This is a genomic window from Micromonospora sp. DT201 (assembly GCF_049841575.1).
Taxonomy (GTDB): Bacteria; Actinomycetota; Actinomycetes; order Mycobacteriales; family Micromonosporaceae; genus Micromonospora.
Genome location: NZ_JBNCKP010000017.1, coordinates 1 through 111073 on the forward strand (window position 1 = coordinate 1; position 111073 = coordinate 111073).

A 111073-nucleotide genomic window follows, 5' to 3' on the forward strand; every position below is an offset into this window, starting at 1 on the left:
AGCCGCAGGCCGGGGCAGCGAAGAAATGAGCGAGCCCCGCCGGACGTCGATCAGTCTGGCATTAACGCGAAGAAAGCCGTCGCCCGCTTGAGAATGTCCACGTCCTCGCGCAGCCTGCGGTTCTCCCGCCTCAACTGCGCAAGCTCGTCTCGTTCACTGCTAGTCAGCCCATCGGTGCGGGCGCCAGCGTCGAGGTCGGCCTGCTTCACCCAGTCACGCACCGCGGTCTCGGTCAGGTCGAAATCCTGACTGACCTGCCGCAGCGTGCGATCACCGCGCTGGCACAACTCGACGATCTCGGCCTTGAACTCCGGCGTAAACGAACGCCGAGGCCGCGGCCGCTTCTTCCCCATGCTCTCCATGATGATGGACATCCTCCCGGAGACCCCAGGTCCCCTGATCTCGGATGTCCGTCAAAACGGGGCAGGCCCATGCCTGAGGGCGCTCCGGTGCTCGTCCGGCGTCGCATCATGCTCGTCGACGAGGAGCCCTACCAGCTCGGCGACAGCTACTACCGGCACGAGTTGGTCAAGGACACCGCCATCGCGCAGCCCCAGCCAGTCGAACAGGGCGTGCTGGCAGTGCTGGAGCGGGTGCACGGCAAGCCCATCTCGTACTACATGGACGAGCTGAGCTTCCGGATGCCAACACCGCAAGAGAGCACCGCCCTCAAGCTCGATCCTGGCGTATGCGTGGTCCGAGCCGTGCGGATCGCCTACGACGAAGACGACGCACCGCTGGAAGCCTTCGATCAGCTTCTCGCCGGAGACAAACACGTCCTGGTCTACGAGGTGTCTGCCGAATGAGGCCAGATCCGATGACCGTCAGGCAGGTCGAGTTGTGCGGCAGCATCGTGCGGCTTGAACCGCTGACGATTAGGCACCTCGGCGATCTCACCGAAGCGGCGAATCACGATCAGGTCTGGGCCTACCTGGACGAGGCGACGCCGACAGACCAGGAACCGGTGGCCGCGCTAATCCAGGAAGCACTAGACGAGCAGCAGAGAGGCGACCGGCTGCCCTTCGCCATCGTTGACCTGACCACGGGCAAGGCTGTCGGGAGCATTAGCTACATCGACATCTCACCGATTCACCACAGCCTGGAGATCGGGTGGGCTTGGCTGACACCGAGCTACGGGCGAACCGGCGCGATCCGCCCGCCGGCTGCCGGCGATGCCGAGCTTCAGTTGATGCGTTACGGATCAGTGCCACTTGATCCGTAACACGTCCGGATAGACGACAATCACGGTTGTGAGGTTAGCTGCCGTGCTCGAACCACGGCGCGGCGCAAGCGTCACTCGGGTTGGTGGGTTCGGCGCGATAGCGTATCGGCATGAACGAAGCGCCCGGGAGCGACGAGTACGAGGCTGAGCCCAAGTCGTTGCGGGCCTTGCCGGAGGCGACCGTCGCGGGGGACTGGTCCATCCTCGCTGCCATCGCGGCTGCAGTCGCAGGTCTGCTCATTTGGCGTCGACGGAGCCGACGCGGCTAGAAGCGACGCGTCGTGGCCGTTCGGGCTTGCGGGCTTTGAATCTGGCGACGCTTTTCGTGGTGGTGCGGGGGGCACCTCGGCCAGGAGTTGGTCGCCGTTGTGGACGCGGAAGGTGGTGTCCGTCTTTCAACGGTGACGGTTCGACCGGCGTGGCCGCTGCCGACGTGGATCTTCTGACCGGCGATGACGAGGACGCCGCAGGTTCAAAGTTTCTGTACGTCTTCAAGGCGGCCCGAGACGGGCCGCACGCGCCGCCGCCTGGGCGCGCGTCCGTCGCTCCGCTGACGCTCCGACTCCGGCCACGCAGAACGCCCGGCGGCTGGCGCGGAGAGCGGGAAGCCCGGGGGCCGCCGCTGTGTCAACGCCGGCTGAAAGGGGTCATCCTGCTGCCTCGCGATGCGACTGGGAAGCCTACGGTGGCTGTGTGCCGCGCATCGAGTTGACCACGGACGTCCAGGCAGTCCCGGAGACCGTCTTCGGCGCCTGCCTCGACGTTGAACTGCACACCGCGTCCATGGGGACTACCAGCGCCGAACGGGCGGTCGGCGGCGTAACGACCGGACGGTTGAGGGCCGGAGACGCCGTCACGTGGGAAGCCAGGCACTTCGGCCTCCTCTGGCGGATGACGGTTCAGATCATTGACTACCGGCGGCCGGACGGCTTCACGGACAAGCAGATCAGCGCCCGTTCGGCCGATGGCACCACGAGCACAGCTTCACACGGAACCCGGCTGACTCCTCGGCAACCGTCATGCGGGATGTCATCGACTTCGCTGCACCGATGGGACCGATTGGCCGCCTCGTGGCCAGCCTCATCCTGCGGCCGTACCTGCAACGCCTCGTCGCACGCCGCAACGCCTATTTAGCCGCCACCTTGGCAAGGGCTTCCTCGCCCAGCCGATGAGGAGACGGGGGCGGGGATGCCCGGTGACGACGGGGCACAGGTGGGGCACAAGACAGTGTGAAACGTCGTCAACCAGCGATCAACAGTGGCAGCCCCAGACGCCCTGTGAGTAGGCGGCGAACACCATTCCCACTGATAGCGGCATAGCGTCTCTTAGTTCCGCTTCAACGTCTGAGACTCGGCTGGGTGACTAATTGGGTGACGACGGGCACAAGCGACGTCGGACGTCCGTGGACTAGTAGGAACTGCTCGGACTGCTCGGCCCTGCTGCTGGTGCAGTTCACAGCTGGCCAGTGGTTGCTTCACACCGAAGCGGTCGTCGTTCCAATCCCTGTAGCGCAGGTCAGCGTCCGGCATGCTTTAGACATGGACATCAGGACAGTCGACCCGCGCGACCAGACATGGGAGATCTGGCAGCCGAAGTATCGGGTCCATTTCCATGACAAGACCGGTGCCGCCGAAGAGTACGAAGTCGAGGGGGTCGATGTTTCTCAGGTGATGGCGTGGGCAGCTGAACGCTGCGATGGTCGGACCTTTGTCGTGTATGCGTGTGTGCCTTGTGGTGGGCTTGGGCTTCTTCGTCTTGCAGGCATCGACCCCACCGAACGCCATCTGGGACCTGGATCTTCTCAGGCGATGGGACGACAGCAACGGTGACAGCAACAGGACCGGACCAGGGCATCCATTGACGGCCGGCAGCGGACGGTTGCCCAAGGTCGCGGATGTCGGCGCACGCCGCCGGGCGGAGCGCCCAGAACTTGTAAGCGAGATGTCGCCGGTTCGATCCCGGCCGGGGGCCCCATATCCACCAGGCTTTTCCCGACCGGCTCTGCCACGAGTCGACCGGTTGACAGCAACGAGGCCCATTTGGGTCACCGCCGATCAGCGCCGCGTCGGCCCGGGTGGCCAGCCAGAACAGGGAGCCGCGCGGGTCGAGGCCGCGGCCGCTGGCGAGGATCGGGTCGTACTGGGCGGGGGACAGCCGGTAGAGCCGCAGATGGAACCCCTGGGGCTGCGGGTGCGTCGGTATCGGTATGAAGCTGCGCGCCGCGATTCTGTTTGCACTGACCGTTCTCAGCCTCGGCCTCGTCGTGGTCGTCTCCCCAGCGGAGCCTGCTTGGGCTTGCAGTTGCGCGCGCGCTGACCAGGCGGACGAGCGGGCCGAGCTGATCGTCGTCGGCACGATCACCGAGGTGACAGACAACGGGGTCCAACTCGCGGTGGCGTCGGTCGAGAAGGGCAGCCCTCCGGCAGGGCCCACGCTCAGGCTGAGGGTGGGCCGCAGTGAGGCCAGCTGCGGCTACGACTTCCGCGTTGGCACCCGATACCGAGTGAATTCCACCGGCGGCGCAACTGGGCTGTGCTCGGGGATCACGGCCGTACGTGCGCCCGTGCAATTGTCGATCACACCGTCCGCGCCGGCAGCTGAACCGACGCCTGTCACGGCCGCGCCTGCGCCCGCGCAGTCGCCGAGCCGTTGGTGGCTCGCTACCGGTGCCATGCTGACAGTTCTCGCCGGCGGACTGGTCGCCGTGGCCCTGACGAGGCGCCGAACCAGAGCGAGCAGTTACCGAACGAGTGGGCCAGCCACGGGCCTGTAGGCGATTCGTCGAACTGTCACCAAGGGGCACCAGGGCCATCCGGCTGAGCATGGCGTTAGTCGCTTCCGCCACCTGCATCGCCGTGTCGATCGCCGACGCCGTGCGGCGAGCCTATGTTCGCCGCTACCAGTCCACCACCCAGGTCCCGGGCGAGCCCGCGTAGCAGCCGTATGCTTGGCGGCGCTACGTGGGCGGTCGGCCTGCGGTGGTGTCTGGTGACAGATCGGATGTGTACGCGAGTCGATGAGTCGCGCGGTGGAGGAGTCGAACCGGGCGATGCTGCGTGCCAGGGACGCCATGGACCGGGCGTACGCCGAGCCTTTGGACATTCCCGCGCTGGCGCGGATCGCGTACGTCTCGGAGGCGCATTTCATCCGTACCTTCCGGGCCACGTTCGGTGAGACCCCGCACCGCTACCTGCAACGTCGCCGGGTGGAGCGGGCGATGGCCCTGCTGGTGGAGACCGGCCGGGACGTCACCGACATCTGCTACGCCGTCGGCTTCAGCAGCCTGGGTACGTTCAGCCGGACGTTCCGGCAGATCGTCGGGGAGTCACCCTCGGATTTCCGCCGTCACCGCGTCGCGCCGGCCAACGTGCCGTCGTGCTTCACCAAAGCCTGGACCCGGCCGAGCAGTTTTGGATAAGCAGCAGGTCACGGCCGACCTTTACCGTTGTCGGCATGACGATGAACGCGATCAGCCGCTCCCAGATCTACGTCCTCGACCAGGACGAGGCGCTCGATTTCTACGTGAACAAGCTCGGCATGGAGGTCAACACCGACCAGGATCTCGGCTTCATGCGGTGGCTGACGGTCAACCTGCCCGGTGACCCGCAGCGGGAGATCCTGCTGGAGAAGCCGGGCTCACCGGCGCTGGACCCGGCCACCGCCGAGCAGGTCCGCGAGCTGCTCACCAAGGGCGCCCTGGGTGGGTATCTCTTCATGACCACCGACGACGCCCACAAGACGCACGAGGAACTCGTGGCGAAGGGCGTCGAGATCACCGACGAGCCGACCGAGCGCCCGTACGGGATCGACTTCGGTATTCGGGACCCGTTCGGCAACCGGATCCGCATCGGCCAGATGTTCCCGCAGGCATAGTGGAGCCGGCGATGGGCCAGGCCGCCTGAGCTGACGGCCGCAGGACTGGGGGCGCGGCGTCGAGTCCGCGCCTCCCGGTGTGCTGAGGTTTGGGGATGGCAACCAGGCTGCTGTATCTGACCCGACATGCTGAGCAGGACCTGACCGAGCTGGGGGAGTCCGAGGCCGGGGAACCGGACACCGGCCTGACGGAGCGCGGCCGACGGCAGGCCACGCTGCTCGGCGAACGCCTGCGCGACCGCCGGTTCACCGCCGTCCACCACGGGCCGTTGCGCCGGGCCGCGCAGACCGCCGAGCTGATCGCCAAATCGCTGCCCGAGGTGCCGGTGTACGAGACGGAGTTGGCCGGCGACTACCTCCCGCACGACACCGATCCGGTCGGCCTGCCGTCGGCGTACGTCAACTTTCTGGCCCAGTTTTCGGCGGCCGAGCGGGTCGACGGGCCGCGCGTGACGGCGGAGGCGGTTCGTCGGTTTACCGGGCCGGTCACCGAAGGGGCCGCCGCCGGTGACGAGCCGGTCCGTGAGTTGGTCGTGACACACAGTTTTATGATCGCCTGGCTGATCCGGCACGCCCTGGACGCGCCGGAGCGGCGGTGGATCGGCTTGAATCTGCACAACACGGGGCTGACGGTCATCCGGTACGGCCCGGCGGGTCCGCCGAATCTGATCGCCGTCAACGACGTGGCGCACCTGCCGCTGGAACTGCGCGGCACCGGCCTGCCCCCGGATTACCTGGTGTGAGTGGCGGTGGCCCGCAGGAGCAGCTTGACCAGCGCTTGCGTGGCCGGTGGTGGGGGCTCGCTCGACGCTGGTGCAGCCGGTCACGAGGACGGCCAGAAGCGCGATCGTGACGGCGATCGTCGATGCGGTTCTCATGTCGTCGGACGCTTGGCCCCGACCGCCGGTTCCCCTGCCACGCCCGCCGGCGAAATGGTGACGGTGGGGTTCGCCCCTCGACGGCGGTCGCCCGGCTCGCGCCGTTATGGTCGCCGCACCGGTGCACGACACCGGCAGGCCAGATCGGCGGCGTCGGACGGGTGGCGCGGGGAGGGGCGGACGTGTCGGACGCGAAGGTGACCGCCGAGGTGACCGGACCGGTCGCGACCGTGGTGATCCACAACCCGGCCCGGCGCAATGCGATGACCGCCGCCATGTGGCGTCAACTCCCCGAACTGCTCGACCGGCTGGAACCCGACCCCGACGTACGGGCGCTGGTGCTCACCGGGGCGGGTGACGCCTTCTGCGCAGGTGCGGACCTCGGTGATCTGGCCGAGCTGTTGGACGCCGGTGACGCCAGCATCGCGGTGGCCGCCGAGGAACGGCTGGCCCGCTTCGCCAAGCCGACCGTCGCGGCGATCCGGGGTGCCTGCGTGGGCGGCGGAGCGCAGCTCGCGGTCGCCTGCGACCTGCGGATCGCCGCGGACGACGCCCGTTTCGGCGTACCCCCGGCCCGACTCGGGCTGGTCTACCCGGCGCCGACAACCCGCCGGCTGGCCCGGCTGATCGGCCCGTCCGCCGCCAAGCATCTGCTGTTCACCGCCGAGCTGATCGACGCCGAGCGAGCCCTGCGGGTCGGCCTGGTCGACGAGGTGCTGCCGTCCGACCGGCTCGCCGCGCGGGTGGATGAGCTGACGGCGACGATTGCCCAGCGGTCTCCGCTGAGCATCGCCGCAGCCAAGGAGATCGTCGACGACCGGGCCGGAAAGGCCCGGATCGCCTGGTGGCACCAGAAGGTGGCCAGCACCGGCGAGGCCCGGGAAGGGGTCGCGGCGATCGCCGAACGCCGGACGCCTCGCTTCGCCTGGCAGCCACCGCCCGGCGACTGACAGTCCATTGCAATACCTCGATCCGGGGTGGTCCGCTGCCGGGTCGATGCGGCAGGCTGTCGGTCGTGCAGCGTGATCAGTTGCTTGCGGGCCGCTACCGGCTCTTGGAGCGCCTCGGCAGCGGCGGCATGTCTGCGGTGCACCGGGCGTACGACGAAGTGCTCGAACGGGATGTCGCGGTGAAGGTGCTGGTCGCCTCGGACGCCAATGCCCGGCAACGGATCCGGGCCGAGGCCAAGGCGGCTGCCCGGCTGTCGCACCCGCACGTCACACGCGTCTACGACTACGGCGAGTCGTCGCTGGACGGCCCCCCGGTCCCGTTCGTGGTGATGGAGTTGCTCGGAGGTCACACCCTCGAACAACGGCTGGCGGCCGGGCCATTGCCGCCCCGCGCCGGCTTGCGGGTCTGCGCCGAGGTTGCCTCAGCCCTTGCCGCCGCGCACGCCGAGGACCTGGTGCACCGTGACATCAAGCCGGGCAACGTGATGCTCGCCCCGACCGGCGCCAAGGTGCTCGACTTCGGCATCGCGGCCGTCACCGGTGAACCGGAGATCGATTTTGAGGGACGGCTGCTGGGCACACCGGCCTATCTCGCCCCGGAACGACTGGAGGCCGGCGAGGTGCTGCCGGCCTGCGACGTGTACGCCCTCGGCCTGCTCCTGCACCGGGTGCTCACCGGCCGGTTGCCGTGGCATCCCGAGGCGCAGACCGACATGCTCCGTGCGCAAACGCACGTCGAGCCGGATCCGCTGCCCCAGATCGACGGTGTGCCGCCCGAGATCCACCGGCTCTACCGCTGGTGCCTGTCCCGTGATCCCGCCGACCGGCCGCCGGCCGCCGAGGCGGCCCGCATCCTGTTCACCGCTTCCAGCACGACGGTTGCCGTCAGCGGTGTCGCAGCCGGGGCGGCTGCCGGAGCTGCCGGGCCGGCGGCAGTCAGGGCCGAGCAGACCGAAGCGGCAGGCAGGGCCGAGCAGGCCGAAGCGGCAGTCAGGGCCGAGCAGATCGAGGCGGAGCTGACCGACGCGGCAGCTATCGGCCCGACGGGCGGTACGACCGCCGAGTCGACCTCGCGGCGAGGGCTCCGGCGACGGCGGGCCGTGATGGCGGTCGGCGGTGCGGTGATCGCACTCGTGGCGATGGCCGGATCGCTCGGAGATTCTGACAATCGCCGGCAGGGACAGGGGATGCCATCGATCGGCATCGGGCCGGGTGGCACCACCGCGGTGGGGCTGCCAGGCACAGCCGAGCCGCTCACTGCGGTTGACCCCCGAGCGTCCGCAGTCCCGTCGGCCAGGAACACCGCACGCAACCCCGGGACCGGCCCTGCGACCGATCCGGCTGGGACGGCCGCGCCGAGCCCAACCGTCAACACCCCAGGACCGACAACTCCCGCCAGGGTCACGCCCACCCCTCCGTCGGGCGTGCGGGTGGACGCGCGCGGCGGCACGGTCACCGTTCGCTGCGTAGGAAATTCCGCGGAGGTGCTCGCGGTGACGCTCGCGCCGGGTTTTCAAGCGGAGACGTACGACCCCGGCCCCGCGAAGCAGGTCCAGGTCGAGTTGACCTCCGCCGAGTTTCGCAGCGAAATCCGGGTGCACTGCGCCAGTGGGCGTCCGAAACCGAAGGTCAAGGAACGCGCCGGCTGACCGGGGGCCGGCGGGTGCCGCGCCTGGGACGTACCCGGGACACGGCCCCCCGTTCCCGCCGGCCGGTCCGTCACCGCCCGGCCAACGCCCCCCAACCCGGGGTCAGCGGCTCCCGGCGCAGCGGCATGCCCGCCTCCGCCGGGGTCCGGTCGCCCTTGCGCTGGTTGCAGGCGTAGCAGGCAGCGGTGGTGTTCCGCCAGGTGTTCCGGCCGCCGCGCGAGCGGGGCAGGATGTGGTCGATGGTGGAGGCCGGGCCACCGCAGTACGCGCAGCACCGGTCGTCGCGGCGCAGCACCCCGGCGCGGGACCAGGCCGGCCCGGAGTTGAACCTCCACCGCGTGACCACGTAGCGGACCAGCCGCACCACCCGGGGCATCGGGAAGACGCCGATCACCTGGTCTGGCTCGGCCTCGTGGATCTCGGCCACCCGGCGGCACAGCATCCGGATGGCATGTTGGACGGTGACCCGGTGCAGTGGGCCGAGGTCGGCGTTGATGACGAGGACGGCATCCACCGGGACTCCTTTCAGATTGGTGACGGACGGCAAAGAGCCGCCCGGTCCGGAGCGTTGGACGGGGCGGCTCAGCGCGTACGGGTACGCGTCAGTCCGGCCGGCCCGCCCAGGGACCTTCCGCTCGGCAACCGTCGCCGGGCAGCGTCGACGGCACGGTGGAGACGTGCGACATCGTCATGAGCTGCTCCCGTGGCGGTGGTTGACCTTGCGCGATCACGGTAGGTCGGGGCGGGACAGAGGGGCAACGTATTTCGATCGACCGCCCGGATCGTCGGGGCGGCGCTGACGGCGGGTTCGGGGTGCAACGGCAGCCGAGCGTCGGGCGGTGGTCAGCGGCCGGTTCAGCCGAAGGGCCATCCGCGCGGTGAGTTCGCTGTCCAGCAGGGGCCGGTTGACCTCGCTGGCGACCGCCAGCGCCGGCCCGGAGACCGACCGCCAGATCGCGGCCAGCCCGGCGCCGAGGCCCACCAGGGCGACGGTGGCCCGGGTGGTCGGTGAGCCGGCCGCTGCGGCTGCGCTCACTCCGACCACCGCGAAGAGCACCAACAGCAGGGGTACGAGCACCGGCCAGAAGATGCCCCGTGCGGCCTGTGCCACCAGCCGCCGGTCCCGGATGATCAGATTTCTGGCGATCACCGCGTAGTCCTCCTCGTCGAGCAGGTCACGCGGGTGCAGGCCGCCGGTGAGCACGTCCCGCCAGAGGTCACCCTGGCCTCGCAGTGCCCGGCTGAGCTCGGCGGGCGCCGGCTCGGCCGGGTCCCCGTGGCCGGCCCGGTCGACAGCTGTCGCCCAGGCGGCCAGCGACCGGCGCACCACCGCGGCCGAGTACGGCGGCAGCACGCTGGCCAGCTCGTCCAACCATCGGCTGATCTGGATCTGCCGGCCGCCGAACTGCCGCAGCAACTGGGCGGCGTCACCGGCTCGGACGGTGTCGGCCACCGATCGGCCCAGCCGGTAGGCCAGGCCGACCCGGTGGTTGGTGGCCATCGCCCAGCGCAGCACCTCCACGTTGAGCTCGTCGAGGGCGAGCAGCAGCGGCACCGGGTCGGAGGGATCGGGCCGGGTCAGGTCGGGTAGCAGCGCCCGGGCGGCGGACGTGTCGGGCACCGAGCCGCTGTGCCGGGTGAGTTCGGCGATCTGGGCCAGGGCGACGTCCACACCGTCGAGGTACATCCGCATGCGTCGGTGGGTGGACATCTCGGTGAGGTTGGAGAGCTTGGCCGGCGGTACGGCTGGGCGGGGCCCAGCGGGAACGCCGAGCTCCGCGTGCTGCCCGTGGTGGTAGGCGTCGGCCATCCACCAGCCCAGCCGCAGCGCGGTGACGATGCAGGCGCGTTCGTCACGGATGAGTGGGTACGCGTCGTCGCGGCCGATCTCGCCGATTGGTGGACCGTTCTCCGCGCCGGCGCGGTGCAGTGGTGACATCCCCCGCTGCCCTCCCGCCCGGTCGATCGACGGTTGATCAATCAAGCGTACGGCAGCGTACGGTTGCTTATGTTGTGTTTTGTCGGTTTGGGTTGCCGCGACCGGCGAGCAGCCCACGCGGCCGGATCGAGCGCACCGGCTCCGCCGCGCCACCCTCGGCGCGCAGGATGTGGTTCGCGGCGACGATGCCCGTGGCGGCGGAGCGTTCCATCAACGCGCTCGGGAAGCCCGTGGCGATGCCGTCACCGGCCAGATAGAGGCCGGACGCGTCGGTGCGTACCCCCGGTCGCCAGGCGTGGCTGCCCGGCGTGAACGCCGGCGCCTGTGCCTGGACCCGGGCCCGCAGCTCGCGGACCCGCAGGTCGCCGACCTCCGGCCAGAGCGCGACGAGCTCGCGGCGCATCCGTTCGGCCAACTCCTCGGCGGGCACTCCAGGCTCGCAGGCGTACGCGTGCAGCTCGAGGACCGATCCGCCGGTCTGCCGAGCCCAACGCCGTGGCTCGTTCTCCAACCGGTGGTAGAGCGTCACCGAGTCCAGAGTGGGCTGCCGGGACACGCCGTTGAACACCGCCCGCTCGGCGGCCACGTCGCCGGCACACCAGTAACGCGCCACCGCGTACGGCGGCCCGGGAGTGCCGAAGGCGGGCATCCGGGCCGCCAACTCGGGTGCCTGCTCGACCAGGTCGGGGGAGGCCGCGACCAGCGCGGCGAGCGCCGGCGGGTCGACGGCCAGCACGACGTGGCCCGCCGGGTGGCTACCGCCGTCGGCGGTGGTCACCCGCCAACCGTCGGCGTCGCGGTGCACCCCGGTCGCGGCGGAGCTGGTGCGCACCCGGCCACCGTGCTTCTCCACGTGCCGTGTCAACGGCTCCCAGATCGCCGTGGCGTAGTCCTCGTCCGGGCAGTCGAACGCCAACCCCTCCGGGTTGCCGAGCAGATAGAAATGGAACTGGGCGACCATCTCAGCGGCCGACATCTCCGCCTCGTGGTTGAAGAACGAGTGCGAGAAGACCTCGAACAGCATCGCCCGGGCCCGGTCCGGCAGCCGCAGCGACGCCAGCAACTCGTCGGCCGTGGTGTCGTCCAGCTCGGCGTAGGTGCGTACCGGGTCGTAGCTGAGCAACGGCAACGCGGCGTCGCGGTCCATCAGGCGCAGGTCCGCCAGGCGCAGGCTGGGGCTGCGCAACAGCAACGCGAGCAGGTTCGCCGGTGGAGCGGGCGGCAGTTTGCCGAACTCCTCGGTCGGCCACTGCGCACTCAGGATCGGGTAACCCGCGATGGGCTTGAGGAAGCCCAGGTCAGGGTCGATCCGGCGGAGGATCGACCGCCAGTTGTAGTACTGCCGGAAGAAGGCGTGGAAGCCGTGCTCGTTCTGCTGGTGGCCGTCGGCCAAAGCCTCCGGCCAGGCACCCAGTCGACCGCCGAGCGTCGACGCCGCCTCCAGCACCGTGACCGTCACACCCCGCTCGGCCAGCACCACTGCCGCCGACATGCCGGCGATACCGCCACCCACCACCACGGCCGCCGTCGGTCGCGGCACGCGGTCGGCGCCACCGCCGCCCGGGTCCACCTCATGTTGGCGTACGCCGATGAGCCGACCCACCACTTGGGACAACGCCATGGGCGCCAGTCTGCCGTACCTGCTGCTCAGTCGGGTGGTAAGCAACGGCGGGGGCGGTCCGAGGCGGGCCAGACGTACTCCAGGTCGCCCGGCACGTCGTCGCCGAAGATGGGGCGGTAGTGCGTGGGGTCCTTGCGCAGCAGCGACGAGCGGTGGCTCAGGTGCAGGTCGTCGCGACCCAGCCACGGTGGCAGCTCACCGGCCTGGCCCAACTCGTCCTGGGTCCGTACGACGCCAGCGCCGCAGGCGGCGGCGAGGTCGACGGTCATCGTGGTGGCGCAGGTGTCCGCCCGGCCCGGTTCGGTCCAGACCGCGCACATGTCCAGCCCGTAGCGGGTGAGCGCCTCCTCGTATCCGGCCCACATCTTCACCGCCGGATGATTGCGCCAGCCATACCCGGGTCGGGTAAGCCCGCGCAGCACCTGGATGGCCTCCACCCGTTGTTTGCCCAGCCGCTTCTGGTCCAGCGTGCGGGCGCTGGCCAGGAAGTCCGGGTACGGGAGGAACGTCTGCATGCCGCTGCTCTACCCGTCGCCGGGGCGGGCATGCCTGGGGCGGGGATGATCCGGACGGGGTCGCCCATTGCGGCCGTGCTTACTACGATCCGGGCATGGCGGAGCCGTGGCGGGACCGGGCGCGACGGGCGGTCGAGTGGAACTGGCGGCTGCGCTCCGCTAGTGATCCGCGCCCGCACTACGTGATCTGCGGGAAGGACGCGCTCGCCTACTACGTGGCCCGCGCGCTGCTCGAATCCGACCTGCCGTTGGGCGAGGCGCGGGTGACCGTCGTGGTGCCGGAGCGCTACCGCAGCAACGGCCCGGATGTGGCGGGGCTGCGAGGGCTCCGGGTGGTCCGTTCAGATCGGCTGGACGTGGCCACCTTCGAGGCCGCAGGCCTGGCCGGGGCGGCCGGGCTGGCCCTGCTGCACCAGGACGACGTGGGCAACCTGCACGCCGCGCTCTGCGCGCAGGCCGTCGATCAGCGGGTCCGCCAGGTGCTGCGAATGTTCAACGGCACCCTGGCCGACGGCGTGCGCAAGCTGATCAAGGCGCCGGTCGAGGTGCTCTCCGACGCCGAGATGGCCGCGCCGGCCTTCGTGGCCGCCGCGCTCGGCGAGGTCGACCCGAGCTCGTTCCAACATCGGGACAAGACGCTCCGGGTGGCGCGGCGGGCCGACGTCCGCCCGCAGGACGTGGTCTGCGCCCTGGCCCACCTCAGCGAGGCGCGGGGGGTGGAGCTGCTGCCGGCAGAGCAGGCCGGCGCGGATCTGGTGCTGGCCGAGGCGACCGGGCAGCCGCCGGGCACCGAGGTCGCCGCCCGTCGGTTGGTCCGGGCCCGCCGGCGACGCCGTCCGGTCACGGTGCTGCTGGGAGCGGTACGCGGCTTCGCGACCCGCAAGATCGGCGTCGCGGTGATGCTGGTGCTCGCGGTGATCGTGGTGTTCGGGGCGCTGATCTCCCGCACCGAGAGCGCCTCCCCACTGGAAGCCCTGTACCTGACCCTGGTCACCACGCTCAGCGGCGCCGACCCGGACACCACCAAGTCAGCCGGCGCGCAGATCATGCAGGTGGTGCTCAACCTGGCCGGGCTGGCACTGATCCCGTTGATCACCGCCGTCGTGGTGGACGGCATCGTCAACGCCCGACTGGCCCTGCACACCGGCCGGGTGCAGCCCGCGCGGGCCGGGCACGTAGTGCTGGTCGGCCTGGGCAACGTCGGCACCCGCGTCATGGCGCAGCTCCGCGAGTACGACGTCGAGGTGGTGGCGATCGACAAGGATCCGGAGCCGCGCGGCGGTGCCCTCGCCCGTCAGCTGGAGGTGCCGGTGATCGTCGGCGACGCCGCGCTCTCCGAGACGCTTGTCGCCGCGTCGGTGGCCGACTGCCAGGCGCTGGTGGTGGCATCGACCGACGACGTGGCCAACCTGGAGGCGGCGCTCGCTGCCCGTAATCTCCGTGCCGACCTGCGCGTGGTGCTGCGGCTCTTTGACGGTGACTTCGCCGAGCGGGTGGAGGAGACCTTCGCCCTCGGGGTGTCCCGCTCGGTCTCCTATCTGGCTGCCCCGGCGTTCATCGGGGCGCTCACCGAACGCGCGGTGATCACCACCATTCCGGTCGACCGGCACGCACTGCCGGTTGCCGAGGTGCCGGTGGCCGCCGGCTCCGAGTTGGACGGCCGACCGCTGGAGATGGTCAACCGGGACGGGCAGGTCCGGCTCATCGCCCGCACCCCGGCGGGCGGTGCCAAGACGATCTGGTGGAAGGATCTCGACCCCCGCCAGGTGATCTTCGCGGGTGATCGGCTGACCGTGGTCGCCCGCCGGCGCGGGTTGGACTGGCTGACCAGGCAGTGCGCCCCGCCCGCCCCGGGGAGGGTGGCCCTGCCGCACGGTCACGTCGGCTCGACGCCCCGGCCCGTACCCACCCCGCCCGGCGCTGTTCCGTCCGGGCCTGTTCCGTCCGGGGCCGTGCCGGGCGGGGCCGTGCCGGCCGGCGCCGTTCCGGGCGGGGCCGTCGCTGGCGGGGCACCGGCCGCACCGGCCGCGTTCCCCGCGTCGCCGCCGGGGTCGACCAATCAGGAGGTCGCTGCCCCCGATCCCCACCCGGTGCAGGCCCCGCCGCCACGGGCCGAGGGCTGATCCACTCCATATCGCCGATGTGGGGGTGTCGGAGCCTGGTTGATGCCGCGATTTCGGCGATATGGAGTGGATCAGCGGCGGGAGACCGGTCAGCTTGTACTGAGGGGATGGCACTGAGCGACAATCGCTGTCATGCGTTTCCGCATCCTGGGGCCGACTCAGGTGTTGCTGGCCGACGGGCGTGAGCTGCCCGTGGGCGGTCCGCGGCTGCGCGCGCTGCTGGCGCTGCTCCTGCTCGACGCGGGCCGGATGGTGTCCGCCGAGCGGCTCATCGACGGCCTGTACGGCGAGCATCCGCCCCGGGGCGCGGCCAACGCGCTCCAATCCCAGGTGTCGCGGTTGCGCCAGGCCCTGTCTGCCGAGCACAACCCGGTCGAACTCCACCCGGGTGGTTACCGCCTCGCCGTGGATCCCGACGACGTCGACGCGTACCGGTTCGAGCAGCTCGCCGAGGCGGGGCGCCGCGCGCTCGCCAACGGCGACTGGCCCCGCGCGGCGACCGTGTTGCGCGAGGCGCTTGAGCTGTGGCGTGGTCGCGCCCTGGCCGACGTCGTCGACGTGGCTGGCGCACCCGCCCAGGCGGCGCGGTTGGACGAACTGCGGCTGGCCGCCATCGAAGATCGGATCGAGGCCGAACTGGCGCTGGGCGCGCGCGCCACGCTGATTGCGGAGTTGCAGGAGTTGGTCGCGGCGCATCCTCTGCGGGAGCGGCCGCGGGGGCAGCTCATGCGCGCCTTCTCCGCGTTGGGTCGACCGGCTGAGGCGCTGGCCGAGTTCGAGACTGCCCGACGCACGCTGGCCGAGGAACTCGGCACCGACCCATCGGCGGCGCTCACCGCGATTCACCTGGCCGTGCTGCGCGGCGGAGAACGACCCACCGTTCGCGGCACAGCCGAACCGGCGCTGCCGAGCCAGCTCACCACGTTCGTCGGCCGGGAGGAGGAGCTGAAGCGCGTTGGGGAACTGCTCGGTGAACGACGGCTGGTCACCCTCACCGGCCCCGGAGGCGCGGGCAAGACGCGGTTGGCGATCGAGGCCGCGGGCCGCTTCGACGGCGAGGTCCGCTTCGTCGAGCTGGCCGGGCTGGCCCACGGTTCGGACGTACCGCAGGCGGTGTTGAGTGCTCTCGGCCTGCGCGATGGGGGCCTGCGTGCCCCGGCCGAGCAGGGCCGGCAACCGGTCGACCGGCTGGTCGAGGCGCTCGCCGAGCGGCAACTGCTGCTCGTGTTCGACAACTGCGAGCACGTCATCGCCGACGCCGCCCGGCTGGCCGCACGGCTGCTGAGCGCGTGCCCGGCGCTGCGCGTCCTGGCCACGAGTCGCGAGCCGCTCGGGCTGGCCGGTGAGGCGCTGTGCCCGCTGTCCGGGCTCACCCTGCCACCGCCCGACGCGTCGGCAATGGAGGCTGACGACTACGCCGCAGTCAACCTGTTTGTCCAACGGGCCGCCGACGTCGCACCTCACTTCACCGTCACGCCGGACAACGTCGAGATGGTGCTGCGGATCTGCCGCACCCTCGACGGCCTGCCACTGGCGATCGAGTTGGCTGCCGCGCGGCTGCGGGCGCTGCCGGTCGCCGACGTGGCCGGTCGTCTCGACGATCGGTTCCGGCTGCTGTCGATGGGCAGCCGGGCCGCGTCGCCGCGACACCGCACACTGCGGGCAGTTGTCGAGTGGAGCTGGGACCTGCTCGACGATGCCGAACGGCGACTCGCCCGACGGCTGACCGTCTTCGCCGGTGGAGCCACGTTGGAGGCCGCCGGGCAGGTCTGCGGGCTGCCCACCGCCGAGTTCGTCGACGCGTTGACCGGTCTGGCCGACAAGTCCTTCGTGGAGTTCGCCGGTGGCCGCTACCGCATGCTCGAGACGGTGCGTGCCTTCTGCGCCGAGCGTCTCGCCGAAGCCGGCGAGGCCGACCAACTGCGCCGCGCGCACACGGCGTACTTCCTGGAATTTGCCTGGACCGCCAGTGACCACCTGCGGGGAACGGATCAGCTGCACTGGTTGCGACGGCTCGACGCTGAGCGGGACAACCTTCATGCGGCGCTGCGCCGCGCCACCGCAGCGGGTGACGCTTCCGACGCGGCCGGGCTGGTGGCGGCTCTGTCGTTCTACTGGTGGCTGCGGGGCATGCGCGGGGAAGGGGCGCGGCTGGCCGCCGACGTCCTCGAACTACTCGGCCCCGAAGCGCCGCCGGGGCTGCGCGAGGAGTTCGCCCTCTGCGTCTACAACGCCTCGCTCGCCGGTTCCGGCTCCCTGCCGTCTCTCGGGACGCAACGGTCGGTGATCCGTAGCCTCGACCGGGCGCCTCGACAACCCTTCCTGCTGTATCTGTCGGGGATGTCGACCGGACCGCCGTCCGGCGGTGCCGAGTACGTCGACGAACTGATGCGGGAATTGCGACGGCTGGTCGGCCCGGACCTGTGGTTCAACGCCCTCGGCGCAATGGGGAGCGGGACGGCGCAGATGTGGGGCGGCGAGCCGGACCGGGCCGGGGTGACGCTCGCCTCCGCGCTCGACGGCTTCCGGAGCGCAGGGGACCGGTGGGGGTCCATGATCACGCTTGGTGCGCTCGGTGAACTCGCCGCCTGGCAGGGTGATCCGGAGACTGCGGGCGCCCACATGGATCAGGCCATGAGGCTGGCCGAGGACCTCGGCTCCGCCGTCGACCAGGCCGACATGCTGCGTACCCGGGGCGAGATAAGGCTCCGCGCCGGTGACCTCGCCGCCGCACGGGACGATTTCGCTGGTGCGCTGTTACTCGCGCAGCGCAGCGGCGCGCCGGAGTTCGTGTCCGGCGCCCGGCTCGGCCTCGCCCAGGTGGCCCGGCTGCGCGGAGACCTCGTCGAGGCGAGGCGGCTCTGCGAAGAGGCGTTGTCCGGCGGGCTGACCGGCTGGTACGTCGGCGAGGCCACGCGTTCGCAGATCATGATCGCTCTCGAAGAGATCACCGAGGCGGAAAAGGTCGGTGCGCCGCCGTCAGCGGACGGTGCGTGATCCGTCAGCGCCCGACCGCACCGTGGGGGCATGACGACATTCGAAGTGGTCGCCGAGGGCCTGGGCAAGCGGTACGGCCCAACCCGCGCGCTGGACACGTTTGACCTGACCGTGCCGACCGGAACGGTGTACGGACTGCTCGGCCCGAACGGCGCAGGCAAGACGACGGCCGTACGGATCCTCACCACGCTGCTGCGCTTCGACACGGGAAGGGCCACCGTGGCCGGGTACGACGTGCTGCGTCAGCCGGACGAGGTGCGGGCCAGGATCGGGCTCACCGGGCAGTACGCCGCGGTCGACGAGATCCTCAGCGGCCGGCAGAACCTGGAGTTGTTCGGCCGGCTGTTCCGGCTCGGCCGACGGGAGACCCGCCAACGAGCCGGCGAGCTGCTGGAACGGTTCGGGCTCGACGAGGCGGCGGGTCGCTCTGCCGGTGAGTATTCGGGTGGGATGCGCCGCCGGCTGGACCTGGCGGCCAGCCTGATCCGCACACCGAGGGTGCTCTTCCTCGACGAGCCGACGACCGGCCTGGACCCGCGCAGCCGCAACCAGGTGTGGGATCTGGTCCGCAGCCTGGTCGCGGACGGGACCACGGTGCTGCTCACCACGCAGTACCTGGAGGAAGCAGATCAGCTCGCCAACCGGATCTCGGTGATCGACGCCGGCCGGGTGGTGGCCGAGGGCTCACCGGACGAGCTGAAGTCGATGACCGGCGGTGACCGGATCGAGGTGGTGATGCGCGACGCCGCCGACCTGAGCCAGGCTGCCCGCATCGTCGCGTCGATCTGCGGCGCGGAACCCGAGCTCGATCCGGCGGTCCGACGGCTCAGTGTGCCGGTGGCCGACCGGGTCGCGGGGCTGGTCGACGTGGTGCGGGCGTTGGACGAGGCGGGGATCGCGGTCGAAGACATCGGCCTGCGGCGTGCGACGTTGGACGAGGCGTTTCTGCATCTGACCGGGCACCGGGCCGACGAAGCCCGTCAGCCGGTTGGTGCCGGACGGAAGGCGGCTGTGGCATGACGACTGCGATCGTCGACGGCTGGACGATGACCAGGCGAAACATGACCCACGTCATCCGCGCACCGGAGGAGTTGATTCTCTACTTCTCGCTGCCGATCATGTTCGTGCTGGTCTTCGGGTACGTGTTCGGCAGCGGCATGCAGGTGCCGGGTGGCGGCAACTACCGCGAGTTCCTGCTGCCCGGGGTGTTCGTGATGACGATGCTGTACGGCCTCGGCGCCACCGCCACCGGTGTGGCGCTGGACCTCAGTCGGGGTGTGGTCGACCGGTTCCGGTCGATGCCGATGGCGCGATCCGCTCTGGTGGCCGGCCGCAGCGTCGCCGACCTGCTCCGCGCCCTGCTGGAGATGTCCACCCTGCTGGTCTGTGGTCTGCTCGTCGGGTGGCAGTGGCGACTGGGTGTCGGTAAGGCACTGCTCGCCGTCGGGCTGCTCCTGCTGCTGCGAATCGCGATCACCTGGGTCGGCATCTACCTGGCGCTGCTGGTCCGTAACCCGGACACGGTCGGTGTGGTCGTCTTTCCGGCCGCGTTTCCGCTCACCGCCATCTCCAACGTCTTCGTGTCGCCGGAGCTGATGCCGTCGGTCATCGGGACGATCTCGGCGTGGAATCCGTTGTCGGCGACCGTCGCGGCGATCCGTGAACTGTTCGGCAATCCGGGGCTGGGCGGCGACTCCTGGCCGGCTGAGCACGCGATGCTGTTGGCGGTGGCGTGGCCGGTGCTGCTCATCGCGACGTTCGCACCGCTGGCGGTGCGCCGCTACCAGCGGCTCAGTCGCTGATCCCTGCTCGCCGGTGGCCCACCCGGGTCACCGGCGCGCGGATCGCAGCCCGTGCCAGACAGCACCGACGGCGAGCACGCCAAATCCGGCGAGGACGCTGCTCAGCGGCAGGTTGACCGCGAGCAGCAGACACCCGACCAGCCCGAGGCCGGCGAGCACCTGCACCGGCAGCCGCCGGCCAGGCTCCCGGCCCAGGGTGAGCGCTGCCGCGTTGGTGATCGCGTAGTAGACCAGCACGGTGCAACTGGAGAAGCCGATCGCCTGCCGTACGTCGCCGAGCAGCACGACCACGATCACCACGGCGGCCACTGCCATCTCGGCGTGGTGCGGCACCTGGTGGACCGGGTGCACGGCGGCCAGCGCGCCGGGCAGGTCGCGGCGGCGGGCCATGGCGAGGGTGGTCCGGCCGACGCCAGCGACCAGGGAGAGCAGCACCCCGATCACGGCGATCGTGGCCCCCGCGCGGACCACCCAGGCCAGGCCGGGTAGCCCGGCGGCGGTCACCACGTCGACCAGGGGCGCGGCGGACTCGGCCAGCCGGTCGGCGCCGAGCACTCCGAGCGTGACCACCGCCAGCACGAGGTAGATCACGAGCACCACCCCGAGCGCCAGCGGCACCGCGCGAGGAATGGTCCGCTGCGGGTCGCGTACCTCCTCGCCCAGCGTGGCGATCCGGGCGTACCCGGCGAAGGCGAAGAAGAGTAGCCCGGCCGCGGTGAGCACGCCCCGGGCTGAGCCGCCGGGGTCGCCCAGCCGATCCAGGTGCACCGGCCCGCCCGCCACGCCGACGACCGCGACCAGGGTCAGCACCGCGAGCACCAGCGCGACCAGCGCTCTGGTCACGGTGGCGGTCTTGCCGATGCCGCGCAGGTTCACCGCGGTCACCGCGAGCACCGCGCCGACCGCGACCAACCGGGCCTGACCTGGCCACAGGTACGCACCAATGGTCAACGCCATCGCCGCGCAGCTCGCCGTCTTACCGACCACGAAGCCCCAGCCGGCCAGAAAACCGGCGAACGGCCCGAGGCGCTCCCGCCCGTAGACGTAGGTGCCGCCGGACTCCGGGTAACGGGCCGCCAGCCGCGCCGAACTTGTCGCGTTGCAGAAGGCGATGAAGCCGGCGAGCACCAGCGCGGGCAGCAGCCCGGCGCCGCCAGCTGCGGCCGCAGCCGGGCCGAAGACCACGAAGACGCCCGCGCCGAGCATCGAGCCCAACCCGATGACAACCGCATCGGGTACGCCGAGCCGCCGCGCCAGTTGATCCACGGACCCCAACCTAGGGGTACGAGGTGAACGGCCGGTCCCAGTCGCGTAGCCGGCCGGGGAGCGGCACGTCGTCCCACGGCACCCGATGCAGCAACCGGTCCAGAAAGAGCCCGATCAGCAGGGCTGCCACGCCGTCGGTGAGCCAGTGGAAGTTCAGGTAGGTCGTGGTGACAAGCAGGATGGCCGGCGGGGCGAACCGGATCAGTCGGTGCACTGTCGGGTGCAGTCGCCCGGCCGTCAGCGCGGTCAGCAGGACGGCGATCACCCCGTACCAGAGGATCGCGTTGACGACGTGCCCCGACGGGTAGGACAGGTCGTACTCGGTGGGCGGCAGGTCATTGAAGATCCGCACCGACTGGGTCGGGGGCAGATCGGAGCTGGGCGCGGCCCGGTCGGTCAGGACCTTGAGCGGCCCGACCGTCAGGTACAGGAGCACGAACGCCCCCGCCACCAGCAGCAGCGGCCGGACGGTGCGGCCCCGCCAGGCCACCGCCACGGCGAGCGCCCCAGCGAGGGGCGTCAACAACCAACCCCCTTGGCCGATGAGGTTGAACGCCCGTGCCGTCCAGTAGATCGGTGCCGGGTGGTGGGCATACGCCCATTCCCGAACCGCCAGGTCCAGCCCGAGCAACGCACCTGTGGCGAGGGCCACGGTCACCGCACCGAACCCGATCAGTAGCAGCGCGTCGAACCACCAGCTTGCCGGGCGGACAGGCCGTAGCCGCAGGTCACGTCGTACCGCCATGGGTTTGAGCACGCGACCACGCTACCGGCCCGGGGCGAGGCCCGGGCGTCCCGCGCTGTGGGCCCAGCCACGATGTAGGGCGGATGTGGGGGGCGACCAGTCATGCTTGTGCCCGTGCGGATCACGTCTGCCCTCGTAGACCCGGCGCTGCTCGACCTGCCCTGGTCGACACCGCTGGAGGAGTGGCCTGCCCAACATCTGGTGGCGCTGCCACAGGGCATCTCCCGACACATCGTCCGGTTTGTCCGGTTGGGCGACTACGTGTACGCGTTCAAGGAGACCCGCGAGCGGATCGCCGAGCGGGAGTACGACCTGCTCCGGGCCCTGGAGCGGATCGACTTCCCTTCGGTCGAGGCGGTGGCGGTCGTCGCCGACCGGCAGACCGAGGACGGGGAGCCCCTCGAATCGGTGCTGATCACGCGGCACCTGCAGTTCTCGCTGCCGTACCGGGCGCTCTTCTCGCACACCCTGCGCCCGGAGACGATGAGCCGGCTGCTCGACGCGCTTGCCGCTCTGATCGTGCGAATGCACCTGACCGGCTTCTTCTGGGGCGACTGCTCGCTGTCGAACACGTTGTTCCGCCGGGACGCGGGCGCCTTCGCCGCCTACCTGGTGGACGCGGAGACGGGCGCGCTGCACAACTCACTCTCCAACGGGCAACGCGGTGAGGACCTGGAGATCGCCCGGGTGAACATCTTCGGCGAGGCGCTGGACCTGCAGGCCGCCGGCCTGCTGCACGAGTCCATCGACCCGGAGGTGGTCTGCGAGGAGGTCGTGCAGCGCTACGAGCGGCTCTGGCACGAGATCACCTACGAGCAGGCCGTCGAGCGGGAGGCCCGGCACGACATCGAGGGCCGGATCCGCCGCCTCAACGAGCTGGGCTTCGACGTGGCCGAGGTGGCCATGTCATCGATCGACGACGGGCGTTACCTGGTGCGGCCGAAGGTGGTCGACGCCGGCTACCACACCCGGCGGTTGCTGCGGCTTACCGGTCTGGACGCTGAGGAGAACCAGGCCCGCAAGCTGCTCAACGACCTGGACGCCTACCGGGCCGAGAGCGACCTGAACGACGAGCAGCAGGCCGCGCACCGCTGGGTCACCGAGGTCTTCGAGCCGGTGGTCCGGGCGGTTCCCGCGCACCTGCGTCAGAAGCTCGAACCGCAGGAGTTGTTCGCGCAGATCATCGAGCACAAGTGGCTGCTCTCCGAGCAGGCCGGCCGGGACGTCGGGATGCGCCACGCGGTTCAGTCGTATCTGGCCGACGTGCTGGTGCACCGCCCCGACGAGCAGGCCGTGCTCGGCGTCGACGTCCCCGCCATCGGCTGACCCTCCGCCTCGGGAACGGCCCGACCTGCGCTCGTCGAGGCAGGCTGGATCGTTGGGCAGGCTGGGGTTGCCAGTGTGTGGTTGGTGCCCTGTAGAGCTGCCCCAGATATGGGGCGGGTCTGCGATCGCCTGCCCCACATCTGGGGCAGCTCTACAGGCCGCGCAACAGTCACGGTGCCGGCGCCAGCGGCGGTCAGGCTGGCCGGCTGGGGGTAGACCGCTGTCGAGCGCGTACGAAGGGAACGGTGTCACTCCACCCAGGTGCCGTTGCGGAGGACTCGGACCACGTTCAGGTCGGCGTCCAGCACCACCAGGTCGGCGCGGAGGCCCACCTGAAGGGAGCCCACCCGGTTGCCCAGACCGATGGCCCGCGCCGGGGTGGTGGCCACCATCCGCGCCGCGTCGGCGATCGGGATCCCGGCATTCACGGCGTGCCGCAGCGCGGCGTCCATGGTCAGCGTGCTGCCGGCGATCGCGCCGTCGCGGGCGAGCCGGGCCACACCGTCGGTCACGTTGACGGCCTGGCCGCCCAGTTCGTACTCGCCATCGGGCATTCCGGCGGCGGCCATCGCGTCGGTGATCAGCGCTGCGCGGTCCGGGCCTGCGGTCGCGGCGGCGAAGGTAAGCGTGCCGTCGTGCAGGTGTACCCCGTCGGCGACCAACTCGCAGATCACGGTGGGTGCGTCGAGCAGCGCAACCACCGGGCCCGGCTCGCGGTGGTGCACAGGCCGCATGCCGTTGAACAGGTGGGTGCCGACACTGGCGCCGGCGGCGACCGCGGCGCGGGTCTGCTCGTACGTCGCGTCGGTGTGGCCCACCGCCGCCACCACCCGCTGGGCGGTGAGCAGTTTGATCGCCTCCAGCGCGCCGTCGCGTTCCGGGGCGAGGGTGACCATCCGGATCGCGCCCCGGCCCAGCTCGATCAGCTCGGTCAGCTCGTCGGTCGACGGGTCGCGCAGGTATTCAGGGTTCTGTGCGCCACAACGGGCAGCGGAAAGGTAGGGCCCTTCAAAGTGGACCCCCGCCAGCACACCCTCGTCGACCAGCGGGGCGAACGCCTCGGTGGCCGCGCGCATCAGCGGGAAGGGCGCACTGACCAGGCTGGCCAACAGCGTGGTCGTGCCGTGCGCGAGGTGGAAGTCGGCCGCCGCCCGGGCCTCGCCGACGTCCCCGGTGGTGAAGGTGTGCCCACCACCGCCGTGTGTGTGCATGTCGACGAAGCCGGGCAGGATCCAGTGCCCGTCACGGACCGACGGGTACTCGGCGACCGCGGTGATCCGATCCCCGTCCCACTCGACGCAGCCCTGTCGGATGACACCGGTCGGGGTCACCACTCGGCCGTCCACCCGCACGGTCATCGCTTCTCCTGAGGGTCACGGACGCGAACCGCGTCATGGTCACGGACGCGAACCGCGTCATGGTCACGGACGCGAACCGCGTCAGGGTCACGGACGCGAACGGCGTCCAGGGCGAGCAGGGCGGCGCCGAGGCAGCCAGCCTCGTCGCCGAGGGCTGCCGCGACAAGCTGCGGCTCCCGGTGAAAGGTCATCCGTTCGTGCAGCGCCGCCCGCAGTGGGATCAGCAGCCGGTCCCCAGCCTGGGCGAGGCCGCCACCGAGCACGATCGTCGCCACGTCGAACAGCGCCTGCCCGGTGGCGAGGCCGTCGGCGAGCGCCTCGACCGCTTCCTGCCAGACCTGGTTGGCGAGCGGTTCGCCGGCCGTGGCCCGCTCGGCCACCTCGGCCGCCGTCACCTGGGGGTCGGCTGTCTCGCCGGCCAGTTCGGCGTAGCGGCGGCCGATCGCGGCGGCCGAGGCGACCGCCTCCAGGCAGCCGGGTCGACCGCACCCGCAGCGTGGGCCGCCGGGCCGGACCAGGACATGGCCGATCTCCCCGGCAGCGCCGTGCGCACCCACGGCGGCCATGCCGTCGACGACGTGCGCAGCAGCGATGCCGGTGCCGATCGCTACGAACAGCACGTGCCCGGTGCCGCGGCCGGCACCGAGACGGGCCTCGGCGAGACCACCAACGCGCACGTCGTGGCCGATCGCCGTCGGCAGGCCGAGCCGTGCCACCGCCAGGTCCCGCAGGGGTACGTCCCGGAAGCCCACGTTTGCCGACCAGACCGCGACTCCGCGCGCCTCGTCCACGACCCCGGGCACCGCGATGCCGGCCGCGATGGGGGTGAGACCGTCCGCGCGGGCCTTGGCGGCCAGCTCACCAGCCACGTCCAGGATCGTGTCGACCACTGCGGCCGGGCCGCGCGCGGCGTCGGTGGGGTGCCGCTCGGTGCGTACCGCGATGCCGTCCGGCCGGACCAGGGCGCATTTCATGCCGGTGCCGCCGACGTCCAGCGCAACGACCACGCGGTCGCTCACGCCAGCACCACCGACCGGGACAGGTGTCGGGGCGCGTCCGGGTCGAGACCCCGACTGGTCGCCAGCGCGACCGCGAAGCGTTGAGCCAGGATCAGGTCGGCCATCGGGTCGACCGGGGTACGGCCGGCGGACCAACTGCCCAACACCGTGCGGCAACCGTGCGTGCGGCTGTGTACGAAGGCCGCGCCGGTGGCGGCCACATCCTCGGGCAGCCCTTCGGGTAGCTCACCGAACGCCCAGACCAGCCGGCCAGGCGCGGCGACCGAGATGGGGCCGTGCCGGTAGTCCATCGCCGGGTAGGCCTCGGCCCAGAAGGTGGCCGCCTCACGGCACTTCAGCGCTGCCTCCTGGGCCAGCCCGACGGTCCACCCTCGACCGAGGAAGGTGACCTGCCCGATGGTGGCCGGGTCGATCGGCAACGGGGATCGCACCGCGACTTCGGCGTCAGCGGCGAGCGCGGTCACCGGGTCGCCGAGGTGGGCCCGGAGCAGGGCCAGTGCGGTCGTCGCGAAGCGGGTCTGCACCACTGACCGCTCGTCGGCGAAGGGCATGGCCACCGTGGCGGTGGCCAGCTCGACCGCCGGGGACGCCGGGTCGCCGACGATGACGGTGCTGGGTGTCTGCCCGCGCAGCGCGGCGAGCAGCTCCAGCACCTCGGTGGTGGTGCCGGAGCGAGTGATCGCGATCAACCGGTCGTAGCGGCGGCCGGCGGGGAACTCGGACGCCTGGAACGCGTCGGTCTCGCCCTGGCCGGTCTGCTCGCGGCGAGCCGCGTACGCCATCGCCATGAACCACGACGTGCCGCAACCGACGACGGCGACCCGCTCGCCGGGGCGCGGCAGGTCCCCCTGTACGACACCGGCAAGTTCGGCCGCCTCCCGCCAACAGTCGGGTTGGCTCGCGATCTCCGCGTCCACGTACGCCATGGGAAACTCCTCGCAGGGGCGACCGGTGCGCAATACGGCTCGTTAGACCCGCATTTCGCGCGTTATTCTGCGCGAACGCGGGTGGCCGTGGCAACCGACTAGCCGATCGCGCAGGTCAGTCTTTTGCGCCAGCCTAGTTTCGCGCACTAGTGTGCACGCAATCAATCACCGTCCGTGCAGTCACTGGGAGGGCCCCCGCGGTGGACCGCTACGCCAGATGGAATGCCCTGCTCGAGATGCTGACCGACAACGGCCGGGTCAGTGTCGAGGCGGCAGCCGAGCGGCTGGACGTCTCCCAGGCCACCATCCGGCGTGACTTCGACCAACTCGCCCAGCAGCAGATGATCACGAGGACCCGGGGTGGCGCGGTCGCGAACGGGGTCTCGTACGACCTGCCACTGCGTTACAAGACGGCCAAGCACTCGGCGGAGAAGCAGCGGATCGGCGCGGCCGCCGCAGCACTCGTCACGCCGGGCACCGTGGTCGGCCTGAACGGCGGCACCACCAGCACCGAGGTGGCGAGGGCGCTTGCCGTCCGACCGGATTTGAACACCAGTGCCGAGGGCGCCCAGCTCACCGTCGTGACCAACGCGTTGAACATCGCCAACGAGCTGCTGGTCCGGTCGCGGATGAAGGTCGTGGTGGCCGGCGGGGTGGTCCGCCCGAAGTCGTTCGAACTTGTCGGCCCGCTCGGTGGGGCGCTGCTGCGTGAGGTCACCCTGGACGTCGCGCTGCTCGGGGTGGACGCGATCGACCCGCAGCTCGGTGCCGCCGCCCACCATGAGGGGGAGGCCGCGATGAACAACCTGATGGTGGCCCGAGCCAAGCGCGTGGTGATCATCGCCGATTCGTCCAAGCTGGGGGGTCACGCCTTCGCTCGGATCTGCCCGGTCGAGCGGGTCGAGACGCTGGTGACCGACTCCGGCGCCGCCCCGGAGTTGGTGGACGCATTCCGCGCTGCCGGCGTGCAGGTTATCTGCGCCTGAGCAGTCACGTTCCGTCAATGAAATAGCCCGTTCGGCGCGTCTATGCATATCGCGTATTGCGCGCGTCTGCATACCGCGTATGGTGTCGGCTGTCACGCCCACCCATCGGGGGAGGTGCAGCTTGCCAGCTGTCCTGGAGATCGAAGGTCTACGTAAGACGTACAAGAGTCGTCGACGCGGCACCCGCAACGCGCTCGACGGCTTCGACATGCGGGTCGACGCAGGGCAGGTGCACGGTTTCCTCGGCCCCAACGGGTCGGGCAAGACCACCACGCTGCGTACGCTGCTCGGCCTGATCCGACCCGACGGCGGCCGGATGGCGCTGCTCGGGCACGAGGTCCCCGACGCGCTGCCCGTGGTCGCCGGTCAGGTCGGCGCGATCGTGGAGAGCCCGCAGTTCTTCCCGCACTTCTCGGCACGGGACACCCTGTCCCTGCTGGCCGGGGCGGGCGAGGTGCCGGCAACCCGGGTCGACGAGGTGCTGGAGCTCGTGGGGCTGCGCGACCGGTCCGGCGAGCGGGTCAAGACGTACTCGTTGGGCATGAAGCAGCGGCTCGCCGTTGCCTCGGCCCTGCTGAAGAACCCGAAGCTGCTCATCCTCGACGAGCCGGCCAACGGCCTCGACCCGGGCGGCATCCGGGAGATGCGCACGCTGATGCGCAATCTCGCCGAGTCCGGGATGACCGTCCTGCTGTCCAGCCACATCCTCGGCGAGATCCAGCTGATCTGTGACTCGGTCACCATCATCTCGCTGGGTCGGCGGGTCGCCTTCGGCCCGGTCGACGAGGTGCTCGCGCAGCACTCGTCCGGTGCGGTACGAGTCCGAATGGAAGCGGTCAGCGATCTGCACGCGGCCGCCGACGCGCTCACCCGGGCGGGGATCCGGGTCACCGGCCACGAGGACCACCTGATGCTGGCCGGCGTCGACAAACCGGCCTCGGTGACGCGTCTGCTCGCCGAGCACAACCTTTACGTCAGTGAGTTGGCTCCGATCGCCGTCGATCTGGAGAGCGTCTTCCTCGAGCTGACGGCCACCGCACCGGTCCCCGGTCAGAACCGGCAGGTAGACGAGTCCATGAAGGTCGGTGGGGCGGGTCAGCCCGGTGCCGCCGGGGGAGGGTGGGGCGCGTGAGCCTCTTTCGTACGGAGCTGCGCCGGCTCACCAAGCGGCGCTTCACCCGCTACATGACGCTGCTCGGCCTGCTGGTGCTGGCCGCAGTGGTGGTCGGGGTGTTCTTCACGAACCAGAAGATCGACGCCGACCAGCTCGCCAAGGCCGAACGTCAGGCCGACCAGCAGTATCAGGATCAGGTGCGCTGGAGCGAGCAGGAGCGCGTCGCGTGCGAGCAGGCCAAGAAGGCCAACACGCCGACCGACGGCCGCTACCCGGACGACTGCTCGATGATCACGCCGCCGCCCCGGGACCAGATCGAGGCGAAGTGGTTCCTGCCCTCGACGTTCGACTTCCGGAAGTCGTTCGACACGACACTTATCCCGTTCGCGGCGATCCTCGCCCTGGTCGGGTTCGTGGTCGGCGCGTCCTTCGTCGGTGCCGAATGGAGCACCGGCGGCATGATGAACCTGCTGCTCTGGCGGCCGCAGCGGCTCACCGTGCTGCTCACCAAGCTGGCCGCGCTGCTCACCGGCATCCTGGCGGTGACGCTGCCCGCCGCGGTGGTCTGGTTCGCCGGGTTCTGGGCGGTCGCATCGTTCCGGGGCAGCACCGAGAAGATGACCTCGGGGGCCTGGCAGTCGTTCATGCTGACCGGGCTGCGCGGCGTGGCGTTGGTGCTGGTGATCACCACCATCGGCTTCGCCCTCGCCTCGTTGGGTCGGCACACCGCGATGGCCCTCGGCGGCGTGGTCGCGGTGATGGTGGTCGGCCAGTTCGGCCTGGGCATCCTGCTGGCGATGGCGAGCGTGCGGTTCGCCGAGGCGTGGCTGCTGCCCACGTACGCGCTGGCCTGGATGACCAAGAAGGTCACCCTGCAGGACTACAACTCCTGCAACGCGACCTACTACGGGTCCTGCGAGCCGACGACCTTGGACATCACCTGGCAGCAGTCCTCCGTACTCTTCTCGGTCGGGTTGGTGGTGATCCTCGGGGCGGCGCTCTGGGCGATGCGTCGCCGCGACATCTCCTGATTCCAGCGTTCGATGCGAAGGCCGTCGGCTCATGCCGGCGGCCTTCGCGTGTTCGTGGGAGCGACCATCCACCTCACGCGGGCCCTTTGCTCTGCTTCCACCCAGGCAACAGCGAGGGCCCGCGCTCTGCCCAGCCGCGCCGGCTGGTGCGACCCAGGTCGTCGCTGGCTAGGCTGAGTGCCATGTCCGCCGACGCCACCCCGGCCGCCCCCGAGCCGTCCACTGACGCTCGTCGGGGTGACGTCGTGGGTGCTGTTGGGCCGGCGGTTCCGACTCCGCGGCCGGTGCCGCCGATCGAGAGCACCGGCGATCCCGACCAGGACGATGAGGCCGACGTCCAGCCCGCCGCGCCAGCGGCGGCCGGTCTGACCGAGCGGGAACGGGCGATTCTCGCCTTCGAGCAGCAGTGGTGGCGGCACGCTGGTGCCAAGGAGCAGGCCGTGCGGGACACCTTTGGGGTCTCCTCGACCCGGTACTACCAATTGCTCAACGGTCTGCTGGACAACCCGGCTGCGCTTGCCGCCGAGCCCGTGCTGATCGGTCGGCTCCGCCGACTGCGTTCGTCGCGCGCCCGTAATCGCCGCCGCTGACGGCCTGCGGCCCGGCAGGAATGTAGCCGGGTCCAAGGGGTACGCGGGGAGCGCTCCGAGGCCGCTGGCAGGTGGCCGGAGGTGACTGAGGGAGGCGGGCTATGGCGGGCACCAATCCGACGTGGGAGTGCCGGTGATGCGGGTTCGCTCCGCGTCCGCGCCGGCCCCGGGCCGACCGGTCAACGAGGACCTGGTGTTCCGGATCGGCCCACTGGTCGGCGTCCTGGACGGCGCGACCGTGCCGGATGGCTTCGACACTGGCTGCGTGCACGGGCCGGAGTGGTACGTCCGGCACCTGGCCGCGCGGCTCGGTGTCGCCGAGGCGGCACGCCCGGCGGCCCGGCTGACCAGCAACCTGGCCGCGGCCATCCTCGCGGTGCGCGCCGACCACGGCGGGCAGTGCGACCTCGACCATCCCGGCACCCCGTCCAGCACGGTCTGCCTTCTGCGTGACTGCGGCGACCAGGTGGACTATCTGGTGCTCTGCGACAGCCCACTGGTCCTGGACGCTGGCGGCCAGGTCAGCGTGGTGACCGACAACCGCCTGGACGAGGCGATGGCGGAGTTGCGGGAGACGGTGGCCACCGTGCCGGGCGGCGCGGTGGACCCGGTGACCCGGTTCCGGCACGCGGTGAGCGTCCAGCGGGAGCGGATGAACCGCACCCACGGCTACTGGGTGGCGGCTTCCGACCCGGACGCGGCCTTCCACGCGGTGACCGGGACGATGACCCGGCGAGGTCCGGCGGCGATTCGTAGGGCGGCACTGCTCAGCGACGGCGCGTCCAGCGCGGTGGAGCAGTTCGGGCTCACCGACTGGGCTGGTCTGCTCGACCTGCTGAGCGCCGACGGGCCGGGCGTGTTGCTCGACCGGGTCCGGGACGCCGAGCGCGACCACCCCGATCGGCTGCGCCGGCACAAACCCACCGACGACGCCTCCGTGGTGTTCTGCGAGTTCGGGACGACGGTTTCAACACCAACGGGTGACAACAGAGCGTGAGGAGTAACACCCAGGCCGCCTGACCGGCCGGTACCGGTAGCCGGACCGCCAGTGCATCGCCATTGGGGTGGACTTCGGCCGATGAGGGCGGCAGACTGCGGCACGTGGCGGGTGCGGTCCGGTTGGAGCCGGTGGACGAGCAGAACCTGGAGCCGTTGCTCTCCGTAGCGGCTGCCGAGGCGGAGCCAGGGGATGTCATGCCTCCCGTCGAGGCTCCCGCCGGCTGGTCGCTCGCCCGCCGGGAGGCATTCCGCGAGTTCCACCGGGCGAGCTTCGGCGGGCTGGACGGCCCGACCCGCTCGCAGATGTACGCGATCCTCGTCGGCGGCGAAGTGCTGGGCATGGTGCGGATGACGCGTTGTGACGAGCCCGGCACGGTGGAGACTGGGATGTGGCTCGGCCGGTCCGCACGGGGGCAGGGGATCGGCGCGGCCGCCCTGCGGGAACTTCTGAACGCCGCCGCGCGGGCGGGCATGCGGGCCGTGGTGGCCGAGACCACCCGGGACAACGTCGGTGCCGTCGCGGTGCTGACGAAGTGCGGGGCCAAGCTGCACGAGGAGGGCGACAAGGTGCGCGCCGAGATCTGCCTGGACTCGACGCCGCCCGCGCTCTGAGGCTTTCCCCTGTGCCCGGGGCCGGTCGGCGGCGACCGCGGGGGTCACCGCCGACCGCCTGGATCAGGCTGGCACCCGGACGATGTCGTAGTCGGTGCTCGGCGTCGACTCCACGTCGAACCGACCGTTCACCATGTACAACGCGTTGCCGAGCAGGTCACCGGTGGCCGGCGACCGCAGCAGCGGACTGGTGATCTCCCGCTGCACCACACCGGCGTTGTAACCGGCGTTCAACCGGACCACCGCGACGACGTTGGTCAGGTTCCGGATCACGTAGAGGGTGCGATCGCGCAGCACGAGCCCGTCGGCCCGCTCGACCGAGTAGCCGCCGAGGTCGAGCACACGGCTTCCGCCGGTACGCGGGTCGACCCGAATCAGTTGGCCGGTCAGCATCTGCGCGACCAGCAGCTCACCGTTCGGCAGTGCCACGATCCCGTTGTTGAACCCGTCCGTCGTCGCGGCCGGGCCGGTGAGCGGCAGCACCTGGAAGGCGGTGGCGGCCGGCAGTCGGCCGCCGGGACCGAGCGGAACCACGTATACCACCGGGAGCGTGGAGTCGGTGAAGTAGACCGCTCGCTTGGTGATCACCAGGTCGTTGACCAGGCTGTTCGGATCATTTGTGAACTGGTAGTGGGCCAACTTGGCACCGGTGCCCGCGTCGAACACGCTGGCGCCGCCACCGGAGAAGTCGGCGCTCCAGAGCCGGCCCTGCGAGTCGATCTTGAGGCCCGCCTTGGAGTTGCCCGGCGTACCCGGGATCAGCACTGAGCCGCGCCCGGTCCGTAAGTCACCCCGCCACACGGCACCGTCGAGGACGGACCCCACGTAAACGGTCTTGCCCCGACCGATCGTCAGCCCTTCAGGGGTGAAGCCGTTGGGCAGCGCGATCCGGGCCGGAAACGGCTTTGTCGGATGAGCGGTCGCCGGCGTTCCGACCGTGGCCAGAGTCGCCGCCGCGACCAGTGGGACGAAGAGAAGGGATAGCAACTTGCGCAAGAAGCACCACCTGACGTCAATGTGGATATCTCCACAAAGGAATGTGACGTCCTAAGAACACATTGAGCCCGCTGAAAGGTTGGCAACGGAATCAATCCCGTTTGGCGGCGTACGCGGCGAGCCACGCGACCTGGGCCGGGTCCAGCGACGGGCGCACCCGTGCCCGCGCCGTCGACACGTGCTCGGCGGTGACCGTGGCGGCAGCGAGCGACTCACGCATCGCGGCCAGCGCCGCCTCCCGGACCAGCGCCGCGCAGTCCGCCGCGGAGAAGCCGCTCAGCTCGTCGCCGAGGGCAGCGAGGTCCACGTCCGGTGCCAGCGGCACCTGCCGGGACGCGGCCCGCAGGATCTCCGCGCGGGCGGGCCCGTCCGGCGGTGGCACATAGACCAGCCGCTCCAACCGGCCCGGCCGCAGTAGCGCCGAGTCGACCAGATCGGGCCGGTTCGTCGCGCCGACCACCACCACGTTGCGCAGCGTCTCCACCCCGTCCAGCTCGGTGAGCAGCGCGGCGACAACCCGGTCCGTGGTGCCCCCGTCGGTGGCCTGGCCACGTACCGGTGCCAGCGCATCCACCTCGTCCAGGAAGATCAGGGTGGGAGCCGCCTCCCGGGCCCGGCGGAACAGCTCGCGGACCGCGCGTTCACTCTCGCCGACCCACTTGGAGAGCAGCTCCGCGCCCTTCACCGACAGCACATTGGCCCGCCCCGACCCGGCCAACGCGGTGACCAGGTACGTCTTGCCGCATCCGGGTGGCCCGTAGAGCAGCACACCGCGCGGCGGCTGCACCCCGAGCCGGGCGAACGTGTCCGGGTAGGTCAGCGGCCACAGCACCGACTCGGTAAGCGTCTGCTTGACCTCGTCCAGGCCACCCACGTCGTCCAGGGTCACCGAGGCCAGATCCAGTGTCGATGCCGCCATCGTGGTCGGCCGGACCACCTCCAGAGCGGCGGTGAAGTCGGCCATCGACACCGTTGGAGTCTCGGCGGACTTCTGCCGCAGTGCAGCGCGAACCCCGGCCTCCCGAACCAACGCGGCCAGGTCCGCCGCGACGAATCCGGGCGTACGCGCGGCCACCTCGTCCAGCCGGACGTCGTCGAACAGCGGCACCTGCCGGGTCAGCACGGTGAGCTGTTCGCGGCGCATCGCCTGGTCGGGGAGCGGGATGCTGATCCGCAGCGACAGCAGGTCGGGCGCGCGGAGCGCGGGATCGACCGCCTCCGGTCGGCCGGTGGTGCAGACCACGGCCACACCTGCTCGGATGCTCTCCGCGAGCACCTGGCGGAACACCGTGGCCAGCGGGCCGGGCTCGTCCGTCGGTGCGAGCGCCTCGACGTCACTGACCAGCAGCACCGCCGGCCCACCGGCTCGGGCCGCCGTCGCCGCAACGCGCATCCGGTCGGCGCCAGCCTGGTTGGACAACGCGGCCACCTCCGGCGCCCACAGCGGGTGTACGCGGGCACCGACCCGAGCGGCAACGGCCCGGACCAGCGCCGACTTCCCGGAGCCGGCCGGGCCGACGAGCAACACCCCCAACGAGATGGTGGTGCCCAGCCGGCCCAACACCTCCCGGTGGTGAAAGCCGAGGTCGAGCAGTTCGGTCAGCTCCTCGGCCTGGGCCCGCAGCCCGGGCAGCTCGTCCACGTCGGGAGCGTCGTCGGGCGGGTCCACCGCCGGGGCCGCATCGGCCGTCCGGGGTCGCTGGGCTGGCGTGGCGTCGACCGGAGTGGGCCCACTGTGAGTGGCGGGCCCGTGCTCCCAGGCGATCACCGTGTCCATGGTGACAAGCGCGCCAGCGGCCGGCTCCACCGCGAGCACGGTGAGCAGAGTGCTGGTCCAGGCGAAACCGACAGTGTTGGCGAGGCTGCGCCGAGCCGCCTCGACCAGGCTGCGCACCGAGGCGTCCGGCAGCACGTCCTGCGGCAGCAGCGACACATCGTCGCCGGCGGTGAGCACCTTGCCCAGCAGGGCCAACCGGAGCATCTCCGGGCTGACCGCCGCGACCACCTCAACCGGCCCGGCCAGGATGACCCGGCTCGCCGGGACCAGCGGCAACGGGCTCACCCGCACCTGACCGCCGTCGCGCACGCCCAGGTTGCCCAGCGTCAGGTCGTCGGCGTACAGCAGGGCGCTGCTCGCGCCGGGCGCAGCCGCCGCCACGATCCCGGCCGTCTCCCGGCGGCCGGCCAGCCGGACCGGGTCGCCAGGGCGCAGCCCCAGCGCGGTCAGCGCCTCCGGATGCAGCCGCACGATGCCCCGTCGGGCGTCCAGCGCGGCCGGCCGTAGGCTCGCCGTCAGGGTCAGGTCGGGTTGCGCCACCGCCCGACCGTAGCCGCCGGCGGCCAGCCCCGCTGGTCAGCGCGGCGGATCGAGTTCGTCCAACAGCGACGGGTCCTGCCGGATCAGCTCGGCCAACCGGACCGCCGGGTCCGGGGTCAACCCGTGCGGGCCGGGTGCCCACGCGGATACCGTCCGCCCGGATAGCGGCCAGGCCGGCGGAGGTTCCACCGGGGCCGCCGAAGGTGCCGGGGGTGCCGGGGCCGCCGAAGGTGCAGGGGGTGGCAAGGCCACCGGGGGTGCCGGGGGTGCCGGGGGTGCCGGGGTCGCCGGAGGCGCCGAGGGTGCCGGCCTGACCGTGACGTCCGGGCCGTTCCAGGAGACCCGCAACGGGTACGTCCGCCCCGCGTGCTCCACGTGCACGGTCACCGCCAGCCCCGGGTAGGCGCCGACGACCTGGCGGACCGCCTCGGCCACCTCCTCGACCGGCCCCCACCCGGCCACGTCACCCGAGGTGTCCACTTCTGCGTGGCGGGCGTCGTGCCGGCCCGGTCTGGCGTTGCGGGTATCGCTGAGGCCGAGCCCGGGAGGGCCTGGCGGTGGTGCGCTGTCGTCACGGTCGTTGGCCCGCCGGCGCAGCGCCTCCTCACGCCGGGCCAGTCGGGCCAGCGTCTCGTCCAGGTCGCCCCTCACCAGATCACCTCTTCCCGCCAACGGCCGGAGCCGGTCAGCTCAGGCTCTCCTGTCCCGGGTAGCACGTTCCAGCGCACGGTCCAGGACGACCAGCAGGGCGTCCCGCACCGAGAGCCGGTCCCGGGCGTCGAACTGCACAAGCGGAACGTGCTCACCGATGGCCAGAGCCCAGCGGATCTCGCCGAGTTCCAGGGCCAGCCGCCCGTCGAAGGCGTTGACCCCGACCACGAATGGCAGCCCCGCCCGCTCGAAGAAGTCGATCGATGGGAAGCAGTCGTCCAGCCGGGCGCTGTCCGCCACCACCAGCGCGCCGAGCGCTCCGCGGGCTAGGTCGTCCCACATGAAGCCGAACCGCGCCTGCCCGGGCGTGCCGAACAGGTAGAGCTTCAAACTGCGGTCGATGGTCACGCAACCGAAGTCCATCGCCACCGTCGTGGTGGTCTTGGTGGACCGGGCACCCGGGTCGTCCACGCCGATCCCGGCGCTTGTCATCTCGGCCTCGGTGGTGAGAGGAGCGATCTCGGAAATCGCACCCACGGTGGTGGTCTTCCCAACCCCGAACCCACCAGCCACCAAGATCTTGACCGGGATCGGCGGTGCCGCCGGCTTACCGACCGGCGGCGACGTCGCCCCCGGGCCGGACGGAGGCTCGTACGGCGGCGGTGGGCCGGCGCGCCCGACCAGCGGGCCGGTGCCCGGCGACATGCCGTAACGGGCGGCGGCGCTGTTTCCGGCGACCCCGCCGAGCGGGCCGACCGGCCATTCAGGAGATCGCACGGAGTCCATCAATCACTCGCAGGATGAGGTCGGGGTCGAAGGCGTCGTCGGCGTCGGTGACGTGCACGTCCAGGTGTCCCGCCGCCCGTAGGTCACCGACCAGGACCCGCGTCACGCCGAAGTGCAACCGGGCGCGGGCCGAGATCTCGGCCACCGAGATCGGCTCGGCGCAGAGCGCGATGATCGCCTGGAATTCCGGTGCCAGCAGGGCACCGGGCGGGCCGGTCCACCAGCCGCTGTCCGTGCGGGCGGTCACCTGCGTCTCCAGCCCGATCGCCGGGTCGGCACCCGCCACCCGCCCGGAGGTGAGCACGAAGGGGCGGGGCCCGGCCGGCCGATCACCGCCCGACTCCGGCTCCGTCGGGGTCGACACCGCGCCGTCCTCGGTCGGGGGTTCCGTGCGCAGGTACGGGCGGATCCGGACCTTGGGCTCCGGGTCCGGGTCCTCGCCGGCGACGTCGGGGGTCACTGCTGAACGGCGTTCTTCAACTCGACGATCAGCCGCGGCGTCAGGGCACCACCGGCCCGCCCGGCGAAGAGCGTCATCTCGTACGCGACAGTGCCCAGGTTCGCCGACCGGTCGGCGACCACCCCGAGCACGGAACCGCTGCTGATGGCACTGATCAGCAGGTAGCCGTCGGCCATGTCGACGATCACCCGGTTCAGGCCGCCGAGCGCGTACCAGCTGGCCGCCCCACCAGCGAGGCTGGTCATCCCGGAGACCACCGCCGCCAGCCGTTCCGCGTTGGACCGGTCCTTGATGGCCGACATGGCCATCAGCAGGCCGTCCGAGGAGACCGCGATCGCCTCCAGGACCCCGGCGGTGCTGGAGGTGAAGGAGTCCAACAGCCAGTTGAACGTACGTGCCTCCGGGCTGAGGTCCCCGCCGGCGACGGACTGACTCTGGGGGTCGACGTTGTCGTGCAGGAAGGGGCTGGTCACCGTGATGATCCTTCTTCGGTCCGGCGGTCTGGGCTGACTTCGCGGAGAGCGCGGGCGACGCCCGCCTCGAACTCGCTGATGAGATTGCGGACCTCGGCCGGGTCGCCGAGGTGCGTACTGAGTGGCTGGCAGGCCGGGACGAGAGCGAGGTTCGCCCCCGGCACCCGTCGGGTCAGCCGGGGCCGCCCCGGTGTGGCATCGGCCGGGCCGGTGCCACCCGCCACCATCGGGCCGAGGCCGCCCGGTGTGCTCGGCAGGTCGACGGTGTTCAGCTCGGCCCGGCGTACGCCGGCCTGGAACGCCTCAACCAGCGCGCGGGCGGCGGCGGGGTCCGCGCCGGTGGCGTCCACCGGCCGGATCGGCGGGGCAGCGACGTGCAGGCTTGCCCCGGGCACCCGCTGCCGGACCCGCGGGCCGGCCGGCGAGCCCGACGGTTGCGGACCCTCAGGTGTGGGAGTGGTCTGCTCCGGCTGGCCAGAGCCGAACGCGTTCCAGGACGGGCTGGCCTCCAGGCTGCGGGTGGCCCGACTCAGCAGATCCGAGTCGAAGCGGGCTGGTGCGGCGACGGCCGCCGTGAGGGACCGCACGCCGTGGTCGGGGTGGGGCGTCGCCGCCGTACGACGGCCTCGTTCCGGCACCGCGGCCCGGGCCACGGTGGCTCCGGCCCGGTCGGCACGGCGCAGCACCAGGGACGTCGGCGGGATCTCCAGGTGTGCGGTCACCCCACCGCCAGCGGTCGCGGCCAGGCCCACCTCCCAGCCGTGCCGGCGGGCCAACCGGCCCACCACGAAGAGACCGAGCACCTCGGTCGGTGCCAGGTCGAGCCGTTCCCGCCGGGTGAACCGGGCGTTCTCCTCGGCCAGCCGTTGCTCGCCCATGCCGATGCCCTGGTCCACGACGGTGATCCGCGCGCCGAGGCCGGACGCGTCGGCGGCCACCAGCACCCGGGTGTGCGGCGGGGAGAACGCGGTGGCGTTCTCCATCAGCTCGGCAAGCGCCAGGATGAGGTCGCCGACCACCGCCGGCGCAGCCGAGATGCCCGCCGGCACCCGCACCTCTACCCGGGTGTAATCCTCGATCTCGCCGAGCGCCAACCGGACCACGTCGGCCAGCGGCACCGGTGCGGTGTGCGCGTCCGCACCGGCCGAGCCGGAGAGCACCACCAGGCTGCCGGCGTTGCGACGCAACCGGCTGGAGATGTGGTCGAGCCGGTACAGGTGCTCAAGCCGGCCCGGGTCGACCTCCTGCTGCTCCAACCGGTCGATCAGTGCGATCTGCCGGCCCACCAGGTTCTGGGTACGCCGCCCGACGTGGCCGAACATCTGCGCCACGTTGCGTCGGCCGGCGACCTGCCGCTCGACCAGCCGTGCAGCGGTGCTCTGCACCCGGTCGAAGGCCCGCGCCAGGTCGCCGATCTCGTCGTTGGCCCGGATGTCCACCGGCTCCAGTCGGACCGGCTGAGGGCTCTCCCCCTCGTCGTCGGTGACCCGCACCAGCTCCGCCTCGGCGACCCGGGCGACCCGGTCGGCCGAGCGGGTGAGGCGGGTCAGCGGTCGGGCCACCGTCCGCGCGACCGCCGCGCTGAGCAACACCACCAGCGCCAGGACCAGCGCCGCTGCGGCACCGACCAGGTACGCGGCGGTCAGCGCGCGCCGCTGCTCGGCGGTCACCTCGGCGAGCACGTCGGCGACCAGCTTCTTCTCCACGAACTGGCCGAGTCGGATCATCGTGCGGACAGCCGGGAAGAGCGCCTCCATCGGCACGTCGCGGACTGCGCTGGCCGGGTCCCGAGCACTGGTGACCAGGAAGTCCGCACTGGTACGGGCCGCCACGGCCGCGTCGTTGAGCTGGGCCACCTTGAGCTGCTCGGGCGTGATCAGGCTGCGGAAGCGCAGATTGTCGACCTGGAGCGCGGCGATGCACGCCACGTACCCGGTGGTGGTGTCCGGGCTACCGATCGCCTTGACCAGCAGGCTCAGGGTGGCGCAGGCGCCCAGGCCCTCGTCGACGCGGAGCAGCCCGTCGAGGGCGAGCACCTGCCGACCCGGCAACGTGTCGGTGTCCACACCGAACACCAGCCGCAGCGACTCGATCAACCCCATGTTGACGGGGCCGAACGCGTCCATCACCTGACCAGGGTTCGCGACCCGGGCCAGCACGGCCGTACGCAGGTCGATGAGGCTGGACACGCCGTCCAAGGCGCGGTCGACCTGGTCGGTCAGCGCATCGCTCTCTCCAGCCCGCAGGTCGGCCACCCGGTCGTCCACGTCGGCGGCCTTGCGGATCAGCTCGCTGCGTTCGACTCGACCGAGCAGGAAACCGACCGAGAGGATGCGTTCCTGCTGGAGGTCCTGGACCAGGCTGCCGACCTTGCTGGCGAGTCGTACCCGGTCGGCGGTGTCGCCGGCCCGCTGTGCCGCGGCCACCCGGTCGAGCACCACGGGCACGGCCAGGCCGACCATGCTGAGCAGCGGGATCACCACGAGCAGCGCGAGCTTGCCGCGGATGCGGAGCCTACCGAGCAGCATCGAACGCCCCCCACCGCGCGGACTCCGGGTCACGGGCTGCGCCGACCGGTTGCAGCCCGTGCGGGTCGCCGGCCGGCGGTTGCAGCCCGTGCGGGTCGCCGGCCGGCGGTTGCGGCCCGCGCGGGTCGCCGGCCGCCGGTTGCCACAGTTCGACAGGTGCAGGGGTGTCGGGGCTGTCCGTGTGGGTCGCGGCCATGGCGGCCCGCCGCCGGGCCCGCCCACCGGCGGCGATCATCAGCGCGGCGAGCCAGCTCAGCAACAACCCGGCGGCCACACCCGCTCCAACGGTCAACCAACGGTCCCGGTCAAGCCCGTCGATGCGCTCGACCAGCAAGGCGTCCAACTCGCCGAGGATGACCGGCTGAAGTTGGCGGGCGGCGCGCTGCGTGTTGAGCCCGGCTGCGCTCAACTGATCCGAGTGCACCGCGTTCTTGCCGTTGGCGGGGATGGAGTGTGCGGCCAACGCCTCCACCGAGCGTTGGTAGGTGTCCAGCGGGGTCAGCACGTTGGCACCGAGATCGGTGCTCTCCGAGCCGTCCACGGCGGAGCGCAGGTTGTCGACGAGGTCGCTGGCGGGTCCCAGGGCGGTTACCCGCAGGCCGGTCAGCTCCATCAGGCCGCGGGGTTGCTCGGCGGCCGGTCGGCGGGACACCAGCGTGCCCAGATCGGCGAGCCGGCCGGCGGCCACCACCGCCTCGGGAAGCTGATGGCCGGCGCTGTCCTGGAGGAAGAAGGAGTCGGCGGAGGGATCGCGTACCAGCCCGGAGCTCTCTCGGACCTTTCGGTGCAGGGCCAGCAGCAGGTCGGACACCTCGCTGTACGCCGTGTAGGCGGACTCCGGGTCGGCGAGGCTGCGGCCGCGCAGCGCCTCCAGCTTGGCGCGTACCCCGGCCCAGCGTTCCTGGCTGAGCAGCTCGACGCCGACGCGGGCGTCCACCGCTGCGGCCTCCTCGACCGCCCGGTTCAGCGTCTCCGCCGGGACGGTGCGGCCGTTGACCGCAGCGGACTGGGCCTCCACGAGGGCGTCGGTGACCGACCCCAGAGCGCTGAGGTACTGCACACCGAGCCGTTCCCGGACGGCCAGGTCCCGGTCGTCGGTGGTCTGCCGCCAGGTGGACGTGAGGAGCAGACCCACCGGTGCCAGTAATGCCCCGATGAGCAGCAGCGGCAGTAGCCGGCCCAGCGTGGATGGCCGTCGACGGGCCCGCGGCGCGGGGACTGTCATGTGTGTGTCTCCTCCGGCGTGGTGCGCGGATCGGCGCGGTGGCGGGTTAGCCGACAAGTCCCGTGCACCGGACCGGAAAACTAACCGACCCCCTTACTGGTCAGGCCTCGGTCGAGGAGTCAGGTTCGCGTCAGTTCGCGCGATGTCACCATTTGTCCGCGCTTCCAGCCCGTTCCGCGTCATTGGTGGGTGTGACATGGAGGGATCGAGGTGGATATCCGCGGAAGATCGGAATTCTCGGGATCCGAACTCAACTCACTGGGCCGCGTCGGACAAGACGCGCTCGCACCCACCCGATCACCGATCGGGGCAACCGGACGGACGTACGGCGGATCTCAGCCAACGCTCAGGCTGCGGGCCGTACCGTGTGCCGCATGACATCGCCGTCGCCGGCCGCGTGGTTCCGGCGTGCCCTGCCCACCCGCCGCCGCGCGATCGCCGCAGGGGTGGTCGTCGTGCTGGTGGCTGCCGCCGTGACCTGGGCGGTGTGGCCGCAGGGGCCGGGCGTTCGCAGCGAGAGCGCGATGCTCACCGTCCGCTCCGGACCGTCCGACGACCAGCCGGTGGACCTGGACACGACCTTCTACCTGCCCGACGATGCGTCGTCCGGTCGGAAGGTGCCGGCGGTGCTGTTGGCACACGGGTTCGGCGGCACGAAGGAGTCGGTGCGCTCCGACGCGGAGGAGTTCGCCGGGCGCGGCTACGCGGTGCTCACCTGGACCGCGCGGGGCTTCGGTCGCAGCGGCGGCGAGATCCACCTGGACAGCCCGGACTACGAGGTGCGCGACGCGGCTCGGCTGCTGGACTGGCTGGCCGCCCGACCGGAGGTCCGCACCGACGGCCCCGGTGACCCGAAGGTCGGTGTGGTCGGCGGCTCGTACGGCGGCGGGCTGGCGCTGTTGTTGGCAGCCCAGGACCGTCGGGTCGACGCGATCGTCCCCATGATCACTTGGAACGACCTGTCCCGCGCCTTCCTGCCGGAGAGCACCGGCGGGGCACCGACCGAGGGTGTGTTCAAGAAGGGCTGGGCTGGCCTCTTCTTCGGCGGCGGCGGCAACGTGGGCTCCGGCCCGGCCGGGCTCTCCGGTGCGACCGCCGCCCAGCCGCAGGGCGCACCGGCGTCGGCCGGCCCGCCCAGCCCGGGGCCGGGTGCCGGTCCGGGCACGGGTCCCGGCGGCGCCCCGACCGGTGCAGCCGACCCGTCCTGCGGCCGGTTCGCCGCCGACGTGTGCGCCGCGTACCTGCGGATCGCCACCGCTGGCCGCGCCGATCAGGCCGCCGTGGACCTGCTGCGCCGGTCCAGCCCGGCGGGTGTCCTGGATCGAATCAAGGCGCCCACCCTGCTAGTGCAGGGCGAGGCGGACACGCTCTTCCCCCTTGGTGAGGCCGACGCGAACGCGAAGGGCATCGCCGCCGCCGGCACCCCGGTGCGGGTCGCCTGGTTCACCGGCGGCCACGACGGCGGCGCAGGCCCCCGCTCCGACTCCGACCGGGTGAAGTTCCTGACCGTCCAGTGGCTCGACCACTACGTCAAGGGCGAGGGCGACGCGCCCGGCGACGACTTCACCTGGTCGCGGATCGCCGGCTTCGACGCACTCGACCGAGGTCTCGTCGCCACCGGTTTCCGCCGCGCTGACTACCCGGGCCTGGCCGGCAACGCCCGCCGGGAGGTCGCGGTCGCCGGCCCAGCCCAGCCGATCGCGAACCCGCCGAACGGCAACCCGGCGGCCATCTCCTCGATCCCGTTCGCGGGCGGGCTCGCCTCGCTGCTCGACGGCGTGGCCGGCGACGTGCCCGGCCAACACGCCCGGTTCGAGTCGTCGCCGCTGACCGAGGCGGTGGACGTGGCCGGCGCGCCCACCGTCACCCTGCGGGCCGCGTCGCCGACCGGTGCGGCGGTGCTCTTCGTCAAGCTCTACGACGTCGACAAGGACGGCGCGGCCACCCTGCCGAACGGGCTGGTCGCCCCGATCCGGCTCAGCGGCCTGCCGCAACAGGTGCAGGACGCCCGCCCGGTCACCGTGACGCTGCCCGGGATCGTCCATCGGGTGGAGGCCGGGCACCGGCTGCGTCTGGTGGTGGCCACCTCCGACCAGGCGTACACGACGCCCGCCCAGCCGACCGTCTACACGGTGGCAGTCGACGGCGTGGTCACCCTGCCCACGGTCAGCGGTGAGCCGATCCCCACCGCGGCGACGATCTGGCGCTGGGTGCTCGCTGGTCTGCTCGCCGCCATCGCGATCGGCCTCGTCGTGGTCGTCGCCGTGGTCCGCCGCCGGCACCGCCGCCAGGACCGGTCGGTGCATCCGGAGTACGCGGACACCCCGCTGGCCGTGCGCTCACTGCGCAAGGAGTACGCGGACGGCTTCGTCGCTGTGTCGAACGTGGACTTCGAGGTGCACCCGGGTCAGGTGGTGGGTCTGCTCGGGCCCAACGGCGCCGGTAAGACCACCACGCTGCGGGTGCTGATGGGCCTGACCCAGCCAACCGCCGGGGAGATCTACGTCTTCGGTCGCCGACTGGTGCCCGGCTCGCCGGTGCTGTCCCGGATCGGCGCGCTGGTGGAGGGCCCTGGCTTCCTGCCGCACCTGTCGGGCCTGGACAACCTGAAGGCGTACTGGCAGGCCACCGGGCGACCGGCCGAGGACGCGCACTTCGACGAGGCGCTGGAAATCGCCGGGCTGGGCGACTCGGTACACCGGAAGATCAAGAACTACAGCCACGGGATGCGCCAGCGTCTCGCCATCGCCCAGGCCATGCTCGGCCTGCCTGAGCTGTTGGTGTTGGACGAGCCGACCGACGGGCTCGACCCACCACAGATCGCCGAGATGCGCCGGGTGCTCCAGCGGTACGCCACGGACGGCAGGGCGGTTCTGGTCTCCAGCCACCTGTTGGCCGAGGTGGAGCAGACATGCACGCACGCGGTGGTGGTCAACAAGGGTCGGATCGTGGCGTCCGGGCCGGTGGAAGAAATCGTGGGCGAGTCGCCCAGCGTGCTCTTCGACGTCACCGACCCGGTGGCGGCGCGGGCGGTGCTGGACCGGCTGCCCGGGGTCCGGGTGCTGCCGGAGAGCGACGGCCAGTTGGTGGTCGACACCAACGGCACGGCCCGCAGCGAAGTGGTGGCCGAGCTGGTGCGCGCCGGCATCGGAGTGGACCGGGTGGTGCCCCGGCGGCGCCTGGAAGACGCGTTCCTGGCCCTGGTGGGCGACAACTCACGGGGAAGTGGTGACCGGTGATGGTTGTTTCTGGCGCGGGCGAGGCCGTTGGCTACCGGCCGTCGGCGACCATGCCGTTCGCGGCGGAGTTCCGTCGGCAGGCGTCCCGACGGCGTACGCAGCTGGCGCTCGGGTTCATGGTGCTGCTGCCGCTGATCATCCTGATCGCGTTCCAGTTCAACTCCGGCGGCGACGACGACAACGGCAACAACGAGTTCGCCAGCCTGGTCGACCTGGCCACCTCGGGCGGGCTCAACTTCACCCTGTTCTCGATCTTCGTCTCGGCGTCGTTCCTGCTGGTGGTGGTCGTCGCGCTGTTCTGTGGCGACACGGTGGCCAGTGAGGCGAGCTGGGGCAGCTTGCGCTATCTGCTGGCGATCCCGGTGCCCCGGGCCCGGCTGTTGACGGTGAAGCTGGTGGTCGCGCTCGCGTACTCGGGACTGGCCCTGCTTCTGTTGGCTGGCACCGCGTTGCTGGCCGGCACCCTGCGCTACGGCTGGTCACCGCTGCGCAGCACGGTCGCCGCCGAGCTGGAGCCCACCGAGGGGCTGCTCCGGTTGCTGGCGGTGCTCGGCTACCTGGCGGTCGTACTGCTGGTGGTGGCCGGGCTGGCGTTCCTGCTGTCGGTGACCACGGACGCTGCGCTCGGCGCGGTCGGTGGTGCGGTGCTGCTGTGGATCCTGTCCAGCATCCTGGACCAGATCACCGCTCTGGGGGCGCTGCGCGACTTCCTGCCCACCCACTTCAGCACCGCGTGGTTGGGGTTGCTCTCGACCCCGGTGCAGACCGACGACGTCGTGCGCGGCTGTATCTCGGCGATCAGCTACGCGACGTTGTTCTGGGGTTTGGCGTTCTGGCGCTTCACCCGCAAGGACATCACCTCATAGTCGGCTGGTCTCGTGGCCGGCTGGGCTCATAGCCGGCCGTCGGGTGGGCTCACCGAGGACGGCACCGCGCTCGGGGCCGGTGGCGGTGCCGGCCGCGTCGGCGCCGGCGTGGACGGGTCGGCCTTCTTCCAGGCGCTGACGCCGATCCGGCCGGTGTTGCCGAGGTCGATCGGCCCGTCGGGGTCCACCTCTTCGGCTGGCTGCCCGGCGGCGGGTGCCACCGTCAGGTATTCGCCGTTGGTGGCCACCACTGTCGAGTCGGTGACCAGGTTGCGCCAGAGCACCACGGCGGTGGCCCGCTCCCCGGCGGCGAGGGTGACCTTCCGAGGTGGTTGGTCGAAGCCCATGGTGATCTCCTTGGCGCCGTTGACCACGCGCAGCATGATTGGCTCGCGTTGCTCGTCGAACACGTGCAGCACCGGGTACCCGTTGAGCTGGTAGGGCTGGTCGCCGCAGTTGATGAGCTCGATGCCGAGGGCGCGCAGGCCCATGGCGGCATCCCCGCCGGTCGACCGGATCTGAACGCCGGACGCCGGACACGGGTCGACGGTCGCCGACGGGCTGGGACTCGGCGCGGTCGGCGGCGGGTACGGGGGGTCCCCGCCCTGACCCCGATGGTCATCGGAAGTGCAGCCCCCGAGCACGAGCACGAGCGCGGTCGCGACCGTCGCGCTGATACGTCGCCATGCTGCCGGGTCACGGGAGATCATTTGTTGATCCTCGCCCACGTGGGCGTGCCGCCGCCGCCCGGCCTCAGCCTTCGCCGGCTCTTACTGCGCCATACGAACTGGTGTGCGACCTCTCCTGGTGCGCCTTTGGAGCTGAATTGCGGCATCGCTCGCCGTATCACGCAACGCAACGCCGTCTGGCGGCTTTTCGTCGAGGCGGTCGCGGCGTTCGAGCTCCAATAGTTTGTAGACCTTGACCTCACGCCGCACCTGCCGACCGCCCTCGGTGCGAACTACTAACTCAGAGTTAATAGTTGCCTCGGTCACCTCCACGTCGGCCAGCACTCGACGCATGATCTGCACGATGTTGGGAACCGAGGTGCCGTACAGCTCTGCCATTTGAGCCTGAGTCAGCCAGACCGTCCCCTTGGTCGCACGCAGCTGGACGACGGACCCGCCGTCGTCGGCGCGGTAGAGGATCAGCTCGCAGGCAGGATCGGTCACCCGCGGCCCCGTTCGGTGAGGGCTCGGGTGATCTCGGTAGCGTCGAATCGGGCGGGCTGGAAGTCGGCAGCGGAGGCCAGTCCGAGCCATTCCAGCCGGTCGCCGTGTTCGGGGTGGCCGGGATCGCTCAGCACCTCGACCAACTCGGCGTAGCCCCAGATGCCACCGCAGTCTTCCGGCGGGGCCGACCGCCGACCGCCGGTGCATCGTGGGTACGCGATGGGCTGGCGAGGCAGCACCTTCTCTACGACGATTTCGTGTGTCCAGTCGTCGCCGAAGTCGTACGTGTATTTGAAACGGTCTCCGCCGCCGGACGCGACCTGCTCCAGGGTCACCGGGGCTTCCGCGCGGTAGCCCAACTCTCGGTCCGCGACCCCGAAGTCGCCGTACGCGGTCTCGAAGACGTGCAGGTGGGAGTCGTCCCAGCCGAAGGCCACCTGGATGATGTCGTGCAGGTCGGCCAGGCTGGTGTCGGCAGGCAGCTCCAAACGCCGCCAGATTGGTGGCTTCGCCCCCCGCAGACCCACCTTGAGCTGGTAGATGGGCGCGGCTGGGCCGGATTTCTTGCGCTTTGCCGGCAGCTTTCGCCCGGCGGCACGTCGTCCTGCTCGGGTTTGGATCTGCTGCGCCTGCCCGGCGATCTGGCTGATCATGTCCAGCAGTTCGAGGGTGGGTCGACGGGTGTCGGCGTCGTGCTGGGCTGGTGGGCGTGTCGGCTCGGGCAGCGTACGGATCCGGGCTCGCAGCAGCACCGCCAGCATGTGGTAGCCCGGTCCGTCCTCGTCGTCGAATTCGTCGTCGAACTCCGCGAGGTCACGTTCCTGGTCGTGGTCTGCGCGGGCGTCGAGGGCCCGTTCGACCTGCCACCGAAACTCGGCCGGGGCCAACAACTCCTCCGCGATCGTCAGACCGGCACGACGGCCGTTCTGCTGAATGGTGGTGACCACCTCGTCCAGGGCGTGAGCGGGAAAGAACACGATGTCGGCCGCCGCGTCACAGTCGAGGTGATCGACGTGGACGAGGAACCCGTACGATCGCCCGGCTCGTTCGAAGGCGCAGACGAGCATGGACGCGCTGCCCGCCGAGTCGGCGAACCGTCGACACGGGCCGACCCGCACGGGCTGGCGCAGCTCACTGGCCCAACTCGGTGCTGCCACGCCCGCGTCCACCAGACGCTGGGCAGCCTCTGCGGCGACGGTGCCCTCCCGGACTGCGTCGATCGCGAGCAGCATCGCGAGCGCCTCGGGCGTACCGATTTCGGCGACGGCCGGCAGCATGTCCTCGTTGAGCGCCTCGGTGAAGCCTTCGCCGCCAAGGTCACCAGCGGACAGGAACGTCGCGGCAAACAACTCGGCCTCGACGGGATCCTCCGCCTTGATCAGGTCGGCAGCGCCGGCGACCAGGTCGTCGATAAAGGTCTGCGGATCGAAGTCAGCATCTGAGCACACCGGGCAGTCGCACTGATCCATCTCGGCGGGACGGGCCCGCCGCACGACCTGCTGGCCGGACCGACTGGGCTTGGCGCGCTTACGACGACGGCTCTCGGGACTCATCCGAGCATATTTTCACGGGCTGCCGGAGCCGGCCGCACACAACTCGCCGGGGTGGTCGGTGGGCAGGGTGCAGCGGGCGCCGCCGGGGAGGCGACCGTCGCACCAGACGCGGGTACGCACGAACTGGCGATCTTCTTCGCTCAGCGTCGTCTCGCCGAAGTCGATGGCACTGACGTGGCCGAGCGAGTCGCGCAGCGCCTCGGCCAGTGCGCGCGCACCGTCGATGCTGGTCAGGGTGGTGGGTAGGTGCACGATCCAGCGGGGCTGTGCCTCGTACTCCATCATGGTTTCCTTTGGGTGCGGCACCGAGGCGGGCGGGGTCGGCCGGCGTTTGCCCGGACATTCGCGGACCGGAGCCCGGCGCCCGCCCCGGGCCTGCTTCAGGCGGTCGCTCCGGACAACCCATCGGTGTACGCAGTCAGTGCCGCCACGGCCGCCGTGAGGCTCTCCGACGTCAGGTCGAGCTGTTCGGCGGCCCGGGACCACTGCTCGCTCACCGCGTCGGTGGCCGGGTCGGGCTGGCCGGCCTCGACGAGCTGCCGTCTGGCGGTGGTGATCCGCTCGGGGAGTCGTCCGACTCGCTCGGCTGCGGCACTCAACTGGTCGCGGGCGGTGTCCAGCACCTCGGTCAGGTCACCAATGGTGGGCTGGCCGGCCTCGGTGTGCAGGCGTCGTAGCCCATCGGTGAGCTGCCGTTGTGCCTCGCCGGCCAGGTCGAGCGCGTCCTCCCCGCAGCGCCGGGCCTGCCGGATCGCCGGATGGACGCAGCCCGCGCTGGTCCGCTCCAGCAGGACGGTCGCGGCGGCCACGGCGAGGTACGTCTCGCGCAGCTCGCCGGCCACCTGCTCGACCTCCCAGGCGGCGCTCGCCTCGGGCACCGTCATGTCGCCTCCTCGCGGGTTGGTGGGTGCCGGGGCAGCGCGGCAGTCAGCCCAGATGGGGGACATCCGAGTCGCTATTCGCGCTGCCCCGGCGGGGGGAACCGCCCAGTGCCTAGCTGGAAGTTCCTGTCCACAGCTTTACCGGTAATGCCGGTAAAGTCAACGATGCGCTTGAGGTGACTCCCGCAGTCGTGATCAGATGGGCATGCCTAGCTGGGAGTACCTCGCATGCCCTCACCGCGGAAGTTCGAGCCGCACTACCGGCGGATCATCGCCGACATCAGAAGGCGTATCGCCGACGGCGATTGGCCGCCTGGTCACAAGCTGCCCTCGACCAAGGAGTTGGCGGACCTCTACAACGTGGGAAGTCAGTCGACCGTCCGGCAGGCCATCACGATCTTGATTGAGACCGGCGAGTTGTACGGCCACCAAGGGCTCGGCGTTTTCGTCCCCGAGTAGCCGCTCGCTCAGGGACTGCGATCCGTATCGATATCCGATACCGTCTGCCGAATGTACTTCGACCGAGGACGGGTGCCGGATGAGCATCGCCGAGCTGAAGGCGACCCTTGGTGCTGCCATCGAGTCGGCCCGCCAAGGCCGCCGAACCCTCGATCGGGCGATTGCTCAGGCTGAATCGGCGACCGGTGAAGCGGCCCGAGTCCTCCGGGGCAGTCAGCATGCCGAGGTGACCCGCACTCACAGCGCGCTCAGTCTCGCCCAAGCTGAGGTCGAACCGACTCGCCGCCGCTTCGATGCCGTTGCCGAGAAGGTAGGCGACTACCGCTCTCAGCTCGGATGACCAGTGTTGGCGATGTGGTCGCGCACCTTGTAGCGATACGAGCAAGTCTCGACAGCGCTGCTGTGACCGCATCTCGTGCGAAGGCGGACGCCGAACAAGCGCTTGCCCATCTAGCCGAGGTTCGTCGGGGTGGCAACAATCAACGGCTGGCGGCTGCTGCCGCAGACGCCGAAGTCGCCAGGGACAAAGCGGGCCGCTACGCACGCCTGGTGGCCGATGCCGCCCGGCACATCAGCGCCTATGTGAACGTCATCGCCCCCGGCACCGGACCAGTCGACCCGTCCGTCGAGGGCGCCGCGCCCTCGGGTGAACGTCTCGTCACTGAGGCGGAAGCGCGCGGCAGCCGAGCCGACATCCTGTGGCGTCGGCAGGTCCAGAAGGCGGACGACACCGAAGACAGTCTGAAGAGCAGTGAGAACGGCGCAAACCAGTTCTACAAGTTCCTCAGGCAGGACAATCGCGGCGGATCGACTACTGGCACCGCCTCGCACGGGCCAGCTCAGGAGTCTCCCCAAATCGACAACCCCGTGACGGCGATGGTAATGGCGGCCGGCGCCCTGGCGGTGATGGCAAAAGCGATATGGAACTATGGCAACACTCGACGAGCGAGGAGACGGGACAGCGATGATCAAGCCTGACCTGATCGATTACGTCCGGACGATGGTCCGGAGTGACTACGCTGCCAACGAGTCCGTCGGGGCCCGGCTCGATGCCGAGGGTTGGGACGGCTTTCCCAGGTTCCTTGCTGCGCTGTTCTTCGTAGCGGTCGACCGACGCTTCGGCGAGACCGCTGACCGGGCCGGAGTGATCAAATTTGTCGCCGACCTGCGCGCCGAGTATGACGGTGGGCCTGAAATCCGAGCCGACGACGCCGAGTCCTTGATCCTCTCGACCATCGACCCCTCGCTTGACTATGCGATCAGCCAGGAGATGATCGGACGGATCCAGGCGGCGACGGTGCAGAAGATCTTCACCGAAGAGGATCTTGCTGACGTCGAGTTGGAGGCGCTGCTCTCGGAGGCAGCCCAACTCGCCTCGCGGGGCTGACGAGGGTCAGCGGCGGAGGCAAGCGCGTCGCGCGATCCGCGCAGGCAATCAGCATGAGATGCCGCGCATTGAAACTATCGCTCAGCCGAGGACGCTTATGTAGTTGCGGGCGGCCTGCGAACTGCCTTGGAGCAACGTCATCGCCTCCACGAGGCGTTGCTTGCTCTGCTCGGCTCGGGAGATCGCCTCGCCGAGCATGGGGTGTCCGGTGCCGGCAGCTACAGCCCGAAGCCGACCCAGGGTCTGCTCAGTAGCCTCGACGGCAGCGCGGATCTGCTGGTGTGTGGCGTTGCCCTGCTCCGCAGCCTGCGCGAGCGCAGCCTTGACTTCCTCGATGCTCGCCATCCGCGACTCCTGACCTCGATGCGAAGCGATCTCGCGTCCCGTGTCCGGCCGGACACTATCCGACATCGGCGCGTTGCCGCAGTCCCGGACTCTCGGTCGAGTCGGCTAGTTGACATTGCTGCTTACGCCCCGCTCGTGGGTTCCCATGCGTCCTGCGGCGAGCGAGGTCGCGTGACCACAAGGCACCTTGCCGAGGGTCGTCCCGAGGTGTTGATTGACCCGCATACCCTCTGCTTGAGCTGGTGATCAAGGGGGTGGACGGTGGCGCAGAACGTCGACAAGATCGTAATCGCGGGGGTGGCGATAGCGACATTGGTGCTGTCGTTGGTCAAGCTTCGGAGAGACGACTTCGAGCGTGCCCGACAGCTCCATGAAAGCCTGACCACAGGAGAAGTCGCGGAGGCTCGGCATGTCGTCGGCTCTGCGTTCGAGAGTGCAGGCGCCGGTGATCAGGTGCATCTTGAGCAGCCGGAGCAGATCCAGGCGTTCTTCATCGTCCTGTGGTGTTTCGAACGAATTGACGTAGCCAGGGACACGCTCCTGGGCCGGTGGTCATGGTTGCCGGACTGGATCAATCCTCGTCGACTGCTTGACCGGGGCATCCAGACCCACGTGACTATCTACTCGAACTATCTTCGTCGGGCTCATGTCAATGGAGTGCCACTGGTTGATCGGCTGACAGGCACACCCAAAGACGCCGGTCTGCGGCGGCTGCAAGACCGAATCGCTCCCGCCTCAAAGTAGCGGGACGCCGCCTTGGTGACCCGCATGGGTCGCGGGGGCCAGGTCCAGGCAGCACTTTCGGGGAAACTGCGGCCTGGCGGCGGTTTGAGGCGACATCTTCACCGAAGTTGCGCAAACCTGGCACGCTCCGCTCGTTGCGGGCCGAGCGGACCCCGGCCGACGTCAGCTCCGGCCGGGTTGAGTGAGGACCGCGTCCAGTAGGCCGGGGTAGAGGCGGTCCAGTTCGTCGCGGCGGAGCCGGACCAGGCGGCTGGTGCCGGCGGCCCGGGTGCGGGTCAGGCCCGCCTCGCGGAGCACCTTCAGGTGGTGGCTGCGGGTCGCCTTGGAAACGCCGAAGTCGAAGCTGCCGCAGGCAAACTCACCGCCTTCGGCGAGTGCCCGGACGATCTGTAGCCGCACGTCGTCCGCGAGTGCGGCCAGCACGGTGGTGACCGGTATGTCGGTCAGGTCGGGTTCGTGCGGCTCCATGTGACCAGTGTAACCCTTGTTCGACAATCATCGAACGACACCCTATGGTCGGTGTCGTTAGTTCGACGATACTCGAACATTGGAGTTGACGATGCGATCCCGCGCCGCCGCCTACCCGCTGCTCGCCGTGCTCGCTTGGGGCGTGATGTTCCCGGTCCTGGCCAGTGCGCTGACCCGGATCGATCCACTCAATCTGACCACCGCCCGCTACCTGCTCGCCGCCGTCATCCTGGTCGCCATTCTGCTGCTCCGCGAAGGTGCCGGCGCGCTGCGGCCCGGAGGCCGGGCTGTCGAGATCGTGGTGCTCGGCGTGGTCGGCTTTGCCGGCTTCAACCTGCTCACCAACCTGGCGCCCGATCACGCCGCCCCGCAGCAGATCTCCCTCTTCGTGGCCACCACCCCCGTGATCACTCAGCTGGTCCGCTGGGCCCGCGACGGCGTACGGCCGAAGCCGCTCCTGCTGGCCCTCTCCCTGGTGGCGCTCCTCGGAGTCGGCCTGGTGATCACCCGCGGGAGCCTGGCCGGGCTTGACCAGTTCGGTCTCGGCGGTCTGATGATGATCGGCGCGGTGCTCGGCTGGGGCATCTACACGCACGGTGCCAGCCGGTTCGGCACCTGGTCGCCGTTGCGCTTCACCACGCTGACCGCGCTCGCCGGCACGGCCGCCATGCTGGCCGCGAGCATCGGCGCCGACGCCGTCGGCTGGCAGCACGCGCCGGCCGCCGCCGACCTCGCGGCGGTCGCCCCGCAATTGGCGTACGCCGTGATTGTCGCCGCCGTGATCGCGGTCCTGGCCTGGAACACCGGCGTGCAGCGGCTCGGTGCCGCCAACGCCGCGCTGTTCATGAACCTGGTCCCGGTGACCACCTTCGCGATCCAGATCGCCCGGGGCTACCGTCCGGAGCCCGTCGAACTGGTCGGTGCCGCCATCACGATCGCCGCGCTGGTCGCCGCGAACCTCGCCACCAGGGCGCGGATCCGGCCTTCGGCCCTGCCGCAGTCCACCGCGGTCACGGACCCGATCGCGGTGGTCGACCGCGTGGCGGTCAGCGCCCGCTGACCCACGCACTGGGATCTGCGCTGGATGCTTCGCCCGGCTTTGCATAGACTCGGCAGCACAACTGAATACCTCATCCAGAGGGGCTGAGGGATACGGCCCGACGACGCCCCGGCAACCACCCCGCGCGCTCACCGCTGAGCGACAGGCGGGGCAGGTGCCAATTCCGTCCCCGCCGCACCGTGCGATGCGGGGAAAGATGAGAGGACTCCTCGACATGACGTCGACGCTCGCCGCCTCCGCCATCGACACCTCCACCAGCCCTGCCCGCGCTCTGGTGTGTCGCGCCTGCTCGGCCCGCTACCCGCTGGCCGCCCAGCACGCCTGCTACGAGTGTTTCGGCCCGCTGGAGGTCGACTACGACATCGCCGCCCTGGCTGCCGTCACCCGCCAGCAGATCGAGGCCGGCCCGAACAACATCTGGCGGTACGCGGCGCTGCTCCCCGCCGGTCAGGACCCGGCCAGCCGGGTCACCCTCGACCCGGGGCTGACCCCGCTGGTGGCGGCCCCGCACCTCGCCGCCGAGCTGGGCATCACCGCGCCGCTCTGGGTCAAGGACGACAGCGCCAACCCCACCCACTCGTTCAAGGACCGCGTCGTCTCGGTGGCGCTCACCGCCGCGAAGGCGCTCGGCTTCACCCGGTTCGCCTGCGCGTCGACCGGCAACCTCGCCAACTCGGTGGCCGCGCACGCCGCCCGCGCCGGGGTTCCCTCGGTGGTCTTCATCCCCAGTGACCTGGAGCAGGGCAAGGTCATCACCACGGCCGTCTACGGCGGCGAGTTGGTCGCCATCGACGGCTCGTACGACGACGTCAACCGGCTCTGTGGCGAGCTGGTGGAGACCGACGAATTCGAGGACACCGCGTTCGTCAACGTGAACGTCCGGCCGTACTACGCGGAGGGCTCCAAGACGCTCGGCTACGAGGTGGCCGAGCAGCTCGGTTGGCGGATCCCGGCGCAGGTGGTCATCCCGATGGCCAGTGGTGAGCTGCTCACCAAGATTGACAAGGCGTTCTCCGAGCTGGTGGAGATCGGCCTGGTCGAGGCCCCGGCCGGCGGCTGGAAGGTCTTCGGGGCCCAGTCGGCCGGCTGCAACCCGATCGCCACCGCTCTGCACGCCGACACTGACACGATCACCCCGGTCAAGCCCACAGGCATCGCCAAGTCGCTCAACATTGGCGACCCGGCCGCCGGCCTCTACGCCCTGGAGGCGGTCCGCCGCACCGGTGGCTGGATGGAGTACGCGGACGACGACGAGATCCGCGCCGGCATCCGTGATCTGGCCCGCACCACGGGTGTCTTCGCCGAAACCGCTGGCGGGGTGACCGTCGCGGTGCTGCGCAAGCTTGTCGAGTCCGGTCGGCTCGATCCGACGGCGGAGACCGTCGTGTTCAACACCGGCGAAGGTCTGAAGACCATCGACGCGGTGGCCGGCCAGGTCGGGCCGACCCACCACATCAAGCCCTCGCTGCGCGCCGCCCGCGACGCCGGCCTCCTCGGCTGACCCCACCCGCACACCTGTCGCGCCCGTCCCGGTCGCCGGGAGATTGATCGACTCCGTTTCGGCGACGTGGCGGTATTCCGGGCGCCTGGACACCGCCACATCGGCGAAACGGAGTGGATCATGCGCTGGGTCGGGGTCGCGTAGAGGATGGACCGCCGGGTAACTGGCTTTTAGCTGTGAGTGTGGAAAACCCGCCGCTCTGGACTTGACGGCAGGAACCGGACGGCGCAAGATGCTCCGTGCGGGAGGGCATTTCGCCGAAGACTTTTGAAGTTCTTGCGACCCAACGCCGGAGGCGTTGTGCGAGTGTCCCTCCCGACCACGTTCGATCGGGCCAGCGAATAATTCGCTGGCCCGATCGCTTTTCCAGGGCGCACGCTCAGCGGCATGAGCATCATGATCGCGTCGTTCGACGGCGCCGACCGGGCTTCGGTCGACGAGGCGTACCTGATCGGGGCCGCGGCCAGCGTCCTCGATCTGCCGGACTTGCCGCCGTTTTGCCGGCGCCGCTTCGACGCAATGTTCCACTCGCCGATGCCCGGTAGCCAGTCGCTCTGGGCGTTGGCCCGACTGGACGGGGTGCCGGCCGGCTACCTTCGGCTGGACCTGCCGCAGCTCGACAACACCGACAACGCCACCGCCGATCTGGTGGTGCATCCCGAGCTGCGGCGGCGGGGCGTCGGCCGGGCACTACACGAGTACGGGGTGCGGCTGCTGCTGGAGCACGGACGCAAGCGGGTGGTCGGGATGACCGTCTCCGCGCTGCCCGACGGGCCCGCCCGTAGCGTGGCGGGCGACGCGTTCGCCGCCTCGACCGGCGCTCAGCCCGCACTTGCCGAGGTGCGTCGCCGGCTTGAGGTCGCCGAGATCGACCGGGTCGCGTTGCGAGCGGCGCTGGCGGAGGCCCGGCCGCGGGCCGAGGGCTACAAGTCGGTGTGCTGGCAGGGTGCAACCCCACAGGAGTACGTGGCGGACATCGCCTACCTCGACGGCCGGCTGCTCATGGACGCACCCATGGGTGACGTGCAGTGGGAGCCGGAGCAGGTGGACGCCGAGCGCATCCGCGGCAACGATCGCGCCCTGGACGCCCGGGGCCGGCGGCGCTACCACCTCGGGATGCGGCACGAAGCGTCCGGCCGGCTGGTCGCCTGGACCCTGCTGGACGTGGGCCCCTCCGCCGACTGGCACGCCTTCCAGCAGATCACCCTCGTCGACCCGGCTCACCGTGGGCACCGGCTCGGCCTGATCGCGAAGGCCGAGAACCTGCACCACCTGCTCACCCACGAGCCGGCGGTACGCGTCATCGACACCTGGAACGCGGCCAGCAACAGTTACATGGTGGCGATCAACGACCAGCTCGGCTTCCGCCCGGTGGACTCCTGGACCGACTGGCAGCTCATCCTCTGACGGGTATTGGCGCTACTGCTCACGCCGCGTGCTCAGGCATGATTGCGGGCATGACGGAGACCCCGCAGCCCCTGTACGACAGGCACGCCGACACCCTCAACCGTGCGCTGACCGCGATCACGGAGCGGGGCTACTGGTCCGCCTATCCCGAGTCCCCCAGCCCCCGGGTGTACGGCGAGACCGCCGCCGCCGACGGTAAGGCCGCGTTCGAGGCGTACCTCGGTGGCGACTTCCCGCTCGACCAGCCGGGCACCGGCGTTCGGGTCGCTACCGAAGCGAGCCCGTTCGGGGTGCAGCTTGCGGTGCGTTACCCGCACTCCGGCACCGACGAGCTGGTCAGTGCCGCGACCGCCGCCCTGCCGGCGTGGCGCGACGCCGGCCCGCAGGCACGGGTGGGCGTCTGCATGGAGATCCTCGACCGGCTGCACAAGCACATCTTCGAGCTGGCCAACGCGGTGCAGTTCACCAGTGGCCAGGCGTTCGTGATGGCCTTCCAGGCTGGCGGCGCGCACGCACTGGACCGGGCGCTGGAAGCGCTGGCGTACGCGTACGCCGAGATGACCCGTCACCCGGGCACGGCAGGCTGGGAGAAGGCCGCCGGCAAGGGCGACCCGCTGCGGATGACCAAGACGTTCCACGTGGTGCCGCGCGGGGTGGCGCTGGTGATCGGCTGCAACACCTTCCCGACCTGGAATTCGTACCCTGGGCTGTTCGCCTCGCTGGTCACCGGCAACCCGGTGATCGTCAAGCCGCACCCGCGCGCGGTGCTGCCGTTGGCCATCACCGTGAAGTACGCCCGGGAGGTGCTCGCCGAGGCCGGCTTCGACCCGAACCTGATCATGCTGGCGGCTGAGGCCCCCGGCGAGAAGCTCGCGAGCGACCTGGCCCTGCACCGCTCCATCAGGATCGTCGACTTCACCGGCTCCACTGAGTACGGCGACTGGCTGGAGACGCACGCCCGGCAAGCGTCGGTCTACACGGAGAAGGCCGGTCTGAACACGGTCGTCATCGACTCGACCGACGACTTCGCCGGGATGTGCCGCAACCTCGGTTTCACGCTGACCCTCTACAGCGGTCAGATGTGCACCACCTCGCAGAACATCCTCATCCCCGCCGGTGGCATCGAGACCGACCAGGGGCACAAGAGCTTCGACGAGGTGGCCGGCGGGATCGCCGCAGCGGTTGCCAAGCTCACCGCGGACCCGGCCCGAAGCGTGGAGCTGACCGGCGCCATCGTCAACGACGGGGTGCTGGAGCGGCTGGCTGAGGTGACCAAGGTCGGCGAGCCGGTGCTGGAGTCGCGGGCAGTGGTCCACCCGGCGTACGCCGACGCGGTGGTGCGTACGCCGACGATCGTGAAGCTGGCCGCGGGCGACGCGGAGACGTACGGCCGGGAGTGGTTCGGGCCGATCTCGTTCGCCATCGCGACCGACTCCACCGCGCACAGCCTGGAGCTGCTGCGTCGCACGGTCGGCGAGAAGGGCGCTCTCACCGCAGGGGTCTACTCCACCGACGAGGCGGTGCTGGACGCCACCGAGGCGGTGGCGGTCGAGGTCGGGGTGCACCTGTCCTGCAACCTCACCGGCGGGGTTTTCGTGAACCAGTCGGCGGCGTTCTCCGACTTCCACGGCAGTGGCGCCAATGCGGCGGCGAACTCGGCGTTGACCGACGGGGCGTACGTGGCTAATCGGTTCCGGATCGTTCAGTCGCGGCGTCACGTGTAGTTAGTTGCGGTGGGGGTTTCCGGGGCAGCCCGACCCGCTCCGGGCGGTCAGGCTTGATCCCTGCGCGGGTCGGGCTGCCCCGGAAACCCTCCCGAGGCACGGTGGTCGCTGACGCATCCGGCTTTGAGGGCAGCACAGTGGTTCTGCCTTGGGGCGAGTTCTTGGTTTTAGGCTTTTTTGCGCATTTGTAGTTCGGTCAGGGCTGGGATGGTGGGGTGGGGGACTCGTACGCCGGTGTCGGTGAAGCCCAGGCGCTGGTAGGCGCGGTAGGCGCGGTCGTTGCCGACCACCACTTCCAGCAGCAGCTCCGGTCGGCCGCAGGCTCGCGACCAAGCGGCCACTTCGTCGATCAGTTCGGCGAGAAGTCCACTGCCCCGCCAGATCGGCGTTACGTACACGGCGTAGATCACGGTCAGCCCGGGTTCGTTCGGGGCGGCCGTGCCACCGGCGTGCCCGACCAGCCGGCCGCCCGGGTCGGCGATGAACTGCGCGTTACGGGAACCGGCCGAGGTGTAGGAGACCCGGGCGGCGAACTCGTTGTGCGGTCGGGCCGCCGCGTCGGCAAGGGTCTCCAGGAAGGCCAACGGCGCGTCGGCCAGCATCTCCAGGCGCAGCGCCCGCATCCGGGCGGCGTCCTCCGGCCGGACCCGGCGGATCTCCGCGAGCCGTAGGGCCGGCGAGCCTATGTCGGTGGTCATGTCCGCATGCCTACCACAGGGGATGGACGCCGTTTCGTGAGCTGTGCCCGATTGCCGTCACCGCGGGGCGCCCCTGCGGCCCTCCACCCATTCGCAATGGCGTGCGCGAATTCGGCGGCTCGAGAACCCGACCGATCAGTGCGGTTGGGGACGCCCGAAGTGTGTCCGATTTGTGGCCGTGCGCGGTCGTCACTCCTCGTGTAGCGTGCGATTTCGGTCACCTGCTTCAATGGCCGTCATCGATCGCTGAGGCGGTGTCCGAGGGCGCCCGGCCGCGCCGTGCGCCGGGTCAGGCAACGCCGCGCAGAGTGAGGGATGTGCACCGTGGCACAGGGCACCGTGAAGTGGTTCAACGCCGAAAAGGGCTACGGCTTCATCGCCGTCGACGGCGGTCAGGACGTGTTCGTTCATTTCTCTGCGATCGAGATGGACGGCTACAAGGCCCTGGAGGACGGTCAGCGGGTGGAGTTCGAGGTCGCCCAGGGGCAGAAGGGCCCGCAGGCCGAGCACGTACGCGTCATCGCCTGAGCTTCCTCACCCGATCGGCCCCCGCGTCGGGGCTGCGGCGCTATGGCCTGCGTCGGGCGCTCCCGTTGTGGGGCTGGACGCTGCTGATCAGCCTGCTCATTGGCATCGGCGTCTGTTTCTGCGTGCTGCCGGGCATCTACCTGGCGTTCGCGCTGAGCCTGGCCGGCCCGGTCTACCTCTTCGAACGCCGCAACCCGATCGGCCGGTCGTTCCGGATGTTCCACGACCGGTTCGGCCTGATGCTCGGACGGGTGGCCCTGGTGGCCCTGGCGGTGGTCGTCGGGAGCCTGATTCCCGGTTTCCTGGAAGGGCTGGGCACCTCCGCTCTCGGGACGGATCCCTTCGCGTCACCAGGTACTGCGGTGGGGGCGGTGGCGGTGATCGGGGTCACTGCGGTGTTGGCCCTGCCGGCCCACCTCGCCCCGAGGATCGGTCTGCTCGTGACGTACGCCGAGCAGCGGGCCCATGAGGCGCCGGTGAACACTGCCGGACTGGCCGCGGAACTCGGCTGAGCGGCCCCATCGTGCTTGCACTCGGCAGGGGAGAGTGCTAAACAAGTCATTGGCACTCGCATACCGTGAGTGCCAGCGGTCGGGACGGTGGGGCCAGGTTGCGCCGGTGTGGAGACACCGGGGCGGCACATGGCCGGTCGTCGCGGGCTATCCGGCCCGGCCGAAGGACGTCGCCGTCGCCAGGTGGCGACGTCCCAAGGTGCGCACACCAGGCGGCCCATCCGGGGCACACAAACTCGGGTGGCCCGTGAGTGTCCAGGAGGACAACGCCGTATGGCCAAGATGATCGCTTTCGACGAAGAGGCTCGCCGCGGCCTCGAGCGGGGCATGAACCAGCTCGCCGACGCCGTAAAGGTGACCCTCGGCCCCAAGGGCCGCAACGTCGTGCTCGAGAAGAAGTGGGGTGCCCCCACCATCACCAACGATGGTGTGAGCATCGCCAAGGAGATCGAGCTCGAGGACCCGTACGAGAAGATCGGCGCTGAGCTGGTCAAGGAGGTCGCCAAGAAGACCGACGACGTTGCCGGTGACGGCACGACGACGGCGACCGTCCTGGCCCAGGCCCTGGTTCGCGAGGGCCTGCGCAACGTGGCCGCTGGCGCCAACCCGATGGCCCTGAAGCGGGGCATCGAGGCTGCGGTCGCGAGCGTCTCGGAGGAGCTGTCCAAGCTCGCCAAGGACGTCGAGACCAAGGAGCAGATCGCCTCCACCGCCTCCATCTCCGCTGGTGACACCACCGTCGGCGAGATCATCGCCGAGGCGATGGACAAGGTCGGCAAGGAAGGCGTCATCACCGTCGAGGAGAGCAACACCTTCGGGCTGGAGCTGGAGCTCACCGAGGGTATGCGCTTCGACAAGGGCTACATCTCGGCCTACTTCATGACCGACCCGGAGCGTATGGAGGCCGTCTTCGACGACCCGTACATCCTGATCGCCAACAGCAAGATCTCGTCGGTGAAGGACCTGCTCCCGATCCTGGAGAAGGTCATGCAGTCGGGCAAGCCGCTGCTGATCATCGCCGAGGACCTGGAGGGCGAGGCCCTGGCCACCCTGGTGGTCAACAAGGTCCGTGGCACCTTCAAGTCGGTCGCCGTCAAGGCGCCGGGCTTCGGTGACCGCCGCAAGGCCATGCTGACCGACATCGCCATCCTCGCCGGTGGCCAGGTCATCAGCGAGGAGGTCGGCCTCAAGCTCGACGCCGCCAGCCTCGACATGCTGGGCCGCGCCCGCAAGGTCGTCGTGACCAAGGACGAGACCACCATCGTCGACGGTGCCGGTGACGCCGAGCAGATCCAGGGCCGGGTCAACCAGATCCGGGCCGAGATCGACAAGAGCGACTCCGACTACGACCGCGAGAAGCTGCAGGAGCGGCTGGCCAAGCTGGCCGGTGGCGTTGCGGTCATCAAGGTCGGCGCGGCCACCGAGGTCGAGCTCAAGGAGCGCAAGCACCGCATCGAGGACGCCGTTCGCAACGCGAAGGCCGCCGTCGAGGAGGGCATCGTCCCGGGTGGTGGCGTCGCGCTGGTGCAGGCCGGCAAGACCGCCTTCGACAAGCTCGACCTGGTCGGCGACGAGGCGACCGGCGCGAACATCGTCAAGGTCGCGCTGGACGCCCCGCTGCGGCAGATCGCCGTCAACGCCGGCCTTGAGGGCGGCGTCGTGGTGGAGAAGGTCCGTAACCTCGAAGCGGGTCACGGCCTCAACGCCGCCAACGGCGAGTACGTCGACCTGCTGGCCGCGGGCATCATCGACCCGGCCAAGGTGACGCGCTCGGCGCTGCAGAACGCCGCTTCCATCGCGGCGCTGTTCCTCACCACCGAAGCCGTTGTCGCGGACAAGCCGGAGAAGACCCCGGCTGCCCCGGCTGGCCCGGGTGGCGGGGACATGGACTTCTGAGTCCAGTTCCGACACAGAACGGGGCGGGCCGCTGACGCGGTCCGCCCCGTTCGTCGTCAGGTGGGTAGGGGGCGCTGGTTGCGCCGCTTGTGCGCCCGGTCGTACGGCGGAAGCAGTTGGATCGGCGCGTCCACCATCTCCTGCGGCTCGTCGACCACCGACGGCGAGTCGTCCGTGGTCATCTCGGCCAGTTGCTCGGCGTCGCCGTAGTCGAGCCGGTCGAGCGGCAGTTGGCCGGGGAGTTCGCCGACCGGTTTCCAGGTGATCGGCGGGCCGTCCTCGGTCTGGTCGTCATCCGTGGTCATGGCTGCCTCCTCTACCGAAACGGTAGGGGGCGTCGATGGCCGGTGCGGGCGAATGGCGCTATCTGGACCAGTGTCCCGTTCACCCCTTATTGTGCCCCGACCCTCCGCCGGTACAGGAAGAAGACCCGCTCGATCCGGGCCCCCGCGCTGCCGGAATAGAACGGCACCGGCCCCACCCAGCCAATCTGCGCCCGGTCCAACCCTGCCGCCTGCTGGTCCCGTAGGCAGCGCCGCAGCAGCACCCCACCGATGCCCGACCCCTCGGCGGCCGGCGCGGTGCCCATCGGCCCGAACCAGCTCGGCCGGGACGACCCGTACGCGGCGAAGCCGAGCACCTCGCCGCCCCGCTCCGCCAGGTGGCACCCGGCGCCGGCACGACCCACCGACCCAGCCAACTCGCCGTCCCACGCCCCACCGAAGGTGGACCGGGCGAACGCGGCCAGCGCCGGCAGGTCCGCAGGCTCCGCCCGGCGTACGGTGACGCCTTGATCGGCCAGCCGTTGCTCCGCAGCCTCGGTGGACCGCAGCGCCGGCGACCCGTCGTACGACAGGTCTGCGGTCATGTTCCAGGCGGTCCGGTCCTGCTGGTAGCCCAGCGCGAGCGCGGCGCAGACGGCCGGCGTGTAGCGGACGTCGATGCCCGGCCACGCGTAGTACGGCGGGTTCCCGGCCAGCAGCACCTCGGTCACCCCGCGCTCGGCGAGCACCCGCTCGGCTCGCTGGAGCAGTGCCCGGCCGACTCCCCGGCGGCGCTGATCCGGAAGGACCGCGACCAGGTCCACGTGCCCGATTCCCGGCTCGGTCGACGACACCGAGCAGAGCAGCACCCCGACCAGATCCGCACCCCGGTACGCGCCCAGCCCGACCACCGATCGGTCGGCGACGGCCCGGGGCCAGAGCACGTCCACGATGGGGGCCGCCTCGGCGGCATCCTCGGGGAGGTCGAGAGCCTGCTCGCAGAGCCGAACCACGGTGGAAGCCAGGTCGGCTGTCAGCTCGGTGACGGTGATCTCGGCGTCCATGGTCGCCGACCCTAGATCACTGGTTGCCGGTCCGCACTCCCTCCCATCCTTACTGTTGGGCGGCTCGGACGGCGGCGAAGGCGTCGACCTCGCCGGCGCCGGTGACGTTCGACGGGCCACCACAGGCGTCGGTCGGGTTGCTGGAGCGGTAGGTCGGTGTCGCCGCCGTGGCGGTGTCCCGCAGGATCTGCCGGGTGCGGCCCACGTCGCCGACCAGCGCCGGGTTCGCCGACCACATCAGCGCGACCACCCCGGCCACCTGCGGCGTCGCCATCGAGGTGCCATCGAGCGCGGCGTACGTGCCGCCCGGCATCGCCGACACCACTCCCACCCCCGGTGCCAGGACGTCCGGCTTGCCCGTGCCGCCCGGCACCGGCCCGCGCGACGAGAACTCGGCAACCCGGTGCTGCTCGTCCACCGCGCCCACTGTCAACACGTCCGCGTACGGCGCGGGCGGGTCGTCGATCGACGCACACCACGGGCCGGTGTTGCCGGCGGCGGCGACCACGAAGATCCCGGCGGCGTCCAGCGCTGCGGTGGCCGGCCGCAGTACGCCCCGGTCACAGCCCTCGATCGGCGGGCAGCCCCACGAGTTGGTCAGCACCTGCGGGGCGCGTTCCGGTCGGCCGTCGGTGAACGGGTCACCGCCAGCTGGGAACGGCGCCAGCATGAACTGGAGGCAGTCCAGGTAGTGCGCGGGGTTGCCGAGGTTGCGGTCCAGGTTGACGCAGCCGACCCACTGTGCGTCCGGTGCCACGCCGATGCCGTCCCGACCGACTGCGCTGCCCACCGTGTGGGTGCCGTGGCCGCCCTTGTCGGTCGGATTCCGGCTGCCGTCCCACGGGTCGTACCAGGAGTCGTTCCCGCCACGGAAGCCGGCTCGTAGCGCCGGATGGGTGCCGTCCACTCCCGAATCCGAACTGCCGACCACGATGCCCGTGCCGGTCACCCCGAGCTGGGACCACACCCGGTCGGCGCCGATCTGGCGGATGTTCCACTCCGGGCCGGTGGGCTTCGGCGCGGTGCCGCGGCTCTGCCCGGCCGGGGCCGGTAGTGGCCGCAGGCGCTGGCTGACCAGCACGCGGGCCACCTCCGGTCGGCGGGCGAGCCAGGCCCGTACCGCCGGGCCGCCGTCCACCTCGATCGCGTTCACCAGGTAGTACGACACCGGGTCGAGTCGGAGCCGGGTCAGGCCTCGAAGCAGGTCTGTCTGGGTCTGCTCGGCGGTCGTCACCAGGCGCCGGTAGACCTCCGCCGCGCGGGCGTCCCGCCCCGCCCGACCCGGTGCGCCGGCCGGTAGACCGTTCAGGTCGGCCTGCGCGCGCAGCACCACGAGCAGCCGTTCGCCGTACAGGCCTGGCTGGCCGGGGCCGAGGTCGACCACGCCGAACGTCACCAGCAGCACCACGGCTGCCACCGCTGCGACCCGGCGGCTCGGGGTGCGTGCCGTCGGCCGGGCGAGCAGCACTGCGTACCCGATGGCGACCAGGACGGCGACGGCGAGCCCGGCGCCGGCGGCGGCCGCCACCCAGAACGGGACGTCCCGGGTGCCGACCAGCAGCAGGGTGATCTCCTCCGGGTCGGTGAAGGCCAGCGGGCCGAGTGCGGCCAGGCCCACGAGCCAGCCGGTCGCCGTGCGGCCAGCGCGTGTGGCCTCGTCCGGGCCGGTGGTGGGCCGCCAGGCCGCCGCCCACAGCGCGGCCAGCGCGAAGCCCGTCGGCGGCAGGGTCAGCAGCGCGGGCAACTGCGCGCCGGACTGGCCGGTGCCGGCCGCGAGAAGCAGCAGCGCCACCCCGGCGACCAGCCCTCCCAGCAGCACCAGCCGGGCCGGCCGGGGCGGCCGGCCGACCGCGAACCGGGACCAGAACGTGGCGTTCAGCAGCGTCGCGGCCAGCGTCCCGAGCGCGGCGGCCGTCAGTAGCGCGAGTGCGGTCTCCAGGAGCCCGCCGAGCGCGCCCAGCCAGGCCCACGGCAGCAGCAGCGCCAACCCGGCGGCGACCGCGAGCAGTGGCACCGGGCCAAGCCGGCGCAACCCCCGCTGGCGTCCGACCGGCTCGGCCTCCGAGGCGGCCTCCGGTGCGGCGTCACCGCTCGGCCCCGGGTTTCCGGCGGCCTCGGTTGGGGCGGCGTCACCGGTCGGCGCCGCGCCACCAGTGGCGTGCCCGGCGAGCATCGCGGCGGTGCCGGGCGCGCTACCGGTGCCCGAGGCGGCCGATCGTCGCGCCGACCAGCGCACGGCGAGTGCGGTGAGCAACGCCACGCCGGCCAGCGCGGCGAGGTACGCCTCATGGTGCACCGGCGGCACGACCCGCAGCAGCGTCAGCACGCCGAGGGCTAGTGCCCCGAGCAGCCAGACCCGCCCGGTGGCCCGGACCATGGCCGACCTGGGCAGCACGGCCAGCAGCAGGGCGGGCGTGCCCACCAGCACGACGGTGGCCAGGCCGAGCACCGGCCAGAGCCAGCCGACCCGGTCCCGTCCGAAACCCAGCAACACCTGGTCGGTGACCCAGCCACCGGCCTGGGTGGCCACGGTGACCGCCACCGTCCAGCCGCCGACCAGCACGGCTGCGACCACCGCCCACGGGGAACTGCGGTCGCTGACTCCGGGGTGCGCAGGCTGACCGTGCATCCGAGCACCTTACGACCACGACGAACAGTTCCAGCCCGGCGTCGACGTGATGCGCGGTGATCAAGTGATGAAAAGTAGGTCAGAAGCGCCGTCGGAACCTACTTTTCATCACCTGATCAAGAGACGGGAGCGGCGGCTGCAACTGGTCACCGTGGCAGCGGTGATCCGCTCGAACAGAGCGAAGGCACCGCCGGTAGGTGCAGTACGGGGCGGGCGGCGAAATGCAGACCCGCTGGCGCGACGGTTACGGTGGACGGGTGCGTGACCCCAATGTCTCCCGATCCGTCGCCGGTCAGCTCTCGCCGGTCCGCCGCGCGTCCGACCTGCGTCGACTGCGCGCTGAGCGCTTCGACGTGCTGGTCATCGGTGGCGGGGTGACCGGTGCCGGTGCCGCCCTGGACGCGGCGTCCCGAGGCCTGAAGGTGGCCCTGGTCGAGGCGCGCGACCTCGCTGCGGGCACCTCCAGCCGGTCCAGCAAGCTCATCCACGGTGGCCTGCGCTACCTGGAGCAGTTGGAGTTCCACCTGGTCCACGAGGCGCTCACCGAGCGCGGGCTGCTGGCCACCCGACTTGCGCCGCACCTGGTGCGCCCGGTGCCGATCCTGGTGCCGCTGCCGGCCGGACGGGGCCTGCGGGACCTGCCGGCCCGGATCTTCCGCCGCTCGTACTACGGCGCCGGCGTGGCCACCTACGACGCCTTCGCCGGGCTCTTCGGCGGTGGCCGGGGCATGCCACTGCACCGGCACCTGACCAGGGAAGGCGCCCGGCGGATCTTTCCGAGCCTGCGGGCCGACGCGCTGGCGGGGGCGATCCGCTACTACGACGGGCAGGTCGACGACGCGCGGCTGGTCGTCACTCTTGCCCGCACCGCTGCCAGCCTCGGTGCCACGGTGGTGAGCAGCACTCGCGCCGTCGGGCTGATCCGGCAGGCACGCGAGGTGACCGGCGTACGCGTCCGGGACCTGGAGGCGCCGAAGGGTTCACCGGACGCGGAGTTCGAGGTGCAGGCCCGTACCGTCATCGCAGCCACCGGTGTGTGGAGCGACGACATGTCCCGGATGCTCAACGACGTGGGCCTGCGGCCCGGCGTCCGGGTGCGCGCCTCCAAGGGGGTGCACCTGGTGGTGCCCCGCTCGGCGATCACCGGCGAGACGGGGCTCATTCTGCGTACGGCGAAGTCGGTGCTCTTCGTCATCCCGTGGGGCGGGCACTGGATCATCGGCACGACGGACACCGACTGGCGGCTGGACCGGTCCCATCCGGCCGCCTCGGCCAGCGACATCGACTACCTCCTGCGGGAGGTCAACACGGTGCTGGACCGGCCGTTGACCACCGCCGACATCGAGGGGGTGTACGCCGGGCTGCGGCCGCTGCTGGCCGGCGAGGCCGATTCGACCTCGAAACTCTCCCGTGAGCACGCGGTCTTCGAGCCGATGCTCGGGCTGCTGCTGGTGGCCGGCGGCAAGTACACGACGTACCGGGTGATGGCCTCCGACGTCGTCGACCGTGCGGCCCGCCGGCTCGGCGGCGCCCGCTCGTCGCGTACCGCCGATCTGCCGCTGCTCGGCGCCGACGGGTATCCGGCGATGTGGCGGGACCGGGCCGACCTGGCTCGCCGGCACGGCGTGCCGGTGGGCGTGGTGGAGCACCTGCTGGAGCGGTACGGCACCCTCACCCTGGATCTGCTGGCGCTGATCGACGCCGATCCACTGCTCGCGTCCCCGCTGGCCGGTGCTCCGGAGTATCTGGCGGCGGAGGTCGCCTACGCGGCGCGGGCCGAGGGTGCGCTGCACCTGGAGGACGTGTTGACCCGACGGACCCGGATCTCGTTCGAGACCAGCCACCGGGGGCTGGAGTCGGCGGAGCACACCGCCGAGCTGATGGGTGCGGTGCTCGGTTGGGACGCGGCCACCCGGGCACGCGAGGTCGAGCACTATCGCGCCCGGGTGGAGGCGGAGAGGCAGTCCCAGTTGATGCCGGACGACGCTGCGGCGGACGCGGCCCGGCTCGGCGCTCCGGACGTCCGTGGTTACGCGGCCGACCGGGGTGGCGACGACGATGAGGCTGAGCTGCGTTCGTCCGCTCGGTGACGAATTGGAACGTTACTGAAGGGTAACCATCGATACCGGCCCGGATGGTGGTTTCGGCCGCTACCTACGGTGAGGTAGGTTTCCGCGCGTGCTTCCCCGCGCGCGCTCTCGTCTGCTTCTACCCGTCCTCGCCGCCGCGCTCATCGGTGCCCTGACCGGGTGTTCGCTACTCGACCGGGACGCGCGGGGCTCGTCGGTGGCGCAACAGCCCGCCGCGGCGGATGGCGGAGCGCAGCTGGAGATCCCCACCACGGTTGCCGCTGGCCAGGTCAGCCTGCTTCAGCGGCTCGGCGCAGACGGCCCGCTGCGCACCCTGAGCGTCGAGCGGGACGGCGCGTGGCAGTGCCTCGACTGCGCCGGCGACGGGGTCACCTCCCGGGGCACCCTCGCCCCGGAGTTGACCGAACGGCTTCAGGTGCTGCTCGCCGACCCGGCGCTGGCCGCCGAGACCGATCAGGCCCGGAGATACCGCAGCACCTGCATCGACGCGCTCACGTCCAGCCTGCTCACCTCGACCGGGCTGATCACCTCGCAGGACTGCCCAGGTGAGGAACGCACGCGCGTCGCGGGAGAGATCCTGCTGCTGCTCACCCAGGCGACCCCGGCCGAGATCAAGGGCTGACCCCAGCTCAGAGCACCTTGCCGGGGTTGAGCAGACCAGCCGGATCCAGAGCCGACTTGATCGCCTGGTGCACCCGGACACCGACCGGCCCGATCTCCCGAGCCAGCCAGTCTCGCTTGAGCAGCCCCACCCCGTGCTCTCCGGTGCACGTGCCGCCCAGGCCCAGGCCGAGCCGCATGATCTCGTCGAACGCCCGCCGGCCCCGCTCCACGCTCACCGGGTCGGCCCGGTCGACCACGATGTTCGGGTGCATGTTGCCATCCCCGGCATGCCCCACCACACCGATCGGCACCTCGCACTGCGCCGCGATCCGGCCCACCCCGTCCAGCAGTGCGGCGAGCGAACCGCGCGGCACCGCCACATCGTCGATCACCAGACCGCCGTTGCCGCCCGGGTAGGCCTCGGCGGCGAACTTCTCCATCGCCGGGTGGGCCAGCCGGCGAGCCTGCAGCAGCGCTGCCGCCTCCACCGCGTCGGTGGCCGCGTAGACCTCGTCGGCCCCGGCCGACTCGCACACCTCGGCCAGAACGGCCAGGTCGTCAGCGGCCCGGCTGCCGGTGTCCACGGCGGCCAGCAGTAGGGCCTGCGCGTCCGTCCGCAGCCCCATCGGCTGGTACGCCTCGATTGCCCGCAGATGCGTCTGGTCGAGCAGCTCCAGCAGGCTGGGGGTGAGCCCACGGGCCGCGATCCCGGCCACCGCCGCACCGGCCGCAGCGGTGGATCCGAAGACCGCCACCAGGGTCAGCGACTCGGCCGGTGCGGGCCGCAGCGCCACGGTCACCTCGGTGATCACTCCGAGAGTGCCCTCCGAGCCGACGAAGAGCCGGGTCAGGTCGTAACCAGCCACCCCCTTGGCCGTACGCCGACCGGTGCGCAGCACCTCACCGGAGGCGAGCACCACCTCCAGGCCGAGCACGTACTCGGTGGTCACGCCGTACTTCACGCAGCACATGCCGCCGGCGTTGGTGGCCACGTTGCCGCCGATCGTGGACGACTCCCAGGAGCCGGGGTCCGGCGGATACCAGAGCCCCTGCTTGGCGACCGCCCCGGCCAACGCCGCGTTGACGACCCCCGGTTGAACCACCGCGATCCGACTCACCGGGTCGATCTCCCGGATCTCGTCCATCGCGACGGTGCTGAGCACCACCGCGCCGTCCACCGCGTTCGCCGCGCCGGCCAGCCCGGTCCGCGCGCCCTGCGGCACCACCGGTACGCCGTGCCGCGCCGCCGCCCGGACCACCGCCACCACCTGTTCGGTGCTGCGCGGGCGGGTCACCACCAGCGGGGTGCCGGCGTCGCAGAGGTCGGCCTCGTCGCGCTGGTGCATCCGCAGCAGATCCGGGTCGGTGAGCACGGCGTCGGCACCGAGCGCGGCGCTCAGGTCGTCGAGGAGAGTGGTGGGGGCCATGCAGCCGAGGCTAGGTCGGCGGCTGCCGATCATCAACATGATCGTCTGCGCGGGATAACTTGGGCATCATGCTCTACCTGGACCGGCCTGCCTGGCCGTGGCGCGGTCGGCTCTGGTCGCACCTGATCAGCGACGTCTCGTACGCCGAGTTGCACGCCTTCGCCGAGGCACTCGGCGCACCCCGGCGCGGCTTCGACCGGGACCACTACGACATCCCGGCCGACCGGTTCGCGGCGGCGGTGTGGCTCGGTGCCCAGGTGGTGCCGAGCCGGGAGCTGGTCCAGTTGCTCCGCGTCGCCGGTCTGCGCCGCCCGAAGCACCTGGTCAGCCCACGTCAGCACCTGGTCAGCCCGAACCCGTCGACGAGCCGGTGAGCGTGGCCAGCTCGCGACGTACGTTGTCCCGAGCGGGCTCCTCCCACCGGCTCGCCAGCGGCGGCAGCCGGTACAGCGCGGGCAGCGCCAGCAGGCCGGTCAACACCGCGGCCCGCCCGGCCCGGAAGGCCGGCTCCGGCACGTGGGCGTACTCCCGCCGGATCGCCGCCGCGTAGCGCTCGTAGGTGGCCGGTGGCGTGGCCAGCACGGCGAGGTCCGCGTCACAGAGCAGCGCGCCGTCGCGGTCACCCGGTGCCACCGCGTGCCCGGCGGTGAGCAGCACCAGCCGGCGCACCTCGGCCACCGTTGGCGCCGGCACCCCGAGCCCGGTGAGCACGCTCTCGGCCAGCGCGGCGCTGTCCCGTTCGTTGGTGTCGCCGGCGGCCTTCGGGTCGTAGACCGCGTCGTGGCACCAGGCCGCCAGCCGCACCACGTCGACCCGGTCGGTCAGCCCGGCGTGCTGGTCCACCACGTCGAGCACAGCCGTCAGGTGGGTCACCGTGTGGTAGTGCCGGTGCGGCTCCCGCCACCGGGCGAGCAACTGCTCCCCAGCCCTGGTCGACTCCGCGTCCGGCCGTGCACCGGCGCCGAGGGCCGCCACCCGCCATCGCTCCAGTAGATCAACCACCAGTCGAGTCTGCCGTATCGCTTCGCAGCGCGGCACGGGAGGATTCAGCGGGCCGCCCACGGGTAGTCGCGCCCATGGCCGTGGCGCGGGACGACCGACCTCCGATGGTGCGACGTACCGCGCTGCGCGAGGGCCTGGTGGACATCGACGGTGCGCGGATCGCCGAAGCCACCGAACAGCTACGCCATCGCGGCCGCGCCACCCTGCACGACCGGCTGCACCGGGTGAAGATGGCCGGTGGACTGGCCGTGCAGGCGGGGCTTGCCGCCGGGCTGGCGTACCTGATCTCGCACAAGGTGCTCGGCAACCCGCAGCCGGTCTTCGCGCCGATCTCCGCGGTCGGCACCCTGGCGGCGTCGGTCGGCCAGCGGTTCCGCCGGACCGTGGAGTTGATCGCCGGGGTGGGGATCGGGGTGGCCATCGGTGACTTCCTGATCTACCTGCTCGGCACCGGAGCGTGGCAGCTCGGCATGGTGGTCACGGTGGCGATCCTGCTCACGATCTTCGCTGGGGCAAGCGTGGCGATCGTCATCCAGACGGCGGCCACGGCCGTGCTGATCGTCACGCTGAGCCCCTCCACCCAGAACCTGGAGATCCCACGCTTCGTCGACGCCTTTCTCGGCGGTGGGGTCGCGCTGCTGGTCACGGCGGTGCTGCTGCCGCTGAACCCGCTCCGGGTGATCAACCGGGCCGCCCGGCCGGCGCTGGACCTGCTCGCCACCCAGCTCGACATCACCGCCGCCGGGTTGCGCAGCCGTGACCGTGCCAGCGTCCAGCGCGCCCTGGATCGGCTGCGCAACAACAAGGACGAACTCGACACGCTGGCCGAGGCGATCGAGGGCGCGAAGGAGACGTCCACCCTCTCCCCGGCCCGCTGGCGCCGCCGCAGTGAGCTGATCCACTACGCGGAGGCGGCCGACCCGATCGACCGGGCGATGCGCAACACCGGCACGCTGATCCGCCGATCCGTCACGTTGATCGAGGACGAGGAGCCCGTGCCCGATCCGATGCCGGACGGGATCGGTCACCTCGCCGAGTCGGTCCGGCTGCTCAAGAACGAGTTCGCCGCCGGTGAGGAGCCGGCGAAGGCCCGAGAGCGGTCGCTGCGGGCGGTCAGCGAGGCCGGCCGGGCGTACGGCGCCGGGGTCGGCTTCTCGGGCAGTGTGGTCATCGCCCAGATCCGGACCACCGCCAGCGACCTGCTGGTGGCCTCGGGGATCGAGCAGGAGGAGGCAAACCGGTGGATCCGCAGCGCCTTCGGGGAGCAGGAGCGGCCGGTCGGTGAACCGGCCGAGCCCGACGAGGCGCCGAAGCCACCCACGGCCCCGCCGGTGGGCTGAGCAAGGCCCAGCCCACCTCGGCGAGCTGCGCCCTCAGCCCAGCCCACCTCGGCGAGCTGCGCCCTCAGCCCAGCTCGGCGAGCGCGGCGAGCAGCCGGTCCACCTGGGCGGCCGTGCTGCCCAGGCCGATGCTGGCGCGCAGCGCGGTCGGCGGCAGGTCCTGCCGGCCGGTACGCCTCGCCGCCTCGCTGAGCAGACGCCGGGCCAGCGGGTGGGCGCAGAACAACCCGTCGCGTACGCCGATCCGGTGCTCGCTGGCCAGCCGCGCGGCGACGTCGGCGGAGTCCCAGCCGACGACCACGAACGAGACGATGCCGACCCGGGGCGCGTCCGGGCCGAAGGTGCGCAACTCCACCACACGCGGCAGCGCGGCGATGCCGGTCCGCAGCCGGGCCAGCAGCGCCTGCTCGCGGGCAGCCAGCGCGGCCCGATCGGCGTCGCCGAGCGCCGCGCACACGGCCGCCAGCGCCACCGCGCCGAGCAGGTTCGGGGTGCCACCCTCGTGCCGAGCCGGACCGGTCGCCCAGGTCACGTCATGCGTGGCCGGACCAACGCGGCTGGTGGCGCCGCCACCGGCCAGGTACGGCTGGGCGGCGTCCAGCCAGTCCGCCCGCCCGATCAGCACGCCCGCACCGAACGGCGCGTACAGCTTGTGGCCGGACACGGCCAGGTAGTCGACGTCGAGCGTGAGCAGGTCGACCGGCGCGTGCGGGGCGAGTTGCGCGGCGTCGAGCACGATCCGGGCACCGTGCCGATGGGCCACCTGGGCCAGCTCGGCGACCGGCCACCGCTCACCGGTCACGTTGCTCGCACCGGTCACCGCGACCAGCACCGGCAGCGCCGGGTTGCTGCCCCGGCGCAGCTCGGTGAGGGCGGCGGCGAGGTCGCGTACCGCCCCGGCGGGGTCGGAGGGCACCGGCAGCCGCACCGAGCCGCGCGGCCAGGGCAGCAGGTTGGCGTGGTGCTCACCCGCGAAGGTGACGACTGTCGTGCCGGCCGGCACCGCCCGCGCCAGCAGGTTGAGCGCGTCAGTGGTGTTGCGGGTGAAGATCACGTGATCGTCGGCGCGGGCGCCGAAGAAGTCGCCGACCGTCTGCCGTGCCTGCTCGTAGGCGAGGGTGCAGCGCCGCGACAGCGCTCCCGCGCCACGGTGCACGCTGGCGTACCAGGGCAGCAGTTCGGCCACCGCGTCGGCGGCGGCCTGCGCGCACGGTGCGCTGGCCGCGTAGTCCAGGTTGATCTCGCCTGGTACGCCGAGGACGTCGAGCGGCCGCGACGTGGCCAGCGTGGGCGCGGAGTCGAAGCGGGTGGGCAGCGAGGGAACGAGGGTGACGGGCATGCCGGAACCTCCGGGGTCAGGGACCCCGGGTGCGGCATCGGGACGGGGTCCGCGCTTGCCCAGCACACCGATCGGGCTGGGCCCGGTCATCACCCGGGGCACCCCACCGCGAACTCGACGAGGGTTGCCGGCCAGCAAGCCGGGGCTGAACGCTGGCACTCGTGACCTGTCGGCAGCATAGCGGCTACCGATGCGACCGGACCAGCCGGCAGCGGATGGCTACGCTGACCGCATGGCCGACACCCCGCCCGGTTCACCTTTGCCGTCGTCGCCCGCACCCACGACACCTTCCGTCGGCGAGGCATCCCGGATGCCGCTGCGCCGACTGGGCTGGCGGCGGTTCCTGGCGTTGGCCGGGGTGGTGCTGTTCATCGCCGCCTGCGCGGTGTTCATGGTCTTCACGCTCGGCCAGTCACTCGGTGTGCAGGCCCTGCTGATCGGGGTGGCTGCCGCCATCCTGCCGGTGCCGGTGCTGGTCGCCTGTTACCTCTGGCTGGACCGGTACGAACCGGAGCCGCTGAAGTATCTGATCTTCTGCTTCGCCTGGGGAGCGTTCGTCTCCACCGCCGCCGCGCTCACCGTGAACGACTTCGCGGCCAGCCGCTTCGCCGACTGGGGCCTGCCGTCCGCGCTCACCGGGGTGCTGGTGGCGCCGTTCATCGAGGAGCTGACCAAGGCACTGGGCCCGATCCTGCTGCTGGTGTTCCGCCGTCGCCAGTGGTCCGGGATCACCGACGGCCTGGTCTACTGCGGGCTGTCCGCGGTCGGCTTCGCGATGGTGGAGAACATCCTCTATCTGGGTGGGTTGGGCTTCGCGTCCGGTGCCGACCGCTATGGCCCGGCTACGGGCATCCAGCAGGTCATCTCCATCTTCATCCTGCGGATCCTGCTGTTTGGGTTCGCCCATCCGCTCTTCACCTCGATGACCGGTATCGGGCTGGGCATCGCGGCGCGGACGGCCGACCGGAGGGTGCGGGTGCTCGCCCCGATCGCCGGCCTGCTGCTGGCGATGATGTTGCATGGCACGTGGAACCTGCTGCCCACGCTGACCCAGGCCACCGGCGAAGCGTTGATCATGCTGTACGGCTTCCTGGGCCTGATGGTGCCGGTCTTCTTCGGCACGGTGGGGCTGGCGGTGTGGCTGCGCGCCTGGGAGGGGCGGCTCACCGAGCGGACCTTGCCGGACTACGTACGTGCCGGCTGGCTGAGCCCACCCGAGGTCGCCGCACTGAGCAGTCTCGGCAGGCGGCACGCGGCCCGTACCTGGGCGCGGCGGGTGGCCGGCGACGCCGGGGTGCGGGCGATGCGCGGCTACCAGTCCGCCGCCACCCGGCTGGCCCTGCTGCGGGACGGGGCGCTACGCGGCCTGGACCGCAAGCCCGCCGACCTGGAGCGGACGGCTCGGGAGGAGCGCGAGCTGCTGGACGCGATCAGCGCGTACCGGTCGTTCTTCGTCGGTCGGGACCCGCAGGCCCCGGCGGGGGTCTGGGACGGCAGCCGCTACCACCTGCGCTTTCCGGACGGTACGCAGCGTCCGGTGGACGCGCCGGACGAGCCGGTGGTGCCGATCCCGGTGGTGTTGGCCCCTGCTCCGCCTCCGGTGGGGTACGCCCCGCCCGGCTGGCCCGGTCTGCGTTCGGCGGCGCCGTGGCCGCCGGGTCACCCCTGACAGCCGGCGCCCCGGCTGGCTGATTCAGGTCATCAGGGTGGTGAGGAAGTCACCGAAGCCCTGGAACATGGCGATCAGCGCAGCCCCGATCGCCTTGAACATCTGCGCGGCGCCGTCCGGCCGGAAGGCCATGAAGTAGATCAGGAACGCGACACTGCCCCAGGTCAGCAGCTTCTTCACGAAGATCGGCATCGTCCCTCCCCAGGGCCACGGTCGCCGGATGGCTTCCCGTCGTACGGCCGGGCAAACGGTGCGCCGGTGGCCGGGGGAGGTGCGTCAGAGGTAGAGGCCGGTGGGGTCGTTCTCGATCCGCTCGGCGGCCACCGCGTGCACGTCGCGCTCCCGCAGCAGCACGTACCCGCGGCCGTGCAGCTCGACCTCGGAGCGGTCGTCGGGGTCGAACAGCACCCGGTCGCCGGACACGATGGCGCGTACGTTCGGCCCCACCCCGACCGCCGTGGCCCAGGCGAGGCGCTTACCGACCTGGGCGGTCGCCGGGATGACGATGCCGGCGGTGGAACGGCGCTCGCCCTCGCTGCCCTCCATCCGCACCAGCACGCGGTCGTGCAGCAGGCGGATCGGAAGGCCGGTGTCGAGATCGTTGTCGGCGGTCACGCCGCAGACGCTACCGTGTGGCCGACGGCGAGCCCGCCGGTGGTTACGCCGGTCATGAGCGGGGCATTGTGTGGCGGAACTGTCCTACGGTGTCGGAAACGCAAGTATGCTGTCCGACCTGTCGTCGTGGGCGGACCGGTTTTTCTGCCAGGAGGTGCGCTTGAGCCGCTTCGAGTGGGTACGCGGGCGGCTCCGTCGCGCTTACCAGTCGCGACAGGAGTCGCTGCGCACCGACGAGGGCACGTCGAGCGAAGAAATGAGCGACGTGTCGGAGGCGGCCCGGGTGGCGTCGCCGGCCCTGCCGGGGCCGACCGCACCGCCGAGCGCCACGGTCTACGGCGCGGAATTTCCGGTGGACCTGCACAGCTCGACCTCCAGCCGGGACGACGCCGACGTCCCGCACGGGCTGCGGATCGCCGCCGCGTGGTGCTGGCGACTGATCGTGATCGGTGTGGTCGCCTGGGCCCTGCTCAGGATCGTCGGGACGATCAAGATCGTGATCATTCCGTTGGCGATCGCGCTGCTGCTCTCCGCGCTGCTCGCGCCGGCGGTGGGCTGGCTGCTGCGGGCTCGACTGCCCCGGTCGCTGGCGACCGGGGTCGTGCTGGTCGGTGGTCTGGCCGCGGTGATCGGCACGCTGACGTTGGTCGTCAACGAGTTCATCCGCGGTGTGCCCGAGCTGAGCGCGAAGTCCTCGGAGGGTGTCCGGCAGATCCAGAACTGGCTCAGGACGGGCCCGCTGCACCTCTCCGACACCCAGCTCGACCGCTACATCGACGAGGCGCAGGCCTGGATCAACGACAACACCTCGAAGTTCACAAGCGGGGCACTGAGCACCGCCGCGACGCTGGCCGAGGTGCTGACCGGCACGCTCCTGGTGCTCTTCGCCACGTTCTTCTTCCTGCGTGACGGCAACCGGATCTGGCGCTTCTTGGTCCGGCTGCTGCCGGTCGCCGCCCGATGGAAGGTCGACGACGCCGGCCGCGCCTCCTGGCACACGCTCGGCGCCTACGTCCGAGCGACCGTGCTGGTGGCCTTCATCGACGCGGTCGGCATCGGCATCTTCCTGGTCATCTTCGACGTCCCGTTCGCCTTCCCGCTGGCCGCGCTGGTCTTCCTCGGCGCGTTCATCCCGATCGTCGGTGCGGCGCTCTCCGGCGGTGTGGCGGTGTTGGTGGCGCTTGTCGACAGCGGCCCGGTCACCGCGTTGATCATCCTGGGCGCGGTGATCGGTGTGCAGCAGATCGAGGGGCACGTGCTCCAACCGCTGATCATGGGACGGGCGGTCGCTCTCCACCCGCTTGCGGTGATCATCGGCATCGCCGGTGGTGTCGTACTCGCCGGCATCACCGGCGCGCTGGTCTCCGTGCCGCTCATCGCAGTGCTGAACACCGCGATCCGCAGGCTTGCCGCCCGCAGGGTTCCAGACACCCCGCCCGACGCCGTTGTCGTGGCCGCACACGCCCCCTGACCGACGCGCCGCGCGTCACGCTGCGCTGGGGGCAGGTGCTGCGGGCCGGTCAGGAGTTGGCGAGCCGCTCCAGGGCGCCTCGGGCCACCTCGGGGCGGGTGGTGTACCAGAACGGCGGCAACGAGCGGCGCAGGAACGGCCCGTAGCCCCGGGCCGTCTCCAGTCGGGAGTCGAGCACCGCGACGACGCCCCGGTCGCCGGTCGCCCGGATCAACCGGCCCACGCCCTGAGCCAGCCGCACCGCCGCGATCGGCACGCTGACCGCAGCGAAGCCGGAGCCACCGCCGGCATCCACAGCGGCGGCACGGGCCGCCGCCAACGGCTCGTCCGGCCGCGGGAAGGGCAGCCGGTCGATGACCACGAGCTGGCAGGCGTCACCCGGCACATCCACCCCCTGCCAGAGCGACATCACCCCGAACAGGCAACTGGCACGCTCCTCCCGGAAGCGGCGGACCAGCAGCGGCAGCGCCTCCTCGCCCTGCAACAGCACCGGCAGGTCGGTCCGCGCGCGGAGCAGCTCCGCCGCCTGCTGCGCGGCCCGCCGGGAGGAGAAGAGCCCGAGAGTACGACCACCGAGCGCCCCGACGAGCGTGAGCAGCTCCTCCCCGGCGGCCTCGGGCAGCCCGGAGACGCTGGGCCGGGGCAGGTGCGCGGCGACGTACAGGATGCCCTGCCTGGCGTAGTCGAACGGCGACCCGACGTCGAGGGACCGCCAACCGGGGCCTTCGGTCGCCGGTACGACGGCACCCGGTGTGGCGTCGGCGGTAAGCCGACGGCCGGGCGCCTCGGCGGCCGGGCGTCCCGGGCCGGTGCGGGCAGCAAGCGAGGCGGCGGCGGGGGACGGCGGGGCGGGCGGTGGCGCGTCCAGCCCGAGAGCGCGGGCCACCGTGTCGAACCGGCCGCCCAGCGCCAGGGTCGCCGAGGTGGCGACGACGGTGCGCTCGTCGTACAGGTGGGTGGCGAGGGTGCCGGCCACCGACAGTGGCGCGACCACCAGCGCCCGGCGGTTGCCGCTGTCGTTCTTCTCCACCCAGGCCACGTCGTGGTCGCCCTCCTCCAGCAGCCGCTGCGCGGTGGTGGAGAGCTCGTCCAGCGCGGCCTTGGCCTGCTGCTTGCGGACCGGGTCGGGGTCGTCGGACTTGACGTCGCCGATCGCGTCCAGGGCGGACCGGGTCGCCGCGTCGAGCAGCGTGCACGCCTCCCGCAGGGGCGTCGGCAGCCCGGCGGTGATCCGCCCGGCCGGCGCCTCGGCCAACCCGACCGCGAGGGCGTCACCGGCGGCGGTGAGCGCCTCGGCGGTCTCCGGGCGCAGCAGCGGGCGGGCCCGCCGGGTGGTCCGGTCGATCAGCTCCGGCACCAGCTCAGCCTGAGCCGCGGAGGAAACCCGGTCGGCCAACTCGTGCGCCTCGTCGACGATGAGCAGCTTGTGCGGCGGCACGATGTGCCGGTCGGCGAGCATGTCGACCGCGAGCAGGCTGTGGTTGGTCACCACGATGTCGGCCTCGCGGGCCCGGGCACGGGAGGCCTCGGCGAAGCACTCCTGCCCGAACGGGCAGCGGGTCGCCCCGACACACTCCCGGGCCGGCATCGACACCAGTCGCCAGGCCTGATCGTCGACGCCTGGGTCCAGCTCGTCCCGGTCGCCGGTGGCGGTCTTCTCGGCCCAGTCACGCAGCCGCTCGACCTGCTTGCCCAACCGGCCCGCCTCACCGAGCCACTTCGTCCCGCCGCCGGGGCGAGCGGCGGGGGCGTCGAAGAGGGTGTCCTCCGGCTCCTCCTCGGTGGAGTTGTCCAGTCGGGCAAGGCAGAGGTAGTGGTGGCGACCCTTGAGCACCGCGAAGGTGGGCCGGCGGCCGAGCAGCGGCTCCACCGCGTCGGCCAGCCGGGGCAGATCGTGGTCGACCAGCTGGGACTGCAACGCCAGGGTGGCGGTGGAGACCACCACCGGGCCGTCCACGGTGAGCGCCGGCGCGAGGTACGCCAACGACTTACCGGTGCCGGTGCCCGCCTGCACGAGCAGATGCTCGCCGCCGGCCACGCACTCCTCGATAGCCGTGGTCATCTGGAGCTGGCCGGGGCGTTCCGCGCCGCCCGGCACCGCGCCCACCGCAGCCGCCAGCAGCTCCGTGCCACTGGGCCGGGCACCCCGCCGCCGGCTCCCGGCACGAGCCGATTTGGTGGCGGAACCGGTGGCGGTGCGGGGCGGAGTCACCGTGCGACGGTACCCGCCGCTGCCGACACCGGCCGCGCCCATCCGCCGCGTGGCGCGATGCCGGGCCGGGCTGGGGCGTCGCGGCCCGTGTCGTCCGGTTACGGCCGCGCTACGACGCGTGGGCAGTATCGGTTAGGGTGCGAATCATGCCGAGCGACATGGTCCGAGTGATCTACCGCAAGTACGACGGCAGCGCCCACCGCGACTACCCGGCCCGTCGGCTCACCGAGGACGACCTGGGCATCTGGCTCGGCGTGCCCCAGGGCACCGAGTCGGTCTACCACGGCCGACCGTCGGTGGAGAAAATTCCGTTCGTGCTGCTGGTGCCACATCGCGCCTGGTGGACGGCCATGTTCAACCCACCGCCGCGCACCAGCGAGGTCTACTGCGACATCACCACCCCGGCCCACTGGGAGTCCGACGACACCGTCCACCTGATCGACCTGGACCTGGACGTCGTCCGGCGCCGTGCCAGCGGTCTGGTGGAGTTGCTCGACGAGGACGAGTTCGCCGAGCACCGGGCACGATTCGGCTACCCGGACGACGTGGTGGTCGAGGCCGAAGCCGCAGCCCAGCGACTGCTCGGGGCGCTCGCCGACGGCGCCGAGCCGTTCGCCACCTCGTACCGCAAGTGGTTGGCCCTGGTGGTGTGATCCCGCACGCCCGGCCGGGCCGGCTCACCAGCGCGGTGGCCAGCGGTCGTCGTCACCAAGCGGCGGCAGGTCGGCCAGTTTCTCCGGGTTGAGCTGGTTGTAGATGGCGGTGACCCGGCCCTGGTCCACCGCGAAGGCGGTGACCAGGCGGATCGGCCGCCCGTCACCGTGCACCGCCTCCATCTGCAGGCCGAGCACGCCGTCGACGAGCACGGGCCGGGCCAGAACCCGGCCGGCGTAGCGGCCAGCCTGGCCGAACAGGCCCAGGGCGAAGCGACCCACGGCCTCTGCGCCGAGCACCGGCTGGCGGGCCGTGGGGAAGTGCCCGCCCGAGTCACCGGCGAAGACCACGTCCGGCGCGAGCACCTTGAGCAGTTGGTCCAGCTCACCGGAATCGGTGGCGGCGACGAACGCTTCGAGCACCCGGCGCTGCTCGGCCGGGTCAGCGGTGTGCCGGGGGACATCCGGCGCGGCGACTGCCCGACGTGCGCGGGCGGCGAGCTGCCGGGCAGCCACGTCGGTGGTGCCGAGCACCTCGGCGACCCGGGCGAACGGCACCGCGAACACGTCGTGCAGCACGAGGGCGACCCGCTGCTCCGGGGTGAGCCGCTCCAACACCACAAGCAGAGCCGTACCGACCTGGTCGGTGCGGACCGCCCGCTCCGCCGGGTCAGGTGCGTACCCGTCCGTCGGCGGCCCAGCGCCCAACTGGCTCACCACCGGCTCCGGGAGCCACTGCCCGGGGTACGCCTCCCGCCGGACCCGGGCCGAGCGGAGCACGTCCAGGCAGATCCGGCCGCAGGCGGTGGTCAGCCACGCGGACAGTTCGCGGATCTCGGCGCGGGCCGCCGGGTCGGCGAGCGCCCCGGCGTAGCGCAGCCAGGTCTCCTGCACCGCGTCCTCGGCCTCGCTGCGGCTGCCCAGCATCCGGTGGGCCACCGCGAGCAGCCGGCCCCGCTCGGCCTCGAACTCCGTCGCCAGGTCCCGCACGACCCACCACCCTCCCCCGACCGGCACCGTCCTGGCGTACATCCTCCCGGCAACTGGGAACACCGGCAGCCCCTGGACGCCCCGGCAGGCCCGGGGACAGCCGGTGCGTCAAGCGGTCCGCGCCGACCGGTGGTGGTGTGGGATGGTCCTCGGCGGGCGAATCGCCTGCGGGTGGGCGATGATCCGTGGATGAGCGCACCCCAGCAAGGGCGGATCGTGGCACCCGACGGCGGCTCGGTACGGGAGCTGCTGCGGGTCGGCGCACCTGTGGATCTCAGCGCGATCGATCCACGGTCCACGCCCGGTGTGCCGAGCACGGCGGGGCGGGGCGAGCACCGTAAGGCCTGGGCACGAGAGCAGGTGGAGCTGGTCGGCGGCGAGCTGGCCCGACAGCAGGAGATGCTCTTCGCGATGGCCAAGACCGGATCGGACCGGTCGGCGCGCAGAGTGCTGCTTGTGCTCCAGGCGATGGACTGCGGTGGCAAGGACGGCACGATCAAGCGGGTTGCCGGCGCGATGAACCCGTTGGGCCTGCACATCCGCTCGTTCGGGCCGCCGACCCGCCAGGAGTTGCGGCACGACTTCCTCTGGCGGATCCGTCGTGAGTTGCCGCCGCCCGGGTACGTGGGGATGTTCAACCGTTCGCAATACGAGGACGTGTTGATCGCCCGGGTCGCTTCGCTGGTGCCGGAGGCGACCTGGCGGGCCCGCTATGACGAGATCAACTCGTTCGAGCGGGAGTTGACCGACGATGGCGTATCCGTGATCAAGGTGATGCTGCACATCTCGTACGCCGAGCAGGGCGAGCGCCTGCTGGAGCGGCTCACCGACCCGCGTAAGCACTGGAAGTACAACCCCTCCGACGTCGACTCCCGGGCCCAGTGGGACGACTACCAGGCCGCGTACGCCGAGGCACTCAGCCGGTGCGGCACGGACGCCGCGCCCTGGTTCGTGGTGCCGGCGGACCGGAAGTGGTACAGGGACTGGGCTGTGGCTCATCTGCTGCGTGAGACGTTCGACACCCTCGACCTGGGGTATCCGGCTGCCGATTTCGACGTCGAGCGGGAGCGGGAGCGGTTGCTTTCTGAGGGAGCGGGTGCGGGTGGGACGGCCGAGATGAACAGTAGGTGAACGAGCGGTGAATGACGCCTGGCCAGGGGTGGGCCGGCGAATTCACGGTTCTGTCGTTTCCTAGCATTCACCGGGCGGGTGCCCGACGGGTGCCGCCACCCTTCCACCGACGCGACGAGGTCTGTGCTGTGAAGTTTTCCTTCCGCCCCACCGAGGGCGCCTTCTACGAGCTCTTCACCAGGGCCGCGCAGAACCTGGTCCGGGGCACCGCACTGCTCAACGAGCTGGCGCTGCCCGGCGTGGACGTGCAGTCCGTCAGCGAGCGGCTGACCGAGGTCGAGCACGACAGCGACCAGATCACCCACGACCTGTACAAGAAGATCAACTCGACCTTCATCACGCCATTCGACCGGGAGGACATCTACCGGCTCGGCTCGCTGCTCGACGACGTGATGGACCACCTGGAAGCGGTCGGCGATCTGCTCTACCTGTACGGGCTGACCGAACTGCCGGCGCTGCCCCGCGAGCTGCACGAGATGGTCAACGTGCTCGACCAGCAGGCCAAGCTGACCGCCGACGCGATGCCTCGCCTGCAGTCGATGAAGGATCTCGAGGACTACTGGATCGAGTGCAACCGGCTGGAGAACGAGGGCGACCGGATCAACCGGCAACTGCTCGTCCGGCTCTTCTCGGGTGAGTACGACGCGTTGACGGTGCTGAAGATGAAGGAGGTCGCCGACGAGTTGGAGGCCGCCTGCGACGCCTTCGAGCACGTGGCCAACACGGTCGAGACCATCGCCGTCAAGGAGTCCTGAGCCGGTGACTCCCGAACTCATCGCCGTGCTGGCGGTGATCGCGGTGGCCCTGGCGTTCGACTACACCAATGGTTTCCACGACGCCGCCAACGCGATCGCGACAAGCGTCTCCACCCGTGCGCTGACACCCCGGATCGCCCTCGGGCTTGCCGCGGTCGGCAACTTCATCGGCGCGCACTTCGGCGCCGGGGTCGCCAAGACCGTCGGCGACGGCCTGGTCACCCTCCCCACCGGTGTGAGCAGCCTCGGTGTGGTCTTCGCCGGGGTGCTCGGCGCGATCGCCTGGAACCTGATCACCTGGTACTTCGGTCTGCCCTCGTCGTCCTCGCACGCGCTCTTCGGCGGCCTGGTCGGTGCGACCCTGTTGTCCACCGGGGGCACCGTGCAGTGGGGCAACATCGGTGAGAAGGTGCTGCTGCCGATGGTGCTGTCGCCGATCGTCGGCCTCACCCTCGGCTACCTGCTGATGCTGGCCATCCTCTGGCTGTTCCGGAAGGGGCAGCCGGGCAAGCTCAACCGGGGCTTCCGCCACGCGCAGACCGTTTCGGCGGCGGCCATGTCGGTCGGCCACGGTATGCAGGACGCCGCCAAGACCATGGGCATCGTGGTGCTGGCGCTCTACACCGGCGGTTTCCAGGAGAGCAAGACGCACATCCCGGGCTGGGTGTTCTGGACCTCGGCGACCATGCTGGCCCTCGGCACGTACGCCGGCGGTTGGCGGATCATCCGCACTCTCGGTCGTAAGATCATCGACCTCGGGCCGCCGGAGGGCTTCGCCGCCGAAACGGTTGCCAGCGCGGTGCTCTACTTCAACGCCCTGGTGCTGAAGGCACCGATCTCCACCACCCACACGATCACGTCGGCGATCATGGGCGTGGGTGCGACCAAGCGGCTCTCCGCGGTCCGCTGGAACGTCGCCGGCAACATCGTGCTCGCCTGGATCATCACGTTCCCGGCCGCCGCGCTGATCGCCTGCATCACCTACCTGGTGGTGCGCCCGCTCTTCGGCTGACCTGTTCCGGGCCCCTTGCCGACGCCTCGCGCGTCAGCAAGGGGCCCGTCCGGTCAGACGTACTGCACGCCGATCTGTTCGCGGATCGTGTCCAGCAGCGCCATCACCTCAAGGGTGGCGGCGTGCGGCACCAGCGGGCTCTCGGTGAGCCCGGCGGCGAGGCAGCGCTGCACCTCGATCGCCTCGTACTGGTAGCCGTTTCCGGCCTCGTCGGCCGCGATCGTCTCCGGCTCGGCACCGGCCCGGTGCAGGGTCAGCGAACCCGGCCGGAAGAACGGCTCCGGCAGGTCGATCCGGCCCGTGCTGCCGGTGATCGAGGCGGACAACTCACTCGACCCCACCATGCCGCAGCTCAGCGTGGCCAGAGCGCCGGTGTCGTAGCCGAACAGGATGCCGGTGTTCTCATCCGTGCCCTCCGGGCCGAGCTGCGCCCAGGACCGGATGTGCTGTGGCACGCCGAGCAGCAGGTGGGCCAGGCTGATCGGGTAGATCCCCAGGTCGAGCAGGGCGCCCCCGCCCAGCGCCGCGTTGCGCATCCGGTGCTCCGGCGGGAACGGCCCGGCCACCCCGAAGTCGGCCCGGACACCGGTCACCGTGCCGATCGCTCCGTCCGCGATCAGCTCGACCACCCGCAGGATCAGCGGGTTCAGCCGCATCCACATGGCCTCCATCAGGAAGACCCCGGCGGCGCGGGCAGTGTCCACCAAGTCGGTGCTGGTGGCCAGGTCGAGGGTGAAGGGCTTCTCCAGCAGCACCGCACGCCCGGCGGTCAGGCAGGTCATCGCCGCCTCGTAGTGCGCCGAATGCGGCGTCGCCACGTAGATCGCGTCGACCTCCGAGTCAGCGGCCAACTCCGCCCAGGAGCCGTACGCGCGCTTCGCGCCGTAGGTGTCGGCGAAGCGCTGCGCGTTCTCCACCGCACGGGAGCCGACCGCGACCAGCTCGGCGTCCGGCACCAGCCGGAGGTCTTCGGCGAAACGGCTGGCGATGTGGCCGGTGGCCAGGATGCCCCAACGAGTCATGCCGGAACGTTAACCGAGCCAGGTGAACCACCAGCTCGCCGGTCCGCCCGCCCGCATTCCGGCCGGTCCGCCGGGCCCGCCTGCCGCGTGATCAACACGGGGTCGGCGATGTCGCGGTATCCCGCCACGAGGACAGCCCTACGCCGATCTCGAGCCGATCAACCCGCTGCTGGGTCGATCCGCCCAATACGTGGGCGTGCGCCCGTTAGCCGAGTGAGGCCGATCTGGAGTGTCACCCAGCAGAGGGCACGCCGGTGGACACGCTCTGGCGAGCAGGAGTGTTCGGCAGGCGGAGACTCACCGCTAGGCCGAGACCGGAGCAGATGAGGAAGGCCGCTACCCAGGCATCTTCCGAGAACGCCGGGATGGCGAGCAGCGCAGACACGACGGCAACCAGCAGTCGCACCAGGATGCCGTTGCGAGCACCGGTCGCCCAGGCCGCCGTAATCAGCGCCGAGCCACCCATCCACGCCAAGAAGCTGTAGCAGGGGCCGGCGAGGAGGACGCCGCCGACCAGCCAGCCGATATCGACCGTCTCACCAGAGGCGAGCCCTTGGGTGAGGGTGAGCAACACCTGGACCATTGAGATGACTGCCACGGAGATCGGCCCGTTCCACAAGAACCACGCGACCCCCCAGCCAAGCCCGGTTTCGCCATGTGTCTGCGTCTCCACCAGCCCACCCTCGACCAATCGCTGATCCCTTTCGGCAAGCCCACACGGTCGAGTTGCCAACAGCAAGTGCGCGTGATGAAGCGCTCGTGCCGATCAGGAGGCAAGCGTCTCTTACGGCTACGGTCGGGCGGGCTACATCCGGTCGGTGAGTCGCGCGACGAAGACGCGCCAAGTCGTCGGGGCGAAGGTGAGTGCCGGACCGGTCGGGTCCTTCGAGTCCCGCACGGCCACGACGTCGGGAAGGTTGTCGGCGACCTCGACACAGTCACCGCCGTTGGAGCTGCTGCGCGTGCTTTTGCGCCACTGTGCGCCAGTCAGGTCAGCCATGCTCTTGCCTTTAGGAAGTCGATGGTGTGGCGACGCGGGAGTGCCACCGACCGCAGCGTATCCCAGATGGCCCATAGCGCGGCGGTGTCATTTGTCAGCCGTCCGGCCGCCTGGTCGTCCAGGTACGCAACGTCGCCATCGTCGGTCGTCGCGATGACAAACGGCCCTGCTTGCCCGGGATGGATGCCCGCGTCCAAGGGCAGCACATGCAGGAGGACGTTGGGCCGCTGAGCCATCTTGACCAGATGGTCTATCTGCGGGTGCATGACGGCAGGGTCTCCGCGGCGAAGGGCGAACTCATCGATGACCGCGACGAAGAGCGGCGGTTTGCGCCTTTCGAGGACGGCTCTCTGCCGGCGCAATCGCGTTTCGACGTAGTCCGCGACCTCGTCCGGCCCGAGCAATCCGCTGCTCAGCACCACCGAGGCGTACTCGGGGGTCTGCAGTAGACCCGGGATCACCGCCACTTGAAAGGCGCGCAGTGACGTCGCCTGTAGCTCTGTTTCTACCCATGGGCGCAACCACGCCGGTTCACGTCGCTTGAAGACGTCCGGCCAAATGTCCTCAACTTCGCGGCCGAGAGCCTTGGCGGCTGCGGCGCGGTGGCGTGGGTGAGGGACGCGCCCTGGCGTAATCCATCGGGCGACCGTCTTCGGATCAACGCCGACCTGCTCGGCAAGGCTCTCGACAGTCTCGCCCGTGTCGGCCATCGCTGCTCGTAGCGCCTGGTTCATGGTCGTCTCCCGAAGGACGTCTTTGACGTCTCTAGAACCTATATCTACAGGGTGTAGCCGTCCAGCCTCAACAAGCGATGGTGATCCTCATAGGACAGCGTGAGCCGGTGGGGGCCAAGGAGCCCGCCGGTCGCGCCGACCGGGGTCGCCCCATGGGCGAGCACTCAGGGGCGGCCCCTTCCCAACGGCTGACAGGGGAGACCGTGCCGAGCGAGCAACCGAAGCCGACAGACCAGCCGTCTACATCGCCACCAGCCCGACCGAGCCGGCTCCTCGACCCGCCGTTCCGCGGGTCAAGCCGGGGCACGCGGGCGAACCGCGTTCCGGACCACCGCTGGGGCCCGGAGTCCGGCCGCCAGTTCATAGCCGGCGAATTGGTCAGCCTGACCCGCGCCGCGAGCCCGCAGTTCATACGCCCGCTGACCGTCCGCGTCATTCGCGAGTTGACCGATCGGCATCCGCCGTACGGATGGACGTGGATTGAGGGTTACGAGCTGAACCCCAAGGGCTTGGCGTTGGCGAAGCGCGAGTTGTTCGTCCTGCGTGAGGGCGTGCGCTGGCTCGTCGCGGCCCCGCCTGCCTCGGGCCCGTCAACCGCCCGCCGGGGTTCGGCAAGGATCGCAAGGGCCGACCGATGACCCGCCGCGATCCCGCCCACCTTCCCGCTCGGCCGACGTGGCGATGCAGGGCTTGCGGGATCGCTTGGCCCTGCTCAGCCGCGAAGCTCCGCCTGCTGGGCGAGTACCGGACCGACCGCCCGGGCCTGCTCGTTTACCTCTCAATCCTTCAGGCGGAGGCCGCCTGCCATCTCGCCGAGCTGAATCCGAGCGCCCCTCCTGCCGAACTGTTCGAGCGCTTCGTGGGCTGGGCGCGCGCCCGGTAGCGCCACCTTCGGGAACTAGGCTCGCATCATGACGATCGACAGTGACGGCTTCGCCGCCCCGGCCGCCCTGGTCGAGCACGCCCGCAGGTTCCAGGCCGAGGGCGGCACCCCGGCGGTGCCGCGGGTCGCGGCCACCGTGTTGCTGCTGCGTCCGACCGACGCCGACTTCGAGGTGTACGTCATCCGCCGGGTCGCCGCCATGACCTTCGGCGGGATGTACGCCTTTCCCGGCGGCGGAGTGGACCGCTCCGACTCCGAGGCACACCTGGACTGGGCAGGCCCGGCACCAACCGAGTGGGCCGGCCGGCTCGGCGTGACCCCGGATGCCGCCCAGTCGGTGGTCTGCGCCGCTGCGCGGGAGGTCTTCGAGGAGGCCGGCGTGCTGCTTGCCGGCCCGGACCCGGCGACCGTGGTGGGCGACGTCAGCGGCGACGACTGGGAGACGGCCCGGCAGGAGCTGGAGGGGCGTCGGCTGGGCTTTGCCGCATTTCTCGCGGACCGTCAGCTCACGCTTCGTTCGGACCTGCTGCTGCCATGGAGCCGGTGGATCACGCCGGAGTTCGAGCCGCGCCGCTTCGACACGTACTTCTTCGTGGCCCTGCTGCCGGCGGGGCAGCGGACCCGCGACGTCTCCGGCGAGGCCGACCACACTCTGTGGATCCGGCCGGCGGACGCCCTCGCCCGGGCCCAGGCCGGCGAGCTGACCATGCTGCCGCCCACCCTGGTCACGCTGGCCCAGGTGGCTGCGGCAGGCGACCTGGCCGGGGTGGCGCGAGCGGCGGCCGACCGGGACGCCGCCACGCCGGTCACCCCGCGCCTGCACCTGCCGCTGGACGGCGAGCCACGCTTCGTGCTCGCCTGACCCCCGCCCCTGACCCCGCTGGCCCTAGTGCGTGCCGTCAAGGTCCGCACAACTTCAGGGATACTGCTGCCTCCTCGTCGAAGGAAGCAGCAACTTCAGGGAAGTTGTGCAGATCTTGGCCGGCACACGCCAAAGGGCGCCGGTCAGGTCGACCGACGCCCTTCGCGGACCGGGAACCAGCGGCTCAGCCGAAGCGGCCGGTGATGTAGTCCTCGGTCTTCTTCACGCTCGGGTTGCTGAAGATCTTCTGGGTGTTGTCGTACTCGATGAGCCGGCCCGGGTCGCCGGTCTTCTCGATCGAGAAGAAGGCGGTCCGGTCCGACACACGCGCGGCCTGCTGCATGTTGTGCGTCACGATGATGATCGTGAACTTGTCCTTGAGCTGGAACATCAGGTCCTCGATCGCCAGCGTGGAGATCGGGTCCAGAGCCGAGCACGGCTCGTCCATCAGCACGACCTGCGGCTCGACCGCGATGGTGCGGGCGATGCAGAGCCGCTGCTGCTGACCACCGGAGAGGCCCGCACCGGGCTTGCCCAGCCGGTCCTTGACCTCGTCCCACAGGTTCGCCGAGCGCAGCGCCTTCTCGGCCGCGTCCTCCAGGATCGACTTGCGGCGGACCCCGTTGAGCTTCAGCCCGGCCACCACGTTCTCGAAGATGCTCATGGTGGGGAACGGGTTCGGCCGCTGGAAGACCATGCCGATCATGCGTCGGACCGCGGTGACGTCCACGTCCCGGTCGTAGATGTCCTGGTCGTCGATGGTCAGGCTGCCCTCGACCCGGGCCCCCGGCAGCACCTCGTGCATACGGTTGATCGACCGCAGGAACGTGGACTTGCCGCAGCCGGACGGGCCGATCAGGGCGGTGACCGTCTTCGGCTCGACGGTCAGGTTGATGTTCTCGATCGCCTTGAAGCCGCCGTAGTAGGCGGTGACGTTCGATGCTGCGACGCGCTTGGCCATGGTGATACCTCCGGGGTTCATCGGCTGAGCCTGTTGCGACGGGCCAGCAGCTTCGCCGCGATCGTCAGGATGAGCACGAGGGCGACCAGGGTGAGTGCCGCGGTCCACGCCCGTGCCGGCGCGTACTTCGACGCGTCACCGGCCTGCTGGTAGACGAAGAGGGACAGCGACGACTGGTTGTTCTCGAAGGGGTTGGTGTTGATCGCGGCACCGCCGCCGGCGACCAGCAGCACCGGCGCGGTCTCGCCGGCCGCACGGGCGATGGCAAGCATGACGCCTGTGACGATGCCGGGAAGCGCCGTCGGCAGCACCACCCGCAGGATGGTCTTCCACTTGGGTACGCCGAGCGCGTAGGCGCCCTCGCGCAGCGGCGGCGGGACGAGGCGGAGCATCTCCTCGGTGGACCGGACGATGGTGGGCAGCATCAGCACGCTCAGCGCGAGCGCGGCGGCGAACCCGGAGAAGCTGGGCCGGCCGTCGTTGAACCACGGCGACACGACCAGCACCCAGAACGCCAGCACGAAGAGGCCGGAGACGATCGACGGGATGCCGGTCATCACGTCCACGAAGAACCGGATCGTGAAGGCGAACTTGCCCCGGCCGTACTCGACGATGTAGATGGCGCACAGGATGCCGAGCGGCACGGTGATCAGGGTGGCGATGCCGACCTGCTCCAGCGTGCCGACGATCGCGTGGTACGCGCCACCGTTCGGGTCCCGGGCCCCGATGTTGTTCATCGAGGTCTGGAAGAAGTCGGCGTCCAGCCGATCGGTGCCCTTGCTGACCAGCGTCCAGACCACCGACACCAGCGGCAGCACCGCCAGCACGAACGCGGAGTGGATCAGCGCGCTCCAGGTGCGGTTGCGGGCCGACCGGCGCCCCTCGACCGCGTTGGCCGCGGCGAAGAGCCCGACGAGGTAGAGCACCGCGCCGAGGACGACCACGAGGACCGGCCCGCCGATGTCGGTGCCGTAGACGATCGCGGCGGAGAGCGCCAGGGCCGCCACGGCGATGGCCGGTGCGGCGTACCAGGGCAGCCGCCGGCCCCGCAGCGACGAAGGCTGGGCCGGCGGACGAGTGCGGTGGGAGGTGACGGTTGTGGTCATGCGGCCGACTCCGTGAACTCCCGGCGGCGGTAGATGATCGCCCGCGCCGTGATGTTGACGATCAGCGTGATGGCGAACAGCACCAGACCGGAGGCGATCAACGCGCCCCGGCCGGTCTCGTTCGCCTCGCCGAACGCGTTGGCGATGTTGGCGGCGATGGTGTTGCCGCCGTTCTGGATCAGGTTGAACGAGATGTTGAAGGTGATGCCGAGGGTCAGCGCCAGGGCGATGGTCTCGCCAAGCGCCCGGCCGAGGCCGAGCATCATCGCGGCGATGATGCCGGGGCGGCCGTACGGGATCACCGCGGTGCGGAGCATTTCCCAGCGGGTGGCGCCCAGGGCGAGGGCGGCCTCCTCGTTGGCCGTTGGCGTCTGGAGGAACACCTCGCGGGAGAGCGAGGTGATGATCGGCAGCACCATGATCGCGAGCACCAGAGCGCCCAGCATGACGGACGCGCCGAACGGGCCGTCTCCGCCGAAGAGCGGGATCCAGCCGAAGTGCTGGTTCAGCCAGACCGAGAAGTCCTGGACCGGGCTGCTGAAGACGTCCCGCCCCCAGAGGCCGAAGACCACGCTCGGCACGGCGGCGAGCAGGTCGACCAGGAAGCCGAGCGCGGTGCCCAGCCGACGGGGTGCGTAGTGCGAGAGGTAGAGCGCGATACCGAGTGCCACCGGCACTGCCATCAGCAGCGCCAGCGCTGAGCTGAGCAGGGTGCCGAAGGCGAGCGCGCCGATGCCGAACTTCGGCTGCGTCTCGTTGGGGGACCAGCCCTCGTAGGACCAGAAGTTTTCGGTGTTGGCGCGCAGGGCCGGCACCGCCTTCGCGACCAGGAAGATCGCGATGGCGGCGATGATGACCAGAACTGCGGTGCCGGCGGCCAGGGTGAGACCGCGGAAGGCCCGCTCGGCGCCGAACTTACGGCTGCGCGGCAGCGCGCCGCCGCCGCCCAGCCCGGCGCCGCCCGGGGAACGGGTGCTGACTGGTGCCTCGGCCACACGCGCCGAGGCACCGGCGGGCCACTCGTGACTCTGGGTCACGCGCGTCCCGCCGGTGCCGGCGTCGGCCGAGCGGTGAGGGGTTTCACCCATCTGCTCGCTCGATTCGATTGCGGAGGTGGTGGGGTTCGGGTCAGGAGATGTTCTTGACTGCGGCCTCGACCTTGGTGCGGACGCTCTCCGGCAGCGGGGCGTAGCCCAGCTCGGTCATGGCAGCCTGGCCCTCGGTGCTGGCCGCGTAGCCCAGCAGGCCCTTGACCAGCGGCAGCTTGTCGGCCGCGAGGCCCTTGCTGCAGACGATCTCGTACGTCGCCAGGACGATCGGGTAGGCCCCGGCCTCCTTGGTGTTGTAGTCGATCGACAGCTTGAGGTCGTCGCCCTGGCCGTCGACCTTGGCACCGGCGATGGTCTTGCCGGCAGCCTCGGCGGTCAGCGCGGCGAACTCGCCCGCACCGTTTCCGATCTTGGACATCTTCAGGCCGGCGTTCTCGGCGAACGACCACTCCATGTAACCGATGGTGCCGTCGGCAGCCTTGACCTTGCTGGCCACGCCGTCCGAGCCCTTGGCGCCGGTGCCGCCCGGGGCCTTCCACGCCTTGGCCTTACCGAGGGTCCAGTCGGCCTCGGCGGTCTTCGACAGGAAGTTGGTGAAGTTGTCGGTGGTGCCCGACTCGTCCGAGCGGTGGACGGTCTGGATGGTGGTCGACGGCAGCTTGGCGTCCGGGTTGTCAGCCTTGATCGCCGCGTCGTCCCACTTGGTGACCGTGCCGGCGAAGATCTTCGCCAGGGTGGCCGGCTTGAGCTGGAGGTTGTCCACGCCGCTGACGTTGTAGGCGATGGCCACCGGGCCGATCACCATCGGCAGGTGGATGGCCTTGCCGCCGGCGCACTTGGCGTCGGCCTGCGGCTGCTCCTCCGGCTTGAGCGCGGAGTCCGAGCCGGCGAAGTCGGCGGTCCCGGCGATGAACGCCTGGATGCCGGCGCCCGAGCCGGTCGCCTCGTAGTTGATCGTCGTGCCCTGGCACTTCATCTGGTACGCCTTGATCCACTCGGCCATGGCGTTCTTCTGCGCCGACGAGCCCTGGGCGTTCAGCGTTCCGGTAGCGCAGTCGACCGCGGCGGTCGAGCCCGAAGCGCTGGCGCCGGTGGCGGGCTCGTTGTTGTCCGAGCCGCATGCACTGAGGCCGAGCGTCGCGGCGAGGGCGAGGCCGGCAATAGCGCCGTACCGCTGGAGCTTCACCTGAGGGGTTTCCCTTCGCGTCTGACTTGGCGCCCCGAATCCGGGGGCCGAGGACCGGCATTGACCGGCTGACACGAAAGTTAGAAGTGTCAGGTAGCCGGTTTGCCGGTCGCAAGTGAACGCAAGGTGAACACGTGCGGCCTCCGGGGTGGCCGCTTGCTGAGGGTGAGTTGTCCGTTAAGTGAACTCAGGTACGCCTGTCGGATGTATGGGTATATTTCCGGTTCGCCGTTATCCCGCCGAAGCCCAGCCGTGACCCGCCGGTGACCGAATTCCAGCGGCGACCGACGGTCAGCCCAGGTGGTAGTTGATGTGCGCGGACCAGCGGGCGAAACCCAGCCGCTCGTAGAGCGCGACCGCCCCGGTGTTCGACTCGTCCACGTAGAGCATCACCCGGTCCAGGCCGCGCTTGTCCCGCAGGTACGCCAGCCCGGCAGTGGTCAACGCCCGGCCGAGCCCGCCGCCGTGCGCGGTCGGCTCCACGCCCAGGACGTACACCTCGCCGATCCGGGCCGACCCGGGGCGCTCGTGCACCTTGGTCCAGTGGAAGCCGAGCAGTCGGCCGGTCGCGGTCTCCTCGGCGAGCAGGAAGCCGGCCGGGTCGAACCACGGTTCGGCGAGGCGGACCCGCAGGTCGTCGGAGGTCCACCGCCCCTGCTCGGGGTGCTCGGCGAAGGCGCGCGAGTTGAGGGTCAGCCAGGCCGCGTCGTCGGCTCCGGGCCGGAACGCGCGCAGCGCCACCCCGTCGGGCAGGCGCGGCTCGCCCAATGGGGCGGCCAGTGGCCGGCGCAACTGCCAGAGCACCCGGGCGCGGGTGAACCCGAGGTCGACACCGAGCGCCGCGGCCGAGGGGTGGTCGCCGTGCGCCCACGCCCGCAGTGGCCCGGTGGCCGAGGCGAGTACGCCCCGGGCCAGCGCCCGACCGGTGCCCCGCCGCCGGTACGCGGGATGCACCACCAGCTCGACTCCGATCCCACCGACCGGGTCGGTGGTGTCGAGGTGCGCGTACCCGGTGAGGGTGCCGTCGTCGGCGCGGGCGATCAGGTGCAAGGCCGGGGCGTCCGGGTCGCGCAGTCGGAGCAGCACGTGCTCGTCGAGCGGGTTCGCGCCGTCGGTGTCGCCCGCGGAACTGGCGAGGGATAGCACGTCGGCGATCTCCGCCGGTGCCAGTCGGTCGGTCCGGGTCACCTGGTCGCTGGTCGGCTCCGCGCTGCTCATCCCGTCACCGTATCCGGTGCGTGTCGTGACGCCCGGAGCGTCGCCGAGTTAAGCCGCGGGCGGTGTGGAGTGCGGCCTGCGTGCCGACCCTCCCCGACCCGTGCGGCGGACAGCCCGTCCGCCTCACGTCGGGTCGGTGGGCAGTGCTTCCAGCTCGAACCGCGCGGTCAGGTCGGGCAGGATCCGGCGCAGCGCGTCCACGGTGCCCTGCCGGTTCCCGCCGGCGTCGTGCAGCAGCACCACCGAGCCCGGTTCGGCCTGGGCCAGCACCGTTGCGGTGATCTTGCCGGCACCGGGCAGTTCCCAGTCCGACGGGTCCACCGACCAGTGCAGCGGGGTCATGCCGAGCTGGTGCGCCACCGACACCACCGGGTACGTCCAGGCGCCACCCGGCTGGCGGTACCAGACGATCGGTGCGTCCGGTACCGCCGCCCGGATCGCGTCGTTGGTGCGCAGGAGGTCGGAGCGGATCGCGTCGGTCGATCGGGTCCCCAGACTGACGTCGTGGTGCCACGAGTGGTTGCACAGGGTGTGCCCGCCGTTGACGATCGCCTGGATCAGGTCGGGGTGGTTCTGTGCGTTCTCACCGACCACGCAGAACGTGGCCCGGACGTCGAATTCGCGCAGCAGGGCGAGGACCTGCGGGGTGTACTGCGGGTCCGGCCCGTCGTCGAAGGTCAGCGCGAGCCGTGGAGAGCCGGTGGTGGCGTGCGCACCGAACAGTTGGTCGTCCCCGGCGTCTCGTCCGGACCCGTCCTGACCGGCCTGGGCGGGGCCGGCGCTGCCGCTGACGCTGGGGGCGCCGCTCGGCTCGCCGCCGCTGGGCTGGTCGGCATAGCCCGGTGCGTCGGCGTTCGACGTGATCCCGGTGGAGTGTCGTTGGGCCTGCTGGTCGGGGACGAGACTGCGGCCCAGCACGTACGCCGAGCCGAGCAGCGCCGCCACCACCAGCGTCACGATCCCCGCCGCCTTCGCGGTCGAGTCGCCCCGCGTCACAACTTCCGCCTGGTTGGCCGGTCAGGCCGGCCCGTTGCCCCCGTGGTCAATGCGCGCACCGTCGCCCCTTTCTCCGACAAACCCGGCAGTCAGAATAGGACTGCCAAGCTGCGCAAAAAGGGCATATAGGAAATCGCCTGGAGCGACTCGCGGATCAGACGGGCAGGGGTGCGTGCTCTGCCTCGGCGAGCGACCGGGACGGCGGGACGACGAACTTGTAGCCGACCTGGCGAACGGTGCCGATCATCGACTCGTACTCCGAACCGAGCTTGGCGCGGAGTCGCCGCACGTGCACGTCCACCGTGCGAGTGCCGCCAAAGTAGTCATAGCCCCAGACCTCGCGCAGGAGCTGATCCCGGGTGAACACCCGACCCGGGTGCTGGGCCAGGAACTTCAGCAGCTCGAACTCCTTGTAGGTGAGGTCGAGCGGGCGGCCCTTGAGCTTGGCCGCGTACGTGTCGGGGTCGATGGTCAGCTCGCCGGCCCGGATCGAGCCGCCCGCGCCAGCTGTCGCGTTGCTCAGCCGGCCCACCGCCAGCCGCAACCGTGCCTCGACCTCGGCGGGGCCGGCCGAGGCGAGGATGACGTCGTCGACGCCCCAGTCGGCGTTCAGCGCGATCAGGCCGGCCTCGGTCACCACCGCGACCAGCGGCACGCCGAGCCCGGTGGCGTGCAGCATTCGGCAGGTCGCGCGGGCCTCGCTCAGCTCCGACCGGGCATCCACCATCACCGCGTCCGGGCTGGGGCCCGCGACCAGGGTGCGGACGTCGCGCGGCGCGGTGCGGACCGAGTGCGGCAGCAGGTCGAGTGCCGGCAGCACAGCCGACGGTTCGCCTGCGCGCGCAGTCACCAGCAGCAGGATTTCCACGATCACCTCCGTCCCGGCGGCGCGGGGGCCGCACGCGACCAGACACACTCACAACTGAGTGCGCTGAGAAATTGCGTGGTCCCGGCGTCGCTGACGGGCGGGTAACGGGTCGAGCCTAACTGATCGCCTCGGCCGCGCCGTCGGGCCATTTCCCGTTTGTCTACCTTGCCCCTGATCGTGGCGCAAATTTTAACGTTGCTGAAACCCATGACCACCGCGTCGGGCGGTCGGTCTGGCACGATCGGGTCGTGTTTCCCTCCACCTCGCCCGAGGCCGGCCGCGAATCGTGGCCCGCCGGGCCCCACCCGGGTCCGGCCGCCGCACCGACCCGCGGCCACCCGCCCGCGCCGCGTACCGGTCCGACCGCCGCCGACGGGGATCGTCGCGAACGAGGTGGGCCTCGTCGTGCCCGTCGCGCCGGCGAGCCGGCTCGCCGATCCGAAGACGAGATCGACGAGTCGGAGGAGGAGGTCGTACCCCCGGTCGAGGTGCGTCGCCAGTTGGCGGTGACCATCGCCGGCTTCGCCGCGCTGCTCGGCGTCGGCTTGGTGCTGGGCGCGCAGACGTCGGGCCCCGGCCACCGGCTGCCGTTCGCCTTCATCATCTTCGGCGTCCAGCTGCTGTTCGTGCTCGCCTGGACGATGGCCATGCGCCCGCCCGCGCTGCTGGTGGTCGCTGGGATAAGCGCCGCGGTCGCGGCGCTCGCGGACATCGCCGCGGTGCAGACCGACATCGCCGGGCTGGCGCCGCTGGGTTACCTGGCCGCGGGCGGGTTCATCGCCGCGGTGCTCGGCCAGTTGGTGCGCCGGGTCGACCGGGTTCGGGTCACCGACTCACTCGGCGCCACGCTGCTCATCGTGGTCGGGGTGGTGGCGTTCGGCACCCTGATCGTGCTCAGCCGGATCCCGGCCGGCACCCAGGCGATCACCGTCTGCCTGTCCGCGAGCGGCGTCGCGCTGACCGTCGCTCGGCTCACCGACGCCGTGCTGCCCTGGCCCCGGCTGGCTCCGCAGGTGCCCCGGGGCGCCGCCGGGGTGGTGGCCGGCGCGATGGTCGGCACGCTCACCAGCGCACTGCTGGGCAGCTACCTGGTGGCTCCCTTCACTCCGACCAGGGCCGCCGTGATCGGCCTGGTCGCGGCGGTCACCGCCGTCCTCTCCGATCTCGCCGTGGGGTACGCCGAGGCGGGCCGCCTGATGGCCGGTGAACCACCAACGATGTGGGTGGCCCGACACATGCAGGGTCCGCTCGGCGGCTTCGCTCTCGCGGCGCCGGCCGCGTACGCCATGTGCATGCTCTTCCTCTGAGTCGCGGTTGAGCCCGGAGCCGGTCGGGTACCTATGGGTGCGCCGCGCTGCGGCACCGGTACGGACGCCCCGTCGCACCTCGGCGGGCGGAGACAGGAGGCGGCGTGGCGCAGGAGTATCCGGCGAGTGCGGTCCGGCCCCGGCGGCGTGGTCGCAAGCTGCTCATCGCCCTTGTCGTCCTGCTCGTGCTGGTGGCGGGGCTGCTGGTGGTCGCGGACCGGGTAGCGGTCGGGGTGGCCGAGCGGCTCGTTGCCGACCGGGTCCGCCAGGAGATCACCAAGCAGGGCGCGCAATCCGCCGAGCCCGATGTGGAGGTGGGCGGGACTCCGTTCCTCACCCAGGTGCTGGATGGCCGTTACCAGCGGGTCACCATCAATCTGCGGGACGTGCAGGCCCCGGTCGAGGGCGACGCCGTGCGGCTGCCGGTGCTCGATGTGACCGCCCGCAACGTCCGGGCCTCACTGGACACCCTGCGCACCGGCCAGGGTGACATCGTGGCGGACACCGTCAACGGCGCCGGCACGATCAGCTACGACAGCCTCGCCGCGTTGCTGAAGCGTCCGGGGCTCACGCTTGGCGAGCAGAATGGCAAGCTCGCCGTCACGGGTCCGGCCGACATCCTCGGTCAGAAGATCACGATCAGCGGCACCGCCGACGTCACCGTCGCCGACAACGGCGCGGTCGCCCTGCGTTTCAACGACCTGGACGCCGCGGGTCTGCCGAACCTGCCGCTGGCCCGCACCTTCCTGAACAACTTCGCCAAGAGCATCTCCATCGACGTGCCCCTGCCCGACCTGCCGTTCCAACTTGCCGTCCGCGAGGTCCGGCCGCTGCCGGAAGGGTTGGCGGTCACCGTCGATGCGAAGAACGTACCGATCAACTCGGTCGGCTGAGGTGGGATGCCGGTCCAGCCGGCGGCTCGGGTCGTTCCCGGATGGTGGTCAGCTCAGTGGCGGCACGGTCACCGGCTGGTAGGCTCCCTGCCCATGGGGACCCACCTCACCAAACGGCGCGCGGTCGACCTGTGCCGCGTGGCCACCTGCCTGTGTCGCCCCGTCATCTGACGGCGGGGCTGTCTCCGGCCGCCTGACGGCGGCCACCGGCACAGGGGTTCTCGCACCTCCGGTAATCCCACCGAATGACCGGCAGCGGCGCCGTCGCACGAACCCGTGATCCCGTCCTTCCGCTGGGTCCCGCGCGTGGTGCGACAGTTACACCCATCGATACTCGCGCGTTGGCTCACCATCCATCCTCACCAGGGAGTGATTCGATGAGTCGCGACACCGCACTCGTTTCGGCCGAGTGGGCCGAGAAGAACCTCGGCGCCCCGGGCGTCGTCTTCGTCGAGGTCGACGAAGACACCTCGGCCTACGACACAGGCCACATCGCCGGCGCCATCAAGATTGACTGGAAGACCGACCTGCAGGACCAGGTCCGTCGGGACTTCGTCAACAAGACCCAGTTCGAGGCGTTGCTCTCCGAGCGTGGCATCAGCAACGACGACACCGTCATCCTCTACGGCGGTAACAACAACTGGTTCGCCGCGTACGCCTACTGGTACTTCAAGCTCTACGGCCACGGCGACGTCAAGCTGCTCGACGGCGGTCGCAAGAAGTGGGAGCTGGACGCCCGCCCGCTGGTCACCGACGCGGTGTCCCGCCCGGCGACCCAGTACGTCGCGCAGGAGCCGGACACCTCCATCCGAGCCTTCCGCGACGAGGTGGTCGCCGCGATCGGCACCAAGAACCTGGTCGACGTGCGCAGCCCCGACGAGTTCGCCGGCCGGCTGCTCGCCCCCGCCCACCTGCCGCAGGAGCAGGCGCAGCGGGCCGGTCACATCCCCACCGCGATCAGCGTCCCGTGGTCGAAGGCGGCCAATGAGGACGGCACCTTCCGGTCCGACGACGAGCTGCGCCGGATCTACGGCGATGCGGGGCTCGACGACGGCAAGGAGACCATCGCCTACTGCCGCATCGGCGAGCGTTCCTCGCACACCTGGTTCGTGCTGCAGGAGTTGCTGGGCCACCGCAACGTCAAGAACTACGACGGTTCCTGGACCGAGTACGGCTCGCTGGTCGGCGTGCCGGTCGCGCTCGGCGACGAACCCGGGGAGGCCTGACATGACCCTTCCCATCGCCGCAGGTTGCGCTGCACCAGACCAGGCCGCGCCGCTGCCTGCCAGCCTGGACCTGGAGAAAGAAACCGTGATCACGGGCATCGTCCGCTCCGCTGAGGACGAGCCGGTGCCGGGCGCGTACGTCCGGCTGCTCGACTCGACCGGTGAGTTCACCGCCGAGGTGGTGACCTCGGCCGCCGGTCAGTTCCGGTTCTTCGCCGCGCCGGGTTCCTGGACGCTCCGGGCACTGTCCCGGCACGGCAACGGCGACACGGCCCTCACCGCGGGCCGGGGCGTCAACGAGGTTGGCGTCACTGTCGCCTGACCCACTGCTCTGATCGACCAGGGCCGGTCACCCGCACGGGTGACCGGCCCTGGTCGTCTCTCCTTGATTGAGTCAGTAGGCCCGCATCCTGCTCTGGTTGTCGGCAGGGGCTGAGTCGGGCGGGCGGACCATCGAAACCATCGGCATGCGTCACTATCTATGGGTGGAAGTCACGGTTGATGCGGGTGGCGGCGGCATGTCTGGTGAAGAGGTTCCAATCGTCTTCTGCGTCAGTGCGGACGCCTCGGTGCTTGAGCGGGTGCTGCGACAGCTTGACGGGGCTGGTTCGGTGGTGAGCTGCGCCGACCTGACCCAGCTCCGTGCGATGCTGTTCCCGCCACCGGGTGGCTCGACGCCGGCAGCCGCGGCGCTCATCCCGCCGCCGCCGGGTTTGGTCAGCTGGGGTGAGTTGGTCGTCGACTGGGCCGGACAGCTAGTCACCTGGCGCGGCGACCCGCTCCCGCTCTCCAGCACCGAACGGGAGCTGCTCGCCCGACTCATCGGCCCACCGCAGGTCTTGTGGAGCTACGAGCAGCTTTGCGCCTCCGTCCTGGGTGGCGCGGACGCCGCGATCCTGCACTCCACGATCAAGCGGCTTCGGCGCTGGCTGCGGGGATTGCCGGGTGGACCGCAGGTGCACACCGTGCGGGGAGTCGGCTATCGCCTCGACTCTCCGCCCCGGCCTGTCTGACAGCAGGCCGCCGCCAATCTCCTGGATCGCCGCCTCCACCGCCGCGCCGGTCGAGGACCCGTGACACCATGGCCGGGTGAGCGGTGCTGTCCAGACGGGGTGGGCTTCGCCGGCCGGTCCCGCCGCGCCGGCGCCCGCCCGGTCGTGGCGGCGTTGGCTGCTGGCCGCGACCGCGGCCTGGGCCGTGTTGCTGGCCCTGCTCACCTGGACGTCGGTCCGCAACGACCCGCCGACCGTGCGCGAGCAACGTACCCTCGACCAGGCCGGCCCCGTGGTCGACCGGGCGGTCGGCGAGCTTGCCCGGGCGGTCGGTGCGGCCGGACTACTGGAGCTGGGCCCGGCGCGGATCGCGTCGGGCTGCCGAGTCACCCCGTTCGCCGACGGAGCAAGGCTGCGGCGCGAGGTCGGCGCGCTCGCACCCACCGGCACTGAGCAGGCCGTGCTGGTCGGCATCGCCGAGCGGCTTCCGGCGAGCTGGCGGGCCGGGGTCGGGCCCGGACTGGACGGCCCCGAGCTGCACGCCGACGCCGGGGAGTTCGTTGCCGTCGAGGGACGGCCGACCGTGGACGGTCGGGTGCGATTGATCGTCGACACCGGTTGCCGGCCGGTCGGCTCCGGCTACACGGCAGCCCCGGCGACCGCTGCTGGCCCGGAAGCTGCCGCCCTGACCGTCGCGCTGGGGGCGCTCGGCCGACCAGGCGATGCGGCACCGGAGCTGGTCACCGCGCCCTGCCCGGGTGGCGGGCTGGCCCGTACCGCGCGGTCCGCGGGCGGTGCCGACCCGGCCTCGTCGACGGAAGCACTCGCCCCGTTGGCCGGTGACGCCCCACTGCTGGACAAACCCCCGGTGTACGCGTACCGCACCGGGCCGGTCACGGTGCTGGCCGAACTCAGCCCGGATGCCACCCGGCTGGCCGCCACCGTCGGCTGCTCGGGCTGAGCCGGGCCTGTCCTCCGGTCAGCCGTCGCGCGGCTGCTCCTCCGGGCCACGGCTGCGACCCAACGCGTCGACCATGCCCCACCGGCCGGGGATGTCCAGCAGCTCGACCCGACCCATGCCGGGTGGCACCGCCGGATCGATGATCAGGTGCTCGCCCTGCGGCTCCAACCCCAACATCACCCGCAGCAGCATCAGCGGCGTACCGGTCGACCAGGCCTGCGGGCTGCACGCCGTCGGATACTCCACCGGGTAGCCGGTGAGGGCCTGGGCGTAGCCGGCGAACGCCTCCGGCAGCCGCCCGTCGAAGAATCGGGACGCCGCCAGCATCGCGTCGCAGATCACCCCGGCCTCGTCCCGGAAGCCGTACCGCCACAACCCCCAGGCGATGATCGAGTTGTCGAACGGCCACACCGTGCCCACGTGGTAGCCGATCGGGTTGTACCGCCCCTCGTCCTCGGCGAGCGTCCGCACTCCCCAGCCGGAGAACAGGCGTGGCCCGAGCAGGTGCTCGACGACCTTGCCGGCGCGGGACTCGTCCACGATGCCGCTCCACAGCAGGTGCCCGATGTTCGAGGTCAGCGCGTCCACCTGCCGGCCGTCGGCATCCAACGCGAGCGCGTAGTACCCGCGGTCGGCGATCCAGAAGTCACGGTCGAACCGACGCTTGAGGTCGGCGGCCTCCCGCTCCAGCTTGTCGGCGTACTCCGGGTCGTTCCAGATGGTCCGGGCCAGCCGGGCGGCCCGCACCTTCGCGTCGTACGCGTAGCCCTGCAGCTCGCAGGTCGCCCGGGGGAAGCTGGGCAGCTGGCCGTCGGCGTACGAGATGCCGTCCCAGGAGTCCTTCCAGCACTGGTTCTGCAGACCGCTGTCCGGATTGCGAGTCTGGTACCAGAGGTAACCGGTGCCGAGCAGGTCACCGTAGGTGTCGATCCACTCCAGCGCCGCGCGAACCTGCGGCTCCAACCGGCGGACCAGCGCGGCGTCGCCCGTCCAGCGCTCGTATTCGTCGATCAGGATGATGAACAGCGGCGTCGAGTCGGCCGACCCGTAGTACGGCGAGTGCGGCTGCTCCTCGAAGCCGGCGGTCTCCCCGTACCGCAGCTCGTGCAGGATCTTGCCGGGTTCCTCGTCGCGGAAGTCGTCCACCCGGTGCCCCTGCAGTCCGGCCAGCATCAGGATGGTCGGCGGGACCAACTCCGGCAGAAACGGCAGCACCTGCAACGAGGTGATGATGCTGTCCCGGCCGAACAGCGTCATGAACCAGGGCAGCCCGGCGGCGATCAGCCGCACGCCCAGGGCAATCGACTCATAGCGCAGAGCCGCCAGGTCGTTGAGGCTGCGCCGGTACGCCCCGGCCAGCGGCTGGCAGTCGCAGCCGAGCTTCGGCGCCCGGTCGATCAGCTCCTGTTGCTCGGCCCGGATGGCGTCCGCGCTGCGGCTGCCGCCGTACGGCAGGGTGGTCCGGATGTCCTCGCCACGTGCCCCGAAGACGATGCTGGACACGTGCAGTCGGGTGGTCCACTTGCTGTTGGGGGCGATCCGGAGCCGGAAGGTCATTCCGGCGGCGTCGACCTGCGCCGGCGTGCTGGTCTTGACCTGCGTCTCCCGGTGGAACGCCTCCCGCCGGTAGGTCAGCCGTAGCTCGTTGTCCGAGACCGAGACCGTGGTCTGACCCCGCTTCTGCCGGGAATCTTTGATCTCGAACAGGTCAGCGAAGTCGGCTCCGATCTCGATCCGGACGGTGAATTCGGCATCCGCGCCGGTGTGGTTCAGCACGGTCAGCTCCTCCTCGAAGCTGCCCACGATCGCCCGGCTGCGGATCACCGATGCCTTCGCGTCCAGATAGTGCGTGGGTTCACCGGGGGCGAGGAAGAACTTTGTGCGGTAGGACTCGGCGTCGTCGACGGAGAGGGCATGCAGCCGCTCGCCGTCCAGGGTGAGCACCCAACTGGACAGGAATCGGGTGTCGAAGGAGAAGAGCCCGGTGGGGAAGTCGAAGGATGGCTCGATGTCCCCTCGCCGATCGCTGACCAGGAAGGTGTTGCCGTCCAGAATGCTGACGAGTTCCTTCACACCGGGCGCCCGGCTGCTCTGCGGGCCGTTTCGCGGGGGTCACGGGTGCCGGGCGGGTTCGGGAAGAAGCGCCGGAAGGCGAGGAAGAGCACCACGTTCCCGCTGAACGTGCTCTCGTTGCGTAGCACCGCCGCGACACCCTGGGCTTCGCCGGTGATCAGTCGGTCGAAGAGGGCCGCACTGCTGTACCAGATGGCGTCGGCTGGCCCGCGCTCGCGGCTGACCTGCACCGACCCGGGCCGCATTCGGACCAGCCAGTGTTCGGTCTGGTGGTCGCTGCCGAGGTCGATCTGAAGGGTGCCGTCGGTCAGGCCGCCCAGGACGTCAGGAGCGCGCGACGGCAGTGAGTCGAAGAATCTCTTCGTCGCCTCGGTCACACCCGAATCGTAGGCACCTGTCCGAGATGTCGGGTCGGTATCGGCACTCCGCTCGATTCGACAGACCGCCCCGAGTGGTCAGTAGACGAGTGCCTGCGCGCCCTCGGTCATTGCCTCCTCGACGAAGGCGGCGGCACCCGCGATGCGAACACCGGGCAGCACGTCGTCCGGGCCGATCTCCCGTCGCGCCGCGCACTGGGTGCAGGCGGTCACCCGGCCACTGGTCAGGATGACGTGCAACAACTCGGCCAGCGGTGCGGAGTGCGGCAGCTCGAACTGCTGGGCGCGGCCGGGCAGCGCGAACCAGGTCGACTCACCGGTCAGCCAGAGCGACACGTCCACCCCGGCCGCGACCGCCGTCGCGGCGACCGTGAATGCCTGCGCACACCGCTCCGGGGCGTCCGCCCCCGCGGTGGCCTTGACGACGAGAGTGCGGGCCATGTGGCCCAGCATAGGATGGTCGGGATGGTTACCGAGATCGGGTTTGTCAGCCTGCTGGTCGCCGGCCTGGGCGGACTCGCCGGTGGCCTCGTCTACCTGGCCGTACGCATTTCGAGAGGACGTTGGTGAGCGCGAGGAGTGAGTCGGGCTTGCGAGCCCCGCAGTCGCGAACCAAGGTGGCCCTGTGAGCGCGAGGAGTGAGTCGGGCTTGCGAGCCCCGCAGTCGCGAACCAAGGTGGCAGAGTGAGCGAGAACCCGTTGCAGCCGCCGTGGCTGAACGCGCCGCCGGTCGAGGAGTACCCGTTCGAGGAGAGCCACGACCTGCGGGTCGGGCCGAAGCTGCACCCCGCGCTGGATGCTCTGCTGCCCTACATCGGGCTGTGGCGCGGCCGGGGCAAGGGCGGTTTCCCCACCATCGAGGATTTCGACTACGCGCAGGAGATCCGGATCAGCCACGACGGCCGGCCGTTCCTGCACTACGAGTCCCGTGCCTGGATCCTGGACGAGCAGAGCAAGCCGGTCCGGCCGGCCGGTCGTGAGGTCGGCTGGTGGCGGCCGGTGCTGGTGGACGGGCGGGCCACCGATGAGCTGGAGGCGCTGCTGACCACCCCGACCGGGGTGATGGAGCTGCACCTCGGCAAGCGCACCGGCACCCAGATCGAGTTCGCCACCGACGCGGTCATCCGGACTCCGACCGCCAAGGAGGTCACCGGCGGGCACCGGCTCTTCGGCATCGTCGAGGGCGCCCTGCTCTATGCCCAGGAGATGGCTGCCATGGGGCACGGGCTCAGCCCGCACCTTTCCGCCCGGCTCGTCCGGGTCGGCGGCTGACTAGACGGGGAAACCCAGCAGGGATTGCAGGGCGGGGGTGCGCGGGCAGTCGGCCCGACGCACCCCGTCCAGGGTGTGGACCTCGGCGGCGCCGCGTACCGACGAGGTGAACCACACGCCATCCGCCGCGTGCAGTTCGGCGGTGGTGACCATCCGCTCGGCGGCGCCCAGGCCCAGCTCGGCGGCGTGGGCGAGCAGCCAGGCCACGGTCGTGCCGGCGAGAATGCCGGTGGTGGCGGCGGGCACCGTGCAGAGCGTGCCGTCGGTGAGCCACACCACGTTTGCCGAGGGGCCCTCCAGGGCGTAACCGTCGGAGGAGATCCACAGCACGTCGTCCACCCCGGCCCGGTCGGCCCAGCGGCGGGCGGCGCTGCTGACCGCGTACGACGTGGATTTGATCCCGGCCGGTAGCCAGCTCAGCCCGGTGCGGGCGTCGGCGGGCACCCCCAGCGGCAGGGTGGAGACGCTGATCCCGTCCCGTCGGGCGGCCCGGGAGGCCGCCGGCACTCCGGCCAGCGTGGCGTAGACCGTCGGCGGGCCACTGGTCTGCGGGCCCCGCGTGCAGACCAGCCGAAGTGCCCCCTCCACCTGCGCTGGCCAGCCTTGACGCACCTCGTCGAGCAGGTCGATCAGCGCGGCGGTGGGGGGCAGGGCCAGCTCGACGGCGGCGGCCGCCGCGACCAGGCGGGCCAGGTGTTCGTCGCGTAGCCACGGCTGGCCCTGACGCAGGTGCATGGTCTCGAAGAGGCCGTCGCCGTGGAGGACGCCGAGGTCGTCACCGCGGAGCAGGGGGTCGCTGGCGGGTACCAGGCCGCGCCCGAGAAGGGCGATCCGCGCGGCTGGGCCGGCCGCGGCCTTCCCGACGGACGACATAACCATGACCGTCGAGCGTAGCGGCGGTCGATCGCGGTGCGATGAGCGGCATGGTGGCCGAACTATGATCGGACGGTGTCCGAATCCTCCCTAGCGGAAATGCTGCGGGCCCGTGGGCTGCGGCTGACGGCCCAGCGGCAGCTCGTCCTCCAGGCGGTGCTCGATCTGGGGCACGCCAGCCCGGAGCAGGTGCACACCGCCGTCCGGGAGGTCGCCGCAGGCGTCAACATCACCACCATCTATCGCACGCTTGAGCTGCTGGAACGGCTCGGCCTGGTCACCCACACGCACCTTTCGCATGGCTCGCCGACGTATCACGCGGCGGGTGAGCACCAGCACGTCCACCTGGTCTGCCGGGAGTGTGGAGCGATCGACGAGATCGATCCGGATCTGCTCCGCCCGCTCGCCGACGAGTTGGCCGCGCAACGGGGGTTTCGGGTGGATATCGGGCACGTGTCACTCTTCGGCGTCTGCGTACGCTGTGAGAACGGGGACCAGAAATGATCGACATCGCGGGCGCGGTGGCCGTCGAGAGCATCGACGAGGCGAGCCGTGACCAGCCGGATCCGGCGCACGTCGCGGCCGGGGTGCGGGGGGTGGCCGCGCACTACGGCGACCCGCTGCGCGAGCAGCGCACCCTCGACACCGAGGTCGGCCTGGTCGACCGGTCGCACCGAGGGATCATCGCGGTGCCCGGGGAAGAGCGGGCCGCGTGGTTGCACACGATCACCTCGCAGCACCTGACCACGCTGGCGGCCGGTGAGGGCACCGAGCTGCTGGTGCTGTCCCCCCACGGTCACGTCGAGCAGCACGCCCTGGTCGCGGAGGACGGCGAAACCGCCTGGCTGGACACCGAGCCGGGAGCGACCGGGGGCCTCCTGGCGTACCTGGAGAAGATGCGGTTCTTCAGCAAGGTCGACCCGCGCGACGCGACCGCCGAGCGGGCGCTGCTGTCGCTTGTCGGGCCGGCGGCGACGGACGCGCTGGGCACGCTCGGCGTGACCGGGCTCGCCGCACCGGACCTGGTCGCGGTGCCGGGTCCGAAGTTCGCCCAGGGTGCCGTGCCACCCCGGGCGAGCGTTCGGTACGACGTGAAACCGCTGCCAATCGGCGGCTGGGCCCGACGCGGCCTGCTCGGCGTGGACCTGCTGGTGCCGCGATCGGTGCAGGAGCAGGTGGTGGCGGAGCTGCGCGGTGCCGGCGTGCCGGTCGCGGGGCTCTGGGCGTACGAGGCGATCCGGGTGGCCGCCCGGCAACCCCGGGTCGGGGTGGACACCGACCACCGGACCATTCCGGCCGAGGTCGACCTGATCGCCCCGGCCGTGCACCTCGACAAGGGTTGCTACCGGGGGCAGGAGACGGTGGCCCGGGTGCACAACATGGGCCGGCCGCCGCGTCGCCTGGTGTTGCTGCACCTGGACGGCGTGACCACCGACCAGCCGCCGACAGCCGGCACGCCGGTGACTCTCGACGGTCGGGCGGTTGGCTTCGTCGGCACCGCCGTACTGCACCACGAGCTGGGGCAGGTCGCCCTAGCGGTGTTGAAGCGGAACGTCCCGGACGACGCCGCGCTGATGATCGGCGAGACCGCGGCGGCGATCGACCCCTCCTGAACGGCCGTCTAGGATCGCCGGCATGACGACAGGGACGTTGATCACGGTGGCCCCGACCGGCGCGGAGTCGGCCAAGGCGGAGGTGCCGGCGCTGCCGGTGACCCTCGACGAGCTGCTGCTCACCGCGAAGGAGTGCGAGGCGCTCGGCGCTGCCGTGATCCATGTCCATATCCGCGACGATGAGGCACGGCCGACGCTCGACCCGGTACGCCTCGCCGACACGGTGGCGGCGCTGCGAGAGAGCACCGACCTGATCGTGCAGCTCTCCTCTGGCGGCGCGGTGACCGACCCGGAGGCCGCCCGGCTTGCCGTGCTCGACGCCCGGCCGGACATGGCCTCCTGCACCATGGGCACGGTCAACTTCGGCGACGACGTCTTCCTCAACCGCTGGGAGTTCATCGTCGACCTGCACACCCGGATGCAGGAGCGCGGGATCGTGCCGGAGTACGAGATCTTCGACCTCGGCCACTTGTCCGCGTTGCAGCGGTTGCTCGGCAAGTACGGGCTTCCGGCTGGTGGGCACGTGCACGTCGACTTCGTGATGGGTGTGCCGGGCGGAATGCCGGGCACCACCGAGACCCTTGTCGCGGCCCACCGGATGCTGCGGGACCTGCCCGAGGGCACGACCTTCTCCGCCACCGGTGTCGGCCGCAGCACCATCGCGGTGCTGCTGGCTGCGCTGTCGACGGGCGGGCACCTGCGGGTCGGCATGGAAGACACCGTGACGTACGCGAAGGGTCGCCCGGTGGAGTCCAACATGCAGCTGGTCGCTCGCGCGGTCGGGTTCGCGCAGCTCGCGCAGCGCCCGCCGCTGACCACCACCGAAGCCCGCGAGCTGCTCGGGTTGTAAGGCCGGGCGTGTCCCGCGCCCCTGTCACCCGGGCGGTGTACTACCTGGTCACCCCGCCGTCAGGCACCCCAGGGCCGTCGGTACCGTCCAGCGCGTGACGAAGACGTACGAGGGCGGCGCGCCGCTCGCTGAGGTGGTCCGTTCCGGTTTCGTGGAGGGTGCGCACCGCGGCTCGGTGGTGGTGCTGGACGCCGCCGGTGTGCCGGTGGCCTCCGCTGGGGACGTGACCTCGCCGGTCTTTCCCCGTTCGGCCAGCAAGCCGATGCAGGCGATCGGGATGCTGCGCGCAGGCCTGACGTTGACCGACTCGGCCGACGTGGCGTTGGTGTCGGCGAGTCACGCGGGTGAGGACTTCCACCTGGCCCGGGTCGGTGCGCTGCTCGAGCGTGCCGGGCTGGACGCATCGGCGCTGCACTGCCCGCCCGACCTCCCGGTGGGCACCGCTGCCCGGGAGGCGGTGCTGCGCGCCGGTGGCGGTCCCACCAGGGTGCAGATGAACTGCTCCGGCAAGCACAGCGGGATGCTGCTGACCTGCGAGGCCGCCGGTTGGCCGCTGGACGGCTACTGGCGGCCGGAGCACCCGCTGCAGCAGCGGTTGCGGGCGGCCATCGAGGAGTTCACCGGCGAGCAGGCGGCGGCGGTGGGCGTGGATGGCTGCGGGGCCCCGGTGCTCGCCGTGTCGCTGACCGGCATTGCCGGGGCGTTCCTCCGGCTGGTCGACGCCGAGCCCGGCTCGGTGCCGCGCACCGTGGCCGACGCCATGCGTGCACACCCGGAGATCGTCGGTGGCACCCAGGCCGACGACACCCGGCTGATGCGCGGTGTCCCGGGCCTGCTGGCCAAGGTCGGGGCCGAGGGTGTGATCGCGGTGGCGTTGCCGGGCGTCGGCGCCGCCGCTTTGAAGATCGACGATGGTGCCGACCGCGCCCGGATGCCGGTGCTGGTCTCGGCGCTGCGCCGGCTCGGCGTGGACGCCCCGGTGCTGACCGAGTACGCGGAGGTGCCGCTCTTCGGCGGCGGCGTCCCGGTCGGCGCGGTCCGCTCGCTCTGGTGACGCCACCGGTCCACCAGACGGTGGTCCGACGCTGTGATGCCGCGACGCTGTGATGCCGCGACGCTGTGATGCCGCGACGCTGTGATGCCGCGACGCTGTGATGCCGCGACGCCGCGACGCCGCGACGCGGAGGCCAACTTCGTGTCGAGCGGTATACCTCAGAGTCATATTTATGACTCTGAGGTATACCGCTCGTCGGGGTGCTGGCCTCGTCGTGACGCCGGCCGCGGCGCTCGACGGGCTGGGCGCGCGCCTGGCAGCCCGCGGCGAGCTGCGCCGGGGGCGGGCACGGGCGCCGCGCGGTCAGCTCAGGAAGTCGAGCAGGGCGGCGTTGACCGGCTCCGGACGCTCCAGCGGCAGCAGGTGCGCGGCGTCCGGCACGTCGGGCAGTCGTACCGCGCCGGGGACCTCGGCAGCGATCCGGTCGGCGAGCCGAATGATGTCCGGCACGTCCGCGGCCCCGGCGGTGACCAGGACGGGCACCTTCAGCTCCCCGAGGCGGTCGATCGCCGGCGGCGTCAGCTCACCCACTTCGACCGCGCCGAGCGCCAACTCGGCGGCGAGCGCGCGCTGGTCCATCTCCTGCGCGAACGCCAGCAGCCCGGGGTCGACGTCCTCCGGCTGGCGGCCCGGGCCGACCACCCAGAACCGCACCTCGCCGGCCGCCCCGGCGACGAAGTCGTCTGGGTCGACCTCTCCGACCAGGTCGTCCCAGAGGGTGTTCGCCTCGTCGGACCACTCGTTGCCGGAGACTGCCGAGTTGAACAGCGCGAGCGCACTCACCCGGTCGGGGTGGGCCAGCGCGGTGTCGATGGCGACCGACCCACCGAAGGAGCAGCCGACCAGGGCGGCCCGGGGCAGGTCGAGCGCGTCCAGCAGCCCGACCACGTCGTCGTGGTGTGTGAACGGTGTCGGGGGCAGCTCCGAGTCTCCGTAGCCGCGAAGGTCCGGAACGATCACCCGGTGCCGGGTGGCGAGCACGGAAAGCTGCCCGCGCCACATCCGCCGGTCGGTGATGCCGGCGTGCAGCAGTACGACGGGCGAACCGGTGCCGGCCTCGTCGTACGCGATGCTTGCTCCATTGACTGTGATCTTGTGCACGGCCGGACGGTACGGATCGAGCGAGCGGCACGCAAACCGGACGCTGAGACGTCGCTAACTATGGTTAGCATTTTGCTTGCAAGAGCTAGCGCGGCGGGTTAGCGTCACGTCCATGGCCACACCGAAGGACCTTCCCGACGTCGGCGGGTTCATCCGCGATCTGCGGCGCAACGCCAAGATCTCGCTGAGGCAACTCGCCGAGCAGGCGGGAGTCAGTAACCCGTACCTCAGTCAGATCGAACGCGGCCTGCGCAAGCCCAGCGCCGAGGTGCTCCAGCAACTAGCGAGCGCGCTGCGGGTCTCCACCCCTGCGATGTACCTGCGTGCCGGCCTGCTCGACGACAAGGAAGGCCACGGTGTGCTCGCCGCCATCGCCGTGGACGCCGACCTGACGATGGCCCAGAAGCAGTCGCTCAGCCAGATCTACGAGACGTTCCGCCGGGAGAACACCCGGCTGGCCGAGGCCCAGGCCGACGCCGAGGGCACCGGCACCACCGGCGGCACGGCTGCGGCGACCACCCCGACCGACGTCGCCGACCAGCCCGCCGACGTGGCCAACCTGGCCGCCACCGGCCCCACCACCGCGAGCGGCACCCCGACCGAGGCCGTGCTCGAGTCGGTTGCCGTCACCGAGGCAGGCACTGCCCCCGCCCCGAGCAGCACCCGCACCAGCACCCCCGAGAAGAAGGTCGCCGAGGCGGCCGAAGAGGAGACGTCATGAGCGAGCCGAAGACCAACCGGATCCCCGCCCCGATCTACGCCGCCGCTGGCGCCGGTGAGTTGGCCATCGAGCAGTTGCGCAAGCTGCCGGCCGTGGTCGGCGTCCTCGGCACCCGGGTCGTCGCCGACCTGGGTGGTCGGGCAGTGCTGACCGGCTTCGAGTTGCGTCAGAAGGCCGCCGAGACGCTGCGTAC

At 71.0% G+C, this 111073-nt stretch carries 113 protein-coding genes and 2 riboswitches (1 of these 115 cut by a window edge); of the genes, 61 read left to right on the plus strand and 52 right to left on the minus strand.

What is annotated here, in order from left to right; all coding sequences use genetic code 11:
- Positions 1-50: 50 nt before the first annotated feature.
- Positions 51-374, minus strand: coding sequence for a transposase (locus ACLQ28_RS24255; RefSeq protein ID WP_425688573.1), 324 nt, complete (start codon positions 372-374; stop codon positions 51-53).
- A 57-nt stretch (positions 375-431) separates the two neighbouring features.
- On the opposite strand from ACLQ28_RS24255, the gene ACLQ28_RS24260 reads away from it, so the two are divergent.
- From ACLQ28_RS24260 to ACLQ28_RS24305, 10 genes are all read left to right on the plus strand, one after another.
- Entirely contained in the window at positions 432-806 is a 375-nt protein-coding gene (locus tag ACLQ28_RS24260) for a UTRA domain-containing protein (RefSeq protein WP_425688574.1), read from the plus strand.
- Between the two features lie 11 nt (positions 807-817).
- Entirely contained in the window at positions 818-1222 is a 405-nt protein-coding gene (locus ACLQ28_RS24265; RefSeq protein WP_425688575.1) for a GNAT family N-acetyltransferase, read from the plus strand.
- Positions 1223-1332: 110 nt separating this feature from the next.
- Positions 1333-1491, plus strand: coding sequence for a hypothetical protein (locus ACLQ28_RS24270; protein ID WP_425688576.1), 159 nt, complete (start codon positions 1333-1335; stop codon positions 1489-1491).
- 1269 nt (positions 1492-2760) lie between these two features.
- Positions 2761-3051, plus strand: a complete 291-nt coding sequence (locus tag ACLQ28_RS24275) for a hypothetical protein (protein WP_425688577.1) — start codon at positions 2761-2763, stop codon at positions 3049-3051.
- A gap of 377 nt (positions 3052-3428) precedes the next feature.
- Positions 3429-3995 (plus strand): hypothetical protein, encoded by a 567-nt coding sequence (locus tag ACLQ28_RS24280; protein ID WP_425688578.1) that lies wholly within the window; start codon positions 3429-3431, stop codon positions 3993-3995.
- Positions 3996-4238: 243 nt separating this feature from the next.
- Positions 4239-4640: a helix-turn-helix domain-containing protein gene (locus ACLQ28_RS24285; protein WP_425688579.1), complete on the plus strand. Its 402-nt coding sequence runs from the start codon at positions 4239-4241 to the stop codon at positions 4638-4640.
- 35 nt (positions 4641-4675) lie between these two features.
- A complete protein-coding gene (locus tag ACLQ28_RS24290; protein WP_425688580.1) occupies positions 4676-5095 on the plus strand; it encodes a VOC family protein in 420 nt (139 codons plus the stop codon).
- Between the two features lie 95 nt (positions 5096-5190).
- The gene (locus ACLQ28_RS24295) at positions 5191-5838 is read left to right on the plus strand and encodes a histidine phosphatase family protein (RefSeq protein ID WP_425688581.1); all 648 of its coding nucleotides are present in this window, start codon (positions 5191-5193) and stop codon (positions 5836-5838) included.
- 317 nt (positions 5839-6155) lie between these two features.
- Positions 6156-6923, plus strand: a complete 768-nt coding sequence (locus tag ACLQ28_RS24300) for an enoyl-CoA hydratase/isomerase family protein (protein WP_425688582.1) — start codon at positions 6156-6158, stop codon at positions 6921-6923.
- 65 nt (positions 6924-6988) lie between these two features.
- Positions 6989-8572 (plus strand): protein kinase domain-containing protein, encoded by a 1584-nt coding sequence (locus ACLQ28_RS24305; RefSeq protein ID WP_425688583.1) that lies wholly within the window; start codon positions 6989-6991, stop codon positions 8570-8572.
- 70 nt (positions 8573-8642) lie between these two features.
- Here the strand turns inward: ACLQ28_RS24305 and ACLQ28_RS24310 are convergent, their stop codons facing one another.
- The 4 genes from ACLQ28_RS24310 to ACLQ28_RS24325 all read right to left on the minus strand — a co-directional run bounded on the left by ACLQ28_RS24310 (position 8643) and on the right by ACLQ28_RS24325 (position 12647).
- Positions 8643-9086, minus strand: coding sequence for an HNH endonuclease (locus tag ACLQ28_RS24310; protein ID WP_425688584.1), 444 nt, complete (start codon positions 9084-9086; stop codon positions 8643-8645).
- 213 nt (positions 9087-9299) lie between these two features.
- Positions 9300-10511 carry a hypothetical protein gene (locus tag ACLQ28_RS24315; protein WP_425688585.1) on the minus strand — a complete coding sequence of 404 codons (1212 nt, stop codon included), beginning with the start codon at positions 10509-10511 and terminating at the stop codon, positions 9300-9302.
- Between the two features lie 67 nt (positions 10512-10578).
- Positions 10579-12132, minus strand: a complete 1554-nt coding sequence (locus ACLQ28_RS24320; protein ID WP_425688586.1) for an FAD-dependent oxidoreductase — start codon at positions 12130-12132, stop codon at positions 10579-10581.
- Between the two features lie 26 nt (positions 12133-12158).
- The gene (locus ACLQ28_RS24325; protein ID WP_425688587.1) at positions 12159-12647 is read right to left on the minus strand and encodes an MSMEG_6728 family protein; all 489 of its coding nucleotides are present in this window, start codon (positions 12645-12647) and stop codon (positions 12159-12161) included.
- A 95-nt stretch (positions 12648-12742) separates the two neighbouring features.
- Between ACLQ28_RS24325 and ACLQ28_RS24330 the strand changes: the two genes are divergently transcribed.
- The 4 genes from ACLQ28_RS24330 to ACLQ28_RS24345 all read left to right on the plus strand — a co-directional run bounded on the left by ACLQ28_RS24330 (position 12743) and on the right by ACLQ28_RS24345 (position 19569).
- Positions 12743-14770 carry a potassium channel family protein gene (locus ACLQ28_RS24330; RefSeq protein WP_425688588.1) on the plus strand — a complete coding sequence of 676 codons (2028 nt, stop codon included), beginning with the start codon at positions 12743-12745 and terminating at the stop codon, positions 14768-14770.
- Between the two features lie 132 nt (positions 14771-14902).
- Positions 14903-17767 carry a BTAD domain-containing putative transcriptional regulator gene (locus ACLQ28_RS24335; protein ID WP_425688589.1) on the plus strand — a complete coding sequence of 955 codons (2865 nt, stop codon included), beginning with the start codon at positions 14903-14905 and terminating at the stop codon, positions 17765-17767.
- Positions 17768-17797: 30 nt separating this feature from the next.
- The gene (locus tag ACLQ28_RS24340; RefSeq protein WP_425688590.1) at positions 17798-18787 is read left to right on the plus strand and encodes an ATP-binding cassette domain-containing protein; all 990 of its coding nucleotides are present in this window, start codon (positions 17798-17800) and stop codon (positions 18785-18787) included.
- Positions 18784-19569 (plus strand): ABC transporter permease, encoded by a 786-nt coding sequence (locus ACLQ28_RS24345; protein ID WP_425688591.1) that lies wholly within the window; start codon positions 18784-18786, stop codon positions 19567-19569. Before ACLQ28_RS24340 ends, ACLQ28_RS24345 begins: the two co-directional genes overlap by 4 nt.
- A 27-nt stretch (positions 19570-19596) precedes the next feature.
- On the opposite strand, the gene ACLQ28_RS24350 is transcribed toward ACLQ28_RS24345, so the two are convergent.
- On the minus strand, positions 19597-20835 hold the full coding sequence (locus tag ACLQ28_RS24350) for an APC family permease (RefSeq protein WP_425688592.1): 1239 nt from the start codon (positions 20833-20835) through the stop codon (positions 19597-19599).
- 10 nt (positions 20836-20845) lie between these two features.
- On the minus strand, positions 20846-21562 hold the full coding sequence (locus ACLQ28_RS24355) for a phosphatase PAP2 family protein (RefSeq protein ID WP_425688741.1): 717 nt from the start codon (positions 21560-21562) through the stop codon (positions 20846-20848).
- Positions 21563-21682: 120 nt separating this feature from the next.
- Between ACLQ28_RS24355 and ACLQ28_RS24360 the strand changes: the two genes are divergently transcribed.
- Positions 21683-22906, plus strand: a complete 1224-nt coding sequence (locus tag ACLQ28_RS24360) for a DUF4032 domain-containing protein (RefSeq protein WP_425688593.1) — start codon at positions 21683-21685, stop codon at positions 22904-22906.
- A gap of 248 nt (positions 22907-23154) precedes the next feature.
- Here the strand turns inward: ACLQ28_RS24360 and nagA are convergent, their stop codons facing one another.
- The 3 genes from nagA to ACLQ28_RS24375 are packed head-to-tail and all read right to left on the minus strand — an operon-like array spanning position 23155 to position 26209.
- Positions 23155-24264, minus strand: a complete 1110-nt coding sequence (gene nagA / locus ACLQ28_RS24365; RefSeq protein ID WP_425688594.1) for an N-acetylglucosamine-6-phosphate deacetylase — start codon at positions 24262-24264, stop codon at positions 23155-23157.
- A complete protein-coding gene (locus ACLQ28_RS24370) occupies positions 24261-25283 on the minus strand; it encodes an ROK family protein (RefSeq protein ID WP_425688595.1) in 1023 nt (340 codons plus the stop codon). The genes nagA and ACLQ28_RS24370 overlap by 4 nt, the downstream gene beginning before the upstream one ends.
- Entirely contained in the window at positions 25280-26209 is a 930-nt protein-coding gene (locus ACLQ28_RS24375) for an SIS domain-containing protein (protein WP_425688596.1), read from the minus strand. The genes ACLQ28_RS24370 and ACLQ28_RS24375 overlap by 4 nt, the downstream gene beginning before the upstream one ends.
- 200 nt (positions 26210-26409) lie before the next feature.
- Here ACLQ28_RS24375 and ACLQ28_RS24380 point away from each other — a divergent pair, with 200 nt between their 5' ends.
- The 6 genes from ACLQ28_RS24380 (at position 26410) to ACLQ28_RS24405 (ending at position 31541) form a co-directional block, all read left to right on the plus strand.
- The gene (locus ACLQ28_RS24380) at positions 26410-27195 is read left to right on the plus strand and encodes a DeoR/GlpR family DNA-binding transcription regulator (protein WP_355027530.1); all 786 of its coding nucleotides are present in this window, start codon (positions 26410-26412) and stop codon (positions 27193-27195) included.
- A gap of 121 nt (positions 27196-27316) precedes the next feature.
- Positions 27317-28327, plus strand: coding sequence for an ATP-binding cassette domain-containing protein (locus ACLQ28_RS24385; RefSeq protein WP_425688597.1), 1011 nt, complete (start codon positions 27317-27319; stop codon positions 28325-28327).
- Positions 28324-29340, plus strand: a complete 1017-nt coding sequence (locus ACLQ28_RS24390; RefSeq protein WP_425688598.1) for an ABC transporter permease subunit — start codon at positions 28324-28326, stop codon at positions 29338-29340. Before ACLQ28_RS24385 ends, ACLQ28_RS24390 begins: the two co-directional genes overlap by 4 nt.
- A 182-nt stretch (positions 29341-29522) precedes the next feature.
- Positions 29523-29930 carry a DUF3263 domain-containing protein gene (locus tag ACLQ28_RS24395; RefSeq protein WP_425688599.1) on the plus strand — a complete coding sequence of 136 codons (408 nt, stop codon included), beginning with the start codon at positions 29523-29525 and terminating at the stop codon, positions 29928-29930.
- Positions 29931-30066: 136 nt separating this feature from the next.
- On the plus strand, positions 30067-30927 hold the full coding sequence (locus ACLQ28_RS24400) for a hypothetical protein (RefSeq protein ID WP_425688600.1): 861 nt from the start codon (positions 30067-30069) through the stop codon (positions 30925-30927).
- A gap of 104 nt (positions 30928-31031) precedes the next feature.
- Positions 31032-31541: a GNAT family N-acetyltransferase gene (locus ACLQ28_RS24405; protein ID WP_363725513.1), complete on the plus strand. Its 510-nt coding sequence runs from the start codon at positions 31032-31034 to the stop codon at positions 31539-31541.
- A gap of 63 nt (positions 31542-31604) precedes the next feature.
- Here the strand turns inward: ACLQ28_RS24405 and ACLQ28_RS24410 are convergent, their stop codons facing one another.
- The 8 genes from ACLQ28_RS24410 to ACLQ28_RS24445 all read right to left on the minus strand — a co-directional run bounded on the left by ACLQ28_RS24410 (position 31605) and on the right by ACLQ28_RS24445 (position 40977).
- A complete protein-coding gene (locus ACLQ28_RS24410) occupies positions 31605-32537 on the minus strand; it encodes an SMP-30/gluconolactonase/LRE family protein (RefSeq protein WP_425688601.1) in 933 nt (310 codons plus the stop codon).
- Positions 32538-32628: 91 nt separating this feature from the next.
- Positions 32629-34854, minus strand: a complete 2226-nt coding sequence (locus ACLQ28_RS24415) for an AAA family ATPase (RefSeq protein WP_425688602.1) — start codon at positions 34852-34854, stop codon at positions 32629-32631.
- Between the two features lie 36 nt (positions 34855-34890).
- Positions 34891-35505 carry a hypothetical protein gene (locus tag ACLQ28_RS24420; RefSeq protein ID WP_425688603.1) on the minus strand — a complete coding sequence of 205 codons (615 nt, stop codon included), beginning with the start codon at positions 35503-35505 and terminating at the stop codon, positions 34891-34893.
- Positions 35506-35544: 39 nt separating this feature from the next.
- Entirely contained in the window at positions 35545-36291 is a 747-nt protein-coding gene (locus ACLQ28_RS24425) for a GTP-binding protein (RefSeq protein WP_425688604.1), read from the minus strand.
- Positions 36269-36751: a DUF742 domain-containing protein gene (locus ACLQ28_RS24430; RefSeq protein ID WP_425688605.1), complete on the minus strand. Its 483-nt coding sequence runs from the start codon at positions 36749-36751 to the stop codon at positions 36269-36271. Before ACLQ28_RS24430 ends, ACLQ28_RS24425 begins: the two co-directional genes overlap by 23 nt.
- Complete coding sequence (locus tag ACLQ28_RS24435; RefSeq protein ID WP_425688606.1) at positions 36748-37224, minus strand: roadblock/LC7 domain-containing protein; 477 nt, start codon at positions 37222-37224, stop codon at positions 36748-36750. The genes ACLQ28_RS24430 and ACLQ28_RS24435 overlap by 4 nt, the downstream gene beginning before the upstream one ends.
- Entirely contained in the window at positions 37221-39752 is a 2532-nt protein-coding gene (locus tag ACLQ28_RS24440; RefSeq protein ID WP_425688607.1) for a nitrate- and nitrite sensing domain-containing protein, read from the minus strand. The genes ACLQ28_RS24435 and ACLQ28_RS24440 overlap by 4 nt, the downstream gene beginning before the upstream one ends.
- Positions 39739-40977, minus strand: coding sequence for a hypothetical protein (locus tag ACLQ28_RS24445; RefSeq protein WP_425688608.1), 1239 nt, complete (start codon positions 40975-40977; stop codon positions 39739-39741). The genes ACLQ28_RS24440 and ACLQ28_RS24445 overlap by 14 nt, the downstream gene beginning before the upstream one ends.
- A gap of 374 nt (positions 40978-41351) precedes the next feature.
- Here ACLQ28_RS24445 and ACLQ28_RS24450 point away from each other — a divergent pair, with 374 nt between their 5' ends.
- The gene (locus ACLQ28_RS24450) at positions 41352-44216 is read left to right on the plus strand and encodes an alpha/beta fold hydrolase (RefSeq protein WP_425688609.1); all 2865 of its coding nucleotides are present in this window, start codon (positions 41352-41354) and stop codon (positions 44214-44216) included.
- The gene (locus ACLQ28_RS24455; RefSeq protein ID WP_425688610.1) at positions 44216-45082 is read left to right on the plus strand and encodes an ABC transporter permease; all 867 of its coding nucleotides are present in this window, start codon (positions 44216-44218) and stop codon (positions 45080-45082) included. The genes ACLQ28_RS24450 and ACLQ28_RS24455 overlap by 1 nt, the downstream gene beginning before the upstream one ends.
- Positions 45083-45108: 26 nt before the next feature.
- Here ACLQ28_RS24455 and ACLQ28_RS24460 read toward each other — a convergent pair whose 3' ends face one another.
- From ACLQ28_RS24460 to ACLQ28_RS24480, 5 genes are all read right to left on the minus strand, one after another.
- A complete protein-coding gene (locus tag ACLQ28_RS24460; protein WP_425688611.1) occupies positions 45109-45792 on the minus strand; it encodes a DUF4232 domain-containing protein in 684 nt (227 codons plus the stop codon).
- A gap of 60 nt (positions 45793-45852) precedes the next feature.
- Positions 45853-46254: a hypothetical protein gene (locus tag ACLQ28_RS24465; protein ID WP_425688612.1), complete on the minus strand. Its 402-nt coding sequence runs from the start codon at positions 46252-46254 to the stop codon at positions 45853-45855.
- On the minus strand, positions 46251-47807 hold the full coding sequence (locus ACLQ28_RS24470) for a plasmid pRiA4b ORF-3 family protein (protein WP_425688613.1): 1557 nt from the start codon (positions 47805-47807) through the stop codon (positions 46251-46253). The genes ACLQ28_RS24465 and ACLQ28_RS24470 overlap by 4 nt, the downstream gene beginning before the upstream one ends.
- A gap of 12 nt (positions 47808-47819) precedes the next feature.
- The gene (locus tag ACLQ28_RS24475; protein WP_425688614.1) at positions 47820-48089 is read right to left on the minus strand and encodes a hypothetical protein; all 270 of its coding nucleotides are present in this window, start codon (positions 48087-48089) and stop codon (positions 47820-47822) included.
- Positions 48090-48187: 98 nt separating this feature from the next.
- Entirely contained in the window at positions 48188-48691 is a 504-nt protein-coding gene (locus ACLQ28_RS24480; RefSeq protein ID WP_425688615.1) for a hypothetical protein, read from the minus strand.
- 225 nt (positions 48692-48916) lie between these two features.
- On the opposite strand from ACLQ28_RS24480, the gene ACLQ28_RS24485 reads away from it, so the two are divergent.
- The 4 genes from ACLQ28_RS24485 to ACLQ28_RS24500 all read left to right on the plus strand — a co-directional run bounded on the left by ACLQ28_RS24485 (position 48917) and on the right by ACLQ28_RS24500 (position 50534).
- Positions 48917-49147 carry a GntR family transcriptional regulator gene (locus tag ACLQ28_RS24485; RefSeq protein ID WP_425688616.1) on the plus strand — a complete coding sequence of 77 codons (231 nt, stop codon included), beginning with the start codon at positions 48917-48919 and terminating at the stop codon, positions 49145-49147.
- A gap of 79 nt (positions 49148-49226) precedes the next feature.
- Positions 49227-49487 carry a hypothetical protein gene (locus ACLQ28_RS24490; protein ID WP_425688617.1) on the plus strand — a complete coding sequence of 87 codons (261 nt, stop codon included), beginning with the start codon at positions 49227-49229 and terminating at the stop codon, positions 49485-49487.
- Positions 49484-50125 carry a hypothetical protein gene (locus ACLQ28_RS24495; RefSeq protein ID WP_425688618.1) on the plus strand — a complete coding sequence of 214 codons (642 nt, stop codon included), beginning with the start codon at positions 49484-49486 and terminating at the stop codon, positions 50123-50125. Before ACLQ28_RS24490 ends, ACLQ28_RS24495 begins: the two co-directional genes overlap by 4 nt.
- A complete protein-coding gene (locus ACLQ28_RS24500) occupies positions 50112-50534 on the plus strand; it encodes a hypothetical protein (RefSeq protein ID WP_425688619.1) in 423 nt (140 codons plus the stop codon). The genes ACLQ28_RS24495 and ACLQ28_RS24500 overlap by 14 nt, the downstream gene beginning before the upstream one ends.
- 81 nt (positions 50535-50615) lie before the next feature.
- Here ACLQ28_RS24500 and ACLQ28_RS24505 read toward each other — a convergent pair whose 3' ends face one another.
- Positions 50616-50879, minus strand: a complete 264-nt coding sequence (locus tag ACLQ28_RS24505) for a hypothetical protein (RefSeq protein WP_425688620.1) — start codon at positions 50877-50879, stop codon at positions 50616-50618.
- A 261-nt stretch (positions 50880-51140) separates the two neighbouring features.
- Between ACLQ28_RS24505 and ACLQ28_RS24510 the strand changes: the two genes are divergently transcribed.
- Positions 51141-51623: a hypothetical protein gene (locus ACLQ28_RS24510; protein ID WP_425688621.1), complete on the plus strand. Its 483-nt coding sequence runs from the start codon at positions 51141-51143 to the stop codon at positions 51621-51623.
- Positions 51624-51785: 162 nt separating this feature from the next.
- On the opposite strand, the gene ACLQ28_RS24515 is transcribed toward ACLQ28_RS24510, so the two are convergent.
- Positions 51786-52091: an ArsR/SmtB family transcription factor gene (locus tag ACLQ28_RS24515; RefSeq protein ID WP_425688622.1), complete on the minus strand. Its 306-nt coding sequence runs from the start codon at positions 52089-52091 to the stop codon at positions 51786-51788.
- A 91-nt stretch (positions 52092-52182) separates the two neighbouring features.
- Here ACLQ28_RS24515 and ACLQ28_RS24520 point away from each other — a divergent pair, with 91 nt between their 5' ends.
- The 4 genes from ACLQ28_RS24520 (at position 52183) to paaN (ending at position 57783) form a co-directional block, all read left to right on the plus strand.
- On the plus strand, positions 52183-53151 hold the full coding sequence (locus tag ACLQ28_RS24520; RefSeq protein ID WP_425688623.1) for a DMT family transporter: 969 nt from the start codon (positions 52183-52185) through the stop codon (positions 53149-53151).
- Between the two features lie 67 nt (positions 53152-53218).
- Positions 53219-53354: riboswitch (SAM riboswitch) on the plus strand.
- 11 nt (positions 53355-53365) lie between these two features.
- Positions 53366-54652: a threonine synthase gene (gene thrC, locus ACLQ28_RS24525; protein ID WP_425688624.1), complete on the plus strand. Its 1287-nt coding sequence runs from the start codon at positions 53366-53368 to the stop codon at positions 54650-54652.
- A gap of 387 nt (positions 54653-55039) precedes the next feature.
- The gene (locus tag ACLQ28_RS24530) at positions 55040-56059 is read left to right on the plus strand and encodes a GNAT family N-acetyltransferase (RefSeq protein WP_425688625.1); all 1020 of its coding nucleotides are present in this window, start codon (positions 55040-55042) and stop codon (positions 56057-56059) included.
- A gap of 50 nt (positions 56060-56109) precedes the next feature.
- Positions 56110-57783, plus strand: coding sequence for a phenylacetic acid degradation protein PaaN (paaN, locus tag ACLQ28_RS24535; protein ID WP_425688626.1), 1674 nt, complete (start codon positions 56110-56112; stop codon positions 57781-57783).
- A gap of 167 nt (positions 57784-57950) precedes the next feature.
- Here paaN and ACLQ28_RS24540 read toward each other — a convergent pair whose 3' ends face one another.
- Positions 57951-58481 carry a GNAT family N-acetyltransferase gene (locus ACLQ28_RS24540; protein WP_425688627.1) on the minus strand — a complete coding sequence of 177 codons (531 nt, stop codon included), beginning with the start codon at positions 58479-58481 and terminating at the stop codon, positions 57951-57953.
- 324 nt (positions 58482-58805) lie between these two features.
- Between ACLQ28_RS24540 and ACLQ28_RS24545 the strand changes: the two genes are divergently transcribed.
- The 3 genes from ACLQ28_RS24545 (at position 58806) to groL (ending at position 61417) form a co-directional block, all read left to right on the plus strand.
- On the plus strand, positions 58806-59009 hold the full coding sequence (locus ACLQ28_RS24545) for a cold-shock protein (RefSeq protein ID WP_425688628.1): 204 nt from the start codon (positions 58806-58808) through the stop codon (positions 59007-59009).
- Positions 59010-59074: 65 nt separating this feature from the next.
- Positions 59075-59521, plus strand: a complete 447-nt coding sequence (locus ACLQ28_RS24550; protein ID WP_425688629.1) for a hypothetical protein — start codon at positions 59075-59077, stop codon at positions 59519-59521.
- A 273-nt stretch (positions 59522-59794) separates the two neighbouring features.
- Complete coding sequence (gene groL / locus ACLQ28_RS24555; protein WP_110563811.1) at positions 59795-61417, plus strand: chaperonin GroEL; 1623 nt, start codon at positions 59795-59797, stop codon at positions 61415-61417.
- Between the two features lie 56 nt (positions 61418-61473).
- On the opposite strand, the gene ACLQ28_RS24560 is transcribed toward groL, so the two are convergent.
- The 3 genes from ACLQ28_RS24560 to ACLQ28_RS24570 all read right to left on the minus strand — a co-directional run bounded on the left by ACLQ28_RS24560 (position 61474) and on the right by ACLQ28_RS24570 (position 65373).
- The gene (locus ACLQ28_RS24560; protein ID WP_425688630.1) at positions 61474-61722 is read right to left on the minus strand and encodes a hypothetical protein; all 249 of its coding nucleotides are present in this window, start codon (positions 61720-61722) and stop codon (positions 61474-61476) included.
- Positions 61723-61808: 86 nt separating this feature from the next.
- Positions 61809-62744, minus strand: a complete 936-nt coding sequence (locus ACLQ28_RS24565; protein WP_425688631.1) for a GNAT family N-acetyltransferase — start codon at positions 62742-62744, stop codon at positions 61809-61811.
- A 49-nt stretch (positions 62745-62793) separates the two neighbouring features.
- Positions 62794-65373, minus strand: coding sequence for a S8 family serine peptidase (locus tag ACLQ28_RS24570; RefSeq protein WP_425688632.1), 2580 nt, complete (start codon positions 65371-65373; stop codon positions 62794-62796).
- A gap of 221 nt (positions 65374-65594) precedes the next feature.
- On the opposite strand from ACLQ28_RS24570, the gene ACLQ28_RS24575 reads away from it, so the two are divergent.
- The gene (locus ACLQ28_RS24575; RefSeq protein ID WP_425688742.1) at positions 65595-67463 is read left to right on the plus strand and encodes a glycerol-3-phosphate dehydrogenase/oxidase; all 1869 of its coding nucleotides are present in this window, start codon (positions 65595-65597) and stop codon (positions 67461-67463) included.
- Between the two features lie 88 nt (positions 67464-67551).
- Positions 67552-68085: a hypothetical protein gene (locus ACLQ28_RS24580; RefSeq protein WP_425688633.1), complete on the plus strand. Its 534-nt coding sequence runs from the start codon at positions 67552-67554 to the stop codon at positions 68083-68085.
- A gap of 7 nt (positions 68086-68092) precedes the next feature.
- Here the strand turns inward: ACLQ28_RS24580 and ACLQ28_RS24585 are convergent, their stop codons facing one another.
- Complete coding sequence (locus ACLQ28_RS24585) at positions 68093-69493, minus strand: FAD-binding oxidoreductase (protein WP_425688634.1); 1401 nt, start codon at positions 69491-69493, stop codon at positions 68093-68095.
- Between the two features lie 68 nt (positions 69494-69561).
- Between ACLQ28_RS24585 and ACLQ28_RS24590 the strand changes: the two genes are divergently transcribed.
- On the plus strand, positions 69562-69867 hold the full coding sequence (locus ACLQ28_RS24590) for a DUF4031 domain-containing protein (RefSeq protein WP_425688635.1): 306 nt from the start codon (positions 69562-69564) through the stop codon (positions 69865-69867).
- Here the strand turns inward: ACLQ28_RS24590 and ACLQ28_RS24595 are convergent.
- Positions 69839-70495 carry an HD domain-containing protein gene (locus ACLQ28_RS24595; protein ID WP_425688636.1) on the minus strand — a complete coding sequence of 219 codons (657 nt, stop codon included), beginning with the start codon at positions 70493-70495 and terminating at the stop codon, positions 69839-69841. The genes ACLQ28_RS24590 and ACLQ28_RS24595 overlap by 29 nt on opposite strands.
- A 104-nt stretch (positions 70496-70599) precedes the next feature.
- On the opposite strand from ACLQ28_RS24595, the gene ACLQ28_RS24600 reads away from it, so the two are divergent.
- Positions 70600-71835 (plus strand): FUSC family protein, encoded by a 1236-nt coding sequence (locus ACLQ28_RS24600; RefSeq protein ID WP_425688637.1) that lies wholly within the window; start codon positions 70600-70602, stop codon positions 71833-71835.
- A 64-nt stretch (positions 71836-71899) separates the two neighbouring features.
- Here ACLQ28_RS24600 and ACLQ28_RS24605 read toward each other — a convergent pair whose 3' ends face one another.
- Positions 71900-73174, minus strand: a complete 1275-nt coding sequence (locus tag ACLQ28_RS24605; protein WP_425688638.1) for an aminotransferase class V-fold PLP-dependent enzyme — start codon at positions 73172-73174, stop codon at positions 71900-71902.
- 46 nt (positions 73175-73220) lie between these two features.
- Positions 73221-73341: riboswitch (SAM riboswitch) on the minus strand.
- A gap of 23 nt (positions 73342-73364) precedes the next feature.
- On the opposite strand from ACLQ28_RS24605, the gene ACLQ28_RS24610 reads away from it, so the two are divergent.
- Positions 73365-74843, plus strand: coding sequence for a PrsW family intramembrane metalloprotease (locus ACLQ28_RS24610; RefSeq protein ID WP_425688639.1), 1479 nt, complete (start codon positions 73365-73367; stop codon positions 74841-74843).
- A gap of 24 nt (positions 74844-74867) precedes the next feature.
- Here the strand turns inward: ACLQ28_RS24610 and ACLQ28_RS24615 are convergent, their stop codons facing one another.
- Both ACLQ28_RS24615 and ACLQ28_RS24620 read right to left on the minus strand, forming a co-directional pair.
- A complete protein-coding gene (locus ACLQ28_RS24615; protein WP_425688640.1) occupies positions 74868-75035 on the minus strand; it encodes a hypothetical protein in 168 nt (55 codons plus the stop codon).
- 84 nt (positions 75036-75119) lie between these two features.
- Complete coding sequence (locus tag ACLQ28_RS24620) at positions 75120-75458, minus strand: GroES family chaperonin (RefSeq protein WP_425688641.1); 339 nt, start codon at positions 75456-75458, stop codon at positions 75120-75122.
- A gap of 106 nt (positions 75459-75564) precedes the next feature.
- Here ACLQ28_RS24620 and ACLQ28_RS24625 point away from each other — a divergent pair, with 106 nt between their 5' ends.
- Complete coding sequence (locus tag ACLQ28_RS24625) at positions 75565-76929, plus strand: AI-2E family transporter (RefSeq protein WP_425688642.1); 1365 nt, start codon at positions 75565-75567, stop codon at positions 76927-76929.
- Between the two features lie 49 nt (positions 76930-76978).
- Here ACLQ28_RS24625 and ACLQ28_RS24630 read toward each other — a convergent pair whose 3' ends face one another.
- Positions 76979-79183 (minus strand): ATP-dependent DNA helicase, encoded by a 2205-nt coding sequence (locus ACLQ28_RS24630; protein WP_425688643.1) that lies wholly within the window; start codon positions 79181-79183, stop codon positions 76979-76981.
- A 104-nt stretch (positions 79184-79287) separates the two neighbouring features.
- Between ACLQ28_RS24630 and ACLQ28_RS24635 the strand changes: the two genes are divergently transcribed.
- Complete coding sequence (locus tag ACLQ28_RS24635) at positions 79288-79794, plus strand: DUF402 domain-containing protein (RefSeq protein WP_425688644.1); 507 nt, start codon at positions 79288-79290, stop codon at positions 79792-79794.
- 24 nt (positions 79795-79818) lie between these two features.
- On the opposite strand, the gene sigJ is transcribed toward ACLQ28_RS24635, so the two are convergent.
- On the minus strand, positions 79819-80784 hold the full coding sequence (sigJ, locus tag ACLQ28_RS24640; protein WP_425688645.1) for an RNA polymerase sigma factor SigJ: 966 nt from the start codon (positions 80782-80784) through the stop codon (positions 79819-79821).
- Between the two features lie 189 nt (positions 80785-80973).
- Between sigJ and ACLQ28_RS24645 the strand changes: the two genes are divergently transcribed.
- The 3 genes from ACLQ28_RS24645 to ACLQ28_RS24655 all read left to right on the plus strand — a co-directional run bounded on the left by ACLQ28_RS24645 (position 80974) and on the right by ACLQ28_RS24655 (position 83682).
- A complete protein-coding gene (locus ACLQ28_RS24645; protein WP_425688646.1) occupies positions 80974-81915 on the plus strand; it encodes a PPK2 family polyphosphate kinase in 942 nt (313 codons plus the stop codon).
- 128 nt (positions 81916-82043) lie between these two features.
- Positions 82044-82670 carry a DUF47 domain-containing protein gene (locus ACLQ28_RS24650; RefSeq protein WP_110563272.1) on the plus strand — a complete coding sequence of 209 codons (627 nt, stop codon included), beginning with the start codon at positions 82044-82046 and terminating at the stop codon, positions 82668-82670.
- Between the two features lie 4 nt (positions 82671-82674).
- A complete protein-coding gene (locus ACLQ28_RS24655; protein WP_425688647.1) occupies positions 82675-83682 on the plus strand; it encodes an anion permease in 1008 nt (335 codons plus the stop codon).
- Positions 83683-83735: 53 nt separating this feature from the next.
- Here the strand turns inward: ACLQ28_RS24655 and ACLQ28_RS24660 are convergent, their stop codons facing one another.
- From ACLQ28_RS24660 to ACLQ28_RS24675, 4 genes are all read right to left on the minus strand, one after another.
- The gene (locus ACLQ28_RS24660; RefSeq protein ID WP_425688648.1) at positions 83736-84704 is read right to left on the minus strand and encodes a Gfo/Idh/MocA family protein; all 969 of its coding nucleotides are present in this window, start codon (positions 84702-84704) and stop codon (positions 83736-83738) included.
- Between the two features lie 232 nt (positions 84705-84936).
- Positions 84937-85377, minus strand: a complete 441-nt coding sequence (locus ACLQ28_RS24665; RefSeq protein WP_425688649.1) for a hypothetical protein — start codon at positions 85375-85377, stop codon at positions 84937-84939.
- Positions 85378-85509: 132 nt separating this feature from the next.
- The gene (locus ACLQ28_RS24670) at positions 85510-85704 is read right to left on the minus strand and encodes a DUF397 domain-containing protein (RefSeq protein ID WP_425688650.1); all 195 of its coding nucleotides are present in this window, start codon (positions 85702-85704) and stop codon (positions 85510-85512) included.
- Positions 85692-86438: a Scr1 family TA system antitoxin-like transcriptional regulator gene (locus tag ACLQ28_RS24675; RefSeq protein ID WP_425688651.1), complete on the minus strand. Its 747-nt coding sequence runs from the start codon at positions 86436-86438 to the stop codon at positions 85692-85694. Before ACLQ28_RS24675 ends, ACLQ28_RS24670 begins: the two co-directional genes overlap by 13 nt.
- Positions 86439-87349: 911 nt before the next feature.
- On the opposite strand from ACLQ28_RS24675, the gene ACLQ28_RS24680 reads away from it, so the two are divergent.
- The gene (locus ACLQ28_RS24680; protein ID WP_425688652.1) at positions 87350-88183 is read left to right on the plus strand and encodes an NUDIX hydrolase; all 834 of its coding nucleotides are present in this window, start codon (positions 87350-87352) and stop codon (positions 88181-88183) included.
- A 184-nt stretch (positions 88184-88367) separates the two neighbouring features.
- Here ACLQ28_RS24680 and pstB read toward each other — a convergent pair whose 3' ends face one another.
- The 7 genes from pstB to ACLQ28_RS24715 form a co-directional block, all read right to left on the minus strand.
- The gene (gene pstB, locus ACLQ28_RS24685) at positions 88368-89144 is read right to left on the minus strand and encodes a phosphate ABC transporter ATP-binding protein PstB (protein ID WP_425688743.1); all 777 of its coding nucleotides are present in this window, start codon (positions 89142-89144) and stop codon (positions 88368-88370) included.
- Positions 89145-89161: 17 nt separating this feature from the next.
- Complete coding sequence (gene pstA, locus ACLQ28_RS24690) at positions 89162-90250, minus strand: phosphate ABC transporter permease PstA (RefSeq protein ID WP_425688653.1); 1089 nt, start codon at positions 90248-90250, stop codon at positions 89162-89164.
- Positions 90247-91338: a phosphate ABC transporter permease subunit PstC gene (pstC, locus tag ACLQ28_RS24695; protein WP_425688654.1), complete on the minus strand. Its 1092-nt coding sequence runs from the start codon at positions 91336-91338 to the stop codon at positions 90247-90249. The genes pstA and pstC overlap by 4 nt, the downstream gene beginning before the upstream one ends.
- Before the next feature lie 40 nt (positions 91339-91378).
- Positions 91379-92485 carry a phosphate ABC transporter substrate-binding protein PstS gene (gene pstS, locus ACLQ28_RS24700; protein ID WP_425688655.1) on the minus strand — a complete coding sequence of 369 codons (1107 nt, stop codon included), beginning with the start codon at positions 92483-92485 and terminating at the stop codon, positions 91379-91381.
- A gap of 291 nt (positions 92486-92776) precedes the next feature.
- Positions 92777-93703 carry a mycothiol synthase gene (gene mshD, locus ACLQ28_RS24705; RefSeq protein WP_425688656.1) on the minus strand — a complete coding sequence of 309 codons (927 nt, stop codon included), beginning with the start codon at positions 93701-93703 and terminating at the stop codon, positions 92777-92779.
- Between the two features lie 123 nt (positions 93704-93826).
- Positions 93827-94699 (minus strand): polysaccharide deacetylase family protein, encoded by an 873-nt coding sequence (locus ACLQ28_RS24710; protein WP_425688657.1) that lies wholly within the window; start codon positions 94697-94699, stop codon positions 93827-93829.
- A gap of 154 nt (positions 94700-94853) precedes the next feature.
- Positions 94854-95573 (minus strand): winged helix-turn-helix transcriptional regulator, encoded by a 720-nt coding sequence (locus tag ACLQ28_RS24715; RefSeq protein ID WP_184188346.1) that lies wholly within the window; start codon positions 95571-95573, stop codon positions 94854-94856.
- Between the two features lie 242 nt (positions 95574-95815).
- Between ACLQ28_RS24715 and ACLQ28_RS24720 the strand changes: the two genes are divergently transcribed.
- From ACLQ28_RS24720 to ACLQ28_RS24750, 7 genes are all read left to right on the plus strand, one after another.
- Positions 95816-96874 (plus strand): hypothetical protein, encoded by a 1059-nt coding sequence (locus tag ACLQ28_RS24720; protein WP_425688658.1) that lies wholly within the window; start codon positions 95816-95818, stop codon positions 96872-96874.
- A 104-nt stretch (positions 96875-96978) separates the two neighbouring features.
- On the plus strand, positions 96979-97767 hold the full coding sequence (locus ACLQ28_RS24725; RefSeq protein ID WP_425688659.1) for a DUF2993 domain-containing protein: 789 nt from the start codon (positions 96979-96981) through the stop codon (positions 97765-97767).
- Positions 97768-97860: 93 nt separating this feature from the next.
- On the plus strand, positions 97861-97938 hold the full coding sequence (locus tag ACLQ28_RS24730) for an Ms5788A family Cys-rich leader peptide (protein ID WP_310503780.1): 78 nt from the start codon (positions 97861-97863) through the stop codon (positions 97936-97938).
- Positions 97939-98144: 206 nt separating this feature from the next.
- Positions 98145-98993 (plus strand): sulfurtransferase, encoded by an 849-nt coding sequence (locus ACLQ28_RS24735; RefSeq protein WP_355392823.1) that lies wholly within the window; start codon positions 98145-98147, stop codon positions 98991-98993.
- 1 nt (position 98994) lies between these two features.
- Positions 98995-99315, plus strand: coding sequence for a DUF1416 domain-containing protein (locus ACLQ28_RS24740; RefSeq protein ID WP_425688660.1), 321 nt, complete (start codon positions 98995-98997; stop codon positions 99313-99315).
- A gap of 196 nt (positions 99316-99511) precedes the next feature.
- Positions 99512-100006, plus strand: a complete 495-nt coding sequence (locus ACLQ28_RS24745; protein ID WP_425688661.1) for a winged helix-turn-helix domain-containing protein — start codon at positions 99512-99514, stop codon at positions 100004-100006.
- Between the two features lie 76 nt (positions 100007-100082).
- On the plus strand, positions 100083-100946 hold the full coding sequence (locus ACLQ28_RS24750) for a hypothetical protein (RefSeq protein WP_425688662.1): 864 nt from the start codon (positions 100083-100085) through the stop codon (positions 100944-100946).
- Positions 100947-100964: 18 nt separating this feature from the next.
- Here the strand turns inward: ACLQ28_RS24750 and ACLQ28_RS24755 are convergent, their stop codons facing one another.
- From ACLQ28_RS24755 to ACLQ28_RS24765, 3 genes are all read right to left on the minus strand, one after another.
- Complete coding sequence (locus ACLQ28_RS24755; protein ID WP_425688663.1) at positions 100965-103019, minus strand: glycogen debranching N-terminal domain-containing protein; 2055 nt, start codon at positions 103017-103019, stop codon at positions 100965-100967.
- Positions 103016-103396, minus strand: a complete 381-nt coding sequence (locus ACLQ28_RS24760; RefSeq protein WP_425688664.1) for an SCP2 sterol-binding domain-containing protein — start codon at positions 103394-103396, stop codon at positions 103016-103018. The genes ACLQ28_RS24755 and ACLQ28_RS24760 overlap by 4 nt, the downstream gene beginning before the upstream one ends.
- 78 nt (positions 103397-103474) lie before the next feature.
- A complete protein-coding gene (locus ACLQ28_RS24765) occupies positions 103475-103849 on the minus strand; it encodes a DsrE family protein (protein ID WP_425688665.1) in 375 nt (124 codons plus the stop codon).
- Positions 103850-103861: 12 nt separating this feature from the next.
- Between ACLQ28_RS24765 and mtfM the strand changes: the two genes are divergently transcribed.
- Positions 103862-103966, plus strand: coding sequence for a small membrane protein MtfM (gene mtfM / locus ACLQ28_RS24770; protein ID WP_030327764.1), 105 nt, complete (start codon positions 103862-103864; stop codon positions 103964-103966).
- A gap of 114 nt (positions 103967-104080) precedes the next feature.
- Positions 104081-104668 carry an FABP family protein gene (locus tag ACLQ28_RS24775; RefSeq protein ID WP_425688666.1) on the plus strand — a complete coding sequence of 196 codons (588 nt, stop codon included), beginning with the start codon at positions 104081-104083 and terminating at the stop codon, positions 104666-104668.
- On the opposite strand, the gene ACLQ28_RS24780 is transcribed toward ACLQ28_RS24775, so the two are convergent.
- On the minus strand, positions 104669-105547 hold the full coding sequence (locus ACLQ28_RS24780) for an aminotransferase class IV (RefSeq protein ID WP_425688667.1): 879 nt from the start codon (positions 105545-105547) through the stop codon (positions 104669-104671).
- Between the two features lie 69 nt (positions 105548-105616).
- Here ACLQ28_RS24780 and ACLQ28_RS24785 point away from each other — a divergent pair, with 69 nt between their 5' ends.
- The 4 genes from ACLQ28_RS24785 to ACLQ28_RS24800 all read left to right on the plus strand — a co-directional run bounded on the left by ACLQ28_RS24785 (position 105617) and on the right by ACLQ28_RS24800 (position 109058).
- Positions 105617-106045 (plus strand): Fur family transcriptional regulator, encoded by a 429-nt coding sequence (locus ACLQ28_RS24785; protein ID WP_425688668.1) that lies wholly within the window; start codon positions 105617-105619, stop codon positions 106043-106045.
- On the plus strand, positions 106042-107154 hold the full coding sequence (locus tag ACLQ28_RS24790; RefSeq protein ID WP_425688669.1) for a YgfZ/GcvT domain-containing protein: 1113 nt from the start codon (positions 106042-106044) through the stop codon (positions 107152-107154). Before ACLQ28_RS24785 ends, ACLQ28_RS24790 begins: the two co-directional genes overlap by 4 nt.
- A gap of 22 nt (positions 107155-107176) precedes the next feature.
- Positions 107177-108004, plus strand: coding sequence for a 3-keto-5-aminohexanoate cleavage protein (locus tag ACLQ28_RS24795; protein WP_204942284.1), 828 nt, complete (start codon positions 107177-107179; stop codon positions 108002-108004).
- A 94-nt stretch (positions 108005-108098) separates the two neighbouring features.
- Positions 108099-109058 carry an asparaginase gene (locus ACLQ28_RS24800; RefSeq protein WP_425688670.1) on the plus strand — a complete coding sequence of 320 codons (960 nt, stop codon included), beginning with the start codon at positions 108099-108101 and terminating at the stop codon, positions 109056-109058.
- A 303-nt stretch (positions 109059-109361) separates the two neighbouring features.
- Here ACLQ28_RS24800 and ACLQ28_RS24805 read toward each other — a convergent pair whose 3' ends face one another.
- Complete coding sequence (locus ACLQ28_RS24805) at positions 109362-110159, minus strand: alpha/beta fold hydrolase (RefSeq protein WP_425688671.1); 798 nt, start codon at positions 110157-110159, stop codon at positions 109362-109364.
- Positions 110160-110271: 112 nt separating this feature from the next.
- Here ACLQ28_RS24805 and ACLQ28_RS24810 point away from each other — a divergent pair, with 112 nt between their 5' ends.
- Together ACLQ28_RS24810 and ACLQ28_RS24815 are read left to right on the plus strand one after the other, a co-directional pair.
- The gene (locus tag ACLQ28_RS24810; protein ID WP_425688672.1) at positions 110272-110880 is read left to right on the plus strand and encodes a helix-turn-helix domain-containing protein; all 609 of its coding nucleotides are present in this window, start codon (positions 110272-110274) and stop codon (positions 110878-110880) included.
- Positions 110877-111073, plus strand: partial view of a hypothetical protein gene (locus ACLQ28_RS24815; protein ID WP_425688673.1) — the 5' portion only. 553 nt of this gene lie beyond the right edge of the window; 197 of the gene's 750 nt are visible here — the first part of the coding sequence; it begins with the start codon at positions 110877-110879; its stop codon lies beyond the right edge, outside the window. The genes ACLQ28_RS24810 and ACLQ28_RS24815 overlap by 4 nt, the downstream gene beginning before the upstream one ends.

Bases quoted from the DNA above. Each gene is read 5' to 3' on its own strand.
- ACLQ28_RS24255 (WP_425688573.1), bottom strand. From the start codon at position 374: ATGTCCATCATCATGGAGAGCATGGGGAAGAAGCGGCCGCGGCCTCGG.
- ACLQ28_RS24260 (WP_425688574.1), top strand. From the start codon at position 432: ATGCCTGAGGGCGCTCCGGTGCTCGTCCGGCGTCGCATCATGCTCGTC.
- ACLQ28_RS24265 (WP_425688575.1), top strand. From the start codon at position 818: ATGACCGTCAGGCAGGTCGAGTTGTGCGGCAGCATCGTGCGGCTTGAA.
- ACLQ28_RS24270 (WP_425688576.1), top strand. From the start codon at position 1,333: ATGAACGAAGCGCCCGGGAGCGACGAGTACGAGGCTGAGCCCAAGTCG.
- ACLQ28_RS24275 (WP_425688577.1), top strand. From the start codon at position 2,761: ATGGACATCAGGACAGTCGACCCGCGCGACCAGACATGGGAGATCTGG.
- ACLQ28_RS24280 (WP_425688578.1), top strand. From the start codon at position 3,429: ATGAAGCTGCGCGCCGCGATTCTGTTTGCACTGACCGTTCTCAGCCTC.
- ACLQ28_RS24285 (WP_425688579.1), top strand. From the start codon at position 4,239: ATGAGTCGCGCGGTGGAGGAGTCGAACCGGGCGATGCTGCGTGCCAGG.
- ACLQ28_RS24290 (WP_425688580.1), top strand. From the start codon at position 4,676: ATGACGATGAACGCGATCAGCCGCTCCCAGATCTACGTCCTCGACCAG.
- ACLQ28_RS24295 (WP_425688581.1), top strand. From the start codon at position 5,191: ATGGCAACCAGGCTGCTGTATCTGACCCGACATGCTGAGCAGGACCTG.
- ACLQ28_RS24315 (WP_425688585.1), bottom strand. From the start codon at position 10,511: ATGTCACCACTGCACCGCGCCGGCGCGGAGAACGGTCCACCAATCGGC.
- ACLQ28_RS24320 (WP_425688586.1), bottom strand. From the start codon at position 12,132: ATGGCGTTGTCCCAAGTGGTGGGTCGGCTCATCGGCGTACGCCAACAT.
- ACLQ28_RS24325 (WP_425688587.1), bottom strand. From the start codon at position 12,647: ATGCAGACGTTCCTCCCGTACCCGGACTTCCTGGCCAGCGCCCGCACG.
- ACLQ28_RS24330 (WP_425688588.1), top strand. From the start codon at position 12,743: ATGGCGGAGCCGTGGCGGGACCGGGCGCGACGGGCGGTCGAGTGGAAC.
- ACLQ28_RS24335 (WP_425688589.1), top strand. From the start codon at position 14,903: ATGCGTTTCCGCATCCTGGGGCCGACTCAGGTGTTGCTGGCCGACGGG.
- ACLQ28_RS24340 (WP_425688590.1), top strand. From the start codon at position 17,798: ATGACGACATTCGAAGTGGTCGCCGAGGGCCTGGGCAAGCGGTACGGC.
- ACLQ28_RS24345 (WP_425688591.1), top strand. From the start codon at position 18,784: ATGACGACTGCGATCGTCGACGGCTGGACGATGACCAGGCGAAACATG.
- ACLQ28_RS24360 (WP_425688593.1), top strand. From the start codon at position 21,683: ATGCTTGTGCCCGTGCGGATCACGTCTGCCCTCGTAGACCCGGCGCTG.
- nagA (WP_425688594.1), bottom strand. From the start codon at position 24,264: ATGACCGTGCGGGTGGACGGCCGAGTGGTGACCCCGACCGGTGTCATC.
- ACLQ28_RS24375 (WP_425688596.1), bottom strand. From the start codon at position 26,209: ATGGCGTACGTGGACGCGGAGATCGCGAGCCAACCCGACTGTTGGCGG.
- ACLQ28_RS24395 (WP_425688599.1), top strand. From the start codon at position 29,523: ATGTCCGCCGACGCCACCCCGGCCGCCCCCGAGCCGTCCACTGACGCT.
- ACLQ28_RS24400 (WP_425688600.1), top strand. From the start codon at position 30,067: ATGCGGGTTCGCTCCGCGTCCGCGCCGGCCCCGGGCCGACCGGTCAAC.
- ACLQ28_RS24425 (WP_425688604.1), bottom strand. From the start codon at position 36,291: ATGGACTCCGTGCGATCTCCTGAATGGCCGGTCGGCCCGCTCGGCGGG.
- ACLQ28_RS24440 (WP_425688607.1), bottom strand. From the start codon at position 39,752: ATGCTGCTCGGTAGGCTCCGCATCCGCGGCAAGCTCGCGCTGCTCGTG.
- ACLQ28_RS24445 (WP_425688608.1), bottom strand. From the start codon at position 40,977: ATGACAGTCCCCGCGCCGCGGGCCCGTCGACGGCCATCCACGCTGGGC.
- ACLQ28_RS24450 (WP_425688609.1), top strand. From the start codon at position 41,352: ATGACATCGCCGTCGCCGGCCGCGTGGTTCCGGCGTGCCCTGCCCACC.
- ACLQ28_RS24455 (WP_425688610.1), top strand. From the start codon at position 44,216: ATGGTTGTTTCTGGCGCGGGCGAGGCCGTTGGCTACCGGCCGTCGGCG.
- ACLQ28_RS24460 (WP_425688611.1), bottom strand. From the start codon at position 45,792: ATGATCTCCCGTGACCCGGCAGCATGGCGACGTATCAGCGCGACGGTC.
- ACLQ28_RS24470 (WP_425688613.1), bottom strand. From the start codon at position 47,807: ATGAGTCCCGAGAGCCGTCGTCGTAAGCGCGCCAAGCCCAGTCGGTCC.
- ACLQ28_RS24475 (WP_425688614.1), bottom strand. From the start codon at position 48,089: ATGGAGTACGAGGCACAGCCCCGCTGGATCGTGCACCTACCCACCACC.
- ACLQ28_RS24480 (WP_425688615.1), bottom strand. From the start codon at position 48,691: ATGACGGTGCCCGAGGCGAGCGCCGCCTGGGAGGTCGAGCAGGTGGCC.
- ACLQ28_RS24485 (WP_425688616.1), top strand. From the start codon at position 48,917: ATGCCCTCACCGCGGAAGTTCGAGCCGCACTACCGGCGGATCATCGCC.
- ACLQ28_RS24490 (WP_425688617.1), top strand. From the start codon at position 49,227: ATGAGCATCGCCGAGCTGAAGGCGACCCTTGGTGCTGCCATCGAGTCG.
- ACLQ28_RS24495 (WP_425688618.1), top strand. From the start codon at position 49,484: ATGACCAGTGTTGGCGATGTGGTCGCGCACCTTGTAGCGATACGAGCA.
- ACLQ28_RS24500 (WP_425688619.1), top strand. From the start codon at position 50,112: ATGATCAAGCCTGACCTGATCGATTACGTCCGGACGATGGTCCGGAGT.
- ACLQ28_RS24505 (WP_425688620.1), bottom strand. From the start codon at position 50,879: ATGGCGAGCATCGAGGAAGTCAAGGCTGCGCTCGCGCAGGCTGCGGAG.
- ACLQ28_RS24515 (WP_425688622.1), bottom strand. From the start codon at position 52,091: ATGGAGCCGCACGAACCCGACCTGACCGACATACCGGTCACCACCGTG.
- ACLQ28_RS24520 (WP_425688623.1), top strand. From the start codon at position 52,183: ATGCGATCCCGCGCCGCCGCCTACCCGCTGCTCGCCGTGCTCGCTTGG.
- thrC (WP_425688624.1), top strand. From the start codon at position 53,366: ATGACGTCGACGCTCGCCGCCTCCGCCATCGACACCTCCACCAGCCCT.
- ACLQ28_RS24530 (WP_425688625.1), top strand. From the start codon at position 55,040: ATGAGCATCATGATCGCGTCGTTCGACGGCGCCGACCGGGCTTCGGTC.
- paaN (WP_425688626.1), top strand. From the start codon at position 56,110: ATGACGGAGACCCCGCAGCCCCTGTACGACAGGCACGCCGACACCCTC.
- ACLQ28_RS24540 (WP_425688627.1), bottom strand. From the start codon at position 58,481: ATGACCACCGACATAGGCTCGCCGGCCCTACGGCTCGCGGAGATCCGC.
- groL (WP_110563811.1), top strand. From the start codon at position 59,795: ATGGCCAAGATGATCGCTTTCGACGAAGAGGCTCGCCGCGGCCTCGAG.
- ACLQ28_RS24560 (WP_425688630.1), bottom strand. From the start codon at position 61,722: ATGACCACGGATGACGACCAGACCGAGGACGGCCCGCCGATCACCTGG.
- ACLQ28_RS24565 (WP_425688631.1), bottom strand. From the start codon at position 62,744: ATGGACGCCGAGATCACCGTCACCGAGCTGACAGCCGACCTGGCTTCC.
- ACLQ28_RS24570 (WP_425688632.1), bottom strand. From the start codon at position 65,373: ATGCACGGTCAGCCTGCGCACCCCGGAGTCAGCGACCGCAGTTCCCCG.
- ACLQ28_RS24575 (WP_425688742.1), top strand. From the start codon at position 65,595: ATGCAGACCCGCTGGCGCGACGGTTACGGTGGACGGGTGCGTGACCCC.
- ACLQ28_RS24585 (WP_425688634.1), bottom strand. From the start codon at position 69,493: ATGGCCCCCACCACTCTCCTCGACGACCTGAGCGCCGCGCTCGGTGCC.
- ACLQ28_RS24590 (WP_425688635.1), top strand. From the start codon at position 69,562: ATGCTCTACCTGGACCGGCCTGCCTGGCCGTGGCGCGGTCGGCTCTGG.
- ACLQ28_RS24600 (WP_425688637.1), top strand. From the start codon at position 70,600: ATGGTGCGACGTACCGCGCTGCGCGAGGGCCTGGTGGACATCGACGGT.
- ACLQ28_RS24605 (WP_425688638.1), bottom strand. From the start codon at position 73,174: ATGCCCGTCACCCTCGTTCCCTCGCTGCCCACCCGCTTCGACTCCGCG.
- ACLQ28_RS24610 (WP_425688639.1), top strand. From the start codon at position 73,365: ATGCGACCGGACCAGCCGGCAGCGGATGGCTACGCTGACCGCATGGCC.
- ACLQ28_RS24615 (WP_425688640.1), bottom strand. From the start codon at position 75,035: ATGCCGATCTTCGTGAAGAAGCTGCTGACCTGGGGCAGTGTCGCGTTC.
- ACLQ28_RS24625 (WP_425688642.1), top strand. From the start codon at position 75,565: ATGCTGTCCGACCTGTCGTCGTGGGCGGACCGGTTTTTCTGCCAGGAG.
- ACLQ28_RS24630 (WP_425688643.1), bottom strand. From the start codon at position 79,183: ATGGGCGCGGCCGGTGTCGGCAGCGGCGGGTACCGTCGCACGGTGACT.
- ACLQ28_RS24635 (WP_425688644.1), top strand. From the start codon at position 79,288: ATGCCGAGCGACATGGTCCGAGTGATCTACCGCAAGTACGACGGCAGC.
- ACLQ28_RS24645 (WP_425688646.1), top strand. From the start codon at position 80,974: ATGAGCGCACCCCAGCAAGGGCGGATCGTGGCACCCGACGGCGGCTCG.
- ACLQ28_RS24660 (WP_425688648.1), bottom strand. From the start codon at position 84,704: ATGACTCGTTGGGGCATCCTGGCCACCGGCCACATCGCCAGCCGTTTC.
- ACLQ28_RS24670 (WP_425688650.1), bottom strand. From the start codon at position 85,704: ATGGCTGACCTGACTGGCGCACAGTGGCGCAAAAGCACGCGCAGCAGC.
- ACLQ28_RS24675 (WP_425688651.1), bottom strand. From the start codon at position 86,438: ATGAACCAGGCGCTACGAGCAGCGATGGCCGACACGGGCGAGACTGTC.
- ACLQ28_RS24680 (WP_425688652.1), top strand. From the start codon at position 87,350: ATGACGATCGACAGTGACGGCTTCGCCGCCCCGGCCGCCCTGGTCGAG.
- pstB (WP_425688743.1), bottom strand. From the start codon at position 89,144: ATGGCCAAGCGCGTCGCAGCATCGAACGTCACCGCCTACTACGGCGGC.
- pstA (WP_425688653.1), bottom strand. From the start codon at position 90,250: ATGACCACAACCGTCACCTCCCACCGCACTCGTCCGCCGGCCCAGCCT.
- pstC (WP_425688654.1), bottom strand. From the start codon at position 91,338: ATGGGTGAAACCCCTCACCGCTCGGCCGACGCCGGCACCGGCGGGACG.
- mshD (WP_425688656.1), bottom strand. From the start codon at position 93,703: ATGAGCAGCGCGGAGCCGACCAGCGACCAGGTGACCCGGACCGACCGA.
- ACLQ28_RS24730 (WP_310503780.1), top strand. From the start codon at position 97,861: ATGGGGACCCACCTCACCAAACGGCGCGCGGTCGACCTGTGCCGCGTG.
- ACLQ28_RS24735 (WP_355392823.1), top strand. From the start codon at position 98,145: ATGAGTCGCGACACCGCACTCGTTTCGGCCGAGTGGGCCGAGAAGAAC.
- ACLQ28_RS24740 (WP_425688660.1), top strand. From the start codon at position 98,995: ATGACCCTTCCCATCGCCGCAGGTTGCGCTGCACCAGACCAGGCCGCG.
- ACLQ28_RS24745 (WP_425688661.1), top strand. From the start codon at position 99,512: ATGTCTGGTGAAGAGGTTCCAATCGTCTTCTGCGTCAGTGCGGACGCC.
- ACLQ28_RS24765 (WP_425688665.1), bottom strand. From the start codon at position 103,849: ATGCTGGGCCACATGGCCCGCACTCTCGTCGTCAAGGCCACCGCGGGG.
- mtfM (WP_030327764.1), top strand. From the start codon at position 103,862: ATGGTTACCGAGATCGGGTTTGTCAGCCTGCTGGTCGCCGGCCTGGGC.
- ACLQ28_RS24780 (WP_425688667.1), bottom strand. From the start codon at position 105,547: ATGGTTATGTCGTCCGTCGGGAAGGCCGCGGCCGGCCCAGCCGCGCGG.
- ACLQ28_RS24790 (WP_425688669.1), top strand. From the start codon at position 106,042: ATGATCGACATCGCGGGCGCGGTGGCCGTCGAGAGCATCGACGAGGCG.
- ACLQ28_RS24795 (WP_204942284.1), top strand. From the start codon at position 107,177: ATGACGACAGGGACGTTGATCACGGTGGCCCCGACCGGCGCGGAGTCG.
- ACLQ28_RS24810 (WP_425688672.1), top strand. From the start codon at position 110,272: ATGGCCACACCGAAGGACCTTCCCGACGTCGGCGGGTTCATCCGCGAT.